82 protein-coding genes and 1 tRNA gene are annotated in these 91393 nt (G+C 67.0%); 53 read left to right on the plus strand and 30 right to left on the minus strand.

All coding sequences use genetic code 11. The features are described from left to right. Positions 1 to 245: 245 nt before the first annotated feature. Positions 246 to 1742: an EAL domain-containing protein gene (locus KYC_RS17335; protein WP_008164692.1), complete on the plus strand. Its 1497-nt coding sequence runs from the start codon at positions 246 to 248 to the stop codon at positions 1740 to 1742. Positions 1743 to 1903: 161 nt separating this feature from the next. Next, complete coding sequence (locus KYC_RS17340) at positions 1904 to 2956, plus strand: helix-turn-helix transcriptional regulator (protein ID WP_008164694.1); 1053 nt, start codon at positions 1904 to 1906, stop codon at positions 2954 to 2956. On the opposite strand, the gene KYC_RS17345 is transcribed toward KYC_RS17340, so the two are convergent. Further along, positions 2957 to 3736 (minus strand): Sir2 family NAD-dependent protein deacetylase, encoded by a 780-nt coding sequence (locus tag KYC_RS17345; protein WP_008164697.1) that lies wholly within the window; start codon positions 3734 to 3736, stop codon positions 2957 to 2959. It abuts the gene before it with no gap. A 291-nt stretch (positions 3737 to 4027) separates the two neighbouring features. Here KYC_RS17345 and KYC_RS17350 point away from each other — a divergent pair, with 291 nt between their 5' ends. After that, positions 4028 to 7414, plus strand: a complete 3387-nt coding sequence (locus KYC_RS17350; protein ID WP_238531952.1) for a TM0106 family RecB-like putative nuclease — start codon at positions 4028 to 4030, stop codon at positions 7412 to 7414. A 79-nt stretch (positions 7415 to 7493) separates the two neighbouring features. Here KYC_RS17350 and KYC_RS17355 read toward each other — a convergent pair whose 3' ends face one another. From KYC_RS17355 to KYC_RS17365, 3 genes are all read right to left on the minus strand, one after another. After that, complete coding sequence (locus KYC_RS17355; RefSeq protein ID WP_008164701.1) at positions 7494 to 7706, minus strand: DUF1059 domain-containing protein; 213 nt, start codon at positions 7704 to 7706, stop codon at positions 7494 to 7496. A gap of 139 nt (positions 7707 to 7845) precedes the next feature. Beyond that, positions 7846 to 9951, minus strand: a complete 2106-nt coding sequence (locus KYC_RS17360; RefSeq protein WP_008164702.1) for a putative bifunctional diguanylate cyclase/phosphodiesterase — start codon at positions 9949 to 9951, stop codon at positions 7846 to 7848. Positions 9952 to 10142: 191 nt separating this feature from the next. Next, a complete protein-coding gene (locus KYC_RS17365; protein ID WP_008164704.1) occupies positions 10143 to 11252 on the minus strand; it encodes a YcjF family protein in 1110 nt (369 codons plus the stop codon). A gap of 290 nt (positions 11253 to 11542) precedes the next feature. On the opposite strand from KYC_RS17365, the gene KYC_RS17370 reads away from it, so the two are divergent. Together KYC_RS17370 and KYC_RS17375 are read left to right on the plus strand one after the other, a co-directional pair. Continuing rightward, complete coding sequence (locus KYC_RS17370) at positions 11543 to 12541, plus strand: hypothetical protein (protein WP_043518791.1); 999 nt, start codon at positions 11543 to 11545, stop codon at positions 12539 to 12541. Next, entirely contained in the window at positions 12538 to 13659 is a 1122-nt protein-coding gene (locus KYC_RS17375) for a glycosyltransferase (RefSeq protein ID WP_008164708.1), read from the plus strand. The genes KYC_RS17370 and KYC_RS17375 overlap by 4 nt, the downstream gene beginning before the upstream one ends. Here KYC_RS17375 and KYC_RS17380 read toward each other — a convergent pair. Then, positions 13653 to 14762, minus strand: coding sequence for an S-(hydroxymethyl)glutathione dehydrogenase/class III alcohol dehydrogenase (locus KYC_RS17380; protein ID WP_008164710.1), 1110 nt, complete (start codon positions 14760 to 14762; stop codon positions 13653 to 13655). The two genes, KYC_RS17375 and KYC_RS17380, sit on opposite strands and share 7 nt — an antisense overlap. A 28-nt stretch (positions 14763 to 14790) precedes the next feature. After that, positions 14791 to 15081 carry a metal/formaldehyde-sensitive transcriptional repressor gene (locus KYC_RS17385; protein WP_043518776.1) on the minus strand — a complete coding sequence of 97 codons (291 nt, stop codon included), beginning with the start codon at positions 15079 to 15081 and terminating at the stop codon, positions 14791 to 14793. A gap of 157 nt (positions 15082 to 15238) precedes the next feature. On the opposite strand from KYC_RS17385, the gene hutC reads away from it, so the two are divergent. From hutC to hutI, 6 genes are all read left to right on the plus strand, one after another. Next, positions 15239 to 15976 (plus strand): histidine utilization repressor, encoded by a 738-nt coding sequence (gene hutC / locus KYC_RS17390; protein WP_043518777.1) that lies wholly within the window; start codon positions 15239 to 15241, stop codon positions 15974 to 15976. After that, entirely contained in the window at positions 15973 to 16575 is a 603-nt protein-coding gene (locus KYC_RS17395) for a HutD/Ves family protein (RefSeq protein WP_008164720.1), read from the plus strand. Before hutC ends, KYC_RS17395 begins: the two co-directional genes overlap by 4 nt. Positions 16576 to 16772: 197 nt before the next feature. Beyond that, entirely contained in the window at positions 16773 to 18452 is a 1680-nt protein-coding gene (hutU, locus tag KYC_RS17400) for a urocanate hydratase (RefSeq protein WP_008164723.1), read from the plus strand. A 70-nt stretch (positions 18453 to 18522) separates the two neighbouring features. Then, positions 18523 to 20052 carry a histidine ammonia-lyase gene (gene hutH, locus KYC_RS17405; RefSeq protein WP_008164724.1) on the plus strand — a complete coding sequence of 510 codons (1530 nt, stop codon included), beginning with the start codon at positions 18523 to 18525 and terminating at the stop codon, positions 20050 to 20052. Between the two features lie 114 nt (positions 20053 to 20166). Next, entirely contained in the window at positions 20167 to 21573 is a 1407-nt protein-coding gene (locus KYC_RS17410; protein WP_008164728.1) for an amino acid permease, read from the plus strand. A 31-nt stretch (positions 21574 to 21604) separates the two neighbouring features. Next, positions 21605 to 22816 carry an imidazolonepropionase gene (gene hutI, locus KYC_RS17415; RefSeq protein WP_008164729.1) on the plus strand — a complete coding sequence of 404 codons (1212 nt, stop codon included), beginning with the start codon at positions 21605 to 21607 and terminating at the stop codon, positions 22814 to 22816. On the opposite strand, the gene KYC_RS17420 is transcribed toward hutI, so the two are convergent. Beyond that, positions 22766 to 24403 (minus strand): methyl-accepting chemotaxis protein, encoded by a 1638-nt coding sequence (locus KYC_RS17420; protein WP_008164731.1) that lies wholly within the window; start codon positions 24401 to 24403, stop codon positions 22766 to 22768. The two genes, hutI and KYC_RS17420, sit on opposite strands and share 51 nt — an antisense overlap. A gap of 178 nt (positions 24404 to 24581) precedes the next feature. After that, positions 24582 to 25991, minus strand: a complete 1410-nt coding sequence (locus KYC_RS17425; protein ID WP_008164732.1) for an MFS transporter — start codon at positions 25989 to 25991, stop codon at positions 24582 to 24584. Between the two features lie 465 nt (positions 25992 to 26456). Between KYC_RS17425 and KYC_RS17430 the strand changes: the two genes are divergently transcribed. From KYC_RS17430 to KYC_RS17445, 4 genes are all read left to right on the plus strand, one after another. Beyond that, positions 26457 to 26960, plus strand: a complete 504-nt coding sequence (locus tag KYC_RS17430; RefSeq protein WP_008164734.1) for a Csu type fimbrial protein — start codon at positions 26457 to 26459, stop codon at positions 26958 to 26960. A 10-nt stretch (positions 26961 to 26970) separates the two neighbouring features. Next, positions 26971 to 27678, plus strand: a complete 708-nt coding sequence (locus KYC_RS17435) for a fimbrial biogenesis chaperone (protein ID WP_008164736.1) — start codon at positions 26971 to 26973, stop codon at positions 27676 to 27678. Between the two features lie 116 nt (positions 27679 to 27794). Then, positions 27795 to 30083, plus strand: coding sequence for a fimbria/pilus outer membrane usher protein (locus tag KYC_RS17440; RefSeq protein ID WP_008164738.1), 2289 nt, complete (start codon positions 27795 to 27797; stop codon positions 30081 to 30083). Between the two features lie 8 nt (positions 30084 to 30091). Next, on the plus strand, positions 30092 to 31075 hold the full coding sequence (locus KYC_RS17445; protein WP_008164740.1) for a Csu type fimbrial protein: 984 nt from the start codon (positions 30092 to 30094) through the stop codon (positions 31073 to 31075). 18 nt (positions 31076 to 31093) lie between these two features. Here the strand turns inward: KYC_RS17445 and KYC_RS17450 are convergent, their stop codons facing one another. Then, positions 31094 to 33157 carry a site-specific recombinase gene (locus KYC_RS17450; protein WP_008164742.1) on the minus strand — a complete coding sequence of 688 codons (2064 nt, stop codon included), beginning with the start codon at positions 33155 to 33157 and terminating at the stop codon, positions 31094 to 31096. Between the two features lie 16 nt (positions 33158 to 33173). Beyond that, positions 33174 to 34865, minus strand: coding sequence for an MFS transporter (locus KYC_RS17455; protein ID WP_008164745.1), 1692 nt, complete (start codon positions 34863 to 34865; stop codon positions 33174 to 33176). A gap of 220 nt (positions 34866 to 35085) precedes the next feature. Between KYC_RS17455 and KYC_RS17460 the strand changes: the two genes are divergently transcribed. Then, positions 35086 to 35517: a ribosomal maturation YjgA family protein gene (locus KYC_RS17460; RefSeq protein WP_008164748.1), complete on the plus strand. Its 432-nt coding sequence runs from the start codon at positions 35086 to 35088 to the stop codon at positions 35515 to 35517. Between the two features lie 48 nt (positions 35518 to 35565). Here the strand turns inward: KYC_RS17460 and KYC_RS17465 are convergent, their stop codons facing one another. Beyond that, on the minus strand, positions 35566 to 35784 hold the full coding sequence (locus KYC_RS17465) for a hypothetical protein (RefSeq protein ID WP_050814908.1): 219 nt from the start codon (positions 35782 to 35784) through the stop codon (positions 35566 to 35568). Positions 35785 to 36011: 227 nt separating this feature from the next. Here KYC_RS17465 and KYC_RS17470 point away from each other — a divergent pair, with 227 nt between their 5' ends. The 4 genes from KYC_RS17470 (at position 36012) to KYC_RS17485 (ending at position 37790) form a co-directional block, all read left to right on the plus strand. After that, complete coding sequence (locus tag KYC_RS17470; protein WP_006226804.1) at positions 36012 to 36743, plus strand: iron-containing redox enzyme family protein; 732 nt, start codon at positions 36012 to 36014, stop codon at positions 36741 to 36743. A 66-nt stretch (positions 36744 to 36809) separates the two neighbouring features. Continuing rightward, on the plus strand, positions 36810 to 37109 hold the full coding sequence (locus KYC_RS17475) for a 2Fe-2S iron-sulfur cluster-binding protein (RefSeq protein WP_008164755.1): 300 nt from the start codon (positions 36810 to 36812) through the stop codon (positions 37107 to 37109). A 5-nt stretch (positions 37110 to 37114) separates the two neighbouring features. Beyond that, positions 37115 to 37441, plus strand: a complete 327-nt coding sequence (locus KYC_RS17480; protein ID WP_008164758.1) for a hypothetical protein — start codon at positions 37115 to 37117, stop codon at positions 37439 to 37441. Between the two features lie 4 nt (positions 37442 to 37445). Beyond that, positions 37446 to 37790 (plus strand): 2Fe-2S iron-sulfur cluster-binding protein, encoded by a 345-nt coding sequence (locus KYC_RS17485; protein ID WP_008164759.1) that lies wholly within the window; start codon positions 37446 to 37448, stop codon positions 37788 to 37790. Between the two features lie 33 nt (positions 37791 to 37823). On the opposite strand, the gene KYC_RS17490 is transcribed toward KYC_RS17485, so the two are convergent. Continuing rightward, positions 37824 to 38543 (minus strand): GntR family transcriptional regulator, encoded by a 720-nt coding sequence (locus tag KYC_RS17490; protein WP_008164762.1) that lies wholly within the window; start codon positions 38541 to 38543, stop codon positions 37824 to 37826. 79 nt (positions 38544 to 38622) lie between these two features. After that, a complete protein-coding gene (locus KYC_RS17495) occupies positions 38623 to 39366 on the minus strand; it encodes a sulfite exporter TauE/SafE family protein (RefSeq protein WP_008164763.1) in 744 nt (247 codons plus the stop codon). 230 nt (positions 39367 to 39596) lie between these two features. On the opposite strand from KYC_RS17495, the gene KYC_RS17500 reads away from it, so the two are divergent. The 4 genes from KYC_RS17500 to KYC_RS17515 all read left to right on the plus strand — a co-directional run bounded on the left by KYC_RS17500 (position 39597) and on the right by KYC_RS17515 (position 44294). Next, on the plus strand, positions 39597 to 41129 hold the full coding sequence (locus tag KYC_RS17500; protein WP_008164766.1) for a hypothetical protein: 1533 nt from the start codon (positions 39597 to 39599) through the stop codon (positions 41127 to 41129). Positions 41130 to 41300: 171 nt separating this feature from the next. Continuing rightward, complete coding sequence (locus tag KYC_RS17505) at positions 41301 to 42761, plus strand: aldehyde dehydrogenase family protein (protein WP_008164767.1); 1461 nt, start codon at positions 41301 to 41303, stop codon at positions 42759 to 42761. 34 nt (positions 42762 to 42795) lie between these two features. After that, a complete protein-coding gene (locus KYC_RS17510) occupies positions 42796 to 43275 on the plus strand; it encodes a GlcG/HbpS family heme-binding protein (protein WP_008164769.1) in 480 nt (159 codons plus the stop codon). An 11-nt stretch (positions 43276 to 43286) separates the two neighbouring features. Then, positions 43287 to 44294 (plus strand): 2Fe-2S iron-sulfur cluster-binding protein, encoded by a 1008-nt coding sequence (locus KYC_RS17515; protein ID WP_008164771.1) that lies wholly within the window; start codon positions 43287 to 43289, stop codon positions 44292 to 44294. 36 nt (positions 44295 to 44330) lie between these two features. Here KYC_RS17515 and KYC_RS17520 read toward each other — a convergent pair whose 3' ends face one another. Further along, positions 44331 to 44768, minus strand: coding sequence for a universal stress protein (locus tag KYC_RS17520; RefSeq protein WP_008164773.1), 438 nt, complete (start codon positions 44766 to 44768; stop codon positions 44331 to 44333). Positions 44769 to 44998: 230 nt separating this feature from the next. Between KYC_RS17520 and KYC_RS17525 the strand changes: the two genes are divergently transcribed. From KYC_RS17525 to KYC_RS17545, 5 genes are all read left to right on the plus strand, one after another. Beyond that, complete coding sequence (locus tag KYC_RS17525; RefSeq protein WP_008164775.1) at positions 44999 to 46462, plus strand: DUF3300 domain-containing protein; 1464 nt, start codon at positions 44999 to 45001, stop codon at positions 46460 to 46462. A gap of 23 nt (positions 46463 to 46485) precedes the next feature. Continuing rightward, the gene (locus KYC_RS17530) at positions 46486 to 47334 is read left to right on the plus strand and encodes a DUF2950 family protein (RefSeq protein WP_008164777.1); all 849 of its coding nucleotides are present in this window, start codon (positions 46486 to 46488) and stop codon (positions 47332 to 47334) included. A gap of 208 nt (positions 47335 to 47542) precedes the next feature. Further along, positions 47543 to 48523, plus strand: coding sequence for a YVTN family beta-propeller repeat protein (locus tag KYC_RS17535; RefSeq protein WP_008164779.1), 981 nt, complete (start codon positions 47543 to 47545; stop codon positions 48521 to 48523). Then, a complete protein-coding gene (locus KYC_RS17540; RefSeq protein WP_008164780.1) occupies positions 48507 to 49307 on the plus strand; it encodes a polysaccharide deacetylase family protein in 801 nt (266 codons plus the stop codon). Before KYC_RS17535 ends, KYC_RS17540 begins: the two co-directional genes overlap by 17 nt. A gap of 2 nt (positions 49308 to 49309) precedes the next feature. Then, positions 49310 to 50317, plus strand: coding sequence for a sterol desaturase family protein (locus KYC_RS17545; protein WP_043518783.1), 1008 nt, complete (start codon positions 49310 to 49312; stop codon positions 50315 to 50317). Between the two features lie 76 nt (positions 50318 to 50393). On the opposite strand, the gene KYC_RS17550 is transcribed toward KYC_RS17545, so the two are convergent. Together KYC_RS17550 and KYC_RS17555 are read right to left on the minus strand one after the other, a co-directional pair. Then, entirely contained in the window at positions 50394 to 50900 is a 507-nt protein-coding gene (locus KYC_RS17550; protein WP_008164784.1) for an acyl-CoA thioesterase, read from the minus strand. 77 nt (positions 50901 to 50977) lie between these two features. Beyond that, entirely contained in the window at positions 50978 to 52543 is a 1566-nt protein-coding gene (locus tag KYC_RS17555; protein ID WP_008164786.1) for a DUF1254 domain-containing protein, read from the minus strand. Positions 52544 to 52840: 297 nt separating this feature from the next. On the opposite strand from KYC_RS17555, the gene fdnG reads away from it, so the two are divergent. From fdnG to KYC_RS17595, 7 genes are all read left to right on the plus strand, one after another. After that, on the plus strand, positions 52841 to 55909 hold the full coding sequence (fdnG, locus tag KYC_RS17565) for a formate dehydrogenase-N subunit alpha (RefSeq protein WP_139026528.1): 3069 nt from the start codon (positions 52841 to 52843) through the stop codon (positions 55907 to 55909). A 10-nt stretch (positions 55910 to 55919) separates the two neighbouring features. Next, the gene (gene fdxH, locus KYC_RS17570; RefSeq protein WP_008164792.1) at positions 55920 to 56819 is read left to right on the plus strand and encodes a formate dehydrogenase subunit beta; all 900 of its coding nucleotides are present in this window, start codon (positions 55920 to 55922) and stop codon (positions 56817 to 56819) included. Next, complete coding sequence (locus KYC_RS17575; protein ID WP_008164794.1) at positions 56812 to 57444, plus strand: formate dehydrogenase subunit gamma; 633 nt, start codon at positions 56812 to 56814, stop codon at positions 57442 to 57444. The genes fdxH and KYC_RS17575 overlap by 8 nt, the downstream gene beginning before the upstream one ends. Before the next feature lie 89 nt (positions 57445 to 57533). Next, the gene (fdhE, locus tag KYC_RS17580) at positions 57534 to 58466 is read left to right on the plus strand and encodes a formate dehydrogenase accessory protein FdhE (protein WP_008164795.1); all 933 of its coding nucleotides are present in this window, start codon (positions 57534 to 57536) and stop codon (positions 58464 to 58466) included. A gap of 49 nt (positions 58467 to 58515) precedes the next feature. Continuing rightward, on the plus strand, positions 58516 to 59946 hold the full coding sequence (selA, locus tag KYC_RS17585) for an L-seryl-tRNA(Sec) selenium transferase (RefSeq protein ID WP_008164796.1): 1431 nt from the start codon (positions 58516 to 58518) through the stop codon (positions 59944 to 59946). Continuing rightward, on the plus strand, positions 59943 to 61889 hold the full coding sequence (gene selB, locus KYC_RS17590; protein WP_008164797.1) for a selenocysteine-specific translation elongation factor: 1947 nt from the start codon (positions 59943 to 59945) through the stop codon (positions 61887 to 61889). The genes selA and selB overlap by 4 nt, the downstream gene beginning before the upstream one ends. A gap of 12 nt (positions 61890 to 61901) precedes the next feature. After that, a tRNA-Sec gene (locus KYC_RS17595) sits at positions 61902 to 61997 on the plus strand. Between the two features lie 76 nt (positions 61998 to 62073). Here KYC_RS17595 and KYC_RS17600 read toward each other — a convergent pair. Then, entirely contained in the window at positions 62074 to 62613 is a 540-nt protein-coding gene (locus tag KYC_RS17600) for a TlpA disulfide reductase family protein (protein WP_008164798.1), read from the minus strand. Positions 62614 to 62636: 23 nt separating this feature from the next. Continuing rightward, a complete protein-coding gene (locus tag KYC_RS17605) occupies positions 62637 to 63737 on the minus strand; it encodes a transglutaminase-like domain-containing protein (protein ID WP_008164799.1) in 1101 nt (366 codons plus the stop codon). 139 nt (positions 63738 to 63876) lie between these two features. Here KYC_RS17605 and selD point away from each other — a divergent pair, with 139 nt between their 5' ends. Then, entirely contained in the window at positions 63877 to 64938 is a 1062-nt protein-coding gene (gene selD / locus KYC_RS17610) for a selenide, water dikinase SelD (RefSeq protein ID WP_008164800.1), read from the plus strand. A gap of 20 nt (positions 64939 to 64958) precedes the next feature. Here the strand turns inward: selD and KYC_RS17615 are convergent, their stop codons facing one another. Beyond that, the gene (locus KYC_RS17615) at positions 64959 to 65876 is read right to left on the minus strand and encodes a LysR substrate-binding domain-containing protein (RefSeq protein ID WP_008164801.1); all 918 of its coding nucleotides are present in this window, start codon (positions 65874 to 65876) and stop codon (positions 64959 to 64961) included. Positions 65877 to 66047: 171 nt separating this feature from the next. On the opposite strand from KYC_RS17615, the gene KYC_RS17620 reads away from it, so the two are divergent. From KYC_RS17620 to KYC_RS29685, 3 genes are read left to right on the plus strand one after another with little or no spacing between them, the layout of a single operon-like run. After that, positions 66048 to 66278 carry a DUF2917 domain-containing protein gene (locus KYC_RS17620; protein WP_008164802.1) on the plus strand — a complete coding sequence of 77 codons (231 nt, stop codon included), beginning with the start codon at positions 66048 to 66050 and terminating at the stop codon, positions 66276 to 66278. A gap of 43 nt (positions 66279 to 66321) precedes the next feature. Continuing rightward, a complete protein-coding gene (locus KYC_RS17625; RefSeq protein ID WP_008164803.1) occupies positions 66322 to 66972 on the plus strand; it encodes a 2-hydroxychromene-2-carboxylate isomerase in 651 nt (216 codons plus the stop codon). A gap of 43 nt (positions 66973 to 67015) precedes the next feature. Next, positions 67016 to 67186 carry a hypothetical protein gene (locus KYC_RS29685; RefSeq protein WP_008164805.1) on the plus strand — a complete coding sequence of 57 codons (171 nt, stop codon included), beginning with the start codon at positions 67016 to 67018 and terminating at the stop codon, positions 67184 to 67186. Between the two features lie 37 nt (positions 67187 to 67223). Here the strand turns inward: KYC_RS29685 and KYC_RS17630 are convergent, their stop codons facing one another. Next, on the minus strand, positions 67224 to 67601 hold the full coding sequence (locus KYC_RS17630; RefSeq protein ID WP_008164806.1) for a DUF779 domain-containing protein: 378 nt from the start codon (positions 67599 to 67601) through the stop codon (positions 67224 to 67226). Between the two features lie 61 nt (positions 67602 to 67662). Further along, a complete protein-coding gene (gene adh / locus KYC_RS17635; protein ID WP_008164807.1) occupies positions 67663 to 69192 on the minus strand; it encodes an aldehyde dehydrogenase in 1530 nt (509 codons plus the stop codon). Positions 69193 to 69485: 293 nt separating this feature from the next. On the opposite strand from adh, the gene KYC_RS17640 reads away from it, so the two are divergent. Next, positions 69486 to 71360 (plus strand): sigma-54-dependent Fis family transcriptional regulator, encoded by a 1875-nt coding sequence (locus KYC_RS17640; RefSeq protein ID WP_008164808.1) that lies wholly within the window; start codon positions 69486 to 69488, stop codon positions 71358 to 71360. 73 nt (positions 71361 to 71433) lie between these two features. On the opposite strand, the gene trpC is transcribed toward KYC_RS17640, so the two are convergent. The 6 genes from trpC to rpe all read right to left on the minus strand — a co-directional run bounded on the left by trpC (position 71434) and on the right by rpe (position 77135). Then, positions 71434 to 72222, minus strand: a complete 789-nt coding sequence (gene trpC / locus KYC_RS17645) for an indole-3-glycerol phosphate synthase TrpC (protein ID WP_008164809.1) — start codon at positions 72220 to 72222, stop codon at positions 71434 to 71436. Further along, positions 72219 to 73250, minus strand: coding sequence for an anthranilate phosphoribosyltransferase (gene trpD, locus KYC_RS17650; RefSeq protein ID WP_008164810.1), 1032 nt, complete (start codon positions 73248 to 73250; stop codon positions 72219 to 72221). The genes trpC and trpD overlap by 4 nt, the downstream gene beginning before the upstream one ends. Before the next feature lie 12 nt (positions 73251 to 73262). Continuing rightward, positions 73263 to 73829, minus strand: a complete 567-nt coding sequence (locus tag KYC_RS17655; RefSeq protein WP_008164812.1) for an aminodeoxychorismate/anthranilate synthase component II — start codon at positions 73827 to 73829, stop codon at positions 73263 to 73265. Positions 73830 to 73891: 62 nt separating this feature from the next. Next, complete coding sequence (gene trpE / locus KYC_RS17660; protein WP_008164813.1) at positions 73892 to 75412, minus strand: anthranilate synthase component I; 1521 nt, start codon at positions 75410 to 75412, stop codon at positions 73892 to 73894. Positions 75413 to 75682: 270 nt separating this feature from the next. Continuing rightward, positions 75683 to 76390 (minus strand): phosphoglycolate phosphatase, encoded by a 708-nt coding sequence (locus KYC_RS17665; RefSeq protein WP_008164814.1) that lies wholly within the window; start codon positions 76388 to 76390, stop codon positions 75683 to 75685. Between the two features lie 16 nt (positions 76391 to 76406). Then, positions 76407 to 77135 (minus strand): ribulose-phosphate 3-epimerase, encoded by a 729-nt coding sequence (rpe, locus tag KYC_RS17670; protein ID WP_008164815.1) that lies wholly within the window; start codon positions 77133 to 77135, stop codon positions 76407 to 76409. 129 nt (positions 77136 to 77264) lie between these two features. Here rpe and apaG point away from each other — a divergent pair, with 129 nt between their 5' ends. The 6 genes from apaG (at position 77265) to KYC_RS28420 (ending at position 83496) form a co-directional block, all read left to right on the plus strand. After that, on the plus strand, positions 77265 to 77639 hold the full coding sequence (apaG, locus tag KYC_RS17675) for a Co2+/Mg2+ efflux protein ApaG (protein WP_008164816.1): 375 nt from the start codon (positions 77265 to 77267) through the stop codon (positions 77637 to 77639). Between the two features lie 40 nt (positions 77640 to 77679). Then, a complete protein-coding gene (gene mltA / locus KYC_RS17680; RefSeq protein ID WP_008164818.1) occupies positions 77680 to 78984 on the plus strand; it encodes a murein transglycosylase A in 1305 nt (434 codons plus the stop codon). Then, complete coding sequence (locus KYC_RS17685; protein ID WP_008164819.1) at positions 78981 to 80150, plus strand: UbiH/UbiF family hydroxylase; 1170 nt, start codon at positions 78981 to 78983, stop codon at positions 80148 to 80150. The genes mltA and KYC_RS17685 overlap by 4 nt, the downstream gene beginning before the upstream one ends. Before the next feature lie 145 nt (positions 80151 to 80295). Beyond that, entirely contained in the window at positions 80296 to 81084 is a 789-nt protein-coding gene (locus tag KYC_RS17690) for a DsbC family protein (RefSeq protein WP_008164820.1), read from the plus strand. A 65-nt stretch (positions 81085 to 81149) separates the two neighbouring features. Then, a complete protein-coding gene (locus KYC_RS17695) occupies positions 81150 to 82109 on the plus strand; it encodes a D-2-hydroxyacid dehydrogenase family protein (RefSeq protein WP_008164821.1) in 960 nt (319 codons plus the stop codon). 829 nt (positions 82110 to 82938) lie between these two features. Beyond that, on the plus strand, positions 82939 to 83496 hold the full coding sequence (locus KYC_RS28420; RefSeq protein WP_008164822.1) for a hypothetical protein: 558 nt from the start codon (positions 82939 to 82941) through the stop codon (positions 83494 to 83496). Between the two features lie 89 nt (positions 83497 to 83585). Here KYC_RS28420 and ttcA read toward each other — a convergent pair whose 3' ends face one another. After that, the gene (gene ttcA / locus KYC_RS17705; RefSeq protein WP_008164824.1) at positions 83586 to 84554 is read right to left on the minus strand and encodes a tRNA 2-thiocytidine(32) synthetase TtcA; all 969 of its coding nucleotides are present in this window, start codon (positions 84552 to 84554) and stop codon (positions 83586 to 83588) included. A gap of 2 nt (positions 84555 to 84556) precedes the next feature. Beyond that, positions 84557 to 84916 carry a dihydroneopterin aldolase gene (gene folB / locus KYC_RS17710; protein ID WP_008164827.1) on the minus strand — a complete coding sequence of 120 codons (360 nt, stop codon included), beginning with the start codon at positions 84914 to 84916 and terminating at the stop codon, positions 84557 to 84559. Between the two features lie 122 nt (positions 84917 to 85038). Here folB and KYC_RS17715 point away from each other — a divergent pair, with 122 nt between their 5' ends. After that, a complete protein-coding gene (locus KYC_RS17715) occupies positions 85039 to 85941 on the plus strand; it encodes an NAD(P)/FAD-dependent oxidoreductase (protein ID WP_043518788.1) in 903 nt (300 codons plus the stop codon). 14 nt (positions 85942 to 85955) lie between these two features. Here the strand turns inward: KYC_RS17715 and pcaD are convergent, their stop codons facing one another. Next, positions 85956 to 86759 (minus strand): 3-oxoadipate enol-lactonase, encoded by an 804-nt coding sequence (gene pcaD / locus KYC_RS17720; RefSeq protein ID WP_008164831.1) that lies wholly within the window; start codon positions 86757 to 86759, stop codon positions 85956 to 85958. 94 nt (positions 86760 to 86853) lie between these two features. On the opposite strand from pcaD, the gene KYC_RS17725 reads away from it, so the two are divergent. The 5 genes from KYC_RS17725 to KYC_RS17745 all read left to right on the plus strand — a co-directional run bounded on the left by KYC_RS17725 (position 86854) and on the right by KYC_RS17745 (position 91226). Next, complete coding sequence (locus KYC_RS17725) at positions 86854 to 87756, plus strand: LysR family transcriptional regulator (protein WP_008164833.1); 903 nt, start codon at positions 86854 to 86856, stop codon at positions 87754 to 87756. A 137-nt stretch (positions 87757 to 87893) separates the two neighbouring features. Further along, positions 87894 to 88862 (plus strand): Bug family tripartite tricarboxylate transporter substrate binding protein, encoded by a 969-nt coding sequence (locus KYC_RS17730; RefSeq protein WP_008164835.1) that lies wholly within the window; start codon positions 87894 to 87896, stop codon positions 88860 to 88862. After that, positions 88863 to 89528, plus strand: a complete 666-nt coding sequence (locus KYC_RS17735) for a 3-oxoacid CoA-transferase subunit A (RefSeq protein ID WP_008164837.1) — start codon at positions 88863 to 88865, stop codon at positions 89526 to 89528. It abuts the gene before it with no gap. Position 89529: 1 nt separating this feature from the next. Further along, on the plus strand, positions 89530 to 90228 hold the full coding sequence (locus KYC_RS17740) for a 3-oxoacid CoA-transferase subunit B (RefSeq protein WP_008164839.1): 699 nt from the start codon (positions 89530 to 89532) through the stop codon (positions 90226 to 90228). Positions 90229 to 90263: 35 nt separating this feature from the next. Beyond that, positions 90264 to 91226, plus strand: coding sequence for a Bug family tripartite tricarboxylate transporter substrate binding protein (locus KYC_RS17745; RefSeq protein ID WP_008164841.1), 963 nt, complete (start codon positions 90264 to 90266; stop codon positions 91224 to 91226). Positions 91227 to 91393 lie beyond the last annotated feature (167 nt).

Genomic DNA, 91393 nt, shown 5'->3' on the forward strand with positions numbered 1-91393 from the left:
GGAGACGCCCGGCGTCCCATGCATAACGCTGGATCATGGACGCCATGCAAAGTTTTATATCGGGTTTGCCCGCGCCGCCGCGGTGCAAGCCTCGAAGGTTTTCAGGTGGATGCTGGCGTGGACATTTTTTTATACAAGAAAATGAAAGTTCCGGTTACATTGCATTACGCGCAGAACTCCCTTGTAGCGCCGCCAATGTGCCACCGGTTTCCATGTCACGTTTCAGAATTGCGGCTTTTGTGTTGATGATGTCGGCGCTTGGATTCCTTGCGGGCGTGCTGGCCGGAAGGTTGATCGAACTGGGCCAGGTCGACGACAGGCTTGCCGGGCATAACGCCCGGCTGCTCGCCCACGCGCTCAGGGTGTCGCAGGAAAGCCATCGGCTGATCGCCGCGGCGACGCACGGCGCCGCGCTGTGCTCGGAATCGGACATCGCGACCCTGCGGGTGCTGCTCTTCAATTCCACCTTCATCCGGGATATCGGCCGTACGCAGGACGGCATGCTGCGCTGTTCGGCGGCCTGGGGCGAGCTGCCGGAACCGCTGCGCCTGCCTCCGCCTTCGTTCACGGCGCGCAGCGGCGCGCAGCTTTGGACGGGCGCGGCCAACATCGTCGACCGCCGGATCATCGGCGACATGGCGGCGCAGCACGACGTCATCGTATTTACCGCCCCGGGCGCGTTCGACGGCTTTCCCGAGCCGGGCTCCGGCATCGACGCCAAGATCGTGACGCGCGACGGAGCCTACGTGTACCGGCGCTTCGGCCGCACGCACGACCTGGACCTGGCGGCTGCGGGATTCGATGGGCAGGCGGCGGGCGCTTTCGCGTCGGATCGGCGGGTCCGGGCGTGCGCGCCCGAGGCCGGGCCCGATCTCTGCGTGCTGTCGCGCGTCAGATCCGATGCTTGGTTCCAGTTGCCCGCCATGGTGCTGTCGGTGGTCGGCGCCCTGGCGCTGTCCTTTCTTGCCGGCCTGTGCGTCATGTGGCGGCTGCACGCGGGCAGCGCCAAGACCGAGCTGCGCAAGGCCATCCTCGGCGGCGAGATACAGGTTCACTACCAGCCCCTGCGGCAGCTCGCGTCGCGCCGGCTGACCGGGTTCGAGGCCCTGGCGCGCTGGCGGGCCCGGGGCCGCGATGTCTCGCCCAGCCTCTTCGTGCCGCTTGCCGAGGCGATGGGGCTGGGCCGCGCTTTGTCGCGCCAGGTGACCTCGCAGGCGTTGCGCGACCTGCATGAACGCCTGCAGGAAGACCCCGCGCTGTACGTCAGCATCAATGTGTCGTCGGCGGACCTGAAAGATGCGGGCTACCGCAATTTCCTGCTGGACGCCGTCAGCGAGCGGGGGCTGTCGCCGGCCAATATCGCGCTGGAAATCACCGAGGGCACGCCGCTGTCCGACGGTCACGTCATGGCCATGGTGAAGACGCTGCGCGCCAAGGGCTTCAAGGTGTTCATCGACGACTTCGGCACCGGCCATTCAAATCTGAATTACCTGGCGGAAATGCAGGCCGACGCAATCAAGCTGGACCGGCGCTTCACCAACGCCATTGGCGTCGAGCAGGCGGGCAGTCTGATCATCGACCATGTCATCGCCATTTCGCGCGAGCTGCGCATCAATCTGATCATCGAGGGCATAGAAACAGAAGAGCAGGCCCGTTACCTGCTGGAGCGCCAGCCTGGCGCCATCGGCCAGGGCTGGCTGCTGGGACGGCCGGTGCCCATCCGCGAGCTCGCGGCAAAATAGCGCACGCAGGCTGTGCATTTTATTTTCGATACAAGAGACATAATCATCGAAAATCGACCGGCCACGCCGCCGACATTATCGGACGCTTCCGAAATTATTATCGGAAGATTTTGCAGATAGAATGCCTGGGTTATTTAACGGGTTAATCTGCAGTAATCGCCATGGGACATAACCAGACGCTGGTCGACAACCTACTCAGGATCCTGCCGTATGTAGAGGACGAGGAGGCCGACGGAATGGTGATGGGCATGGCCATGGCGGAAATACGCGAAAGGCTGGCGGCGCTGCAAAAGCCCGTGCCCAGCGACAAGCAGATCCGGCGCACGCTGCTCAAGCTCGATAGTGTCGGCAGTTACGGCGCCACGCGCGGCAAGCTTTGGTACCGCAGCATCGAGCGCACGGATTTCCGCATCCAGAACATGAACACGAACATGGCGATGGCCATGTGCGCGCTCAAGCAGGTGGCCGACCGCCACCTGCCTGCCGTCGTACTGGACGACCTGGCCGCTACGTTCGACGGCGCGTGGCGCTATCTCGAAGCCCACCAGGGGCAACCCGCGATCGGCCCGGCGCATGGCTGGTCCCGCAAGATCCTGCGCATCGACGGCACCCATCCCACGGTGTTGCCGCAGGTGCCGTCCGAGGTCTATCGCCAGGTCAGCGGCGCGCTGTACTTCAACCGCAAATTGTCGTTCCGCAACACGCCCTTCGGCGAAAAGTCCCCCAGCGAGCGCCTGTATGTCATGACGCCCCTGGCGATGGTCGACCGGGCGGGCGTCCTCTATATGGTGGCCTGGGGGCCGCGGCTGCCCGGCAGGCGCTTCCTCTTTCGCATGGACCGGCTGTCCGAGGTCCAGGTGCTGAGCGAAAGCGCGGATCCTGATCCGTCTTTCGACCTGGAGGATTATGTGCGCCGCGAGGAAGCCCTGAATTTCGATCCGGGCGAAGAAACCCGCCTCCGCCTGCACGTCGCGGAGCCCCTGACGGACGACGGGCGGCGGCGGCGCCACCCGCTGCGCGAGTTCTGGCTGTCGGCGGACCAGCGCATCCAGGAAGAAGAGAACGGCTTCACCCTGACGGCGACCGTCCGGCCGTCCGTGATGCTATGGCAATTGCTGCACGGACACGCGTCCTCCATCGAAGTGCTGGAACCCGAGCACATCCGGGAACGCTTCGTGGAAGAGGCGCGGCAACTGGCCCGGCGCTATCTGTAATCAGGCTCCGGGCCAGGCGCGGGCCAACAGCAGGGGCAGGATCTTTTCGGCCGGCCCCTTGATATTGTGGGCGGCCACCCGGTCCAGCAGCGTGGGATTCGGGTTGATCTGCACGAGCTCGGCGCCGTCCGCCATGGCCGCGTAGCAGAACTCGGCCGCGGCCGGCGTCTCGCAGGACGTGCCCACCGCCAGGATCAGATCGGCGGCGGCCGCCAGCCCCTTGGCGATGGCCCACACGTCGGAAGCTGGCGGCTCCCCGTGCCAGAGCCTGCCGGGCCGCACCAGGTTGCCGCAGATGCGGCACGCGGGCGGCGGGGGAAACGGTCCCTGCCTGCCCGGCTTGGCAGGCGGCGCGGCCAGCGTGTAGGGCATGGCGCAAGCCGAGCAGCGGGGCTGGTCGAACCGGCCCAGCAGATGCAGGATGCGCGGACTGCCCGCGCGTTCGTGCAGCGTATCGCCGTTCTGGGTGACCACGAACGCGCCGGGCGACCGGACGGCAAGCTCGGCGATGGCGCGGTGGGCGGCGTTGGGAGCCGCCAGCCGTGCGCGGCGCCTGCGCTCTTCGTGCCAGGCCCACACCAGGGCCGGATCGCGCCGGAAGCCTTCTTCAGTGGCCAGCGCCGCGCTGTCGTAGCGCGCCCACAGGCCGCGCATGCCGTCGCGGGCCAGGGGCAGCCGGCTGGCCGGATTCAGGCCGGATCCCGTCAGCACGACGATGTTGCGCGCCGCGCGCACCGATTGCAGCAGGGACTCGGGCAGGTGCAGTTTGCGCGGTTTCATGCGTGCTCCCGGCGATGCGCGGGCGCGCCGCGGACAAATCCGGCACATGCGGCGCAACCGGGGCTGAGGATAATGTTGTCGAACAAATCAGGCATGTCGCTTCCATTAACTGAATCAGGCTGCATTTTGAAAGCGCATTTGGACAAAATCGGGTTGAATTAATCATGACAGTATTTCCCGGGTTGCGGGGATATTCGCCCAGATAATGTCCGAATATTCCTTTTGCTATTCTCTGTCCTCCCCAATCCGCCTGGGCCCTCCCGCATCATGCAAAAAACCGGCGACCGCCTTTTGTTTTCCGCATCCGATATCGTCGGTTTCCTGGAATGCGAGCACCTGACCTCGCTCGATCTGCTCAACCTGGAAACGCCGCTTCCGGCCGCGCCGCAGGACGACCAGCTAGAGCTGATCCAGGAGAAGGGGCTGGACCATGAACGCGCCTACCTGGACCGGCTGCGCGCCGGCGGCGGCCGCATCGTCGACGTCAGCGCGGCGGGCGACGGCCTGGCGGCGCGCCTGGCGCGCACGCGCGAGGCCATGGCCGAGGGCGCGGACGTCATCTACCAGGCGGCTTTCAGCCACGGCGCCTACATCGGCCACGCGGACTTCCTGCTGAAGACGGCGCGCCCCTCGCGCCTGGGCGGCTACAGCTACGAAGCCAGCGACACCAAGCTGGCGCGGTCGGCGCGCGCCAAGTTCGTGATTCAGCTTTCGTTCTATTCGTGGCTGCTCGGGCTGGAACAGGGGGCCGAGCCCCAGCACATGCACGTGGTGCTGGGCAGCGGCCGCGAACTGAGCCTGCGCGTGGCCGACTATGCGCACTACTTCCGGCAGGTCATGCGGCGCTTCGAGGAGCGTGTGGCGCCGGGGGGCGCCGTGCCGACCTATCCCGACCCGTGCGAGAAATGCGCGCAGTGCCGGTGGGATCCGCTCTGCAAGACGCGCCGCGCCGACGATGACCACCTGTCCCTGGTCGCCAACATCACGCGCCAGCAGATCCGCAGGCTGAACGGGCAAGGCATCCGCACCCTGGCGCAGCTGGGCGCCTTGCCGCCCGGCGCCCCGGTCGCCCGCCTGGAGCCGGCCATCCTGGAGCGGCTGCGGTCGCAGGCGGCCCTGCAACTGCGGGCGCGCACCGAGGGCGGCAGATTCTGCGACCTGGTCGCCAAGGACCCCGGTGATCCCAACCTGCGCGGCCTGGAGCGGATGCCGGAGCCGGACCCCGGGGACATGTTCTTCGACATGGAAGGCGATCCGCTCGAGGAAGGCGGGCTGGAATACCTGTTCGGCCTGTACGTGATCGACGACGGGCAAGAGCGCTTCATTCCGTTCTGGGCCCACAACCGCGCCGAAGAGAAGCGCGCATTCGAGGACTTCATCGACTATGTCGTGGCGCGCCTGCGCCGACATCCCGACGCGCACATCTATCACTACGCGCCCTACGAAGCGACCGCCATCAAGAAGCTGATGTCGGTACATGCGACGCGCGAAGCGGAGGTCGACAACCTGTTGCGCCTGAACAAGCTGGTGGATCTGTACCAGGTGGTGCGCGAGGGTGTGCGCGTGTCCGAGCCCGGCTATTCAATCAAGAACATCGAGCATTTCTACCTGGATCAGCGCGCCGGCGGCGTCACCAACGCGGGCGCAAGCATCGTCTACTACGAACGCTGGAAGCGTACCGGCGAGCCCGGGCTGTTGCAGGAGATCCAGGACTACAACCGCGACGACGTGGTGTCCACCTTCAGGCTGCGGGAATGGCTGCGCGGACTGCGCCCCGCCGGCATGCCCTGGTCGAACCGCGGCGAGGCGCAGCAGCAGATCGACGCCGCTCGCTTCCAGGTCGGCGAAAAGACCGAAGCCGAACTGCGGCTGGAGCCCTATCACGCGGCGCTGCTCGGGCCGCTGCCGGCCGACGAGCTGCTCTGGTCGGACCGCGACCGCTACCGCGCCCTGGTCTATCAGCTGCTGGATTTCCACCGCCGCGAACAGAAGCCGGAATGGTGGGCCGTCTTTGCACGCATGGAGGCGACCGACGCCGAACTGATCGACGACAACGAATGCCTGGGCGCCATGACGCGCGACGAGGCCGTGGCGCCCGAGCCGGTGGCGCAGTCGCTGCGCCATACCTACCGCTTTCCGCCGCAGCAGACCAAGCTGCGCACGGGGTCATCCTGTACCAACGTGCGCGGCGGGCCCGGCATCAGCCGGCTGACCGTGGATCCGCAGGCCGGCGTCGCGACGTTCACCATGACCCGCAAAGAGACGCCGCCGGCGCGGCTGTCCCTGGGACCGGGCAAGCCCGTCAAGATCGACGAACTGGCCAACGCGATGTTCCGCTATGGCGACGCGCTGATCCAGTCGCACGACGGCGGCGGCACGCGGTTCCGGGCCGTCGATGCGCTGCTGCGGCATGAGCGTCCGCGCATCGCGGGGGTGGCGCCGGGCGAGGCCCTGGCGGATCCGGCCGCGGGCCTGCTCGACCAGGTAGTGGACATCGTTGGCCGCATGGACGAAACCACCCTGTTCCTTCAGGGGCCGCCGGGCGCGGGCAAGACCTACACGGGGTCGCGCGTGCTGGTGCACCTGCTGCGGCAGGGTAAGCGCATCGCCGTCACGTCCAACAGCCACCACGCCATCAACAACCTGCTGGCCGGCCTGGAAGGCGCCGCGCGCAGCGCGGGATTCCGGTTCGCCGGCGCCAAGAAATCGGGCCAGGCGGGCGACGACTCCTGTTTCAACGGCGAATTCATCGAAGACGTCTACGCCAACGACAAGATCGACCTGGCGCGCCATCAACTGGTGGCGGGCACCGCCTGGCTGTTCAGCCGGGCCGACTTCGAACAGCGGTTCGATTATCTGTTCGTAGACGAGGCCGGTCAGGTCAGCCTGGCCAACCTGGTCGCGCTGGGGCAGTGTGCGCGCAACATCGTGCTGCTGGGCGACCAGATGCAACTCGGGCAGCCGACCAAGGGCACGCATCCGGGCAGGTCCGGCGAGTCCACGCTGGAATACCTGCTGGACGGCCAGGCCACCATCGCCGCCGACCGCGGCATTTTCCTGGACACGTCCTACCGCATGCACCCCGCCATCTGCGGCTTCATTTCCGAGGCCATCTACGACGGCCGCCTGCTGGCCGCGGCGTCGACGCGCGGCCAGGGGCTGGTGCTGGACGCGGACGCGTCGCCGCTGCTGCGCGCCAGCGGCATCCGCTACGTGCCCGTGGCGCATGAAGGCAACGCCCAATCCAGCGACGAAGAGGCGCGCCAGGTCGCCAACCTGTACGCCAGCCTCATGCGGCAGCGCTATCTGGATAAGCAGGGGCGTCCCGTGCCCATTACCGCCGACGATGTGCTGGTGGTGGCGCCCTACAACGTGCAGGTCAACACGCTGCGGCAGGCGCTGCCCGAGGGCGCGCGCGTGGGCACCGTCGACAAATTCCAGGGCCAGGAGGCCCAGGTGGTGATCATCTCCATGGCCACCTCCAGCGGCGACACCATGCCGCGCGACATGGAATTCCTGTTCAGCCGCAACCGGCTGAACGTGGCGGTGTCGCGGGCGAAGTCGCTGGCGATCCTGGTCGCCAGCCCCGCCCTGCTGTCGGTGCGCTGCCAGACGCCGGAACAGATGGCGCTGGTCAACACGCTGTGCTGGGTCGCCGAGGCGGGTCAGAACGTGTAGCGCGCCGTGCGGACAAGGCGGGCGTGCGGGGCGGCCATGCCCCTGCGCGCCCGCCGATACCGTTCCAACGCTGACGCCGTCAGCCCCGGCGCGGCGCCTCGGCAGGCGGCGTGCCGTTATGGAACAGGGATTTGAGCTGCGAGCGCAGTTCGGGCGAGTCGCTGTGCTTGTGCACCGTGGTCGCGTGCTGGACGGCGGCTTCGAGCAGTTCCTCGTCCGAATCCGCGGACAGGGCCACCGAGCAGTTCATCTCGCTCGGGTATTCGCGGCAATCAATGTATTTGCGGGTCATGTCGTTCTCCCTGCGCATGCCCGAAGGGCGATGCGTGTTTGAACAGCCGACGCGCTGCGCGGAATACACCGGGCGATGGCGCGTCGCATCGCGGCCGGTGATTCACAAAGTATAGGTCTGGCGCGCACGGCGCTGCGGGTCAATTTGCGGGGTCTGGCCCCGCCGCGACCGGGTCTGCGGCGGGTTCGCCGTGCGCAACCGGCCGGCCCAGCAAGAATCCCTGGAAGTGTGAACATCCTTCGGCCGTGAGGCGTTGCAATTGCTCCGGTGTTTCCACACCTTCCGCCGTGGTGGGGATGTCCAGGCTGCGGCCGATGCCGTTGATGGCGCGGATGATGGCCAGCGCCTCGCGGCTGGATTCGACGTCCTGCGTGAACGACTTGTCGATCTTGATCTTGTCGAACTCGAAGGTGCGCAGATAGCCCAGCGACGAGTAGCCGGTGCCGAAATCGTCCAGCGCCACCTTCACGCCCAGTTCCTTCAGGCGGTGCAGCGTCGCCAGGTTGCCCGTGGAATTGACCAGCAGCACGGACTCGGTGATTTCCAGTTCCAGGCGCCGGGCGGGCAGGCCGGAGGTCGCCAGCGCGGACTCCACCAGCGACACGAGCGCGCCATTGGTGAACTGGCTGGCCGACAGGTTGACCGCCACGGTCTCGTGATCGTCCCACCGCATCGCCTCCGCGCAGGCCTCGTGCAGCGTGAACGCGCCCAGTTCGTGGATCAGCCCGGTTTCCTCGGCGATGGGGATGAAGTCCTGGGGCAGGATGAGCCCCTTGACCGGGTGCTGCCAGCGCATCAGCGCCTCGCGCCCCACGATGCGCACATGGCTCACATCCATGATCGGTTGGTAATACAGCTGCAGCTGCTGCGTGATGATGGCCTGGCGCAGGTCCATTTCCACTTCATGGCGCTTGAGCGCCGCAGCCTCCATTTCCGGCTTGAAGAACGCCAGGCAATTGCGGCCGCGGCGCTTGGCCTCGTACAGCGCCATATCGGCGTAGCGCAGCAGGTGGTCCGCGGACACGTCCTGCGCGTCCGCCAGGGCGATCCCGATGCTGACGCTGATCGGGACCGTATGGCCGTCGATCTCGAACGGTTGGCGCACCGCGTCGATCAGGCGCTCGGCCATCTTGCGCACATCGTCCTGTTCGGCGATGTTGGGCAGCACCACCGCGAACTCGTCGCCGCCAAGGCGGGCCAGCGTGTCCTGCTCGCGCAGATGCCTGGGCAGTCGCTTGGCCAGCAGGCGCAGCAGCTCGTCGCCATACTGGTGACCCAGGGTGTCGTTGACGCTCTTGAAATTGTCCAGGTCCAGGCACAGCACGGCCGTGGTGCGATCGCGCCTGCCGTCCAGCGCTTTGAGCAGGCGGTCGCGGAACAGCCTGCGGTTGGGCATGCCCGTCAGCGTATCGTGGTGCGCCATGTAGCGGACCTGCGCGTGGGCGGCGTTCTCGTCGGTGACGTCGTCCGCGATGAACAGCACGTAGCGCGAGCGTGGGTCGTTGCTATGGAACGCCAGGGTCTTGGTGCGCAGCGTGCGCGGACCGCGCGCCGTCGCCAGCTCTTCTTCCTCTTCCCGCATGGCGCCGTCGGAACGCAGCGCGTCGTTGGTCAGGCGGTCGAAGAACTCGCAGACCAGGCCCGGCAGGCACTGCTGCGCGGTCTTGCCCTGCAGGCCGCGGGGGCTGCCGCCGAAGGTTTCTTCCGCCTGGCGGTTGGCCAGCAGGAACCGGCGCGACACTGCGTCCAACACCAGCACGCAGGAAGGAATGTTGGACACCACCGCCTGCAGGAAAGTGGACATCGACGTCAGTTCGTCGTTGTAGTGCTCGGCCAGTTGCTTTGCCTTCAGGAGCTGCTGCTCGCGCTCGCGCCGTTCGGTGTTGTCGCGCGTGACCTTGGCGAAGCCGATCAGTTGGCCGGCGTCGTCGTGGATGGCGTCAATCACGACATGGGCCCAGAACAGGGTGCCGTCCTTGCGCACACGCCAGCCCTCGGCTTCGAATTTCCCCAGTTCGCGCGCGGTGGTCAGGCCGCGCTGAGGCAGTCCGACGGCCCTGTCCGCTTCGGTGTAGAAGCACGAAAAATGCCTGCCGACGATTTCGTCGGCCGTGTAACCCTTGGCGCGCTGCGCGCCGGCGTTCCAGTTGGCAACCGTGCCGTCAGGGTGGAGCATGTAGATGGCGTAGTCGACGACACCCTGCACCAGGTGCCGGTACATGACGTCGGAATTGGCGATGATCATTGGCTGCGGCGGGCATGTGCGCCAGCCGCGTTGCGGCTGCGCGCGCGTCTTCTGCCCTGAAATAGACTAGGGGATATACGGATTTACGTCGCGAAGGACGCAATATTTACCGTACCGTCACGAAAAGCGCCAATCTATCCAATCTTGTCGCGTGAATGCATTTGATTGCAGCCGCCCGCGGGGCAGCGCGCTCAGAGCGAGACGCGCTGCTTCAGGGCCTGGGCGATCATCGCGATATCAATGTCCTTGCCGGGGTTTTTCAGGCAGAAGTCGTGCAGGACCGCGATGTAGGCGTTGCCCAGCAGCTTGGTGATGGCGCCGGCCGTCGTCGCCGCGATGGTCCCGCCCACGGCGCTGCCCGCGCCGGGAATGAACTTCAGCAGGCCCGACACGACCGACCGGCCGATCAGGGTGGCGGCCGAGGCGCCCAGAGTGGACGTGACCAGGGTGGTGATGGCGGTGGTGTCGAGCTCCATGCCGAAGGTGATGCCGATCTTGGCGATCATGCCTACCTGTATCGGCACCAGCGCGAAGGCGTCGGAGAACGGGATGGGCGCGGCGGCGGCCGACGCGGCCAGGCCGGCCGCGACGTTCACCTCGATCTCAGCCCGCTTTTTTTTTACTTCCAGGGCCTTCTTGTTGCGGGTGGACAGCGCATTCGCATAGGCCCGTTGCTGCGCCTCGGGGATGTGCTGCGCGGTTACCTCGATCAGCGTGTCCAGCCCCATGGGCGGCAACTCGGCGTCCAGTTCCTCGATCCACTCGGGCAGCGCGCGCACCGCGACGACCTGCCTGGCGCGGGGCAGCAGCTTGCGGGCCTCTTCCACGAAGGGGCTGTTCTTGCGCGCCTTGGTCAGCACCGCGACGACCGGAATGCCGGCCTTGTCCAGCATGTCGCACAGTTCGACCTCGGCGTTCTCCACCCGGTGGCTGCTGTCCTGGATGCACAGCCAGGCGACATGCAGGTGCCTGTCCTGGTCGTCGGACGCGGAGCGCTCCTGGATCAGCTCGGCCAATTGCGCGCGCGAGCGCTCGTAGTCGGCGACCTCCAGGCCCCGCGTGTCGATGATGGTGAGCGGATGCCCCGGCCGGGTGAACTCCTGCGTCGTCTGGGTGACCGGCCTGCCCGAGCCTGTCCGGGCCAATTCGCCGCGGAACACGGCGTTGATGAGCGTGCTCTTGCCGACCCCGGTCTTGCCTGCGACCAGGATGTTCACCCGGCCAGCCCCGCGCGTGGCGGTGCTGATGGCGTCCGCAATGGCGTCCTGCAGGTCGGGGTGGTCGGGGCGGATTGCGCTCATTTCAGGGCCGTGGGGTGCGTGTTGGGGATGCGGCAACGATATCAGACGCGGAATTCTTTGGCGCAAAACGTAATTGGCGCCCCGGCGCGGGTGCGGCGGGGGCCAGAACGCGAAACTGCCGTAGACGCCGAGGGGGCCATCCGCCGGTATTCCGGTGGGGAAATTAGGGGCGTATTAGTGGTGGGTCCAAAAGCGTTACATCTCACATAATCCGCTCGCGTTTGCGCGGGAATGCGCTGCGTAGAATCAGCCCGTCCGTAAGGTTTTGCCGCGGTACCCGCGCAATGTATATGACTCGTTTTGCGCTTGTTCCCCGCTTGTTGCGCTCGCGCCCGCTGACTAAGGGCCTGCGCTACCTCTATCGCTATACGCGGCCCAGGGCGTACCGGCACAACGAAACGCTCTGGCCCTTCGTCAAGGTGCGCCGCGATGCGCAAGGCCGGCTTGCCGGCTGCGATCTCAGTGGCGTGCGCGGTCCGGCCACCATGGCGCTGGACCAGTTGCCCCGCGCAATTGGAGGCGATGCGCACCTGATCCTGAGCGGCCCGTCCGTGGCGCAGATAGATTACGCGCAGTGCCGCATGCGTACGGTCATGGGCGTGAACGGCTCGATCGCCCTGCGCGCCAGGCACCCTGCCCTGCGTTTCGATTACTACGCCATGCTGGATGCCGGCTTCGTCAAGAAGCGCCGCGACCTGGTGGCCGAGGTGCTGGCGCAGGACCTGGTGCTGTTCGCAACGCCCGAGGTCTACCGCTGGATCTGCCTGCTGTTCGACCGCCGGACGGTCCGATGCCGCATCGCGCTGTTCGAGGAAGTCCACCAGCGCGCCCAGCGGCCGCGCGCCCGGCCTGAAGAACTGGAGGCCGAGCTGGCCGCCGACCCGGAGCTGGTGCTGTTCGACGCGCGCCATCCCATCCATGCGCACGGCTTCAGCCTGAATGCGGCGCGCGGCCTGTTCGGCGGCGGCACGGTCGCCTATACGTCGTTGCAGCTGCTGGCGTGGCTGGGCGCCGAATCGGTGTACCTGCATGGCCTGGACCTGACCGCCACCGCGGGTCCGCGCTTCTACGAAAGCGCGGATGCGCAACTGCCCACGGCGCTGGACCGCCAGTTTGCCGGGCACATCCAGCCCGCCTTCCGGCAGGCCGGCAAGCTGCTCGGCGCGCGGGGAATCAAGGTCTACAACCTGTCCCTCTTGAGCCGGCTGGGGGACGAAGTGTTTGAAAAACGCCATTGGAGTTGCTTGCTGGATCCCTCCGCGCAAGCACAGACGAGTGCCACACGATGAAGATTCTCTATACCAATTTCCACCAGGGCGACGGCGGCGGCCATACCACTTACGTGATGTCGCTGGCGCGCATCCTATGCCAGAAGTCCCAGGTCACGATCGGCGCGCCGCGTGAAAGCCGCCTGCTGGCCGAAGCTGAAGCCCTGCCGGGCCTGCGCACCATCGACCTGGAGTTCAAGGGAAATTTTCTTCAGCAGGTGACGGCGCTGCGCCGCCTGCGCACGCTGCTGCGCAAAGAGCGCTTCGACGTCATCCACGTCAACGGCTCGGCCGATCACCGCCTGTGCATGCTTGCGACGATGGGCATGGGTTCCCGGCGGCCGTTCATCGTGTACACGCAGCACAACGACCGCGCCGCAAGCAGCCTGGGCGTGCGGCTGCGCGCCAAGTGGGGCACCAACCGCGTCATCTGCGTCTGCAGCCACACCTTTCGCCGCATGAAGCAGTCGGTGTTCCGCAATGAAGACCTGCGCGTCGTCCACAATGGCGTGGACACCGAGCGTTTCCGTCCCGCCGGCCATGGCGAGGCCGCACAGGCGCGCGCCCGCTTCCTGCCGGAGGCGCTGCGCGGGCGGCTGGTGATCGGCAGCAATGCCGGCACGGCCGACTACAAGAACTGGATCGACATGGTGGCCGCGGTGTCGCTGCTGCCGGCAGAACAGCGCGAGCAGATCGTAGTGATGATCGCGGGCCATCTGCCAGGCGAGGATAAGCTCGCGCAGGTCGCCGAGCTGGGCATGCTGGATCAGGTGGTGTTCGCCGGCCTGCTCGACGACGTCCAGCCGTTCCTGGCGGCGCTGGATGTGGGCTTTGTGCTGTCGTCCCGGCTGGAGACGATTTCGTTCGCCTGCCGCGAAATGATGGCGGCCGGCAAACCGGTCATCGTCACCCAAATGGGCGGGCTGACCGAGAACGTCACCGAAGGCCGCAACGGCTGGATCGTGCCGCCGGGATCCGCAGACGCCGTGGCTGGGACGCTGTCCGAGATCCTGAAGAACCGCGGCGTCCTGGACGCCATGGGCGTGGACGCGCGCGGCACCGCGTTGAAGGAGTTCTCGCTGGCGACGTTTGTCGGCAAGACCGAACGCGTCTACCGCGAGAACGCCTACTCTCAGTAGTGGATCACCGTGCGGATCGACTTGCCTTCGTGCATCAGGTCGAAGGCTTCGTTGATCCGGTCCAGCGGCAGGGTGTGCGTGACGAACGGATCGAGGTCGATCTTGCCGCTCATCGCGTCTTCCACCATGCCCGGCAGCTGCGTGCGGCCCTTGACGCCGCCGAAGGCTGAACCGCGCCACACGCGGCCCGTGACGAGCTGGAACGGGCGGGTGCTGATTTCCTGGCCGGCGCCGGCCACGCCGATGATGATGCTTTCGCCCCAGCCCTTGTGGCAGCATTCCAGCGCCGCGCGCATGACGTGCACGTTGCCGATGCATTCGAAGGAAAAATCCACGCCGCCGTCGGTCAGCTCGACGATGACTTCCTGGATCGGCTTGTCGTAATCCTTGGGGTTGATGCAGTCGGTGGCGCCCATGGCGCTGGCCAGCACGAACTTGTTCGGATTGGTGTCGACGGCGATGATGCGGCCGGCCTTGGCCTGCACCGCGCCCTGGATGACGGCCAGGCCGATTCCGCCCAGGCCGAACACGGCCACGGTATCGCCTTCCTTGACCTTGGCGGTGTTGTGCACGGCGCCCAGACCGGTGGTCACGCCGCAGCCCAGCAGGCACACCTTTTCATGCGGAGCGGCCGGGTTGATCTTGGCCAGCGAGATTTCGTTGACGACCGTGTACTCGCTGAACGTCGAGCAGCCCATGTAGTGGTATAGCGGCTTGCCTTCGTAGCTGAAGCGCGAGGTGCCGTCGGGCATGACGCCCTTGCCCTGCGTGGCGCGCACCTTCTGGCACAGGTTGGTCTTGCCGGACAGGCAGAACTTGCACTCGCGGCATTCGGCCGTGTAGAGCGGAATGACGTGATCGCCGGGCTTGAGCGAGGTCACGCCTTCGCCAACCTCGACCACCACGCCCGCGCCTTCGTGGCCCAGCACGGCGGGGAACAGGCCCTCGGGATCGTCGCCGCTCAGCGTGAAGGCGTCCGTATGGCACACGCCGGTGTGGGTGATCTGCACCAGGACTTCGCCGCGCTGCGGGGGCGCGACGTCGATCTCAACGATCTCTAGCGGTTTACCGGGGCCGAATGCGACTGCTGCGCGTGATTTCATAGGGTTGCTCCACGTAGGTCAGATGGGGTTATTTCAGATACGAACGGACGATGCGCATCAAGTCGTCTATCTGCGATTCCGGTTCGGGCCTGGGGTCTTGCGGACTGCCCTGGGCGGACTGCAGGAAGGTTTCCCGCAGATGGCTTTCCAGCACCTCGGCCATCAGGCCGTTGGTGGCGCCGCGCAACGCCGCAAGCTGCTGCAGCAGCGCGCCGCACTCCGTGCCTTCATTGACCGCGCGTTCCAATGCTAACGCCTGCCCTTGTATGCGGCGCAGGCGGGTGACAACGCGTTTCTTTTCTTCCGGGGAGTGCGGCACGGCAGGCTCCGAATAGATACAGGGGGGGAGTATAAGAAAAACCCGGCGATTCGTCCAACCACCCGGCAGCAGCGGCGCCGCCGGGGGCGCATCGGCACTTGTCTATACTGGATCGTGTAACTTCACGTCCCGTGTCTAGCGCAATTTAGGATGTCCTGTGGCGCCTTCTCCACAAAAAAATCTAGGTCATGCTCCTCCCGCCCCGTTGTATGCGCAGGTCAAACAGATGATCGCGCAGCAGATCCGCAGCGGCGCATGGCCCGTCCATTACCGGGTGCCCTCCGAAGCCGAACTGGTGCAGGAGCTGGGCTTTAGCCGCATGACGGTCAACCGCGCGCTGCGCGAGCTGACCGCCGAGGGACTGCTTGTGCGCATGCAAGGCGTGGGGACGTTTGTCGCCCAGCCCAAGGCCCGGTCTGCGCTGTTCGCCGTGAATAACATTGCCGACGAGATCGCGGCGCGCAGCCATCGGCATCACAGCCGCGTGCTCCGGCTGGCCCAGGAACCGGCCGCCAGCGAACAGGCGCACGCGCTGGACATCCGTGCGGGCCAGCCGGTGTTTCATTCCATCATCGTCCACTATGAAGACGACATTCCTATCCAGCTTGAGGACAGGTACGTCAATGTTGGCGTGGCGCCCGAATACGCGCAGCAGGATTTCACGCGCAGCACGCCCTATGAATACCTGTCCCGCGTGGCGCCGCTGACTGCGGGCGAGCACGTGGTCGAGGCCATTCTTGCCAAGCCCCGCGAATGCCAGTTGCTGCAGATTGATCGCGGCGAACCCTGCCTGCTGATACGCCGGCGCACCTGGTCAGGCGACCGCCCGGTCACCCTGGCCCGGTTGATCCATCCCGGCTCGCGCCACCGTCTTGAAGGCAAGTTCACAACATGAATCATCCCGATGTGCGTCTCTATCGCGCGGCGGACTATCCAAGAATGCCTTGGCGCAATGGCGGGGGAACAACCCAGGAAATCGCCTGCAATCCGGGCGGCAGCACCGCGTCCTTCGACTGGCGGCTGTCCCTGGCCGATGTGGGCCAGGACGGCGGCTTTTCGGCCTTCACGGGCTACCAGCGGATCCTCACGGTGCTGGAAGGCCAGGGCGTTGCGCTCACGGTCGACGGCGTCCCGCAGGCGCCGCTCATCCTTCGCGTCCCCTACGCGTTCTCGGGCGATTCGGATGTCCATTGCCGGCTGCTTGACGGTCCGATCCGGGACTTCAATCTGATCTATTCGCCCTGGCGGCACCACGCCCGCTTGCAGTGGGTATCGGGCGCAACACCGTGGGTCTTTCACAGCAGCGCGCACAGTGTGCTGCTGTTCAACGCCGGCGATTCCGCGTCGCTGCGGGTCGATGATGCCGAGCATGCGCTGCCCTCACGCTATGACTGCCTGCATATCGAGGGAAAGGGCGATCTGGCCCGCTACCGCCTTGAAACGTCCTCCGCCCTGGATGTGTGCGTGATCGAGTTGACTCGACGCCAGCCCTGAGCGGTTTCGCACGTTGCCGGGGCGGCATGCGCGCCGGCAAATTCCCCTTTCCGATCCGGCCGCCTTCGGGGTGAAGCCTACGGGTAAACCCTTGGCCAAAATTCGGACTATGCGTATTGTATATACAACCATAGGCATCCTATGATCCGATCGACTGCCGCGTGCGACCAGCGGCCCATTCGATCCGGGAGAGCCTTATGCACCAAACCAAGCGTTATCGCGATGTCGAAATCCGCGCGCCGCGCGGCAACCAACTGACGGCAAAAAGCTGGTTGACCGAAGCGCCCTTGCGCATGCTGATGAACAACCTGGATCCGGACGTCGCCGAGAATCCGAAGGAACTGGTGGTTTACGGCGGCATCGGCCGGGCGGCGCGCGACTGGGAATCCTACGACCGCATCGTCGAAACGCTGAAGTCGCTGAATGACGACGAAACGCTGCTGGTCCAGTCGGGCAAGCCGGTGGGCGTGTTCCGCACCCACGCCAATGCGCCGCGGGTGCTCATTGCCAATTCCAATCTGGTGCCGCATTGGGCCAACTGGGAACACTTCAACGAACTGGACGCGCGCGGGCTGGCGATGTATGGCCAGATGACGGCGGGAAGCTGGATCTACATCGGCAGCCAGGGCATCGTGCAAGGCACTTACGAAACCTTTGTCGAAGCCGGCCGCCAGCATTACGGCGGCGATCTGGCGGGCCGTTGGGTGCTGACCGCCGGCCTGGGCGGAATGGGCGGCGCGCAGCCGCTGGCCGCCACGCTGGCCGGGGCATGTTCGCTCAACATTGAATGCCAGCAAAGCAGCATAGATTTCCGCTTGCGCACGCGCTATGTCGATGAGCAGGCCACGGACCTGGACGACGCGCTTGCGCGCATCGCGCGCTATACCAAGGAGCGCCGCGCCATTTCCATCGCGCTGTGCGGGAACGCGGCGGAAATCCTGCCTGCGCTCGTGCGGCGAGGCGTGCGCCCGGACATGGTCACGGACCAGACCAGCGCGCACGATCCTTTGAATGGCTACCTCCCCATTGGCTGGACGTGGGCCGAATACCGCGAGCGCGCGCGCCACGAGCCCGCGCTGGTCATCAAGGCCGCCAAGAAATCCATGGCCACGCACGTGCGGGCCATGCTCGACTTCAAGCGCATGGGCGTGCCCACCTTCGACTACGGCAACAACATTCGCCAGATGGCGCTGGACGAAGGCGTTTCGAACGCATTCGATTTCCCGGGCTTTGTGCCGGCCTACATCCGCCCCTTGTTCTGCCGCGGGATAGGCCCCTTCCGCTGGGCGGCGCTGTCCGGCGATCCCCAGGACATCTACAAGACCGACGCCAAGGTCAAGGCGTTGATACCGGATGACGCGCACCTGCACCGCTGGCTGGACATGGCGCGCGAACGGATCAGCTTCCAGGGCCTGCCGGCGCGCATCTGCTGGGTCGGCCTGGGCGCTCGGGCAAAGCTGGGCCTGGCTTTCAATGAAATGGTCCGTTCCGGCGAATTGAGCGCGCCGGTGGTCATTGGCCGCGATCACCTGGATTCGGGATCGGTCGCCAGCCCCAACCGTGAAACCGAGGCCATGCGCGACGGTTCGGACGCCGTATCCGACTGGCCGCTGCTCAACGCGCTGCTCAACACCGCCAGCGGCGCCACTTGGGTGTCGTTGCACCACGGCGGCGGCGTGGGCATGGGCTTTTCGCAGCATTCGGGCATGGTGATCGTGTGCGACGGCACCGACGCGGCGGCCGAACGCATCGCCCGCGTCCTCACCAACGACCCTGCAACGGGCGTCATGCGGCACGCGGACGCGGGCTATCAAACCGCCATCGACTGCGCGCGCGAACAGGGTTTGAACCTGCCGATGATTGCCGGACGGCAATAAGACTTCAAGAATCAAATCGCGGGCGGGTGCGGCGGCGCCAAACCGAAGTTCGCATCAAAGGAGATAAACAATGGATCTGAACCTGAACCCTGGACACCTGACGCTTTCGGTATTGCGCCGTGTGTACCAGGAACCCGTGCGCCTGCGCCTCGATGCCAAGGCGGATGACCCCATCAACGCCAGCGTGGCGATTGTCGAACTCATCGTCGACGAAGGGCGCACCGCGTACGGCATCAATACCGGATTCGGTTTGCTCGCCTCGACGCGCATCGCGCGCGAAGACCAGCAGGCTTTGCAGCGTTCGCTGGTGCTGTCGCATGCGGCGGGCGTGGGCGAGGCCCTGGACGACGCCATGGTCCGCCTGATCATGGTCTTGAAGATCAACAGCCTGGCCCGGGGCTATTCGGGCATCCGCCGCAAGGTGATCAACAGCCTGATCGCGCTGGTCAACGCCGAGGTCTATCCGCACATCCCCCTCAAGGGTTCGGTGGGCGCGTCCGGGGATCTTGCCCCGCTCGCGCACATGTCCCTGTTGCTGCTCGGCGAGAGCAAGGCGCGGCATCGTGGACAATGGCTGTCCGCCGGGGAAGCCCTGGAAAAGGCGGGACTGGCGCCGCTGACGCTGGCCGCCAAAGAGGGCCTGGCGCTGCTCAATGGCACCCAGGTGTCTACAGCCTACGCGTTGCGCGGCCTGTTCGAGGCCGAGGATCTGCTGGCCAGCGCGTTGGTATGCGGCAGCCTCAGCGTGGAAGCCCTGCTGGGCTCGCGCGCGCCCTTCGACGCGCGCATCCACGCGGCCCGCGGGCAACGCGGGCAGATAGACGTCGCGGCCGTGTTCCGCGCCTTGCTGACCCCCGAGACCGAGGTGGGGCAGTCGCACAGCAATTGCGGCAAGGTCCAGGATCCGTACTCGCTGCGCTGCCAGCCCCAGGTCATGGGCGCGTGCCTGACGCAGATACGCCATGTGGCCGGCGTGCTGGAGGTGGAATCGAACGCGGTGTCGGACAACCCCCTGGTGTTCGCGGATGGCGGCGACGTGATCTCCGGCGGCAATTTCCATGCCGAGCCGGTGGCGCTTGCGGCGGACAACCTGGCCTTGGCGCTGGCCGAGATCGGCGCGCTGTCGGAGCGGCGTATTGCGCTGCAGATGGACCATCACATGTCGCAACTGCCGCCTTTCCTGGTGAACAACGGCGGCGTGAACTCCGGCTTCATGATCGCCCAGGTGACGGCGGCGGCGCTGGCCAGCGACAACAAGGCGCTGGCGCATCCCGCCAGCGTGGACAGCCTGCCGACGTCCGCAAACCAGGAAGACCACGTTTCCATGGCGCCAAATGCGGGCAAGCGCCTGTGGCCCATGGCGGAAAACGTCCGCGACATCCTGGCGATCGAATGGCTGGGCGCCTGCCAGGGGCTGGATTTCCGCACGGGCCTCAAGACTTCGCCGGCGCTGGAGCAAGCGCGCGGGCTGCTGCGCGAGCGTGTTCCCCACTACGAGAAGGACCGCTTCTTCGCGCCCGACATCGCGGCGGCCAGCGAACTCATCGCAAGCCGCAGCCTGAGCGTGCTGGCGCCTGCGGGTTTGCTCCCCAGTTACTGACGTTCCGCATCCGATTCCTGGCCCGGACCGGGCCCCACGCATACCAAGCGCACGCGCCTGCCTGCGGCGCGCGCCCGGTGCTTCACGCTGCATGAAAAAAACACGGAGACGACAATGCATACACAGGGAAATGCGCTCAAACGGGGGCTGACGGCGCGGCATATCCGCTTCATGGCCTTGGGATCCGCCATCGGAACCGGGCTGTTCTATGGTTCGGCCAAAGCCATCCAGGAAGCGGGACCATCGGTCATCATTGCGTATTTGATCGCCGGCGCGGCGGTATACATGGTGATGCGCGCACTGGGAGAAATGGCCGTGCGCAATCCGGTGCCCGGCTCGTTCGGCGAATACGCCTGGACCTACCTGGGGCCGCTGGCCGGATTCCTCACGGGATGGACCTACGCCTTCGAGATGATCATCGTCTGCCTGGCGGACGTTACGGCATTTGGCTTGTACATGGGGTTCTGGTTTCCCGATGTGCCACGGTGGATCTGGGTGTTGTCCATTGTGTTGTTCATCGGCGCCCTGAACCTGTGTACGGTCAAGGTGTTCGGGGAACTGGAATTCTGGCTGTCGCTGATCAAGGTGGGCGCCATTGTGGCCATGATCGCGGGCGGACTTGGCATCCTGCTTTTCGGCTTCGGGCTGGGCGCCCAGGCCGAAGCCGCCAGCGTGCGCAATCTGTGGGAGCACGGCGGCTTCATGCCCAACGGCGTGGGCGGGCTGATCGTGTCTCTGTCGGTGGTGGTGTTCGCGTTTGGCGGCATCGAGATCATCGGGATCACCGCGGGCGAGGCCAAGGACCCGGCGCGGGCGCTGCCGCGCGCCATCAATGCGGTGCCCGTGCGCATCCTGCTGTTCTATGTGCTGACCATGTTCGTGCTGATGTCGCTTTTCCCGTGGACGCAGATCGGCAGCCAGGGTAGTCCGTTCGTGCAGATTTTCGACAGCCTGGGCATATCGTCGGCCGCCAGCATCCTGAACCTGGTCGTGATTTCGGCAGCGATCTCGGCTATCAATAGCGACATTTTCGGCGCCGGGCGCATGCTGTACGGCATGGCGCAGCACGGTCATGCGCCGCGCGGCTTCGCCCGGGTCTCCCAGGGCGGTGTGCCCTGGATGACGGTGGTGGTCATGTCGGCCGCCCTGCTGGCCGGCGTGCTGCTGAATTACCTGATTCCCGAGGATGTCTTTCTGCTGATTGCGTCAATCGCGACCTTCGCGACCGTATGGGTGTGGCTGATGATCCTGTTGTCGCAAGTCGCCATGCGGCGCACCATGAGCCGCGTGGCGGTTTCCGAACTCAAGTTCCCCGTCCCCTTCTGGCCGTGGGGCCCCATCGCCGCCATCGTGTTCCTGCTGTTCGTCATCGGCGTGCTCGGGTGGTTTCCCAAGACCCAGCCCGCGCTGATTGTCGGTTTGGTGTGGATTGCGGTGCTGTGTATCGCCTATCGTCTATGGGTGCGTCCGGGCGGCCCGGACAGGGAAATGCCCGAAGCTCAGGCCCAAGGCTCGGATTGAGCCGCAGGCTGACGATCACCGGAGAACGCGCATGCATCGGATCTGGCGAAATTGCCATGTTGTCACCATGGCGGGTGGCAGGTATACGGCCATCGAGAACGCCGCCTTGGTGACCCATGGGGCGCGTATCGCCTGGGTAGGGCCGGCGTCGGCGCTGGAGGCGGGCGGCGCCGACGAAGAGCACGACCTGGATGGCGCCTGGGTCACGCCGGGGCTGGTCGATTGCCATACGCACCTGGTCTTTGGCGGCAATCGCAGCAAGGAGTTCGAGCTACGGATGCAGGGCGCGGACTACGCGTTGATCGCGGCGCAGGGCGGCGGCATTGCGAGCACGGTGCGCGCGACCCGCGCCGCGTCCGAAGACGAGCTCTACGGCAGCGCCAGGCGGCGGGCGCTGCATCTGCTGCGCGACGGGGTCACCACCCTGGAGATTAAGTCAGGATATGGGCTGGATCTGCCCAACGAACGCAAGATGCTCAGGGTGGCGCGGCGGCTGGCCGACACCCTGCCCGTGACGGTGCGCGCGACCTGCCTGGCGGCCCACGCCCTGCCGCCTGAATTCCACGGGCGCGCCGACGACTATATCGACGAGATCGCGCGGCGCATGCTGCCGGCCTTGGCGGCCGAGGGCCTGGTCGATGCCGTAGATGCGTTCTGCGAGCACCTGGCGTTTTCGCCGGCACAGGTCGAGCGCGTGTTCCAGGCGGCGTCCGGGCTTGGCCTGCCTTGCAAGCTGCATGCGGAGCAGCTGTCGTTGCAGCATGGCGCCGCGTTGGCCGCGCGCCATGGCGCGCTGTCGGCGGATCATCTGGAATACCTGGACGAAGCTGGCGTCGAAGCCATGGCGCGAGCCGGCACTGTGGCGGTGCTGCTGCCGGGCGCCTTCCACGCCCTGCGTGAAACGCGGAAGCCCCCGATGGAGCTGCTGCGGCGCCACGGCGTGCCCATCGCCATTTCCACGGACCTGAATCCGGGCACCTCGCCCGTCCTGTCCCTGCGCCTGATGTTGAACCTGGCCTGTGTCATGTTCCACATGACGCCGGAGGAAGCTTTGGCGGGAGTCACGACACACGCCGCCAGGGCGCTGGGCCTGCAGGCGACGCACGGTTCGCTGGAAGCCGGCAAGATGGCGGATTTCGTGGCCTGGAAGGTCGAACACCCCGCCGAACTTGCCTACTGGATCGGTGGCGACCTACCCAAGCTGGTGATACGGCATGGCGAGCGGGCGGTCGTCGAGCCCTGACGGCAGTCCGCCATTGCGCGCCTGCGCCTGCGCAGGCAGGCGGAAGGTGCTGACCGCGCCCTGCAGCCGCTGCGCCTGCGTTTCCAGCGAGGACGCCGCCGCGGCCGCTTCCTCGACCAGCGCGGCATTCTGCTGGGTCACCTGATCCATCTGATTGATGGCGGTGTTGACCTGATCTATCCCGGTCACCTGTTCATGGGACGCCGTGGCGATATCGTTCACCAGCAGCGTCAGGCGTTCGATGGTGGCCAGTATTTCCTCCATCGTGCGGCCGGCGCTCTCGACCTGCGCGGAGCCGGACTGCACCGTGGCGCCGGAGGCCTCCAGGAGCTGCTTGATTTCCTTGGCGGCGCCCGCGCTGCGCTGCGCCAGCGACCGGACCTCGGCGGCCACAACCGCGAAGCCCTTGCCCTCTTCGCCTGCCCGGGCGGCTTCCACCGCCGCATTCAGGGCCAGGATGTTGGTCTGGAAAGCGATGCCGTCGATCACGCCGACGATGTCCTCAATGCGGCTGGAATCCCGGGCGATCTCGCGCATGGTGCTGACCGCGGCCTGCACCGCCTCGCCGCCGCGCTGGACCACGTCGGATGCGGTGGCCGCCATTTCGTTGGCCAGCCTGGCGTTTTCGGCGTTGCTGGTCACAGTGGACAGCAGCTGTTCCATGCTGGCGGCGGTTTCCTCCAGCGAGGCCGCCTGCTGCTCGGTGCGGCTGGACAGGTCCTGGTTGCCCGCGGCGATTTCGCTGGAACCCGTGTTGATTTCGGCCACGCCATCGCGGACCGCGTGCACGGTGCGCACCAGGCTGGACTGCATCTCCTGCAGGTAGGGAATGATCTGGCCCACGCAGTTCTTGCCGAAGGGCTCGATCGGCGAGGTCAGATCGCCGCCGGCGATGCGCTGGAACTGGCCTTTGAGCGAGTCCAGGGGACGCTTCACAAAATGCACCACATAGCGGTCGCCCAGCACCAGAAGCAGCAGGCACAGGGCCAGCGCCACGCCCATCCCGACGTAGGCCTGGCGGCGCTTTGCTTGCGCGTCCGCCCACAGCTGGGTTTCGCGGTCCTTGGCATAGGCTTCATAGTTTTCCATGCTCTTGCCGAAGCTGCGGCTGGCCGCTACGACGGGTCCCGCCGCATGGGCGCGCGCCTTGTCGATGGCGCCCGCCTCCAGGTGCTGGCGCTGCACGGCGATGCCCTCGGCCAGCGCCTCGAAGCCGGAACGCATGGCGTCCAGCAGGGCGGGCGGCGCATCCTGGCGGGCCAGTTCGATAAACAGTGTTTGCTGCGCCTTTGCTTCCTTGAGTGCGGTGTCGATGCTGCGGCCTTCTTCGGCCGCCTTGTCCTTTTGGCCCTCGGCAGCGTATTCCAGCTGGCGCGACAGCCTCAGGCGCGCGCGCATGACCTGGTCATTCACCCGCGACAGGGTGGACACTTCGTGGAGGAGTTCACTGCTGGCTTCCAGCGCCTGGCCGGCGCTGCGCAATCCATTGAAGCTGATGGCCGACAGGCCGGCAATGAAGGCGCTGATCAAGAGCAAAGTGCACAAGATCATGCGGCGGATGGTGATGTCTTTCAGAAACTGTGTCATACGCGTCGTCCCAATATGCAGCAAGCCTGCAAACGGACAACGGCCCGGCCGGATTCAATATTTAGCCGGTGTTGCACATCTTACGAATATGTCGGTGCGAGGGACGAATATATCGTCAGGAACGGCAACAGTGTTGCGTGTTTGCGCTACCACCGGCGCGGCCGGCCCGCCTGCGGGCTCAGCGCGGCGCCGGCGCCTGCGCCGGCTCGCTTGCGTCGAACTTCAGGCGCGCGAAGCTGGCGATGCAGGCCAGTGCGGCGCACACCCCGCCCAGCCAGAGCGCGGCGATGGCGCCGTGGGCGCTGGACAGGTTGAAGCACGCGGCGACCAGGGCCGCGCCGCTGGCCTGGCCAAGCAAACGCACCGTGCCGATCATGCCGCTTGCGCCGCCGGCCCGCGATGCGGGCGCCGAGGTCATGATGGCGCGCAGGTTGGGCGACTGGAAGAAACCGAATCCGGCGCCGCAGATCGCCATGCGCCAGGAAATGTCCCACACCGACGGGTCGGCGGGCATCAGCGCCAGCAGGATCATGCCCAGCGCCAGCATGGCCAGGCCGACCCCGCCCAGCATGCCGGCCGGGTAGCTGTCGGACAGGCGTCCGGCGATGGGCGCCATCACGGCCACCACCACCGGCCAGGGGGTAATCAGGAACCCCGTTTCCACCTGGCTGTATCCCAGCACCGCCTGGAACAGGAAAGGCAGCGATACGAAGGCCAGCGCCTGGGCGGCGAACGCGCACACCGCGGTGGCCGCCGACAGGGCGAACAGGGGCCGGCGCAGCAGGTCCACCGCCAGGATGGGCGCCGGATGGCCGGCCTGCCGGCGCATCAGCAGCCACAGGCTGGCGGCCGCGATGCCGCCTTCCAGCGCAACGCGCGGCCAGGGGGCGCCGTGCGCGAGTTCGTTGGTCGCCAGCACCAGCAGGCCCAGCGCCAGGGCGCACAGCAGCGCGGCCATGCCGTCGAACCCATGGCGCGCCCGGGTGGTGTCGGGCAGGCCGCGCAGGGCCAGCATCGCCGCCAGGATGCCGATGGGAAAGTTGATCAGGAATAGCCAGTGCCAGGAACCCAGCAGGAGGATCGCCGAGGCCACGGTGGGGCCGCCGGCGAAGGATAGGCCCACCACCATGGCGTTCAGGCCCAGGCCGCGGCCCAGCATGTGCGACGGATAGATGAAGCGCAGCAGCGCGCCGTTCACGCTCATCACGCCCGCCGCGCCCAGCCCCTGCAGGATGCGCGCCGCCACCAGCGTGGGCAGCGTGGGCGCCAGGCCGCTGGCCAGCGACGACAGCGTGAACACCACCAGGCCCACGATGTAGATGCGCCGGTGTCCCAGGATTTCGCCCAGCGCCGCCGCCGGCAGCAGGCCCGCCACCATGGCCAGCTGATAGCCGCTGATCACCCAGATGGAGCCTGCCTCGCTGGCCTGCAGATCCCGGGCGATGGTGGGCAGCGCGGTGTTGGCGATTGCCGTGTCCAGGCTGGCCATGCAGACGGCCAGCATGACGGCCACGAGCGCGCCCAGGCGCTCGGCGGCGGGCAGGCCGACGCCGGCCGGATAGACGGTGCTGCGGGAGAACGAGAGCATGGGTTGGCGGCGATGCGAGGGCGTCCGGACGGGCGCCTGAAATGGGGGAGCACTGATTCTAATGCGGCGCCGGGATTCAACGCTTCGTCAGCCGGCCGGCGCGGGCGCATCCGCGGGCGCGTCGAAGAATATACCGCCGTGATAATCCGCGGTCCGCGCCAGAAATAATCGGCCCCTGGCGGTGGCCGCAGCGGCAAATTATCCGATCGGAAAATACTCCCGCAAATGTCACGTCATGAAACTGATCCGGCGATTAAATTACAACCGTTTGTGTATCGAAATTCGTGCATGGCTTCATAGAGCACGGCGTAAAAATTCGCGCAGTGCTGCCGTGCAAAAACGTTAGTAATGGTAATAAACCAGCCGGTTATCGGAAACTATTTGGTGCCGCATTCGAATATTTGGACGTACGATTAATTCGCAGCAGGATTGAATGTGCAACCGTATTCCGTGGAGGCATCAATCATGAACCGCTTGAATTCGCCCGCAGCGGCGTTGTCCATTTTGTTTGCCGGCGCGGCGCCCGGCCTCGCGGCAGCCCAGACCGCCACCGCCAATTTCAATGTCACGCTCACCATTGCGGCAAACTGCGTGATTGCCGCCACCGATCTCAATTTCGGCAGCCACGGCGTGCTTAATTCCGCAGTCACCGGCAATACCAATCTGTCCGTGACCTGCAGCAATACCACGCCCTATACCGTCGGCCTGAATGCCGGCACCGGCACGGGGTCCACGGAGGCCCAGCGCTTTCTGAGCGGAACGGGCGCCAATACCGCCACGGTGGCCTACCAGCTGTACAAGCCGGGCGGCCAGACCGTGGTGTGGGGCGATACGGATGTCTCGGCCCGCGTCGGCGGCACCGGCACCGGCTCTGCGACGGCGCTCCAGGTAAACGGCGTCGTGCCCACGCAGACCACGCCCGCTCCCGGCAATTACTCTTCCACGGTCACCGCGACGGTCTACTTCTAGGAGTGGCCCCATGCGGATGTTCTGGCGGACCCTGCTCTTTTTCGGACTGGCGGGCTGTACCGCTGCGGCGTTGGCGGCCGCACTGCAGATTTCTCCGGTATTGGTGGAACTGGCGCCCACGCAGGGGGCCAGCGGGATCATGCTGCGCAACCCCGGCGGCACGCCGATCTACGGGCAGGTGCGCATCTACGGCTGGGAACAGGCGGAAGGCGACGACGTGCTGACCCCCACGGAAGAAATCCAGGCCAGTCCGCCCATCATCCAGGTGCCCCCGGGCGGAGAGCAGCTGGTGCGGCTGGTGCGCGCCTCCAAGGAGACGCAGCCGCGGCAGCAGGGCTTCCGCCTGATCATTGACGAGATCCCCGATCCGTCCACGCCTGCCATCAACGGCGTGGTGCTTCGGCTGCGCTATTCGGTGCCGGTGTTCGTGGCGGGCGCCGCGCCTTCGCCCGAGCCGGAACTCGCCTGGCGCGTGGAGCGCGCCGGCGGGTCATGGAAAGTGCGGGTGTCGAACACCGGCAGCCGCTACGCGCAGGTCGCCGCCATGCAGATCCTGAATTCGGCAGGCAAGCCGGTTGCGGCATTGGAGGGGCTGCTCGGCTATGCCCTGGCCAACCGCACGCGGGAGTGGAGCATCCCCGCCAGGCAGAACGCCGCCGGGCCGGTGCGGATCCGCGCGCTGATCAACGGCGACATGGTCACCGTGACCCCGGATTGACCGCATGACCGCGTTCCGGCGCGCCCCTCGGCCAGCCGGCAACCAGAGAAAGGCAGCCTATGGCGGTGCGCGCTACCCGTTCCCGCGGGCAACGCGCCTGGTGTCTCGCACTCTTCTTGCTGGGTGCGCCGGCCCTGGCGGCGGATACGCCCGATCAACTGGTCTCGTTCGGCAGCATCGCCGAGCGCGACGTGTTCCTGGAGGTCAGCATCAACGGCGCCAACACTTCCCAACTGCTGCGCTTTCGGGATGCGCACGGCCGCCTGTCCGTCAGCGGCGCGGCGCTGCGTTCCATCGGCGTGGACCTGTCGAAACTGGGCGTGCCGGATACGCGCGAGGTCAATCTGGACGCCGTGGCGGGCCTGCGCTACGCGTACGACCCCGCGGCGCAGTCCGTGGATATCGTGCTGCCCGACAACCTGCGCGTGCCGTATGAGGTGAATACGCGCGGCCTGCCCGCGACGCCCATGGCCACGGCCGGCCGCGGCCTGGTGCTGAACTACGACGCCTACGCGCAGACCGACTACGACTATCGGGTGGCGCTCTACTCCGAGCAACGCTACTTTGATTCGAACGGCGTGTTCAGCAATTCGGGCACGGCCTACATGGGCGGCAGCGCCGAGCGTTACGTGCGCTACGACACGTACTGGTCGCGGTCCGACCAGGAGACCCTGCAGACGCTGCGCCTGGGCGACACGATCACCTCGTCGCTGAACTGGTCCCGCTCGCTGCGGGTGGCCGGCATTCAGTGGGGGCGCAACTTCGCGCTGCGGCCGGATCTGGTGACGTTTCCGGTGTCGTCGCTGAGCGCCTCGTCCGTTGTGCCGTCCGCCGTGTCGCTGTACATCAACGGTGTGCAGCAGTTCTCGGGCAATGTGCCGCCGGGCCCGTTCGTGGTCAACCAGATACCCGGCATTACCGGCGCGGGACAGGCCACGCTGATCACGCGCGATGCCCTGGGCCGCACCGTCAGCACATCGGTGCCGCTGTACGTCGATACCCGGATGCTGGCGGCCGGGCTGTCGAGCTGGTCCGTCGAGGCCGGGTTCGTGCGGCGCCAGTTCAGCTTGCGTTCCTTCGACTACGACAACAAGCCCGTGCTGACCGCCTCGGGTCGCTACGGCTACAGCGACGACCTGACCCTGGAGGCGCATACCGAGGCCGCCGCGGGCCTGTACAACGCGGGCGCGGGGGCGTTTGTGAAGCTGGGGCAGGCGGGCGTGGTGAGCGGGTCGCTGTCGGGCAGCGCGGGCAGCCACGGCGGCGCCCAGGTCAGCCTGGGCTACCAGTATGTGCGGCCAGAATTCAGCATCGACACGCAGGCCACGCGGCTGATCGGCGACTACGGCGACCTGGGCTCGCGCGAGGACGCGCCGGTGCCGCGCCAGACCGAGCGGGTGACGGTGGCGCTGCCGCTGGGGCGGTCGCAAAGCGTGGCGGTGAGCTACATCGGCTACCGCATGCCGGACGTGCCGATGGCCAAGCTGGGGTCCGCCACCTACACGGCCAATCTGCACAGCAGGGTCGTCCTGACCCTCAGCGCGTACAAGGACTTTTCCCAGTCCAACTCGGAAGGCGTGTTTCTGGGCCTGTCGCTGATGCTGGGCGACCGCACGCAGGTCGGCGCGTCGGTGGGCAGGCAGGCGGGCGAGGATACGTACAGCGTCAGCGCGCAAAGCAGCGTGCCGTACGAGGGCGGCTGGGGCTGGGCCGTGCAGAACGGCCGCACCGGCGGCATGCAGGTCAACCAGGGCCAGGTGCAGTACCTGGGCCGCTATGGGCTGGTCGCGGGCATGGTGCAGGACTATGGCGGCAGGACCCAGGCTTCGGCGCAGGCGACGGGATCCGTGGTGCTGATGGACGGCACCGTCATTCCGTCGCGCCGCATCAACGACAGCTTCGCGCTGGTGTCCACGGACGGCACGCCGGATGTGGCGGTGTTGCACGAAAACCGCAAGCTGGGCCGGACCAATGGCAGCGGCTATCTGTTGGTGCCGGACCTGAACTCGTACCAGACCAACCGCATCGCCATCGACCCGGAAGACCTGCCGGTGGATGTGCGGCTGGACTCCACCAAGGCCGTGGTCGTACCGCAGGCCGGCGCAGGCGTGCTGGCCACGTTCCAGGTCGAGAAGTACGCGGCCGCCTCCGTCATCCTTACCACGCCGGACGGGGCCTTCCTGCCGGTGGGCGCGGAGGTCGCGCATGTCGAGAGCGGCAACCATTCGGTCGTGGGCTATGAGGGCTTGACGTTCGTGGAAGACCTGGCGGCGCGAAACCGGCTGCGTGTCCGAGGCGCTGGCGTGTCGTGCGTGGCCGAGTTCGATTACACGCCCTCCGACAGCGATCCGATGCCCACGCTGGGGCCTGTCGTCTGCGAGCCGCTGCCGCGGAGGCAGCCATGAGGACCGCTATGAAATCCGCGCTGCTGGTGGCTGCCGCGCTGTTGGCCGGCTATGCGGGATCGGCGCGGGCGAGCAGCTGCACGCTGGGCGCCGGCACGACGGGCACGATGGACTTCGGCACGGTCAATCCGCTGTTGCCCGGCGATACGGTGAACGACGGCGGGCAGATCGCCGTGACCTGCAATTTCACGGTCCTGGCCATCGGCGCGCGGCTGTGCTTCAGCCTGGGGGTGGGCAACACCAGCCCGTCCGTGGCGGCCCGCGCCATGGGGGCGGGAACGAACCGGATGAACTACAACCTGTACACGGATCCCGCCCGCAGCCAGGTCTGGGGCGCGGCGACGGCCGGGCAGCCCACGTCCGTCACGCTGACCGGGCCGCTGCTGGGGGGCGGCAACGTATCCACCACCTTCAGGTTTTACGGCAAGATCCCCGGCGGCCAGTCTTCGGTGCCCACCGTGGCCAACGCCAATACGCCCTATAGCGAAACCTATGCCACCACCGGCAGGCTGGACGTGCTGTTCGGATTGCTTTCGGGCCTGTCGAACTGCCCGCTGGCGGCGCCCACCCAGCGGATCACGATCCCTCTGGTGGTTCGGGCGACGGTACAGAAGAACTGCACCATCAGCGCGACCGATATGGCGTTTCCCGCAAGGGGCACGCTGACCAGCGCCGTCACGGCGTCCAGCCAGATCAGCGTCCGATGCACCAACGCCAACGCGTTTTCCGTGGCCTTGAACGGCGGCTCGGTGGCCGGCAATGTGTCGGCGCGCAGGATGAAGCACGCGACCGCCGCCGATACGGTAGGCTATCAGCTCTATCAGGACGCCGCCTATGCGACCGTCTGGGGCGATGCCTCGGGCGGCGCGCCGCGGGCGGGCGTGGGCACCGGCGCCAACCAGACGTTTACGGTGTACGGCCGCGTGCCGGCGCAGCCGACGCCGCGGCCGGGCGCCTACAAGGACGTCATCACGGCGACCATCACCTTCTGAACGCCGGCCGGACAGGCCTTATGCCTGGCCGGGCGCCGGCCGGGGCTTGACCGGCCAGAACAGCGTGGCGGGCCGTTGCCAGATACGCTGCCGCACGCCGGCCGACAGCGAATCGCGATCGCCGCGGCGCAGGTCGCGGGAACGCAAGGCCACGTTGAAGGCCAGCGCAAAGCTCACGACCACATTGAGCACGCCGGTCGCCGCGGTGCCGGCCACCGCCAGCCAGAAGGCCTGGGTATGCACGATCTCCCAGCCCAGCGTGCCCAGCGCGGCGCCGATCTGCCCCGCGCTGAGCGTCACGTGGCGCACTTCGACGTGCGGGCCGAAGAAGCTCACGATGGCCGGTCCGATGCCCAGCATCAGGCCCAGCGATACGTTGCCCGCGATGCCGGAGATATGGCGCTGCCAGAATCCTGCCCAGCGCACCGCGCCGCGCTCGCCAAAGAGCTGCCGCGTGCGCCGGTCGTACGCCATCACGTCGTGCACCCGGTGCAGCGCGAACCAGTTGTCGGCCCAGCCGGCGATCAGGCTGGACAGCCAGAGCAGCACGCCGGTCGCGGCCGCGTAGATCGGCGTGGGGCCCCAGATAGAGAACGAATCCAGGGTCTCGCTTGCCTTGTCCGCGCTGATCAGGGGGTGGTTCAGCATGTGCGCGGCCACCCATTGCACGGCCCAGGCCATGGGGAACACGACGGCCAGGTTGCCCAGGATGGCCGCCGCGTTCGACCGGATCATGGACAGCGTGTCGTCCAGGAAGGCTTCGCGCCCTTCGGGCGTGTAGGCCGCGTCCAGGCGGTGGGCCAGCGCCGGCCCCGTCATGGCGGGCTGCTTGGTGGCCAGCGTGAAGTGCGCGAACTGGATCACCAGAAAGCCGCCGGCATAGTTCAGCGACGCCAGCAGGCCCTCGATGAACTTGTCCAGGTGCAGCGATACGATGAAGAACTTCAGGTAGACCGTGAACACCATGACGAAGCCCCCGCCCAGCGACGCCTTCAGCATGTCCAGGTATTCGACCGTGTCGCGGGCGATGTAGTGTTCGCCGGTTTCGGCGGTGCGCTCCATCACGCGTCGCGCCAGTTGCGCGAACGACGACGAGGCCAGGTGGCGGATGCTGCTGCGCGCCTGCGTGGACCGGATCAGTTCCGCGATCAGGTGCACGTACTTGTGGCGTTGTGTCGGGTCGACCCATACGCTGAGCAGCAGCTCGATGCGCGCCAGGCGCAGTTTCATGCGTTCGATCTGGAAGACCACCTCGACCGATACGCCGTTCTGTTCGAGCTCGTCGTACACGCCCTGGGCGGCCGCGCGGCAGCCGTCCAGCAGGGCCCGGAACACGTTCAGCCGCCGCCCGAACACATCGCGCGGCGTGCCGGGCGGACTGTCGCAGAGTTCGGTCGCGGCGCCGGCCAGCGCAAAGAAGGGCGTGTCCTGCACACGCCCTGGCAGACGGGAGCGGATGTCCTGGCTGAGCCCCGTGGCGCGCACCTGGCTGACCAGCACCTGGATGCTGCTGGTCAGTGCCTGCTCCAGTCTGGGGGACAACGCTTCCGGCGCGGTGGGATCCGCGTGCTCGCGGCCGTCTTCCACGCGCAGCAGCGCGCGCAGGCGCGCCAGCGTCGCGTCGTCCAGCGATTCGACCCATTGCGCATCGCCGGCCCGGCGGAAGATCAGCGAGAACAGGCTGAACATGTCTCCGCGGTTGGGAGGCGGAGGCAGCAGGCGCGCCTGCGCGCGGTCCCAGAATTCGCCCCAGAAGCCCGGGTGCGAGGCAACGCCCGTGTCGCACAGCAGCGACGTGGGATCGTTGTCGGCCAGCAGCGAGCGCAGCGTGGCGGCTACCGGGGCGGCCAGCACGGGATTGTTCTCGAGCACCTGCAGCAGATAGCGCAGGCGGGCATGCTGCGGGTGCCTGCCGTCCTGCGCCGGCTCATTGCCGGGCCGGTTCAGCCAGCGGCACAGGTCCACCATCCACAGGTTTCGATCGCCCAGCGGGGCCTGCGGATCGGCATTGGACAGGATGACGTCCAGCTGCGGCCCGCCATGCCGCGAAGCCCGCCATTTGCGCCAGAGGGAGGTAAGCATGGACGGACCTCGCGGGTCATAGGGATTCGGGATGGCGGCGCAAGGAAAAGCCCTGCGCTTCGTTCATGGCCAGATAGCTGACGTTGCGCGACACCACCGGCGGCTGGTCGCCTGCATGCAGGGCCCGCAGCTCGTCCAGCACCATCTTGTCGGCCAGCGTCATGCGGTCGATCATGCGCAGGTATTGCATCCAGCTTTCCACCAGGAACATTTCGCGCCAGACGCCCTCGCGCTCCAGGTCGCGGAACAACTGCCACTGCTGCGCGCCGTTGCGCAGGCGCAGCTGCCGCAGCGGCCGCGCCGCGTGGATCAGCGCCGGAAGCTTGTCCTGGTTGATCAGGTATTCCACGGCGACCAGCACCGTGCCGTGCTGGGTATTGAAGCCCGCCGCGGCCAGGGCCGGTTCCGCGTCTTCGGCGCGCGCCAGCGACTGCGTATCCACGTGTTCGGGCATGCGCGACCGAAACAGCAGCGCCACGGTGACGCCCAGCATGATGCCGGCCGCCGACAGCGCGCCGGACACGCCCATCGTCCCGGCGAAGTGGCCCCACATGAAAGAGCCGGCCGCCAGACCGCCGAAGATCGCGGTCTGGTACAGGGCCAGGGCGCGCGCCTTCACCCAGTCGGGAACCAGCAGCTGGACGGTGGTGTTGTAGGTGGCCAGCACGCCGATCCAGCAACTGCCCGACAGCAGCAGCGCCGGGAAAGCCACCCACAGGGTGTTGGTCAGGCCCAGGGCCAGCAGGCAGGCGGCCAGTGCGGCGGCGGCCACGCTGATCAGCCCGCTGGCGCCCCAGGCGGCCCGGGCGCGGCGCACCAACGCGCTGCCCAGGATGGCGCCCACGCCCAGCGCGCCCAGCATGTAGCCATACAGCAGCGCGCTGCCTTCTTCGTGTTCGTGCGCCAGCAGCGGCAACAGCGCCCACAGCGCGCTGGCCGACAGTCCGAAAGCGAACGATCGCAGCATCACCACGCGCGTCACGGTGGAGTGCTGGGTATAGCGCACCGCGGCCACGACGCCCTCGAACAGGCGTTCGGGTGGCAGGCGGCGTTCGGGCAGGTCGCGCTTCCAGCGCCAGATCGCCCAGATCAGGCTGCCGTAGCAGAAGCAGTTCAACAGGAAGACCCAGGACGCGCCCATGGCGCCCAGCAGCAGGCCGCCGATGGCGGGGCCCACCGCCCGCGCCACGTTGAAGTTCACGCTGTTCAGCAGCACCGCGCTGCCGACGTGGGCGCGCGGCACCTGCTCGCCCACGGCCGCCTGCCACGCGGGGGTGACGATGGCGCTGCCGATGGCGATGCAGAACACCGACGCGATCAGCGTGATGGGGTGCAGCAGACCGGCAAAGGCCAGCACGGTGATGAAGATGCCGCCGGCCAGCTCCAGCAGCATGCCGGCCAGCATGACCTTGCGGCGGTCGTAGTTGTCCGCCAGCACGCCGGTCAGGATGGACAGCGCCACCAGAGGGAAGGCGGCGGCCACCTGGATCATGGCGACCATCAGGGGGCTGCTCTGCTCGGTGGTGATGATCCAGGCGGCGGCGACGGATTGCGCCCAGGTGCCCAGGTTGGCGAAGAGGTTCGCGATCCAGATGATGCGGAAGGCGGGAAAGGCAAAGGGGGAAAGCGTGCTGACCTGCAGGACAGGGGCGGGGGCGGCCGGCGGGTCGGCCGGCAGGTCGGTGGAGGCCGAAACAGGCTGCAGCATGAGTGCCTTGTGCGGGGCGCGGACGAGGCGCTTTTTCCGCGCGTGGTCTGGGTCGGTCAATGGTACGCCCAAGGCAGGCCGGTTTGGGGGCTCCTCGCGCTTTTCTATGGGCCTTCCCTGGTACCCTGCCCGTGGCGTGGCCCTGACGGCCGCGCGCATTGGCCTGGCCGCGCCCTATTGGACGCGCGCCGCAGTTTCACTATTTACGTTTGCTGATTCAATGACCCTGACTTTCAACGGGCGCGCGTTCGCCGCCCTGCTTGCCGTGACGGCCGTGCTGGCGGCCATCGCCACCCTGGGCGCGCCCTATCCCTTCCTGCGGGGTTTCGTGGGCGACGTGGTGGCCGTGGGCTGGGCGTACCTGCTGTACCGCAGCTTCATCCGGGCAGGCGTGCTGCCCCTGGCGCTGGCGGCGCTGTTCACGGGATACGCCGTGGAACTGGGCCAGTACCTGGCCCGGCAATACGGCTGGCGCTTCGAGCAACCGGTGCTGCGGGTCGTCTTCGGCAGCGTGCCGGACTGGTGGGACGTGCTGGCCTACACCGTGGGCTTCGCGCTGGTGCTGATGCTGGCCGGCGGCCAGGCGCGCCGCCAGCGGAGCGCTGCGCTGCGCGATGCCCGCATGCAGGTCAGCCTGCGAGCAAGGCGCTAGCCGCCGCATTTCTGCCCGGGGCGTCGGCGCCCGGGCTCAAACCTGGTTTCAACCGGCCTGGCAGACCGTGTCGTCGCGCTTTTGCGCCCGCACGGCGCTTGCGGCTGCGCGCAGCGGCTGCAGGCGGGCGTTGCGGAAAGGCGCCAGGCATTCAGCCCAGGACGAGGGAAACAGCGGGGTCGCATGGCGGACGGCATCGCGGCGGGCGTAGTGGGCAAGCAATTGCTGGCCGATCGGGGTGTCTCCAAGGGGATGGCGGGTGTTCATGGTATTTCCGTATTGCATTAAAAGTGTATTCATTGTACGGGTTTGCCCCCGTTGCGTCCAGCCCAGGTCATTGCATGGCAAGTGCTTGATCTGAAAGAAACTGTCCCTGTTTTAAGTGTGTTTCTCCGGGATTGCCCTAGCAGTTCAAAACAGTAGACGGTATACAATGTTCACCATGCCGGGCTTCGACAGGCCTGGAATTTCTCCCACTGGACCTGGAGCGAGTCATGGCAGAACTGATGAACCGAGATGAATTCCGTACCGCGCTGGAAAACGCGATCAAGGGCAAGAGCGCCAACGCCTCTCCCTTCTCCATAGCCTGGGCCGAGGGCAAGCTCAGCCGCGAACACCTGTCCCGCTGGGCCGAGAACCACTACCACTACGTGGGACCGTTCGCCGACTACCTGGGCTATCTGTACGCCCGCACCCCCGACACCTATACCGAGGCCAAGGATTTCCTGCTGGCCAACATGTACGAAGAGGAAATCGGGGGCGACCGCCACACCGACCTGCTGATCCGCTTCGCCGAAGCCTGCGGCACCACCCGCGAAAGGGTGACCAATCCGGACAACATGTCGCCCACCACGCGCGCCCTGCAGAGCTGGTGTTACGCCGTGGCCATGCGAGAAGACCCGATTGTCGCGGTGGCCGGCCTGGTGGTGGGCCTGGAATCCCAGGTGCCGTCCATCTACCGCAAGCAGACGCCGACGCTGCGCGAAAAGTATGGCTTCACCGACGAAGAAGTGGAGTTCTTCGATTTGCACATCGTGTCCGATGAAATCCACGGCGAACGCGGCTACCAGATCGTGCTGGAGCACGCCAACACGGTCGAACTGCAGCAGCGCTGCCTGAAGATCTGCGAGATCGGCGCACAGATGCGGCTGCTCTACACCACGGCCCTCTACACCGACTACGTGCAGCATGAAATCAAGCTGCCCGAACTGGGCCTTGCCGCCTGACACCCCGCGCGCGGCCGCCCGGCTTACGCCGGCGGCCGCCGGACCGCAGCTCCTGGACGAAGACTCATGCCTACCGTTGTGTTTCATAAAGGCGGCCAGACCTACACCGATGTGGTGAAGGACAACACCAACCTGGTGGTGCGGGCCGGCATCAAGCAGTTTCCGTTTCCGCATCTGCGCTACGAATGCGGCATGGGAAAGTGCGCCAAATGCGCCTGCCGAGTCCTGTCTGGGGCCGAGCACCTGCCCCCGGTGAACTGGAAGGAAAAAAAGCAGCTGGGCGACCGCGTCGACCAGGGCTACCGGCTGGCGTGCCAGCTCTGGCTCAATAGCGATATCGAGCTGACGCAGGATGTGGAGGCATAGCGGCCATGGAATCCACCTACGTGATCCTGACCTCCAAGCCCGGCGTCTTCCGCACTGAGGCGGGCGACGGGGCCGACATCATCGAAACCTACGACTACGTGTTCTACGGCCGCGCGCTGGCGGTCTTCAGCATTGCCTTGCTGCGCCGCGAGATCAAGCTGGTCGTCACCGAGGAAACGCCGCCGTACGTGGTCAACCACGTGCCGTCCAAGTTCCTGGAAAAGTTCGCGTCGGTCGACGCCGCCCGCAAGGAGCTGGCGCACTTGACGCGTTTTGGCAGCATGGAGTCGGCGTTGACGCTGAGGTCCGGCGCCATCGCCGCGGAGCACTGAACACATGGTCCAGATTACTTTCATCTCGAACGGCGGCATGGTCGCGACCGCGCCGGAGAACAGCAATCTGCTGCGGGTGTCGCTAAAAGAAAAGGGCGGCATCCCGTTCAAGTGCGGGGGCGGCCTGTGCGGCACCTGCAAATGCCGGATCGAAGAGGGGCTGGAGAACACCGACGCCATCAAGCCCAAGGAACGCAAACACCTGCGGCCCGAGGACTTCGAGGCCGGCTACCGCATGGCCTGCCAGACCTTCGTGAACGGGGACGTCAAGGTGTCGTGGGTAGTGCAGAACGGCAAGGGTATTGTCGTTGGCGCGGCGCCCGGCCCCGTGGAGGCCGCCACGACCTAGCGGCGGCAGGGCGGCCGCCCGCCGCCCGCGGATTCAGGCCACCGACGCTTGCGGCGGCTGCTGGGCCTCGGTGTAGGCCTTGGCGGCGTTGTGCACGTGCTGGCTGGCCAGCAGCGCAGCCAGATCGCCATTGCCGGCGATGACCGCGTTCAGGATCTGGGAATGCTCGTCCCAGTTCTGCTTGGCGCGCCGCATGTTGCTGGGCGCGAACAGCAGGGCCGTGCGGTCGCGCAGCGAGCGCATCAGATCGGTCAGCACCACGTTGCCGCCTATGGTGGCCAGCATTTCGTGGAACTGCGAATTCAGGGCCAGGAACTTGTCCAGTTTTTCGTCGCGGGCGGCTTCCGTGCCTTCGCGCAGAAAGGCCTGCAGGCGTTCGACGGTCTTTTCGTCGCGGCGCTGCGCAGCCAGCTTGGCGTTCAGGCCTTCGAGCGTGGCGCGCACTTCCACCATGTCGTAGGCCACCGCGTCGGACAGCACCGAGACGGACGCGCCGCGCCGGGGCTCGATCGTGACCAGGCCTTCGGCCGCCAGTGCGCGCAGCGCCTCGCGCACGGGGATGCGCGACACGCCCATTTCTTCGGACAGACGCCCTTCCACCAGCCGGTCGCCCGGGGTGAACTCGCCGCTCAGGATGCGCTCGCGCAGCTTGTCGCGGATGACGGCAAAGAGCTGCGGATGCTGCTCGCCGATCTTCAGCGAGGTGGAGTGCTGCGTCTCTACGGCTTGCGGGCTGACGGGGGAAGTTGTCATGGCGAGCAGGGTTGGCGTAATGGATACAGTCTCCATTGTATTACCGGGTGTAGCCGGGCGTCGCAGGAAGCGTGCCGCATCAATGCACCCAGAATGCCTTCACCAGCACCCCCACCGCGCCCACGGCGCAGGCCGCAAGCAGGACGGCGCGCACGGCGCGCGGGGGCAGCAGGGTGCGCAGCCGGTTGGAGACCGCAAAACCGGCCAGCAGGAAAGGGGCCAGGCTGAGGGCCAGCCCGACGTGGTAGCCCGTGTAGCGCTTGGCCAGCGCCAGCATGGCGAGCGAAAAGATGGATCCCAGGAACAGCACCATGCCCAGCGTGGCGCGCAGGCGGTCGGGCGCGGCGTGCTGCAGCACGATGGCGATGGGCGGCGCGCCTACCGAGGTCATCGTGCCCATGATGCCGGAAGCCACGCCCGCGCCAGACACCCGGCCCGGGGTGGCCGTAAAGCGTAGCCCCGCCACGCTGAGCGCCACGGCGATCAGGATCATGCAGGCGAACAGCACGCCCAGCGCCTGCGGCGCGAAACGCGCCATGGCGTAGATGGCGATCAGCGTGCCGACCGCCCGGCCCGCCAGCGCATAGGTCACGGCGGGCCAGTCGATCGCGGCGCGCTCGCGCAGCGCGGTCAGCAGGGAGATAAATCCGCCCAGCGTCAGCAGGGGACCGGGCGCAAGCTGGGGAAAGAACATGGCCGCCACGGGCGCGGCGAACATGGCGAAGCCGACGCCGCCCACGCCCTGCGCCACCGCGGCGCCGAACACCACGGCCGCCATGGCGGCGTAGTGCGGCAGATCGGAAAACGGCAGGGAAGACAGCATGCCTCGCACTTTGTAAATTATGTATACGATAGTCTATCCATGATTTTCGGCCGTGGCGTGGACAATCCAGAAAACTAAGGGTAAACCCCTGATTTTTGGCCGATATTCATCAATTTTTCAGAATTATCGCTTTCCCTAGGCGGTGCATATTTCAGTTGGTATGGCATTCAACGAAATATAGTATACCGAGTGTGGCGACCCAACAGCCACGTAAACAAGGGGAATAGCGCATGCAATCCGACGTCGTGCTCAATGCCGCTCATTGGATATACCTGATCAGCGTGGCCGCGATCATCCTGACGATGATCCTGCGGGCCAACGTGGTGGTGCCGTCCGTCATCGGCACCTTCCTGGTGGTGCTGGCCATCACCGGCAACCCGATCAGCGCGCTGATCGGCATCTTTTCGGCCAGCTTCGTGGCGGCGAAAGAGCTTTTCAACATCTTCCTGGTCATCACCTTCATGACCGCCCTGCTCAATGCGCTCAAGACCCTGCAGGCGGACGTGCGCATGGTGCAGCCGTTCCGCAAGGTCATGCGGGGCGGCCATTCTTCCTTCCTGATCATCGCGCTCTGTACCTATGTGATCTCGCTGTTCTTCTGGCCCACGCCCGCCGTGCCGCTGGTGTCGGCGATCCTGCTGCCCGCGGCCATCGCGGCCGGCCTGCCGCCCCTGGCAGGCGCCATGGCCATCGCGATCGCCGGCCAGGGCATGGCGCTGTCCTCCGATTACGTCATCGGCGTGGCCCCCAGCATCAGCGCCAAGGCGGCCGGCGCCGCGGTCAGCGCGGCCGTCGTCGCGGACCGCGCCCTGGTGCTGTCGCTCATTACCGGCGGGGTCGCCCTGATCTCGGCGTATCTGCTGGTGCGCAAGCACATTGTCGCGGCCGATCCGGCCCTGCTGTCGGCCTGGCAGGCCCGCGCGCAGGACGGCAGCCTGGCGCGCATTGAGCAGTCGGGCTCTTTCGACAAAGCCGAGCTGGCGCGCGGCACGATGGGCGCCGATCCGGCGCTGCCCAGCGGCCCCGTGCTGAGCGACGAGGAACGCCGCCGCGTGCGCTGGTCCAAGACCTTCGCCGTGGTGACGCCGCTGGCCTTCCTGGCGGTGATCGCGGTGATGGTGCTGCCGCGCCTGTTTCCGTCCCTGCCCGCGCTGCGCGGCGGCGATGCCGCGGCGCTGGTGGGCGGCGTGGCGTTCGTGGTGATGATGCTGGTGACGCTGGCGGCCGAGGGGCCCCGCAAGATGCTGGACGTCTGCCCGGAACACGTGACGGACGGCTTTGTTTTCGCGTTCAAGGCCATGGGATCGGTGTTGCCGATCGCCGGCTTCTTCTTCGTGGGCGCCAATGAAACGGCCGCGCAGATCTTGGGCGTGCCGCAGGCGCAGGCGCCGGGACTGCTGTTCGAGGTGATTTCCGCCGCGCAGCACCTGATTCCGGAAAACCATTTCCTGGTCGCCTTCGGCGTGCTCATCGTCGGCATGATCACCGGCATCGACGGCTCCGGCTTCGCCGGCCTGCCGCTCACCGGCACCCTGTCCGGCGCCCTGGGTCCGGTCGTCGGCGTGGATCCGGCGACGCTGGCGGCCGTGGGCCAGATGGGCGCGGTGTGGACGGGCGGCGGCACCCTGATCGCCTGGTCGTCGCTGATCGCCGTGGCGGGTTTTGCGCGGGTGAACGTGCTGTCGCTGGTGCGGGCGCTGTTGCTGCCCGTGCTGCTGGCGCTGTTTGTCTCCACCACCTGCGCCGTGCTGATCTGGAGTTGAACCCGGGCTCCTACGCCACGGAAAAGGGCTCCTGCGGGAGCCTTTTTCCTGTCCGGAAGGTCGGGTTTCCACGCATCGTCTCGAAGTGATTAAAGTATACAATGTTCAGCATATAACCCAGCCGCCCATACCCCGCCTGCCCGGCGGGGCCAAAGAATAGGAAGCGCTCCCGTGGACGATCTCTCGCAGCAGACCTTTTTGAACTACATCGGCGGCAACTGGACGCCCAGCGGCACGGGCAAGACCGCGCCGAACATCAACCCGGCCGACACTGCCGATATCGTGGGCCGATTCCAGGTTTCCGACGCCAATGACGCCCGGCTGGCGGTGGAAGCGGCCGATGCGGCGTTCGCCGCCTGGCGCGACACCCCGATTTCCAAGCGCGCGGCCATCCTGTTCCGCGCGGCGCAATACCTGGAAGACCATGCCGACGCGTTCGCACGCGAATTGACCCGGGAAGAGGGCAAGGGCCTGAACCTGGCCAAGGACGAAGTGCTGCGTTCGGCGCAGACGATCCGCTTCTATGCCGTCGAGGGGCAGTCCTTCACCGGCGAAACCTACGTCAACGACGATCCGGACATGATCGTCTACAGCCAGCGCGAACCGCTGGGTGCGGTGACGGTGATCTCGCCCTGGAACTTCCCCATTTCCATCCCCGCGCGCAAGATCGCGCCCGCGCTCATCACCGGCAATACCGTGGTGTTCAAGCCGTCGTCCGACGCGCCGCTGTCCGGCTATCGCCTGACCGAAGCCTTCGTGCAGGCCGGCCTGCCCGCCGGCGTGCTGAACTTCCTGACCGGACCCGCCGGGGCGGTGGGCGAAGCCATCACCGGCGCCGCGCAAGTGCGGGCCATTTCCTTTACCGGGTCTACCGCCGCGGGCGAACAGATCCACCGCAGCGCAGGCCTGACCACGCGCACGCAAATGGAGCTGGGCGGCAAGAATCCGCTGATCGTGCTGGCCGACGCCGACCTGGACCGCGCGGTGGACCTGGCCGTGAAGGGCGGGTTCTCGCTGAGCGGCCAGGCCTGCACCGGCACCAGCCGCGTGCTGGTGGACGCCAAGGTAAGCAAGGCCTTTACGGAAAAGCTGCTGGCCAAGATCAAGACGCTGACCATCGGCAACGGCCTGGACGGCAACTTTGATCTGGGTCCGCTGGCGACCGCGCGACAGCTGGACAACGTGCTGGGCTATGTCGAGATCGGCAAGCAGGAGGCCACGCACCTGTACGGCGGCGACCGGCTGCAGGGCGCGGGCTTCGACCGCGGCTACTACGTGACGCCTGCGCTCTTCGCCGGCGTGACCCAGCAGATGCGCATTGCCCGCGAAGAAATCTTCGGACCGGTGATCGCGCTGATCGAGGTCGACGGCTACGAAGACGCCATCGCCAAGGCCAACGATACGGAATACGGCCTGTCGGCGGCCATCGCCACCACCGACGCGCGCTACGCGCACCGCTTCGCCCGCGACATCCAGGCAGGCACGGTGAAGATCAACCGCACCACCACCGGCAACCTGATCAATGCGCCGTTCGGCGGCCTGAAACACTCCAGCACGTCCACGTTCCGCGAATCGGGCCGCGTGGGCCTGGAGTTCTACACCCAGATAAAGACCGTCTACCGCGCCGGCTGACGGCGTCCAACCCTATTTCACAGAGGCTTTGCACATGAAACAGATCTATCGCCTGGAACTTGAAGAAGCGCGCGTCATGGTGCGCGCCGCCATCGCCAAGTCGCAAGAGATCGGCGTGCTGGAATCAATCTGCATTGTGGACGACGGCGGCTATCCCATCGCGCTGGAGCGCATGGACGGCGCCCGCATCACCGGCCCGCAGATCGCGTGGAACAAGGCGTTCACCGCAGCGGGCCACAAGCGTTCGACGCACCTGTTCAACACGCCGCCCAACGGCCCCGCGCTGCCGGGCAACGAAGCCTTCGGCATCCAGTGGAGCTTCGACGGCAAGTTCGCGGTGTTCGTGGGCGGCTTCCCCATCGTGGTCAACGGCGAAGTGATCGGCGGCGTCGGCCTGAGCGGCGGCAACGGCGAACAGGACACCAAGGCCGGCCTGGCCGCGCTGGCGGCGCTGGCGGAACTGCTGGAGCCGCGCGGCATGAAAGTGCTGGTCGAAGCCGACATCAAGAAATAGGCGAGGAAGCCATGGCCTACCGCGTGCATATCCTGGAAACCGAAGAAGCCTTCGACGTCGAAGAGGGCGAATCCGTGCTGGAAGCCGCGGAGCGTTCAGAAGTGAAGCTGCCGCACGAATGCACCTTCGGCGGATGCGGCACCTGCCGCATCAAGCTCGCCTCCGGGACGGTGCGGTACGAAGAATTCCCGATGGCGCTGACGCCCGAGGAGGCCGAAGAGGGCTATGCGCTGGCGTGCCAGGCGCGCCCGACGGCCGACCTGTGCATCAGCGTGGCCAGCAGCCGGCAGACGTTTCCCGAGCCGGCCCGCATTCCCGCCACGATCCACCGCATCGAGCCCTATGGCGACGATGTCATCCACCTGACGCTGGCGCTGCCCGGGCAGGGGATGGACTACGTGCCGGGCCAGTACATGAACGTGGTGCTGCCGGACGGCGAAACGCGCAGTTTCTCCATGGCTTCGCCGCCAGCCGGCAACCTGGTGGACTTCCACGTGCGCCGTATTCCCGGCGGGCGCTACACGGACCAGTGGCTGGGCCAGGCGCGGGCGGGCGCGGATGTCGAAATCGAAGCGCCCCTTGGCGTGTTCAGTTATCACGAGGAAGACTGGCGGCCGCTCATCATGATGGCCACCGGGACGGGCATCGCGCCGATCAAGGCCATTCTGGAATCCCTGCTGGATAACGAGGACTGCCCGCCCGTCACCCTCTACTGGGGCATGCGCACCGAAGCCGACCTGTACCTGCGGGATGTCATCGAGAGCTGGGTGGGGCGTTTGTACGAATTCAACTTCGTGCCCGTGCTGTCGCGCGCGGGTGAAGGATGGCAGGGGCGCCGGGGCCATGTGCAGCAGGCCGTCTTGGAAGACCACGAGGACCTGTCGGAACACGCCATCTACCTGTGCGGCGCGCCCGAGATGATCCGCCAGGCCAAGAGTCTGCTGGCGGGGCGCGGTGCCAGCCTGGACCATATGTACGCCGACAGCTTCACCTTCCAGCACGAACTGGCGTCGGCGTAGCCGGCCGCGCCTGGCCGGCCGCGCACTGTCGCGCTACTAGCGGTACACCAGCACCGGCAGCTTGGTGCGCGCCAGCACGCGCTGGGTCTCGCTGCCCAGCAGGAAGCCGGTCATCCCGTGCCGCCCGTGCGAGCCCATCACGATCAGGTCGCACCCCTGTTTCTGCGCCGTGTCTACGATGGCTTCGTGCGGATGGTCGTTGACCATCACGATGGCCTCGCAAGGCACCAGCGCGTGCCGCGCCTCGGTTTCAAGCCCATCGAGATACGCCTGCGCGTTTTTGCGCGCCTGGTCGGTGTGGTGCGTCTGCGTGGTGCCCAGCATTTCGGCCTGGTAGACCAGCAAGTGGTCCTCCGGGATGGCTCGGATGAGGGTGATGGTGGCGCCCATTTCCTTGGCGAAGACGAGCGCGCGCTTGAATGCCGATTCGGACAGCAGGGAGCCGTCTACGGCGATGAGCAAGTGCCTGTACATGTTGCCTCTCCTTGAGGAGAAGGAATGCCGGGCTGCGGCGAATCCAGTATAGGCCCGCCGCCAGGCGCAATCCAGTCCGGCATACGGAGGAGGAGGGGCGCTGATCGCCGCCAGGGGGCCAAGAGCGCGCAACGCTTCCAATGCGCCTTTGATCGGCATATATTGTCTTCGCGATATCCGGCGGTTCCCTCCTTGCTTGTGGTTTCATGCTTTGCGAACGGAGAACGGAAATGCGGCGACTGCAAGAGTGGTTCATCGGTTTGGTGTGCCTGGGGCTGGCGGTCTGCCTCCCCGCCGCGGCGCAGACCAAACTGACCAACGCCCAATTGGACCAGCTGATGGCGCCCGTGGCCCTGTACCCGGATGCGCTGCTGTCGCAGATCCTCATGGGGTCCACCTACCCCGACGACGTCGCCGCCGCCGCCAAATGGTCGGCCGCGCACGCCCAGCAATCCGGCGACGATGCCGTCAAGGCGGTCGACGGCGAATCCTGGGACCCCAGCGTCAAGTCGCTGGTCGCCTTTCCTTCCGTCATGGACATGATGGGCCGCGAGCCGAACTGGGTGAAATCCGTCGGCGACGCCTTCTTGGCGCAACCCGATGGCGTCATGGATTCCGTCCAGCGACTGCGCACCCAGGCCCAGAAGGCGGGCAACCTGAAGAGCACGCCGCAGCAGACCGTGAAGACCACCACGCAAAACGAGAAGACCGTCGTGGTGATCGAACCGGCGGACCCGCAGGTGGTGTACGTGCCCAGCTACAACCCGACCGTGGTGTACGGGACGTGGGCGTATCCCTCCTATCCGCCTTACTACTATCCCCCGCCGCCTGGGTCGATGTTCGCGACGTCGCTGGTCGCCGGCATCGGTTTCGGGCTGGGGGTCGCGGCGATCAACTCCATGTGGGGCGATGCCGACTGGGGGCATGGCGACATCGACATCGACGTCGACCGCTACAACAACATCAACGTCAACAATCGCATCGACCGCAACAACGTCAACAACAACCGGTCCACCTGGCAGCACAATGCCGCCAATCGCGGCAATGCGCCCTATGCCGACCAGGCCAGCCGCCAGCGCTTCGACAGCCAGCGGCAGGCGGGCCTGCAGAATCGTGCGCAGGCCGGCGGCCAGGGCACCCGGGCCGCTGCCGCGGCGCCCGCGGCCGGTTCTCGCGATGCTGCCCGTGAGCGCGCGGCCCAGTCCTTTGAAGGCCGCACCGGCCAACCCATTGCCGGCCACGATGGCGGGCGCGGACAGGGTGCCGGCCGGGGCGAAGGCGCCGCAGGCCGCGGACAGGGCCAGGGACCGCAAGGGGGCCAAGGCGCCCGGGACCGCTCGTCCGGCGTATCCACGCAGGACAGGGCGCAAGGCCGGTCGACGGGCACGTCTACGCATGACCGGGCTGGCGACCGCGCATCCGGCGTCTCTACGCAAGACCGGCAGGCCGCGGCCCAGCGCCAGCGCGCCGACGAATCCGCGGCGCGCGACCGCGCGCGCGCGTCCAACAGTCACAACGCGCTGAGCGGCGCGGGGGACGGCGACCGCATGCGGCAGCAGAACCAGCGCGGCGAAATGAGCCGCGGCGGGGGCTCCCATCGCAGCACCGGCGCAAGCGCGCCGCATCGTGGCGGCGGCGGGGGCGCTCCCCATCGCGGCGGTGGCGGCGGCCGGGGCGGCGGCGGCCGGAGATAAGCACCATGAACAACGGAGGTCTTATGACGATTGCTCGTTTGCGCGCGCTTTGCGCCGCGTCGGTGCTTGCGCTCGGCTTCGCGGCCCCCGCCATGGCGCAAAGCGTGTATCCCAGCGCCCAGGCGGCCGCGCAGGCGTTCACCGACGCGCTGGCCACGAACGATATTGACGCCCTGGCCAAAGTGCTGGGCCCGAACCACAGGCAGCTCGTGCCGGGCGGCGTGGACCAGGAGGATATCTACCGGTATCTCGCGGCATGGGTGCGCAAGCACGACATCGTGGCCGACGGCGGCCGCTCCTGGGTGGCGGTCGGCGATTCCGGATGGACGCTGCCGGTGCCGATCGTGCGCGCGGGCCAGGGATGGCGCTTCGATCCGGTGGCGGGCAAGGCGGAGATCCGCCGCCGCGCCATCGACCGCAACGAACTCACCGCTATTGAAACCCTGGAGAAGCTTCAGGCTGCTCAGACCCGCTACAAGCAGGGCGTGGGCCAGGGCCGGTATGCGGGCCGCCTGGTCAGCCGCGCCGGCTACCGGGACGGGCTTTACTGGCCCGAACTGCCCGATGCGCCGGAGCAGGCCTTTGGTCCGGACGCCCTGGCCATGGGGCCGGACGTGCCGCTGGACGATGCCTATTTCGGCTACCGCTACAAGGTGATCCCGGGCGGACAGGACAATTCGTACCGCATCGTGGCCTGGCCGGCCCGGTACGGCCAGACGGGCATCGGAACGTTCGTCGTCGGACCCGACGGCGGCGTGATGGAGAGCGACCTGGGGCCGTCGTCCGCGGCGCGCGCTGCGGCGTTGCGCGAACGCGATATCCGCGACGGAAACTGGGTCGACGCGAACGCGCAACCCGCCGCCGCGAAGTGAATTCTCCGGGGCGAAATCGGGGCCGGATTTGGGCCCTGATCAGGGCCATATGGCGCGCCTGTTGCGGGGTCGCAACAGGCGTGAGCGTTTGTCGCCAAAGCCTGTGCCGGCGGGCTGTTGTGGCCCATTTGTCAGGCAGCTGTGCATAAAATGGCGAGCATCGGGACCCTGCCCGATTTCCCCTTGCCGGATCTTCAAATTGAACCCCATGCATTTTGTCCGCTACGCCCTTTTCGGCGTAGGGATGGCGCTTAGCGCAGCGGCGGCCTCTGCCCCGATTTTCGTCCTGAATTCCCTGGACGCCAACGTCAGCATCATTGATCCGGCCACCTACAAGGAATTGCGGCGCGTGCCCACCGGCAAAGAGCCGCATCACCTGTATCTGACGCCCGATGAAAAGTCGCTCATGGTGGCCAACGCCACCGGCGATTCGATCACCCTGATGGATCCCAAGACGGGCGAAGTGCAGCGCACGCTCACCGGCATCGTCGATCCCTACCAGTTGCAGTTCTCGCCGGACATGAAGTGGTTCGTCACGGCGGCCAACCGCCTGGACCACATCGACATCTATGCCTGGAAGCCGCTGGAAAAGGGCTTCGACCTGAAGCTGGTCAAGCGCATCCAGGCGGGCAAGACGCCCAGCCACATCATGATCGACAAGCACAGCACGACGGCCTACGTGACGCTGCAGGATAGCGACCAGCTCATCGCCATCGACCTGGCCACGCAGACGCCCAAATGGACCGTGTCCGTGGGCAAGACGCCCGCCGACGTGTTCCTGACGCCCGATCAGAAGACGCTGCTGGTGGCGCTGACCGGCGACTCCTACGTCGAGGCCTACGACGTCAGCAACGGCCCGGCCAAGCTGGTCAAGCGCATCCAGACCGCAGCCGGCGCGCACGCCTTCCGCGCGCAGGGCGATCACCGCCACCTGTTCGTCAGCAACCGCACCGCCAACTCCATCAGCCGCATCGACCTGCAAACGCTCGCCGTCGTCGACACCTTCCCGGTGCCCGGCGGCCCCGACTGCATGGACGTGCTGGCCGACGGCAAGACGCTGCTGGTCACTTCGCGCTGGGCGCGCAAGCTCACCGTGGTGGACCTGGAACAGAAAAAGGTCGTCAATCAGGTCACCGTGGGCAAGTCGCCGCACGGCGTCTGGACGCTGAACCATGCGCCTACGCGGTAGGATCCCTCGCGCCGCGTTATGCCTGGCGCTGGCTTCCGTTACGGCGGCCGCCGGCGCGGCGCCGCCTGCCGTCTGCGATAAGCCCGTCTACCTGACCTTCGACACCGGCCACATGGGCGTGGCGCCGCTGATCGCCGACGTGCTGGCCCGCCATCACGTCAAGGCCACGTTTTTCCTGGCCAACGAACGCACGCTGACCGACGGTTCCAGCCTGGACGACGTGTGGGCGCCCTGGTGGAAGGCGCGCGCCGCGGAAGGCCATGTCTTCGCGTCGCACACCTATGACCATGTGTATTGGCAGGGCGACCTGCCGGGCGGCAAGTTCCGCGTGAAGCCAAGCGCCGGTCCCGACGCCGGCAAGCGCGCCGAATGGACGGCCGACCAGTACTGCGCCGAGATCAAGCGGTCCGTCAGCCGTTTCCATCAGATGACGGGCAAGGACATGCTGCCGCTGTACCGCGCGCCGGGCGGCAAAACGTCGCCGGCGCTGCTCCAGGCCGCCAAGGCCTGCGGTTTCGAGCACGTGGGCTGGGCGCCGGCCGGCTTTCTGGGCGACGAGCTGCCCAGCGACAAATACCCCAACGCCAAGCTGCTTGACCAGGCCCTGCGCAACATCAAGCCTGGCGACATCCTGCTCGCCCACCTGGGCATCTGGTCGCGCAAGGATCCCTGGGCGCCCGGCGTGCTCGAACCGCTGATTGTCGGTTTGCAGCGCAAGGGCTATTGTTTCGCTACCTTGAACACCCATCCAGCCTATCGCGACTGGATCGCCACGCATCATTGATCATGGATACGCTTAGCCAACTCTTCGGGGACTGCCAGCAATGGCTCTTCGAGACGGCGATTCAGCCCGCGCTGTTCCACCTGGGCCTGAGCAACCTAATCGAAGACGGCTATGACGCCACCATGTGGCTGCTGGTCGGCCTGCTGCAGGTTGCCGTGCTGGTGCTGGTGTTCGGCCCGTTGCAGCGTCTGCGGCCTGTCGAGCCCGTCACGGATCGCCGCCAGATCGGCATCGACGTCCTGTACACCCTGATCCACCGCCTGGGCGCGTTCCGGCTGGCGCTGTTCTTCACCATCGACCCGTTCTGGGACAGCATCTTCGGCCAGTTGCACGTCTGGGGCTTCGCGCCGTTCCAGCTGGACCAGTACTGGCCCGGCGTGACGGACAAGGCCTGGGTCAGCCTCATCATCTACCTGCTGCTGTTCGATGCGGTGGACTATTTCTACCACCGGGCGCAGCACCGATTCGGCTGGCTCTGGGCGCTGCACGCCGTGCACCACAGCCAGCGCCAGATGACCATCTGGAGCGACGACCGCAACCATCTGCTGGACGACATGCTGCGCGACGTGCTGGTGGTGTTCGTGTCGCAGCTGGTGGGCGTGCCGCCCGCGCAGTTCGTCATGGTGGTGGCCATCACCCAGCTGGCGCAGAGCTTTTCCCACGCCAACCTGCGGATGCACTTTGGCGCGCTGGGCGAGCGCCTGCTGGTCAGCCCGCGCTTTCACCGCCACCATCATTCCATCGCCTACGACGCCTCGTCGCCGGGGCCGGCGGGGGGCTACAACTTCGCGGCGCTGTTTCCCATCTGGGATGTGCTGTTCCGCACCGCCCGGTTCGGCGTGGGCTACGGCCCCACCGGCATCCACGACCAGCAGGCGGAACTGGGCGGACGCGATTACGGCCGCGGCTTCTGGTCGCAGCAGTGGCTGGGCATCAAACGCATGCTGGGCCGCGACCGCGAACCCGCTGCGGTGCCGCCGGCGCCGCCTGCCGGGGTGGAGCGGGCCTGAATAAAAGAAGGCTGGACCAACGTCCAGCCTTCTTCATTTCTTGGCGATGAACCGGTATTCCGGCCCGGCCGCGGGCTCAGGGCTGTGGCGTGTCGTGCGTGGTCTCGCGCTTGATCTCGCCGTGCCGGCGTTCCATTTCCTGGCGCAGTTCGCGCCGCAGACCGGCTGCCTTGAAGCGCTGCTTCTCTTCCAGCGTGCGGGGTTCGAGCGGCGGCACCGCGGTGGGGGCGCCCTGGTCGTCCACCGCCACCATCGTGAAGTAACAGCTGTTGGTGTGGCGCACCAGCTTCTTGCGGATGTCTTCGGTAACGACCTTGATGCCGATTTCCATCGACGTGCGGCCCGTATAGTTCACGGCCGCCAGGAACGTCACCAGTTCGCCCACGTGGATCGGTTCGCGGAAGACGACCTGGTCGACCGACAGGGTCACGACATATTGGCCGGCGTACCGGCTGGCACAGGCGTAGGCCACCTGGTCCAGATACTTGAGGATGGTTCCGCCGTGCACATTTCCCGAGAAATTCGCCATGTCTGGCGTCATCAGGATGGTCATCGACAATTGGTGGCTAAAGGCGTCGTCCATGGCGGGCGGCTCATTCTTGATTAAAACGCCAATGTTAGCGGCTGGCGCCTGACATGACGCCAACGCCAGGGCGGTCTTCAGGGTTTCTTGGCGGCCGCCGCGGGGGCGGAGCGGGCGGGGGGCGCCGGGGCCGCATTCGTGGATGCGGCGGGCGCGGCGGCGGGGGTATCAGCCTGGACGGCCGGCGCGGGCGCCGTGTCCGCGGGCGTTTCCATCGCCGCTTCCGGCTCGTCCCGGCGCACGGCGGGCGGCGCCCACAATCCGTCCACCACGGCTGGGCCCGGCGAATAGATGCGCAGCAATACGCCCACGGGCCCCGCCGCCGGGATGGGAAGCCAGTTCGACTGCGCTTCGGGCTCAGGCGCGGCGTTGCTGAACACCAGGTCGAGCGAGCCGTCCGGGTTGTAGCGCAGCGGGTCGCGGCTGCCCAGCGCGTGCCGGTTGACCGGATTGGGCACGGGCATGCCTTGCGGGTCATAGGCCGCCAGCGACCACAGCGCGTCCGCGGGCGGAAGCTGTCCGGATTCGAAATGCAGCGTGTAGCGGTGCGCGCCATCGAGCAGGGCGCCCTGGCTGTCGGCGGCCAGCAGGAGCACGCTCAGGTCTTCGGGCAAGCCGGCGCCCGGCTGCGCCTGGGCCGTCAGCGCGCGACGCAGATAGGCGTTGCCGTAAACCCCGATGCTGGCGGTCTCCTGCTGCCATCCGTTCGCGCCGCGCAGCGTCTGGCCTGCGGCGGCGTCCATGCGTTCGCGCGCGGCGCGCACGCCGCGCCGCATGCCCTGCTTGGCGGCGTGGTCGAGCTTGTCGAATTCGAAGTTGCGGCCCGGAACCAGGCCCACGCGGCGAAGCTGGGCCAGCACGGGCTGGTCCGTGGCGTGCGGCGGATGCCTGCGCAGCAGCTCCGCGGCATAGGTGAAGAACGCCTCGGTGGGCATGGAATCCACCTGCTCGCGCACCGGGATCTTCAGGTCCAGGGAGGCGTCCGGCTTCGTGCGGGCAGCCTGCGCGGGCAAGTTCCACTGCGCCAGCGGCGTCAGGACGAAGCCGTCCTGCAGCGCGTTGACTGCCGGATAGTCGGGGGCGCCGTCGGCCTGGATCAGAATCTTGGCCCAGACGTGGGCAGTGGGTGCGTCGATGCGCGCCATGCCGGACGGCAGGGTGCCCGTCCAGCCCGGCGGCACGATCACGGTATTGCCCTTGCCGGTGCCGGTGCTGCGCTTGCCCAGCGTGGCGAACACGTCCGTCCACATATCCAGCAGCGTCAGCGTGTAGAGCCGTCCCTGCGTGTCCGGCACGGACAGCACGACCGGCCCGGCCGTCAGGTCCACCCAGGCCGTGCCGCGCAGCATGTCCGGATTGGCCCAGGGCGCGGCGGCGCCGGCCTGGGGCAGGGCGCGTCCGTGCAGGAAGGTATTGGCGGGCGCTCCCTTGGCCCCTTGCGCCGGATGGATGAACTGGCGCCGGGTCAGGTCCATGACGACCAGCGGATAAAAATAGAGATAGCCCTCCATGGCCGCCTGCCGGGCCGCTTCGGTCGCGGCGGCGGCTGGCGTCAGCGCGGCGGGCGCCGCATGCGCGGCAGGGGGCGTCAACGCCTGCAGGGCGCAGGCCAGGAACAGAGCCAGGGGGGCAAGGCGGCGCATCGGCGCTCCAACGGTCGTGCGTAGAAAAGGGGCGGCGGCAGTGGCGGCCCGGGCATTGCGGCGCTGCCGCATAGGCAGCGCCGTCCGCAATGGTAACAGTGCAGCATTCACGCAAAATGCCCGAGAAAAGCGGATATTGCCGCCAGATTTCGGACTGCCCGCAACGGCGCATCAACCCGACGCCGCATGGCGCGCGCCGGAACGTGGGCATATACTGGCACCCATATCCGTGGAAGCCGCAGGGCCTTTCCCGTTTTCAGGTCTGGCTTTCTTCATTCACCAGGAGAGGAGTGCTTCATGGTCAACATGAATCGCCGCCAGTTCTTCAAGGTGACCGGTGCGACGCTGGCAGGCTCCAGCCTGGCATTGCTGGGGGCAGCCCCGGGCACGGCCATGGCCGAAGTGCGCCAGTTCAAGCTTGCGCGCATGACAGAAACGCGCAACACCTGTCCCTACTGTTCGGTCGCCTGTGGTTTGCTGATGTACGGCCTGGGCGACGGCTCGAAGAACGCCCGCGCCAGCATCATGCACATCGAGGGCGATCCGGACCATCCCGTGAACCGCGGCACCCTCTGTCCGAAGGGCGCGGCCCTGATCGACTTCATCCACAGCCCCAACCGCCTCAAGTACCCGGAATACCGGGCGCCCGGGTCGGACAAGTGGGTGCGGATGTCGTGGGACGACGCCCTGACCCGCATCACCAAACTCATGAAGGCCGACCGCGACGCCAACTTCGTCGAGAAGACCGCGGACGGCAAGACCGTCAACCGGTGGCTGACCACCGGCATGCTGGCGGCCTCGGCAAGCAGCAACGAGGTCGGCTACATCACGCACAAGACCGTGCGCAGCATGGGGATGCTGGCGTTCGACAACCAAGCCCGTGTCTGACATGGCCCGACGGTGGCAGGTCTTGCCCCGACGTTTGGCCGTGGAGCGATGACGAACCATTGGGTCGACATCAAGAACGCGGACATAGTATTGATCATGGGCGGCAATGCCGCCGAGGCCCACCCGTGCGGGTTCAAATGGGTCACGGAAGCAAAGGCCCATAACAAGGCGAAGCTGATCGTCGTGGATCCTCGCTTCACGCGCTCGGCATCCGTGGCGGACTTCTACGCGCCCATACGCACCGGCACCGACATCATCTTCCTGGGCGGCGTCATCAAGTACCTGCTGGATAACGACAAGATCCAGCACGAGTACGTGCGCAACTACACCGACTTTTCCTTCATCGTGCGCGAGGACTTCGCCTTCGACGCGGGCCTCTATTCGGGCTACAACGCCGAAAAGCGCACCTACGACAAGGCAAGCTGGGACTACGAGCGCGGCGATGACGGCTACGTCAAGACGGACCCCACGCTGCAGCATCCGCGGTCGGTCTACCAACTGCTCAAGAAGCATTACTCGCGCTACACCTCCGAAATGGTGGAACGCGTCTGCGGCACGCCCAAGGACAAGTTCCTGACGGTGTGCGACATGCTCGCGTCCACGGCCACCACCAACCGCGCGGCCACCATCCTGTACGCGCTGGGCTGGACGCAGCATTCGATCGGATCGCAGATCATCCGCACCGGCGCCATGGTGCAGCTGCTGCTGGGCAACATCGGCATCGCCGGCGGCGGCATGAACGCGCTGCGGGGACACTCGAACATCCAGGGCCTGACCGACCTGGGCCTCATGTCGAACCTGCTGCCTGGCTACATGACGCTGCCCAACGAGCCGGAACAGGACTACGGCAAGTACATCGAGACGCGCACGCTCAAGCCCTTGCGGCCCAACCAGCTCAGTTACTGGCAGAACTACAACAAGTTCCACGTCAGCCTGATGAAGGCCTGGTGGGGCAATGCCGCCACGGCCGAGAACAACTGGGCGTTCGATTACCTGCCCAAGCTGGACAAGCTCTACGACATGCTGCAAGTCTACGAGCTCATGGTCCAGGGCAAGATGAACGGCTATCTTGCGCAGGGCTTCAATCCGCTGGCCGCCGCGCCCAACAAGGCCAAGCTGAACGACGGTTTCGCCAAGCTGAAGTTCCTGGTCATCATGGACCCGCTGGTCACGGAAACCTCGGAATTCTGGCGCAACGCCGGCGAAGCCAACGACGTGGATCCGTCCAAGATCCAGACCGAGGTCTTCCGCCTGCCCACCACCTGTTTCGCCGAGGAAGACGGCGCGCTGGTCAATTCCGGACGCTGGCTGCAATGGCACTGGAAGGGCGCCGAACCCCCGGGCGAGGCCAAGAGCGACATCGAAATCATGGCGCTCATCTTCACGCGCCTGCGCAAGCTGTACCAGGACGAGGGCGGCAAATATCCCGATCCCATCGTCAACCTGTCGTGGCCCTATTCAAACCCGCAGAATCCCTCGGCCGAAGAATTGGCCAAGGAATACGCGGGCAGGGCGCTGGTCGATCTGGCCGATCCGAAGGATCCCGCGAAGATCACGCGCAGGGGCGGCGAACAGCTTGCAGGGTTTGCGGAACTGCGCGACGACGGTTCCACGGCAAGCGGCTGCTGGATCTTCGCCGGGGCCTGGGGCCCCAACGGCAACCTCATGGCGCGCCGTGACAACAGCGACCCCACCGGAATCGGCCAGACCTTGAACTGGGCCTGGGCGTGGCCGGCCAACCGGCGCATTCTCTACAACCGCGCCTCGTGCGACCTGGAGGGCAAGCCCTTCGATCCGCGTCGAAAGCTCGTTTCTTGGAACGGCAAGATCTGGGTCGGCGCGGACATCCCCGACTTCAAGGGCGATGAAAACCCTGCGGGCGGCATGGGGCCGTTCATCATGAACCCGGAGGGCGTGGCGCGCTTCTTTGCGCGGGCGGGCATGGCCGAAGGGCCGTTCCCGGAACACTACGAACCCTTCGAGAACCCGCTGGGATACAACCCGCTGCACCCGAAGGCCAAGGGCGTCACCAGCAATCCGGCCGCGCGCATCTTCAAGGATGACCTGGCCGCGATGGGCACCGTGGAGAACTTCCCGTACGTCGCCACGACCTACCGCCTGACCGAGCACTTCCACTATTGGACCAAGAACGTCCGCATCAATGCCATCCTGCAGCCCGAGCAGTTCGTCGAGATCGGCGAGGCGCTGGCCAAGGAGCTGGGCATACCCAACGGATCGCGGGTCAAGGTGTCGTCCAACCGCGGCTACATCAAGGCGGTGGCCCTGGTCACCAAGCGCCTGCGTCCCCTCACCGTCGAAGGCAAGACGGTGCATCAGGTGGGGATCCCCATTCATTGGGGCTTCGTGGGCGTCGCCAGGCCTGGCTTCCTCACCAACACCCTGACGCCATTCGTGGGCGACGGCAATTCCCAGACGCCGGAATTCAAGTCGTTCCTGGTGAAGGTCGAAAAGGCCTAGGAGAACCGACATGTCCATGCAATCCCTAGACATCAAGCGGCGCTCCGCCACGACCACGCCGCCGCCGGGCATCCGCGAGCCGGTCACGGGCTCGGTGGCCAAGCTGATCGACGTCTCCAAGTGCATCGGCTGCAAGGCGTGCCAGAGCGCCTGTATGGAGTGGAACGACCTGCGCGACGAAATCGGCGTCAACGTGGGCGTCTACGACAACCCGGCCGACCTGACCGAGCACTCCTGGACCGTCATGCGCTTCTCGGAATTCGAGAATCCCGCCGGCGACCTGGAATGGCTGATCCGCAAGGACGGCTGCATGCACTGCGAGGACCCGGGCTGCCTCAAGGCCTGTCCGTCGCCCGGCGCTATCGTCCAGTACACCAACGGCATCGTGGATTTCCACGAGGAAAACTGCATCGGCTGCGGCTACTGCATCACCGGCTGTCCGTTCGACGTGCCTCGCATTTCCAAGAAGGACCACAAGGCGTACAAGTGCACGCTGTGCTCCGACCGCGTGGCCGTCGGGATGGAGCCCGCATGCGTCAAGGCCTGTCCCACGGGCGCCATCGTCTTCGGCACCAAGGACGACATGCACCAGCATGCCGCCGAACGCATCGACGACCTGAAGTCGCGCGGCTTTGAGCAGGCCGGCTTGTACGACCCGCCGGGCGTGGGCGGCACCCACGTCATGTACGTGCTGCATCATGCGGACCAGCCGGGGCTCTACCACGGGTTGCCCGCCGACCCGAAGATCAGCCCCATGGTGTCGCTGTGGAAGGGGCTGGCCAAGCCGCTGGGCCTGGCCGCGATGGCGCTGACCGCGCTGGCGGGCTTCTTCCACTATGCCCGGGTCGGCCGCAACGAAGTCACCGAGGAAGACGAACGCAGGGCCGAAGAGGAGGTGCGCCATGAGTGAAGACCGTCACTATCGCCGCATCCGGCGCTATACCCCGGGTGAACGAACCAACCACTGGATCATCGCCCTGACGTTCATCCTGCTTGCGCTCTCCGGACTGGCGATGTTCCACCCGTCCATGTATTGGCTGTCCAACCTGCTCGGGGGCGGGCCCTGGACGCGGATCCTGCATCCGTTCATCGGGATGGTGATGTTCGTTTGCTTCGCCGTGTTCGCCGGCCACATGTGGCGCCACAACCTTCTGACCAAAGCCGACCGCCAGTGGCTGCGGCAACTCAACGACGTGGTCGAGAACCGCGAAGAAAAGCTCCCGGAAGTCGGCAAATACAACGCCGGCCAGAAGCTGCTGTTCTATGTGCTGATCCTGTGCATGCTGGGGCTGACGGTCAGCGGCATCGTGATATGGCGCGAATATTTCGCGTTCTATTTCCCCATCTGGGTGGTCCGGGCCGCTTCGGTGCTGCACGCGGTTTGTGCGCTGGTCCTGATTTGCGCGATCATTGTGCATATTTACGCGGCGATCTGGGTAAAGGGCTCGCTGACGGCGATGCTGCGGGGCCATGTCACCGCCGGCTGGGCGTGGAAGCACCACCGCGCCTGGTTCCGGGAACAGGTGAAAAAGTAGTCCGCAAATCCTGCCCGCCCTGTAGTGATCGCACGGCTGCTATCCTCTTTCCGAGGCTGGCAGCCGTGTTTGTTTCTCTGGAGACGAAATTGCAGCGAATTCTTCCGCGCGGCGAAATCGAAGCGCTAGACCACAACGCCATTCCCCGCGTCGCCTTGCCGGACCGCCAGGCGGTCTTTGCCGCGCGGGCCGCGCGCCTGCGCACGCTGGCGGATGGCAATCCCGTTGCCGACTACCTGCTCCTGATGGCCAATCTGGTCGACGCCCAGCAGCGCGCCCTGGCGGATTGCGAGGCGCCGCAAGCGTCCGAAGACCGCATTGCCCTGGCCCAGGCGCATGGCATGCCGCCGCTGCAGGCCGTGGGCTGGCCGCGCGACGCGCTGTGGCGCCGCATCCTGGGCCAGCTTGTGGACGACGTGTCGCGCGCCCAGGGGGTGCCCGCCGAGGCCGTCGAGGTCTGCGCCGCGCTGCGCCGCGCGCTGGACCAGAACCCCGAATCCCTGGAAGACCTGGCCGAAGCCGTGCTGTCCGAACAGGACCAGGGCGTGGACAGCGCCGCCGCGCCCTTCGTCATGGCGGCCCTGCAGGTTTACTGGACGGACCTGGCCAGCCGCTTCGATCCCAGGCAGCTTCCCGTCGCCAGTCCGTTCGGCGTGTGCCCCGTCTGCGGCAGCCTGCCGGTCGCCAGCGTCGTGCGCGTGGGCGGCCAGTTCGAAGGCTACCGCTACCTCTGCTGCAGCCTCTGTTCGACCCAATGGCACATGGTGCGCGTGAAGTGTTCGCATTGCGAGGACGTGGAGCAGGTCGCCTACCAGGCCATCGAGGGGCGCTCGCCCGCCATCAAGGCGGAAACCTGCGACCGCTGCCACACCTACCGCAAGATCTTCTACCAGGACAAGGACTTGTACGTGGAGCCGGTGGCGGATGACCTGGCCAGCCTGATGCTCGACGTGCTGGTGGGCGAGGCGGGCTATTCGCGCTCCAGCGGCAATCCGCTGCTGTGGCACGGCGACCAGGACTAGGGCCGGCCAGCCCCAGGCTGTTGGCCCCTACGTTGATTACGGAGTTTGCATGGCTGATCACCCGTCCGGCACCGGCGCGGCCGCCGCATCCGACATTCCTTCGCTGGACCGTCTGCTGAACGCCGAAGCGCTGCGGCCGGCGCTCGATGCCCATGGGCGCACCCAGGTGGTCGCAGCCCTGCGCCGCGATCTCGACGCGCTGCGGCGGCGAGCGCTGGATGGCGGACTGGCGCGCAGCGAACTGGACGCCGCCGCGGTGGCGGCGCGCACGTCGGCGGCGCTCGACCAGGCCGCCCAGCCGCGCCTGCGCGCCGTCTACAACCTGACGGGCACGGTGCTTCATACCAACCTGGGCCGGGCCCTGCTGCCGGACGAAGCCGTCGCGTCGGTGCTGCGCGCGCTGACGTCGCCCGCCAACCTGGAGTTCGACCTGGATACCGGCGGCCGCGGCGATCGCGACGACCTGATCGACGACTTGCTGTGCGAGCTGACCGGCGCCGAGGCCGCCACGGTGGTAAACAACAACGCCGCCGCCGTGCTGCTGATGCTCAATGCGCTGGCGGACCGCCGCGAGGTGGTGGTGTCGCGCGGCGAGTTGGTCGAGATCGGCGGCGCGTTCCGTATCCCGGACATCATGAAGCGCGCGGGCGCCAAGCTCGTCGAAATCGGCACCACCAACCGCACGCACGCGGCCGACTATGAAACCGCCATCGGGCCGCGCACGGCGATGCTGATGAAGGTGCATTGCAGCAACTACGCGGTGACGGGCTTCACCAAGAGCGTGGGCATTGCCGATGTGGCGGCGCTGGCGCATGCGCGGGGCCTGCCGGCCACGGTGGACCTGGGCAGCGGCACGCTGGTGGACCTGACGCAGTTCGGCCTGCCCAAGGAAGACACCGTGCGCGAGACCATCGCCGCGGGCGCCGACCTGGTCACGTTCAGCGGGGACAAGCTGCTGGGCGGGCCCCAGGCCGGCCTGCTGGTGGGTCGGGCCGACCTGATCCGCAAGATCAAGAAGAATCCGCTCAAGCGCGCATTGCGCGTGGGCAAGTTGACGCTGGCTGCGCTGGAGCCCGTGCTGAGCCTGTACCGCGCGCCCGAGTTCCTGGCCGAGCGGCTGACGACGCTGCGGCTGCTGACCCGTCCGCTGCGCGACATCCAGCCGCAGGCCGAACGGCTGCGCGGCGCGCTGGCGCATGCGGCTGGCCCGGGCTATGCGGTGGAGGCGGTGCCTATGTTCAGCCAGATCGGCAGCGGCGCCTTGCCCGTCGACCAACTGCCCAGCTATGGACTGGCGGTGCGCTATGCGGGCAGCGGACGTCCCGGGCGTCATCTGGACAAACTCGAGACGCTGCTGCGGCGGCTGCCGGTGCCGGTGATCGGCCGCATCGCGGACGATGCGCTGTGGCTGGACCTGCGCTGCCTGGAGGCGCGCGACGAGGCGGCCTTCGCCGGGCAACTGGCGGAGCCCCTGGCATGATCATCGGCACGGCCGGCCATATCGACCACGGCAAGACCACGTTGGTGCGCGCCCTGACGGGCGTGGACACCGACCGGCTCAAGGAAGAGAAGGCGCGCGGCATTTCCATTGAACTGGGCTACGCCTATACGCCGCTTGCCAATGGCGACGTGCTGGGCTTCATCGACGTCCCCGGCCATGAAAAGCTGGTGCACACGATGGCGGCCGGCGCCAGCGGCATTGACTTCGGGCTGCTGGTGGTGGCGGCGGACGACGGCGTCATGCCGCAGACCCGCGAGCACCTGGCGATCCTGGCCATGCTGGGCGTGGCGCGGGGCGCGGTGGCGCTGACCAAGGCCGACCGCGCGGAGGCCGCGCAGCTGGCGGCCGTGCGCGGCGAGATCGCGGCGCTGGCGGCGGGCACGTTCCTGGAAGACGCGCCGGTGTTCGCCACAAGCGCATCGCAGGCTGGCGACGCGGGCGTCGCGGAACTGAAAACCTGGCTGCACGAGCAGGCCCAGGCGCTGGCGCGGCGCGACGCGACGGGTCTGTTCAGGCTGGCGGTGGACCGCGTGTTCACGCTGACAGGCCACGGAACGGTGGTGACCGGCACGGCGCACGCCGGGCGGGTCCGCGCCGGGGACGACGCCGCCGATCTGCGGCTGATGCCCGCCGGCACGCGGGTGCGGGTGCGCGGCATCCATGCGCAGAACCAGCCCAGCGAGACGGGCGCGGCCGGGCAGCGCTGCGCGCTGAACCTGGCGGGCATCGACAAGGACGCAATCGCGCGCGGCGACTGGATCGCGGATGCGCGCTGCTTTCTGCCGTCGCGGCACGTGGATGTGGCGCTGACCCTGCTGCCCTCCGCCGACGCTCCGGTGCGCGCGTGGGCGCCGCTGCATGTGCACATCGGCGCGGCGCGCCATGTGGCGCACGTGGTGCCGATCAGCGCCGAATCCCTGGCGCCCGGGCAGTCGGGCTGGGCGCAGCTGGTGTTCGACGAACCCATCTGCGCAATGCCGGGCGACCGCTACATCGTGCGCAATGCGCAGGCGACGCGCACGGTGGGCGGCGGGCGGGTGCTGGACCCGAACGCGCCCGACCGCAAGCGGCGCGCGGCGTCGCGCCTGCAGGGCTTGCAGGCGCTGTCCGACATGCTGGACGGCGGCGGACTGCGTCCCGTGCTGGAGCACGCCGCGCTGGGCCTGGACGAGGCGGCCCTGCAGCGCCTGACGGGCAGGCCGGTGAGCGAGATCGCCGCGCCCGACGGGGCGTTGTGGATCGAAGCGCGCAACGTCCAGGCGCCGCGCACGCTGATCCTGGCCGCGCAATGGGATGCGCTGCGCGCACGCGTGGAGCAGGCCCTGGCCGCCTTTCACCAGGGCGCGCCGGACGAACCCGGGCCGGACAGCGCGCGGCTGCGCCGGATGGCGCTGCCTGCCGTACCGGATGCGCTCTGGACGTCGGTACTGCATCAGCTGCAGCAGGATGGCCGGATTGCGCGCAATGGTCCCTGGCTGCATCTGCCGTCGCACACATCGACGCTGGCGGATGCGGAGTCGAAGCTGGCGGCTCGGCTGCTGCCGCTGCTGGAGCAGGGGGCATTCGATCCGCCGTGGGTGCGGGATCTGGCGCGGGCGCAGGGCGAACCCGAGGACGCGGTGCGCCAGTTGCTGCGCAAGCTGTTGCGGCGCGGAGACGTGGCCCAGGTTGTGAAAGACCTGTTCTATCACCGGGATCAGGTGCGCGCGCTGGCGGCGTTGGCCGCGGACCTGGCGGCGCGTCCCGAGGGCCTGAATGCGGCCGTGTTCCGGGATGCGACGGGGCTGGGGCGCAAGCGGGCGATCCAGATCCTGGAGTTCTTCGACCGGGTGGGCTATACGCGGCGGGTGCGCGATGCGCATGTGCTGCGTGCCGAAAGCGCCTATGCGGCGATGCAGCGGCCCGCCGAGCCAGTATCATAGGCGGGCCGTCACGGAAGGCATTCGTGCCCGGCGGCACGGCCGGGCTTCAAACCCGGTTGGGGGCGTCAGACGTTCCCAGGTAGGTTCGACTCCTGCTGCCTTCCGCCAAGTTCTTTTGGAATGCGATGGGCCTTGCTTGAAGCCCGGTCAGTCACCGGCTCGCCAGCCACTGCCCCCGCCCGCATCAACTGCGCAACATGCGCGTCACGACCCCGCCCACGGCATTCGACTTCCAGTCCAGTTCGCCCAGGTGCCAGTACCTGATCGTCCCGCCTCGATCCACCAGGTAATTGGCGGGCAGCCCCACCGCTTCCCATTTTTTCGACACGGCGCTGTTGCGGTCGTGCAGAACCGTGCCGGCCACGGGCCATTTCTTCAGAAAGGCCGAGATCTTGGCCTGCGATTCGCCGACGTTCACCGCGACCAGGCGCAGGCCTTCTTCGCGGTGGCGCTTGGCCATGGTGGACATGATGGGGATCTCGTCGCGGCAAGGGTCGCACCAGGTGGCCCAGAAGCTGACGATGACGACGTTGCCGCGCCAGGCCGAGAGCTTCAGTTCGCGGCCGGACAAATCGGGCAGCACCAGGGGCGGCGTGGGGCCGGTCCAGGGAGCCCAGTCGGGGCCGGTGGCGGTCTTGAGGGCGGAGTCGCTGGCAGCCCGGGCCCAAAGGGGCAGGGCCGCCAGCGACAGGCCGGATTGCAGAAGGCGGCGGCGGCTGATCAAGGCGTGTCCCTGCGCGGATGGGTTCAGATGGCGATGGGTTTGGCTGCGATGGTGTAGCTGAAGCCGTCGGGGTCCAGGCTGTCCAGGCGGCCGTCCGCGGTTTCGCCGTTGGGGTACATCAGGAAGGGCACGGGATCGTGCGCGGACCCGGGCAGGGCGACGTCGTGGCCGTGGTTGTAGGCGACCCAGTTCATTTCCCACGCGCCGAACAGCATGACGCGCGCGGCGCGCACCTTGGCGTCGGTCAGGGGCAATTCGCCGGGCGGCTCTTCCAGCATGACCTTGCGCACGTCGGCAGGGTCCACCGGAACCCAGCCGTAGCCCGCCGCGTAGAACTCGGCGCGGCAGTGCTGGGCGCGGGTGACGTCGCCAGCCTTGCCCAGGCTCTTGTAGCCCAGTTCGGAGTTGGCGACGCGCAGGCCGTAGGCGTCGCGCGCCGGAATGCCGGCCGCGCGCGCCAGCGCCACGAACAGCGCATTGATGTCGGCGCACTTGCCGTTCAGGTCGTTGGCGGTGAGCATGTAGCGCACATCGCCGACGCCGCAGCCGCGGGTAGACGCGGTTCGACAGGTTTTTTCCACGACCCAGTCGTAGATGGCCCGGGCGCGCGCCAGGTCGCCCTGATGGCCGCGCGTGATCTGGTCAGCGGTGGTCTTGACGATGCCGTCGGTGGGCAGCAGCGCGGTGGGCTTGATGAACTCGCGCAGCGCGGCGGGGCTTTCGCGTCCGGCGTCGGCGGGCGGCGGCTGCGTCAGGTCCACGCGGCGGTTGCGGGTCTGGAAGCGGCTGGTGATCGTGACGCTGCGCGGCGCCTGCGCGTCGGGCCATTGCACCGCCAGCATCTGCACGTCGTAGCCAGGCGCCTGCGTCAGTTGCGCAGTGCCGCCGCCGCTGACCTGCCAGGTGTTCTGGACGCCGCGCTGGTAGGTCGTGTCGGTGGCGTAGGGCACGGGCAGCCAGAGGCGGGTGTGGGCGCCGGGGTCCTTGACGTTGACGGTGGTGGTCAGTTCGAAGCCGCGCCACGCGGTGGTGACGGGGGTCTGCTGGGCGCGCGCAACTTGAGGCAGCGCGGCAGTGGCGGCGCACAGGGCGCCTGAGAAACGGAGAAAGTGTCGGCGATCCATATAGCCCCCACGCACGGTGAAGTTTGGCTGTCGGTGCGCCCGTGGCCGGGCGGCCGTCCGTTGCTGCATGCTGCGGTTCATCATAGGGCCAATCGCGGGGGCGGTGCTATCCTTTTTCCACTGACTCACGGAGACTGAGATGACCCAGGATGTCGCGTCCGCGGCCGTGCCGCGCTTGACCTCGCTTTCCCATGGCGGCGGCTGTGGCTGCAAGATAGCGCCCGGCGTGCTGTCGGCGCTGCTGGCCCGATTCGGGCCGGCGGCCAGTTATCCGAACCTGATGGTGGGCACGGAAACGGCCGACGATGCGGCGGTGTACCGGCTGAACGACGAGCAGGCGCTCATCGCCACCACGGACTTCTTCATGCCGATCGTGGACGACCCATTCGACTTCGGCCGCATCGCGGCGACCAACGCGCTGTCGGACGTGTACGCGATGGGCGGAACGCCCATCATGGCGCTGGCCATCGTCGGCATGCCCATCAATGTGCTGCCGCACAGCGTCATCGCCGAGATCCTGCGGGGCGGCGAATCGGTCTGCGCGGATGCGGGCATTCCGGTGGCCGGCGGACACAGCATCGACTCCGTCGAGCCCATTTACGGGCTGGCGGCGATGGGGCTGGTCCATCCGGCCAAGGTCAAGCGCAATGCGGACGCGCGCGCGGGCGACGTCCTGATCCTGGGCAAGGGCCTGGGCGTGGGCATTCTGTCGGCGGCGCTGAAGAAGAACCGGCTGGACGCGGACGGCTACCGCGTGATGATCGACACGACAACGCGCCTGAACCGGCCGGGGCCCGCGCTGGCCGCACTGGACGGCGTGCACGCCATCACCGACGTGACGGGCTTCGGCCTGCTGGGCCATGCGCTGGAGATGGCGCGCGGCGCGAAGTTGACGGCCCGCCTGCGGCTGGACGCGCTGCCCTGGCTGCCGGGCGTGCAGGCCTTCGCCGCGGATGGCGTGATCACGGGCGCATCGGGCCGCAACTGGGCCTCGTATGGCGAGTCCGTGCGCCTGGGGGCGGACGTGTCCGATACGCAGCGCGCATTGCTGACCGATCCGCAGACTTCCGGCGGCCTGCTGGTGTCGTGCGCGCCGGAGGCGGCCGACGCGGTGCTGAAAATCTTCCACGGCCAAGGCTTCGGCCAGGCCGTGGTGATCGGCGAGATGACTACGGGCGAGGCGCAGGTGCGGGTGGACTGAACCGCCTCGCGGATTGCGCGTCAGGCGGTCAGGTCGCGCGCCGTGCCGGCCGCCTGCTCCACCAGCCATTGCGTGACCACGTCCGCGTCGGGCGTGCTGCGGCGCGCGTTGCGCACCAGCCAGTAGGCGTGTTCGGTGGCGCTGGCCTCCTGGCTGCCGGCGATGGCCAGCCGCTTGTCCGCCAGCATGGGTGCGATCAGCGCCAGCCTGCCCAGCGCGATGCCGTGGCCCGCCAGCGCGGCGTGCACGATCTGGTCGTACTGATTAAAGCGCAGCATGCCTTTGGCGCGCACGCGGCCCAGTCCCCGCGCGTTCAGCCATTCCGACCATTGCAGCCACGGCCGCGTGGGGTCGTCGAATTCCAGCAGCACGTGGCGCTGCAATTCGCGCGCGTCCAACGCGCGTACTTTGAGCGACGGATGCGCGACCGGCACCACCGATTCCCCGAACAGCCACACCGCCCCGTCCGGCACGGTGTCGCGCTCGCTGTAGCGGATGGCGATGTCGACGGCTTCGCGGTCGATATCAATGAGTCGGTTGTCGGCGGCCACGCGCACGTCGATGTCTGGATGGGCGGCCTGGAAATCCCCCAGCCGCGGCAGCAGCCACAACGAAGCCACGCCAATGGTGGTGGTGACGGTGACGGGCGTGCGCCGCTCCGGGGCGCGCAACTGTTCGGTCAGGTCGCCCAGCTGGCTTAGCCAGACGTCGGCCATGCGGAAAAGCTGCGCGCCTTCCGACGTGAAGGTCACGCTGCGAAAGCCCCGCACCAGCAGCGGCACGCCCAGGTGCGCCTCCAGCGCCCGGATCTGGCGGCTGACGGCGGATTGCGTGACGTGCAGGTCCTGCGCGGCCAGGGTGATGCTCATGCGGCGGCCGACGGCGACGAAGCCTCGGACGAGATCAAGCGGCGGAAGTTTCGCGAGCGGATATGGCATTCGTAAAACTCATGCGAGTAGGGCGGAAAAGTCGCTTGAGCAATAGTACGCCGAGGCGTCCAATATGACTCAGACGTTGGGTGAAGGGGGCGTTAATCCCCGTCATCCTCTGCGATAGCCGCTGCCGCGGCCGGGAGGTACGCCATGATCCAGTTATGTTGCACTGCGGGAATGTCATTCCGTCTGGCCGGCGGTTCGACTATGCTGCTCAAGCGCGCTTCGGGCGTCCGCATCGTGTGTCACGCCGGCGCCTTGTGGATATCCGAATACCGCCGCTTGGACGACAGCGTGCTGCACGCGGGCGAATCCCTGACCGTAGGCAGCAATCGCGACGTCGTCCTCAGCGGCCTGCCGGATGCGCAGGTCGCGCTACTTTCCCAGGGCGGCGCGGCTCGTTGTTGATGCCGTTACGCCCTGATCCCGCAGGCCATCCGGAGTTCCAGCCATGACCGCGTCCTTGCCCGATACGTCCAGCATCGAAATGTGGTTCGATTTCGCCAGCCCCTACAGCTACCTGGCGATCGAGCGCATCGACAGCCTTGCGCAGGCGGCCGGCGTGCGGGTCGATCTGCGGCCCTTCCTGCTGGGCCCGATCTTCCAGGCCCAGGGCTGGAACGACACGCCGTTCCGGCTGTTCCCCGGCAAGGGCGCCTACATGATGCGCGATATCGCCCGCCTGGCTGAAAAGTACGGCGTGGTCTACAACCGGCCGCGCCTCTTTCCGCGCATGAGCGTGCTGCCCGCGCGCATCGCGCTGCTGGGCCAGGACGAACCCTGGGGCCGGGACTTCTGCCTGGCGGTGTTCCGCGCCAATTTCCAGCATGACCTGGACATCCAGGCCGAAGACGTCGTCCATGAATTGCTGACGGGCCTGTCGCTGGATGCCGATGCGCTGATTGCGCGCGGCAAGTCCGAGGCCGCCAAGGAAGCGCTGCGCCGCCAGGTGGACCGCGCGCGCAATCTGGGCCTGTTCGGCGCACCCACCTTTTTCGTGGACGGTGAAATGTTCTGGGGCAATGACCGGCTGGAAGACGCGCTGGACTGGACGCGCCGTGCCGCGCCCTCCAGCGCCTGGGCGCCGCGCGCCCGCGCATGAGCTTTCCCGCAACGCAGGTTTTTTCGTCAACGCAAGTTCAGCAATGAAAAACGCAAGCAGCGCCTATCGCGGCGCGCCCATGCCGGGCGGCCGCTCGTTCACGCAATTCCGCGCCGCCCGCATCCGGCGGGTGTCGTTTCAGTGGAAGCAGGCCGACCGCTCCGGGGACACGGACGGCCCGCCCAAGTACGGGAGCCACGGCAAGCGCGGATAAGGGGAAGCGGCGGGCGCCAGCCGCCCGCCGCGGACATTCATCCCTTGGTGACGGGCGCGATGTTCGCCCACTCTTCGTCCGAATACAGCCGGGATCGCAACAGGAAGCGCCTGCCTTCGGCGCTGTCCAGTGAAAAGGCGCCGCCGCGTCCCGGCACGGCGTCAATGACTAGCTGGGTGTGCTCCCAATACGCGAACTGGTCTTCGCCCATGTAGAACGGGCAGCCCTCCAGTTCGCCCAGCAGCACGTCCGAGCCGCCCACCATGAACTCGCCCTGCGGATAGCACATAGGCGAACTGCCGTCGCAGCAGCCTCCCGACTGGTGGAACATCAGCGGGCCGTGCTTGGCCCGCAAGGTATTGATCAGGTGGCGCGCCTCGTCGGTCGCGACCACGCGTGGCGTGTGCTCTGGCATGTACGGATTCCTCGCAGGCGCGCCGGGCGGACCCGGCGCGCGGATTGCCGCAACAGGCGGATCAGAAGAACCCGAGCTTCTTCGGCGAATAGCTCACCAGCAGGTTCTTCGTCTGCTGGTAGTGGTTGAGCATCATCTTGTGGTTTTCGCGTCCGATGCCGGATTGCTTGTAGCCGCCGAACGCCGCATGCGCGGGGTAGGCGTGATAGCAGTTGGTCCACACGCGGCCGGCCTTGATGGCGCGTCCCATCCGGTAGCAGGTGTTCGCGTCGCGCGACCACACGCCCGCGCCCAGCCCGTAGAGCGTGTCGTTGGCCAGCGCCAGCGCGTCGTCGGCGTCCTTGAACGTGGTGACCGCCACCACCGGCCCGAAGATTTCCTCCTGGAAGACGCGCATCTTGTTGTGGCCCTTGAACACCGTGGGCTGCACGTAATAGCCGCCTTCGAGCGCGCCCTGCATCTGCGCGCGCGCGCCGCCGGCCAGCACGTCGGCGCCTTCCTGCTTGCCGATGTCCAGGTAGGACAGGATTTTTTCAAGCTGCTCGGTGGACGCCTGCGCGCCCAGCATGGTGTCGGCGTCCAGCGGGTTGCCCTGCTTGATCTCCGCCACGCGCTTCAGGGCGCGTTCCATGAACTTGTCGTAGAGCGACTCCTGGATCAGCGCGCGGCTGGGGCACGTGCACACTTCACCCTGGTTCAGCGCGAACATGACGAACCCTTCGACGGCCTTGTCGAGGAAGTCGTCGTCTTGAGCTGCCACGTCCGCAAAGAAGATGTTGGGCGACTTGCCGCCCAGCTCCAGCGTCACCGGGATGATGTTCTGCGAGGCGTACTGCATGATCAGGCGCCCGGTGGTGGTTTCACCGGTGAAGGCGATCTTGGCGATGCGCTTGCTGGAAGCGAGCGGCTTGCCGGCTTCCAGGCCGAAGCCGGTCACGACGTTCACCACGCCCGGGGGCAGGATGTCGCCGATCAGTTCCATCAGCAGCAGAATGCCCAGCGGCGTCTGTTCGGCGGGCTTGAGCACCACGCAATTGCCGGCGGCCAGGGCGGGCGCCAGCTTCCACGCCGCCATCAGAATGGGGAAGTTCCACGGGATGATCTGGCCCACCACGCCCAGCGGCTCGTTGAAGTGATACGCCACCGTATCGTGGTCGACCTCGGATAGCGAGCCTTCCTGGCTGCGGATGCACGAGGCGAAGTAGCGGAAGTGGTCGATGGCCAGCGGGATGTCGGCGGCGCGGGCTTCGCGGATGGGCTTGCCGTTGTCCCAGGTTTCCGCCGTGGCCAGGCGTTCCAGGTTGGCTTCCATGACGTCCGCGATCTGCATCAGCATGCGGGCGCGCTCCGCTGCCGGGGTCGAACCCCATTTCGGCGCGGCGCGGTGCGCGGCGTCCAGCGCCAGTTCGATGTCGCGCTCTTTGGAGCGGGCGTTGCGGGTCAGGGTTTGGCCGGTGACGGGAGTGACGTTGTCAAAGTACTCGCCATCCGCGGGCTTCTGCCATTTTCCGTCGATGAAATTGTCGTACTGCGTCTTGAGGTCCAGGCGGGTGCCATAGGTTTCCGGGGTAACGCGGGTCGCGATATCCATCTTTGTCTCCGTATCGTTGTGGTGGCGGCAGTGGGTGCCTGCCCAGCATCAAGCAAACCGCATGCCAGTCGGGGCATCCCGGCTGGACAGCCCGCCGCACGCGTGCGAAAGTAGATTTCCGCGCGCAGGAGAGCTTTGCCGCCGGGCCGCCCCAAGGCAAAGCAGCCCCCTTGGGGGGCAGCTAGCCCGCACAGCGGGCGCGGCGTGGGGGCTTCCCCTCCCCCCCCTGTTGTCGCTTATTGCGACAGCGTCGCGGAACAGGTGTCGCAGAACGCCCGTCCTAGGAGACATGCATGGCCACTCAATCCCGTCGGCACGCGCTGTCGCAGGCGCGCCTGCTATTCAACCAGCAGGGCGCGGTGCCCGGCGGCATCGTCGCCGAACCCATCCTGCGGTCGTGGCGCCGCTGCGCCGACCTGGGTTTCGACATGCGCGGCGTGCGCCGCGCGGAACTCATGACGCAGGGCGAACTGCGCGAGGCCCAGCAGCGCAACGAGGCGCTGCGCCGGATGTCCGAACCCGCCATTTCCTTTCTGCGCCGCCAGGCCGGCGGCAGCGGCAATCTTGTGATCCTGTCCGACGCGCAGGGCCTGGTGCTGGACTCGGACGGCGACGCCGGCTTCGCCCACCGCGCCTCCCGCGTGGCGCTGATGCCGGGCGCACCCTGGGACGAAGCCGCCGCCGGCACGAACGCCATCGGCACCGCGCTGGTCGAAGGCCGGCCCATTGCCGTGCACGGCGCGGAACACTATTTCGAACCCAATCGCATCCTGACCTGCGCAGCCGTTCCCATCACCGACAGCGAGGGCCGCACGCTGGGCGTGCTGGATCTGTCCAGCCAGGCGCGCGACATCCGCCCCGATGTGCTGGCGCTGGTGCGCGAGGCCGTGGACCGCATCGAACACCAGCTGTTCGAGCAGGCCTACGAGCAGTGCGCCGTGCTGCGCCTGCACGCAACCCACGCCGGCCTGGGCGAACCGGGCGAGGCGCTGCTGGCGTTCCAGGGAGACCTGCTGGTGGGCGCGAACCGTCGCGCGCTGCAAGCGCTGGGGCTGGCCGCCACGGCGCTGGGCGTGTACCGCTACGGGGACGTCTTCGACGGCGACATCGAACGCTGCCCCGACGCGGCCGGCCGGGTGCACACGCGGCAGGGCGCGGCATATCACGCGCGGCTGCGCTGGCCGCGCACGCGGGCGCCCAAATCGCCGGCCGTGTCCACGCCGCCGCCGGCTGCCGGCGCAACGCCTGCGGCCGCTTTCAGTTTCGACGCCGGCACCCTGGGCGCATTGGCGCGCGCGGTGCACCTGTCGGATGCGGGCGTGTCGATCTTGCTGCAGGGCGAAACCGGCGTGGGCAAGGAAGTGTTCGCGCGGCAGATGCATGCGCGCGGCAAGCGGGCGTCAGGCCCCTTCGTGGCGGTGAACTGCGCCGCCTTGCCGGAAAGCCTGATCGAATCCGAACTGTTCGGCTACGAAGACGGCGCGTTCACCGGCGCGCGCCGGCAGGGCAGCAAGGGCCTGCTGCGCCAGGCGCATGGCGGCGTGCTGTTCCTGGACGAGATCGGCGACATGCCGCTGTTGCTGCAGTCGCGGCTGTTGCGCGTACTGCAGACGCGCGAGGTCTCGCCGCTGGGCGCGGCCCGGCCCGTGCCGGTGGACTTCACGCTGGTGTGCGCTACGCACCGGCCGCTTGCCCATGAAGGCCCGGATGCGCCCGTGCGCCCGGACCTGTATTTCCGCATTGCCGAATACACCGTCACGCTGGAGCCCCTGCGCGCACGCGCCGACCGGCTGGAACTGCTGCGCGGCCTCTGGACCGCGCAGGGCGCGGGACCGGCGTTGCCGCCGGCCATCGAGGCCGTCCTGGCCGCCTATTCGTGGCCGGGAAATTATCGTCAGCTGGTGTCGGTGCTGCGCACCTTGCATGTGCTGGCGGGGCCCGCCGGCAGAGTGGACGCCGAGATGCTTCCCGCGGAATTGCGCAGCGTGGCAGCCGCCGCGCCGGCGGCAGGCGGCGAGGCCGGCCTGCAGGCCATGACGGACGCCGCGATACGCAATGCCCTGGACGCGCACGGCGGCAGCGTCAGCCGCGCGGCGCGCGCACTGGGCGTGCACCGCAGCACGGTCTACCGCCGCGCCGCGGCGCTGGGCCTGGGCCGGCCGCGCTGACGGCTGCGGGCTTTTTTTGGGCCGGCGGCAGCCGCCCCTGCGGGCGGCGCGCGCGGTTCAGCCGATCAATGCATCAACCGATCAGGCGGGCCAGCTCGGCGCCCGGATCCTTGGCGCGCATAAACGCTTCGCCGACCAGGAAGGCGTCGACCTTGTGGTCGCGCATCAGCTTGACGTCTTCCGGCTTGAGGATGCCGCTTTCGGTCACGACACGCTTGCCCGCGGGAATGCGCGGCAAGAGATCCAGCGTGGTCTGCAAGGTGGTTTCGAACGTGCGCAGGTTGCGGTTGTTGATGCCGAGCAGCGGCGTCTTGAGCGTCAGCGCAACCTCGAGCTCCTGCGCGTCGTGCACTTCCACCAGCACGTCCATGCCCAGTTCGATGGCCAGGGTTTCGTATTCGCGCAACTGAGCGGGCGTGAGCGCGGCCACGATCAGCAGCACGCAGTCCGCGCCCATCGCGCGCGCGGCGATGATCTGGTAGGGATCAATCACGAAGTCCTTGCGCAGCACGGGCAGCGAGCACGCCGCGCGGGCCTGACGCAGGTGGTCGTGCGAGCCCTGGAAGAACTGCACGTCGGTCAGCACCGACAGGCAGGCCGCGCCGTGCACGGCATAGGTGGCCGCAATCTCGGCGGGCGCGAAGGCGTCGCGGATGACGCCCTTGGACGGCGATGCCTTCTTGATTTCAGCGATGACGCCGGCCTTGCCCTGCGAGATCTTGTCTTCGATGGCCTGGGCGAAGCCGCGCACGTCCTGGCGCGCCTGCGCTTCGCGCAGGACTTCGGCTTCGCTGCGCATCTGGCGGGCGGCGGCGACTTCCTCGACCTTGACGGCGAGGATCTTCGCGAGAATATCGTTCATTTCTGGAAAGTCCGGGTATATGCGCAGAATTCTTCCAGCTTGGCTCGCGCCGCGCCGGTGGAAATTAGTTCAAATGCTAGCGCTAAGGCTTCGGGAATGGAATCGGCTTTGTTGCCGGCATAGATGGCAAGCCCGGCGTTGAGGGCGACGATGTCGCGGGCCGCGCCCTCGACATTTTCCAGCGCCTCTATGACAAGCTCGCGCGACTGCTCGCGATTGGACACCTTGATGCTGCGGTTGGACATCATGGATAGCCCGTAGTCCTCGGGATGAATTTCATACTCGCGGACTTTGCCGTCCTTGAGTTCGCCGACCATGGTGGCGCCGCCCAGCGAGGCCTCGTCCATGCCGTCCTTGCCATGCACCACCAGCACATGGCGCGAGCCCAGGCGCTCCAGCACGCGCACCTGGATGCCGACGAGGTCGGGGTGGAACACGCCCATCAGCTGGTTGGCGGCGCCGGCCGGATTCGTCAGCGGACCCAGGATGTTGAAGATGGTGCGCACGGCCAGCTCCTTGCGGACGGCCGCAACGTTCTTCATGGCGCCGTGGTGGGCAGGCGCGAACATGAAGCCGATGCCGGTCTCCTGGATGCACTCGGCCACCTGCTCGGGGCTCAGCGTCAGGTTGGCGCCCAGGGCCTCCAGCACGTCGGCGCTGCCGCTGGACGACGAGGCGCTGCGGTTGCCATGCTTGGCGATGGGCACGCCTGCGGCGGCCGCCACGAACATGGCGGTGGTCGAGATGTTGAACGTGTGGCTGCCGTCGCCGCCCGTGCCGCACATGTCTAGCAGGTCGTTGGGGTTGGGCGTGACCACGGGCGTGGCGAACTCGCGCATGACCTGGGCTGCGGCGGTGATCTCGCCGATGGTTTCTTTCTTGACGCGCAGGCCCATCAGCAGCGCGCTGGCGATCTGCGGCGACATTTCGCCGCGCATCAGCATGCGCATCAGGTGCAGCATTTCGTCGTGGAAAATTTCGCGGTGTTCAATGCAGCGCGTCAGCGCTTCGGTGGGGGAAATAGTCACGATGCGTCCTTCTTAGGCGAGGTTCAGGAAATTGCGCAGCAGGGCGTGGCCATGCTCGCTCAGCACGGATTCGGGGTGGAACTGTACCCCGTAAAGCGGCAGGGTCTTGTGTCGCACCCCCATGATGTCGCCATCCGGGGCCGTGGCGGTGACCGCCAGGCAGTCCGGCAGGGTGGCCGGGTCGATGGTCAGCGAGTTGTAGCGGATGACAGTGTAAGGCGTGGGCAGGCCCTGGAAGATGTCGGTGCCGGTGTGCGAGAGCTGGATGGTCTTGCCATGCATGATCTGCTGCGCGCGCACGATGTCGCCGCCGAAGGCCGCGCCGATTGCCTGGTGGCCCAGGCAGACGCCCAGGATGGGCTTCTTGCCGGCATATGCCTGGATCAGCGGCACCGAGATGCCCGCCTCGGCCGGCGAGCAGGGGCCGGGCGACACGCAGATCTGGTCGGGGTTCAGCGCGGCGACTTCTTCCAGGGTGATCTGGTCGTTGCGGGCCACGCGCACGTCGACGCCAAGTTCGCCGAAGTACTGCACCAGGTTGTAGGTAAAGGAATCGTAGTTGTCGATCATCAACAGCATTTTTTTCTCCTCGGGGCCGTCCTGCGGCCCGGGCGGTAAGCGGGGGGCGGTTGCCGCCGGTCTCAGATGGGTTCGTCCAGGCCGTGCTGCACCTGCTCGGCCGCGCGCAGCACCGCGCGGGCCTTGGCTTCGGTTTCGGCCCATTCGGCTTCGGGATTCGAATCCGCCACGATGCCGGCGGCCGCCTGCACGTAGAGCGTGCCGTCCTTGATCACGCCGGTGCGGATGGCGATGGCCACGTCCATTTCGCCGCCGTAGCTCAGGTAGCCGGCCGCGCCGCCGTAGATGCCGCGGCGCACGGGTTCCAGTTCGTCGATGATCTTCATGGCCTCGACCTTGGGCGCGCCGGTCAGCGTGCCCGCCGGGAACGACGCCCGCAGCACGTCCATGCTGCTCATGCCCGGATTCAGGGTGCCCGTGACGTTGGACACCAGGTGCATTACGTGCGAGTAGCGTTCGATGACCATGGTGTCGCTGACCTTCACGCTGCCCACCTGGGCGACGCGGCCCACGTCATTGCGCGCCAGGTCGATCAGCATGACGTGCTCGGCGATCTCTTTGGGGTCGGCCTTCAGCTCGGCGGCCAGCGCGGCGTCTTCCTCGGGCGTGCCGCCGCGCTTGCGGGTGCCGGCCAGCGGGCGGATGGTGATCTGGGACTTGGGCTCGCCGTTTTCAACGGTGCGCTCCTGGCGCACCAGGATTTCGGGCGATGCGCCCACTACCTGGAAGTCGCCGAAGTTCCAGAAGTACATGTAGGGGGAGGGATTGAGCGACCGCAGGGCGCGGTAGAGGGAGAGGGGGGAGTCGCGGAAGGGCTTGGCGATGACCTGGCCGATCTGCACTTGCATCAGGTCGCCGGCGGCGATGTGTTCCTTGGCGCGCAGGACCGCCGCCAGGTAGTCCTCTTTCTTGAAGTCGCGCCGCTCTTCGGTCTGCATGCTGGCGTGGCTGTAGGGGATTTCCACGGGGCGTCGCAGGCGCGCGCGCAGGTCGGTCAGGCGCTGCTGGGCTCGGCTGTAGGCTTCGGGCTGGCTCGGATCGGCGTAGACCATCAGGTAGATGCGGCCGGCCAGGTTGTCGACGATGACCAATTCGTCCACGTGCATCAGCATCAGGTCAGGCGTGCCGCCTTCCATGCCGGCTGGAAAGGGTTTGACCGCCGGGCCCAGGCAGGGCTCGATGTGGCGCACGGTGTCGTAGCCGAAGTAGCCGGCCAGGCCGCCGCAGAAGCGCGGCATGCCCGGACGCAGCGCCACCTTGAAGCGGCTCTGGTATTGCTCGATGAAGGCCAGCGGATCGCCATCGTGGGTTTCCACGACCTTGCCGTCGTGCAGCACTTCGGTGAGGGTGCCGCTGGCGCGGATCACCGTGCGCGCCGGCAGGCCGATGAACGAATAACGGCCGAAGCGCTCGCCGCCCACCACCGATTCCATCAGGCAGGTCATGCGGCCGGCCAGGGGGCCCGAATGGGCCAGCTTCAGGTAGATGCCCAGCGGCGTGTCCAGGTCGGCGTAGGTCTCGGCGACCAGCGGGATGCGGTTGTAGCCTTGCGCCGCAAGGGCCTTGAATTCGATTTCGGTCATGTCGGGTCTCGTAAGCGGTGTTTGCTTTCGGACCGGGCGCGCAACAAAAAACCCGGTCCAGGTAACTGGTTCCGGGTTTGGCTCTGTTTACACAGTGTCGGCGCTAGGCGGCAAAGTCGCGTCTAGGGCCGGGAAGGGATCATCGCCACCCGGAAGACAAACGCCACCAGCGCCACGAGGCGCCGAGCATTTGGTTCTGGATGGAAACGTTCATTGACGGGTATTCAGTGAATTCGCGGTTTGGATGCGGTATCGGTGCAAGCCTGCCGCTCAGGCCGGGATTTTTGCGGCGTTCTGGTTCTGATTCCAGAGCGCAACCCACTGGGCGGCGTTGACAAGCGTGTCAACTATACCATCGACATCCAGCTCGCGCACGTCCCGTCCTTCGTTGTAGCCATAAGGCACCACCAGCACCTGCGTGCCGGCGCTGCGGCCCGCCTGCGCGTCATTGATGGAATCGCCGATGGTCACGGCCTCGGCGGGGGTTACGCCCAGCAGGTCGCAGGCGTGGTGCACCTGGTCGGGGTCGGGCTTGCGGCGTTCGCAGGTGTCGCCGCAGACCACGGCGTCGAAAAAGCCCGCCAGGCCAGTGCGTTGCAGCAGCGGCAGGGTGAATTCCGTGGGCTTGTTGGTGACCACCGCAAGCTTGAGCCCCTGGTCGCGCATGAGCTTCAGGCCTTCCAGGACGCCGGGATAGACCTGCGCGCGCTCGCCGTTGACCAGGTGGTAATGGCGGTAGAAGGCCTCGCGGGCGCGGGCAAACGCTTCGGGCGTCGGGTCGGCGGCATCGAGCGAGCCGGCCAGGCTGCGGCGCACCAGGTTGTCCACGCCCTTGCCCACGAAAGTCGCCACGACGTCTTCGCGCAGCGCGATCATGCCAAGTTCGACGCGCATGGCGTTGGCCGCGAAGGCCAGGTCGGGAATGGAGTCGAGCAGGGTTCCGTCCAGGTCCAGCAGCGCGGCGCGAAAAGCGGTCATGTCGGTTTCCTGTGTCTTAGATGGCGGTGGTTTCGCCGATGGCGATCTGCTCGCGCATGGCCTTGATGATACCGGCGTAGTCGGGCTTGCCGAAGATGGCCGAGCCCGCCACGAACGTATCCGCGCCGGCGGCGCGGATTTCCGCGATGTTGTCGATTTTGACCCCGCCGTCCACTTGCAGGACGATCTCCTGGCCGCCGGCCTGCATCCAGGCGTCGATGCGGGCGCGGGCTTCGCGCAGCTTGGTCAGCGCGCCGGGGATGAAGCTCTGGCCGCCGAAGCCCGGGTTCACCGACATGATCAGGACCAGGTCGATCTTGTCCATCACGTAGTCCATGTAGGACAGCGGGGTGGCCGGATTGAAGACCAGCCCGGCCTTACAGCCGCTTTCGCGGATCAGCGACAGCGTGCGGTCCACGTGGCGGCTGGCGTCCGGGTGGAAGCTGATGTAGTCGGCGCCGGCCTTGGCGAACTGGGGCACCAGCGCGTCCACCGGCTCGACCATCAGGTGCACGTCGATCGGCACCTGGACGTGCGGGCGGATCGCCGCGCACACCATCGGGCCGATGGTCAGGTTGGGGACATAGTGGTTGTCCATCACGTCCACGTGGATCCAGTCTGCGCCCGCGGCGACGACGTTGCGGACTTCCTCGCCCAGCCGGGCGAAGTCAGCCGACAGGATGCTGGGGGTGATGCGGGTGGAGGCCGTTTGCTTGGACATGATGTTCGGGGTCGGGAAGGGCATAATGTGCCATTATTGCAGTTTGAGCCGCGGTATCGGGAATGGTCCGCTCCCGCGGGTCCGAAATCTGCGTCATTTCAAGCGTCGGCGCCGGAATCCGGCCGCCCGCCTGCAGCCACACAGGGAAGGACTGTGAAACCTTACGACCTGAGCGTCACCGTCTCTCCGCGCTTCGTGCCCGAACAGTCCGATCCCGGCGAGCAGCAGTTCGTGTTCGCCTACACCGTCCGCATTACCAATACCGGCGAACATCCCGCCCAGGTGATCAGCCGCCACTGGATCATCACCGACGGCAACCAGCGCGTGCAGGAAGTGCGCGGCCTGGGCATTGTCGGGCAGCAGCCGCTGCTCGCGCCGGGCGAAACCTTCGAATACACCAGCGGCTGTCCCCTGCCCACGCCGGTGGGCACGATGCGCGGCATCTATCACTGCGTCGGCGAGAACGGCATTCCGTTCGAAGTGCCGATCTCCGAATTCGTCCTGGCCATGCCGCGCACCCTGCACTGAGCATGGCCCGGCCACCCGTTGCACGTCTTTCCATCTGCTCATGAAGCGCATTCTTAGCCTGTCCGTGCTGTCGGTCCTGCTGGCGGCATGTTCCACCCCTTCGGATATTCCCCCTGAATCCGGCCTTCCCGCCACTCCCGGCGCCCGCACGCCGGCGGCCGATGGTCCGCTCGTGGTGCCGTCGCTGTCGGCCTTGCCCGACACCGCGCCGCGTAGCCTGGCTGGCAAGTTCAAGCCAGGGACCTGGGCCGAGATGCCCGGCTGGGCCACTGATGACTTGTCCCAGTTCTGGCCCCTTTTCCTGCGCAACTGCAAGGGGCTGATGCGGCCCACCAGCGGCAACCTGGCCGCGCCCGCGCGCGCCACGCCGCGCGCCTGGCAGCCGGTGTGCGCCGCGGCCGTGGATCCGGCCCGCGCGCCCAACGCGGCCGACGGCGAGGCCGTGCGCCGATTCCTGCAGACCTACCTGCAGCCCTGGCGCCTGAACGCCGCCGACGGCAAGCCGGCCGCCAATACGGTGACGGGCTACTACGAACCCCTGGTGCGCGGCTCGCGCCGCCAGGGCGGTCCCTACCAATGGCCGCTGTACGCGGTGCCGGCCGACCTGCTGACGATCGACCTGGGGTCGGTCTACCCCGACCTGGCCGGCAAGCGCGTGCGCGGCAAGCTGGACGGCAAGCGCGTGGTGCCCTACGACACCCGCGCCGCCATCGAATCGTCGTCCGGCCGCCGCCCGCCCGTGGTGGTGTGGGTGGACGACCCCGTCGACAACTTCTTCCTGCAGGTGCAGGGATCGGGCCGCGTGCAGCTGACCGACGGTCCCGACGCCGGCAAGACCATCCGCGTCGCGTACGCCGACCACAACGGCCAGCCCTACGCGTCCATCGGCCGCTGGCTGATTGACCGCGGCGAGCTCACCGCCGACCAGGCGTCGATGCAGAACATCCGGGCCTGGGCGCAGCGCAATCCCAAGCGCGTCCCCGAAATGCTCAACGCCAATCCGGCCGTGGTGTTTTTCCGCGAAGAGCCGGTGATTGATCCCGAACAGGGGCCCAAGGGCGCTTACGCCATTCCGCTGTCGCCCAGGCGCTCGGTGGCCGTGGACGCGACTTTCGTGCCCCTGGGCACGCCGGTATACCTGGCCACGACCTTCCCGGCCTCCGACCGGCCCCTGCAGCGCCTGGTGTTCGCCCAGGACACGGGCACGGCCATCCGGGGCGCGGCGCGCGCCGACTTCTATTGGGGTTACGGCGAAGAAGCCGGCCAGCAGGCCGGCCGCATGAAGCAGCGCGGCCAGATGTGGCTGTTGTGGCCCAAACAGGCCGGGGAGCCTTCCGCAAGATGAGCCATCAGATCGTAGTCTGCGGGGCCGGCATCGTCGGCCTGTCCACCGCCCTGGCGTTGGCCCGGCGCGGCCAGCGCGTCGCCGTGCTGGCGCCGCGCGCGTCCGTCCCCCCCGCCGATCCCAACCGCTATCACCCGCGCGTCTACGCCATCTCGCCCGCCAGCCAGCGTTTCCTGGCCGAGCTGGGCGTGTGGGACGCGATGCCCGCGTCGCGCCTGATGCCGGTCCAGGCCATGGAAATCCACGGCGACGCCGACGGTCAGGTCAATCTGAACGCCTGGCAGGCCGCATTGCCGCAACTGGCCTGGATCGTGGAATCCGGCGAAATCGAGCGCGTGCTGATCCAGGCCGTGCGCATGTTCGGCATCGCCTGGCTGGAAGACCGCTGCACGGGGTATCACGCCGGCGCCATCGAAACCGAAAGCGGCGCCCGCATCCAGGCTGAACTCTTCGTGGGCGCCGACGGCGCGGCGTCGCCGCTGCGCGCCGCCGCCGGCCTCAAGCACGAATCCTCGTCTTACGACGACACCGGTCTGGTGGTGCACCTGAACGCCGAACTTGCGCACCACGGCACCGCGTTCCAGTGGTTCCGCGACGACGGCGTGCTGGCCCTGCTGCCGCTGCCCGATACCGTCGACGGTCCGCAGGTGTCGATGGTCTGGTCCATGCGCAGCGAACGCGCCCAGGAGTTGCTGGCGCTGCCCCAGGAGGCGCAGGCCGCCCGGCTGGAAACCTTGCTGGCCGAGGCCGCCGAAGGCCGGCTGGGCAGCCTGAAGGTCCGCAGCAAGCTGCATGGCTTTCCGCTGACGCTTGAGCGCGCCCAGATGGTGGCCCCCGGCATTGCGCTGGCCGGCGACGCGGCGCACCGCCTGCATCCGCTGGCGGGGCAGGGACTCAACCTGGGGCTGGGCGACGTCGAAGCGCTGGCCCGCATCGTGGCGGGGCGCGAGCCCTTCCGCGAGGCCGGCGACCTGCGCGTTCTGCACCGCTACCAGCGGGCGCGGGCCGAGCCGGTACTGGCCATGCGCTTGGCCACCGATGGCCTGCACAAGCTGTTCGGGTCCAAGGCCACGCCGCTGGTCTGGCTGCGCAACGCCGGCATGCATTGGGTCGAGCGGGCGCCGCTGATCAAACGCCGCCTGATCTCCGGGGCGTCCACCAACTAGGAACGCCCTTGGGGCGCCTGGCGGAACCTTGGGGGGCGGCTGGCCGTCTGATAGGCATCGCCGTCCCGGCTGCACACCGGGGACGCAAGGCCGGATCGGTTACGCTTTCCGCCAGAGAACACGAAAGACAAGTTCAGGAGCACTGATGAAATTCCGCATTTCCGCCACGCTGGCGGCAGGTTTTCTGGCCGCCGGCCTGGGTCTGTCCGGGACGGCCTCCGCCCAGGACGGCAAGTCCGTGTCCACGACGTCCGTGGGGCAAGCGGACAAGGGCCAGAAAAGCGTCTCCACCACCGAACTGGATCCGCAGTCGGCCGCCGTCAAAGATCGCTTTCAGCAGCGGTTCTCCGGCATGAACGTCACGACCGTCCGCCGCACGCCTTATGGCCTGTTCGAAGTGCAGCTGGGCATGGACCTGATCTACACCGACGAAGGCGTCACCTGGGTCATGGAAGGACCGCTGATCGACGCCATGACCCGCCGCGACGTCACCCGCGAATCCCAGGAAAAGCTCAGCGCCGTCACGTTCGACCAGTTGCCCCTGGATCTGGCCATCAAGCAGGTCAAGGGCGACGGCTCGCGCAAGGTCGCGATCTTCGAAGACCCCAACTGCGGCTACTGCAAGCAGTTGCGCAAGACGCTCGAAGACGTGGACAACCTGACCGTCTACACCTTCCTGTATCCCATCCTCTCGCCCGATTCCAAGGTCAAGGTGCGCAATGTCTGGTGCGCCAAGGACCAGGGCAAGGCCTGGGACGACTGGATGCTGCGCGGCAAGACGCCGCCCTCCGCCAATTGCGACGTGCCCGAGGACAAGCTGCTGGCCCTGGGCCAGCAGTTGATGGTCCGCGGCACGCCGACCCTGTTCTTTGCCGACGGCTCGCGCATCAGCGGCGCGCTGCCGCTGGACCAGCTCAAGGCCCGTTTGAACTGACCGGCGCACGTCGCGCCGGCCCGGGTGGGTGGCGCGGATTGCGCCACACCACCCGGAGACAAGACTTGAAAATCGCAATTCTCGACGATTACCACGACGTAGCCCGGCGCTATGCGGATTGGACCTCGCTGGGCGGCGACGCCGAGGTGCAGATCTTCAACAGCTTCATTCCCGACGACCAGGTCGAGGCCGCACTCGAATCCTTCGACGTGATCGTCGCCATGCGCGAGCGCACCCCGTTCCCGGCCGCCCGCGTCCGCGCCCTGCCCAAGCTGCGCCTGCTGGTCACTACGGGCATGCGCAACAACGCCATCGACATGCAGGCCTGCGCCGAGCAGGGCGTCACCGTGTCCGGCGCGCCCGGCAGCGCCGACGCCAACACCGCCACGGCCGAACTGGCCTGGGCCCACATCCTTGGGCTGTTCAAGCACCTGCCCGCCGAAGACGCCGCCATGCGCCGCGGCATGTGGCAGACGGGCATGCCCGAACCGCTGGCCGGCAAGCGCCTGGGCGTGGTGGGCCTGGGCAAGCTGGGCGCGGCGGTGGCCAAGGTCGGCCTGGCCTTCGGCATGGACGTCGTGGCCTGGAGCCCCAACCTGACCGACGAGCGCGCCCAGGCCGCCGGCGTCAAGCGCGTGGACAAGCACGAACTCTTCTCCACCTCCGACGTCGTCAGCCTGCACCTGATCCTGTCCGAACGCACCCGCAACGTGGTGGACGCCGCAGCGCTGGCCGCGATGAAGCCCACCGCCTACCTGGTCAACACGTCGCGGGCCGGCCTGGTCGACCAGGACGCGCTGACGGACGCGCTGGTGAAGTTCCGCATCGCGGGCGCCGGCCTGGACGTCTACGCCGAGGAACCGCTGTCCCCCACCGACAACATGCGCGACCTGGACAACGTGATCCTCACGCCGCACCTGGGCTACGTCAGCCGCGAGAACTTCGAGGCGTTCTACCAGAACTGCCTGGAGGCGGTGAAGGCGTGGGCGGCGGGCACGCCGATCCGTGTGTTGAACGCGGGGTAAATGGCAGCTGTGTACCGCCGACATCCGGTGGCCGGACGTGATGCGCTTGTGCGTTTCGGCCTTTTCGAGATGACATGCAGGGCGAACACCCTGGAGTCATTGAAAGGAATGCCGGAACGAACAGATTGGGTCGATAGTTGATCCGCTATCAGACAACGCCTATAGCTTTATTTGAGCGTCCCTATACAGTCCTCTAGTGTGACGGCGCCGGAAGTTTATTAGCTTCCTTCGCCGTAATTAACGAACCATGTTGCATGGTCGATCAACTGGACAAGTAGGGGGCTCTTGATGTCTCGGGAACGGTATGTCGCCAACGGAACGTCTGGATGGCTGAGGGTCAAGTTGGAGCCATCGGGCACACAAATTTCGCTACCGGAATATCTGAGAGTCAATTACGAAAGCTCGGCGGGTGGGCGAGACTTTTTTACCGTGCGAGAGGGTGTTCACGCAGGAAGAAAATGTTCCGTGGTGGCTGGATATCTCAGGACTGGCAATCCTGGATACAAGCCTGCGGCTCGGCTGAAATTTAGCTTAAGTCGCAAATTGCTCACCTGGGCAGGCCAGGAAGTTGCGGCTATCACGTCAAGAATAAACGTCATACCGGTGGGCACGCATCCGATCCAAATTCCAGATTTTCCGCACTCTGGTGGCGCTAACTATGTGAGTCGCTCCGAGTTCGCCAAGAGCTGGTTTTACTTGGGAAGAGGAAATGCGGTAGCGCTTAACAATGACCGCTATTTGCATCCAGGAGCGGCCAGTGCGGGGTGTATTACCGTCGATGCAAATCGCTGGACACAACTTTATCTTCATCTAATCCTGAGCAGAGGCAATGATGGGAAAACAGTCGGTACGGTCGCTGTGGTTGATTAACGGCGCGTTCGTGGCGTTGATGGGCTGTGCCAATGCCGGGCCCGTGCCGACCGCCGAAGTCTTGACGCAGGAGAATTTGTCCGAGCCAGACACAGTCTCTGAATGGCTTCGGAAACATCCCGGCGGCCTGGAAAAAAAGGAAGCCGCGTTCTCTTACGGCGAGGGGCTGAAGTACAAAAGCAATAAGGACTGGTCAGCGGCCGCAAAATCATTCGGCGAGAGCGCTATTCGCTATCCAAGTCCGCAAGTGTTGACGGAGTATGTGACCGCAAGTCTGCGCATGCTCGGTGAAATCCGAGCCAGGCGCGGGGATACGACGCTTGGGGTGGATCGGGATATGGACTATGCGCTGTTGCAGTATCGCTCTGTGATGGCCGCAGACAGTGTCCTCGACACCTTGTCCGAACGGGAAAAAATGCAGGTCGAAGCAAACATCGCATGTCTGAGCGACTACTTGAGAACCCGCCAAATACCCGCCGGGTGCCAGCCCTTTGAATACTATGGAATGCGGCCTTGACTGCATGAAGCCCGTCTCACTTGGGTGTCAGACACAGGCAAGAAAAAGGGGCTGCATGCGCAGCCCCATTTTTTCGCCTTCCGGCGCCATCACCCGCGCGAAAACAGCACCTTCTTCTCAACGATGCCGCCCGGCTCCAGCGCTTGCGGCGTATCGCCGCAGGCCTCGTCCGCATCCTCGTCGGGATCGACCGTGTCGAACGCCGTGTCGCCGTTGGCGTCCGGCACGCCCGTGGGTTTGAGGCCCACGAAGTCGAACAGGTCGCGGTCCATCAGGTGCGACGGCACCACGCGCGACAGCGCGTTGAAGACGTTCCAGGAACGGCCGGGATGCTGCTTGTCCCATTCCTTGATCATGCGGCCCACTTCCTTGCGCTTCAGGTTCTCTTGCGAACCGCAGAGATTGCAGGGAATGATGGGGAACTGCTTGAGTTCCGCGTAGGCGATCAGGTCGGTTTCGGCGATGTAGGCCAGCGGGCGGATCACCGTGTGGCGGCCGTCGTCGGACACCAGCTTGGGCGGCATGCCCTTGGCCTTGCCGCCGTAGAACAGGTTCAGGAAGAACGTGGCCAGGATGTCGTCGCGGTGGTGGCCCAGCGCGATCTTGGTGGCGCCGAGTTCGGATGCGACGCGGTACAGGATGCCGCGGCGCAGCCGCGAACAGAGCGAGCACATCGTCTTGCCTTCTTCCAGCACGCGCGTGACGATGGAATACGTATCCTGCGTCTCGATGTGGAAGGGCACGCCCAGTTCTTTCAGGTACTGCGGCAGGATGTGGTCGGGAAAGCCCGGCTGCTTCTGGTCCAGGTTGACCGCGATCAGCTCGAACTTGAACGGGGCACGCTTTTGCAGCTGGAGCAGGATGTCCAGCATGGCGTACGAATCCTTGCCGCCCGACAGGCAGACCATGACGCGGTCGCCTTCTTCGATCATGTTGTAGTCGGAAAGGGCGCGGGTGGTCTCGCGCGCCAGGCGCTTGGTCAGCTTGTTGCCTTCGTGGCGCGCCTTTTCGTCGGCGGGCGTGCGGAATTGCACGCCGGGGAGAGCGATATCGTTCATGGTCAACGGGTGATCTGGATTTCCACGCCCACCGCCGCACAGTCGGAGAAGGCCATGGGCTTGCTGATGCGCAGGCGCAGCGCGCGGATTTCCTGGAAATCCGCCAGGAGGCGCGCCGCAACCTGTTCGGACAGGGTTTCGATCAGGTTCACGTGCGCCTGGGTGCATTCTTCGACGATGGCCTCGCGCAGGCGGCGATAGTCCAGCACGCTGTGGATGTCGTGGTCGTCGACCGAGCGCTGGATGTCCACGTCGAAGTCGGCGTCGACATGCAGGGGCTGGGTGGCGCGGCGCTCGTGTTCGAGGATGCCGATGCGGGCGTCGAGCGCAAGCCCGGAAAGAATGATGCGGCGAGTGGGCATGATGAAAACCTGGGTGGAATAGCCGGAATTGTAAGGCGGCGGCGGAACAGGGGGGCGCGCTGGCTACAATCCGGCCATGTCCGGGCGCCCGCGAGGCGCCGGCGCTGTCATTAAGGGGTGAAATGCAACAGATGCACGATTCGGTCATTGTAGGCGGCGGCCCGGCCGGCGCTTCCTGCGCCCTCTGGCTGGCGCGCCTGGGTCTGTCCCCGCTCCTGGTCGAGACCGGCCCCCGCCTGGGCGGCCTGGGCAATGACAATCCGTTCGCCGACGACTGGATCGCCGTCCTGCCAGGGGTGACCGGGCAGCAGGTGGCGGCCAACATCGACACCAGCGTGCGCGCCGCGAACGTGCCGCTGCGCCTGGAAACCCGCGTGACGGGCGTCAGGCCCTGCAAAGGCGGCATCGAGGCCACGCTGGCCGGCCCGGCGGGGGACGAATCCCTGGTCCGCGCCCGCACACTGGTCATCGCGTCCGGCGTGCGCGCCAAGGGCCTGCCCGAACATCCGCCGGGCTCATCCTGGCCCGGCGTGCTGATCGGCCCGGGTTCGCCCATCGTCGCGCAGGACTATTCCGGCCTGTCCGTGGCGGTGCTGGGCGGGGGCGACAACGCCTTCGAAAACTACGTCTACGTGCGCAACCGCGGCGCGCGCGCCGTTCACCTGTACGCCCGCAGCGTCCGGGCCCAGCAGCAGTGGGTCACGCGCGCGGGCCGCGAGGGCGTGCGCATCGGACCCTACAAGGTGGATCCGGCGTCCCGCAGCGTGGACGGCAGGCAATACGACCTGATCCTGGTGTTCTACGGCTGGGAACCCCAGGCCGCGTTCGCCGACGACCTCAGGCTGGCCCGCGACGAACGCGGCTACATCCGCACCGATTTCGCTACCGCCGAAACCAGCGTGCCCGACATCTACGCGATCGGCGAGGTCGCACACCGCATGCATCCCTGCGTGGTGACGTCGATGGCGGACGGCGTGGTGGCGGCCAAGGCCATCCAGCGGCGCTGGGAGCGGGCGGGGGAATAGCCCCTGCAGGGCCGCTACCGGTCCCGTTGCGCCAGGAACGTCAGCACCGCGTCCAGGAACTCCGCCGGCCGTTCGACGTTGGACAAGTGCACCGCCGGCAGGACCACAAGCTTTGCGCCCGGCACGGTGGCCGCGATGCGCTCGCCGTGGCTGGCCGCCGTCACCGTGTCGTCGCGGCCGGCGATCACCAGCGTCGGCCGGTCGATCAGCGCGGCCGTGCGCCGCAGGTCCATGTCGCGCACCGCCGCGAACGCGCCGGCCAGACCATGGCGGTCGGTGGTCAGCAGCATTGCGCGAAAGGTGTCGATGACGGGACCGCCCGCCTGCAGCATGGCGGCGGGGAACCAGTTGCCCAGGAATGTCGCCGCGGTATCCGTCATATCGGGCGCCTGCAGCGTGGCGGCAATGCGTTCGTCCCATTGCGGGGCCGGGCCCAGGTAGCCCGACGTATTGGCCAGCACCAGGCGGTCGATCCGGTCGGGCGCATGCACGCCCAGCCACTGCCCGATGATGCCGCCCAGCGACAGGCCCAGGAAATGTGCGCGGCCGATGCTCAGCGCGTCCATGAGCTCGACGACGTCGCGCCCCAGCCGGTCAAGCGAATATGCGCCTTGGGGCGCGCCGGATGCGCCGTGTCCGCGCGTGTCGTAGCGCAGCACGCGGTACGTGCGCGACAGGGCGGGGATCTGGGCGTCCCACATGTGTAGCGTGGTGCCGATGGAGTTCGACAGGATCAGCGTGGGCAGCGCGGCGTCGCCGTCGTAGCGGTAGGCGATGCGAACGCCGTCGCCGGTGGTGAAGGAAGAAAGGGTTTCCATGGCAAGTCTCCGGGTTGGGATGACTTGCAGCGTAGTTGCGCGGCGCCCAGGAAAAAATTACAAAGTTCGCACAGTCTTTGTAGGAAAAGCTGAAATGAGCGAATTCACGCTGCACGATCTGCAGTGCTTTGACGCCGTGGTGCGCGCCGGCGGCTTCCAGGCGGCGGCCGCGTCGCTGCACCGCTCGCATCCGGCCGTGTTCGCCGCCGTCGCCAAGCTCGAGCGGCAACTGGGCCTGGCGCTGCTGGACCGCAGCGGCTACCGCGTGCGGCCCACGCCCGCGGGGACGTCGTTTCACCGCCGCGCGCAAGCGCTGCTGCAAGAATTCGATGGCCTGCGCGCCCATGCAGAGCAACTGGCGATGGGCGAAGAAAGCGAACTGCACGTGGTGGTCGGCGACTTCTGCCCGAGGCCGCAGACGCTGGGGCTGCTCAGCCGCTTTTTCGCGGATTGTCCGGCCACGCGGCTGCACCTGCATTTCGAGGCTGTCGGCGGTCCGCAAGAGCGTTTGCTGGACGGCGACGCCGACCTGATCCTGCACCGCGTGGACAAGCGCGATCCGCGCATTGAATGGCTGGACCTGGCCAGGGTGCCGTTCATTCCGGTCGCGGCGCCCGGCTACCTGCCCGACGCCGGCGCAAAAGGCATCGACCCGCGCGCGCTGCGCGGCTACACGCAGTGCGTCATGCGCGACACCGCCCGGCATACTCCGTCGCCCGACTATTTCATGATCGACGGTGCGCCGCAGTGCACGGTGCCCGACCAGCTCATGAAGAAAGAGATCATCCTGCAGGGGATGGGCTGGGGACACCTGCCGCGCTTTCTGGTCGAAGAAGAATTGCGCGACGGCCGTCTGCGCTCCATCGCCGGCCGCCGCCTGCCGGGCAGCACCGAAGAACTGGTGGCGGCGCGCCGAACCGACCGGCCCCACGGACCCGTGCTGGCCCGGCTGTGGGGGCTGCTTCAGCAGGAAGCGAGCGGCTTTTCAACGCGCTGACCGGACGCGCGCGCCAGCCCGCGCTCTTAAGCCCAGGCGAAGTCTCACCTCCGGATTCCAGAATAGGCATTTGACCGTGCCGCGCCCACACTCATGTTCACAAGTTGACCAATCCATGGTCACGCACGGAGACAAGCATGAGTTGCGCGCATCGCTGGCTGGCGGCCGGCGCGATGGCCATCGCCATCGCGAACCCGGCGCAGGCGGCCTGGCCTGAACGGCCCATCACTCTCATCATTCCCGCCGCGCCCGGCGGCACCACCGACATCTCGGCGCGCCTGATCGCGGACAAGCTGTCCGCCAGGCTCGGACAGCAGGTCGTCGTGGAAAACCGCGCCGGCGCGGCAGGCATCATCGGCGCGCAGGCGCTGGCGCGCGCCAAGCCCGACGGCTACACGCTGCTGATGGGCAACATCGGCCCCAACGCCATCAACTACGCGCTCTACAAGACGCTGCCCTACAAGCCGTCCGACTTCGCGCCGGTGACGCTGGTGATCTCGGTGCCCAACGTGCTGGTCGTGAACGAAGCCTCGCCGGCGCGCTCGGTGAACGACCTGCTGGCGCAGGCCAGGCGGGATCCGGCCAAGGTGTCCTTCGGCAGCTCGGGCGCGGGCCAGTCCCCGCACCTGTCCGCCGAACTGTTCAAGCAGCGCGCGGACATCGCCGGCACCCATGTCGCCTACAAGGGCGCGGGCCCCGCCGTGGCCGCGCTGCTGGGCCAGCAGTTCACCTTCATGATCGACAACCTGCCCAGCTCCATGCCGTATATCCAGTCCGGAAAGCTGCGCGCGCTGGCCGTCACCAGCGACAAGCGCCTGGCCGAATTGCCCGACGTGCCCACGATGGCCGAGGCCGGCGTGAAGGACATGGTGGTCACCGCGTGGTTCGGCCTGGTCGCGCCCGCGGGCACGCCGCCGGAAGCGATCGACAAGCTGTACGCCGCCACGCGCGACGTCGTGCGCAGCCCGGAGATCAGCGAACGCTTCCGGGCCATGGGCGGGCAGGCCGGCGGCAACACGCCCGCCGAATTCGCTGCCTTCATCGACCAGGAACGTGCCCGCTGGAAAGCCATCGTGGACGCGGCGGGCCTTGTGCAGGAGCAATAATTGATCGACAAGATACAGGCATCCCTGAAGCAGGCCGTAGCGGTGATACCGGACGGCGCATCGGTGCTGGTGGGCGGTTTCGGCGAAGCGGGCGTGCCCTATGAACTGCTGCAATGCCTGGCGGAATCGGGGCAGCGCAACCTCACCATCATCTCCAACAACGCCGGCACGTTCGATCGCGGCATCGCCGCCCTCCTGATACGCAAGCAGGTTAGGAAGATCATCTGCTCGCATCCCCGCCCGCCCAATTCTGAAGCCTTTGCCCGGGCCTATCGCGCCGGCGAGGTCGAACTGGAATGCGTGCCTCAGGGCACCCTGGCGGAACGGCTGCGCGCCGCCGGCGCGGGCCTGGGGCCGTTCTACACGCCTACCGGCTACGGCACCGAACTGGCGCAGGGCCGGCGCCAGGAAGTCATCGACGGTATCGGCTATGTGCTTGAGCAGCCCTTGCGGGCCGACTACGCGCTGATACGCGCACACCTGGGCGACCGCTGGGGCAACCTGATGTACCGGCACGCCGCGCGCAACTTCAACCCGGTGATGTGCATGGCGGCGGGCCACGCAATCGCGCAGGTCGACGAGATCGTGCCGCTGGGCGCGCTGGCGCCGGAACAGATCATGACGCAGGGCATCTTCGTGAAGTCCGTGGTGCGGGTGGAGGCCTGACATGCAAGACATCATCGGCTTGACCCGGCAGCAGATCGCACAACTGCTGGCCAGCGATATTCCCGACGGCTCCATCGTCAATCTGGGCATTGGCATGCCGACGCTGGTTGGCGACTACCTGCCGCCCGGCCGCGAAATTCTGCTGCACAGCGAAAACGGCATCCTTGGCATGGGCCCCGCCGCGGCGGGAGAACAGATCGACCCGGACCTCATCAACGCCAGCCGCCAGCCCATCACGCTGTTGCAGGGCGCGTCCATCACGGAACACACCATATCGTTCGCCATGATGCGCGGCGGCCACCTGGACTATGCCGTGCTGGGCGCGTTCCAGGTCTCCGAGCAGGGCGACCTGGCCAACTGGAAAACCGACGCGGCCGACGCGATCCCGGCGGTGGGCGGCGCAATGGACCTGGCCGTCGGCGCCAAACAGGTGCTGGTCACCATGGAGCACCGCGGCCGCGACGGAACGCCCAAGTTGCTCAGGCAATGCACCTATCCGCTGACCGGCAAGGGCGTGGTGTCGCGCATCTACACCGACCTGGCCGTCATCGACGTCGCGCCGGAGGGCCTGTGCGTGCACGCCATGAAGCAGGGCGTCAGCGCAACCTTCCTGCGCTCGGTCACCGATGCGCCGCTGCATTTCCCGCAGACGCCGCGCACCATCGTGCTGGATGGCGCCGGCGTACCCCGCTACGAATGAAGTCTTGCGCCCGATGCCGGGCAAAGGAGTTCCCGATGATCCGCCCGATCCTGGCCGCCCTGTCGGCAGGCCTGCTCAGCCTGGGCGCGGCGCACGCCGCGCAGACCTATCCCGACAAGCCCATCACGCTGCTGATCCCCTATCCACCGGGCGGCAGCGCCGACATGCTGGCGCGCCCGCTGGGCGCGGAGCTGCAGAAAAAGTGGGGCCAGCCGGTGGTGCTGGAATACAAGCCGGGCGCGGGCGGCGCCATCGCCTCTGCTCAATTGGCGCGCGCCAAGCCCGACGGCTACACGCTGCTGATGGTGCTGGCCGCGCACACCATCAACCCCAGCCTGTACCCATCGCTGCCGTACGACACGCGCAAGGATTTCGCGCCGGTATCGCTGGTCGCCACCTTGCCCATGCTCGTGGCCGCGCCGTTGTCCACGCCCGCCAACACCATTCCAGAACTGATCGCCTACGGCAAAAGCCATCCCGGCAAACTCAGCTTCGCCTCGGCCGGCAACGGCAACACCAGCCATCTGGCCGCCGAGATGTTCAAGAACCAGACCGGCGCCGACATGATGCACGTCCCCTACAAAGGCAGCGGCCCGGCAGTCGTCGCCTTGCTGGGCGGCGAGGTGTCGCTGATGTTCGACAGCATTTCCACGTCGCTGCCGCAAGTGCAGGCGGGAAAGCTGAAAGCCATCGCAGTCACCGGCGAACGCCGTTCGCCGCTGCTGCCCGACGTCCCCACCGTCGCGGAAAGCGTGCCCGGCTTCGTGGTGAACGGCTGGTACGGAGTGCTGGCGCCGGCGGGCACGCCAGGGGCGGTGGTGGATACGCTGAGCAAGGGGATTGCAGAGGCGGTATCGACGCCGGCGCTGAAGCAGCAGTTGGCCGGATACGGCTATGAGGTGACAGGCTCCACGCCGGCGGAGTTCGGCGCGCACATCGAGCGGGAATTGGCGGCTTGGAAGCAGGCCGTGGAGGTCTCGGGCGCGAAGGTGAATTGAAGGGGCTTGCTGGGTGGTTGCTGGTTTTCGCTGTTGCGTGCATTAGATCTTCGTAGATGCGTATGTCAGATCTCCGTAGGCCGCCCGACGTCGCGGGCGCCGTGGCTGCTCGCGCCCACGATTGCGGTCCGGAGCGTTCGCTCCGGACTGCCCCGTCGTCATCCTCG

It is taken from the genome of Achromobacter arsenitoxydans SY8 (assembly GCF_000236785.1).
Lineage (GTDB): Bacteria > Pseudomonadota > Gammaproteobacteria > Burkholderiales > Burkholderiaceae_B > Achromobacter > Achromobacter arsenitoxydans.

Bases quoted from the DNA above. Each gene is read 5' to 3' on its own strand.
- KYC_RS17335 (WP_008164692.1), top strand. From the start codon at position 246: ATGATGTCGGCGCTTGGATTCCTTGCGGGCGTGCTGGCCGGAAGGTTG.
- KYC_RS17340 (WP_008164694.1), top strand. From the start codon at position 1,904: ATGGGACATAACCAGACGCTGGTCGACAACCTACTCAGGATCCTGCCG.
- KYC_RS17345 (WP_008164697.1), bottom strand. From the start codon at position 3,736: ATGAAACCGCGCAAACTGCACCTGCCCGAGTCCCTGCTGCAATCGGTG.
- KYC_RS17355 (WP_008164701.1), bottom strand. From the start codon at position 7,706: ATGACCCGCAAATACATTGATTGCCGCGAATACCCGAGCGAGATGAAC.
- KYC_RS17360 (WP_008164702.1), bottom strand. From the start codon at position 9,951: ATGATCATCGCCAATTCCGACGTCATGTACCGGCACCTGGTGCAGGGT.
- KYC_RS17365 (WP_008164704.1), bottom strand. From the start codon at position 11,252: ATGAGCGCAATCCGCCCCGACCACCCCGACCTGCAGGACGCCATTGCG.
- KYC_RS17370 (WP_043518791.1), top strand. From the start codon at position 11,543: ATGACTCGTTTTGCGCTTGTTCCCCGCTTGTTGCGCTCGCGCCCGCTG.
- KYC_RS17375 (WP_008164708.1), top strand. From the start codon at position 12,538: ATGAAGATTCTCTATACCAATTTCCACCAGGGCGACGGCGGCGGCCAT.
- KYC_RS17380 (WP_008164710.1), bottom strand. From the start codon at position 14,762: ATGAAATCACGCGCAGCAGTCGCATTCGGCCCCGGTAAACCGCTAGAG.
- KYC_RS17395 (WP_008164720.1), top strand. From the start codon at position 15,973: ATGAATCATCCCGATGTGCGTCTCTATCGCGCGGCGGACTATCCAAGA.
- hutU (WP_008164723.1), top strand. From the start codon at position 16,773: ATGCACCAAACCAAGCGTTATCGCGATGTCGAAATCCGCGCGCCGCGC.
- hutH (WP_008164724.1), top strand. From the start codon at position 18,523: ATGGATCTGAACCTGAACCCTGGACACCTGACGCTTTCGGTATTGCGC.
- KYC_RS17410 (WP_008164728.1), top strand. From the start codon at position 20,167: ATGCATACACAGGGAAATGCGCTCAAACGGGGGCTGACGGCGCGGCAT.
- hutI (WP_008164729.1), top strand. From the start codon at position 21,605: ATGCATCGGATCTGGCGAAATTGCCATGTTGTCACCATGGCGGGTGGC.
- KYC_RS17420 (WP_008164731.1), bottom strand. From the start codon at position 24,403: ATGACACAGTTTCTGAAAGACATCACCATCCGCCGCATGATCTTGTGC.
- KYC_RS17425 (WP_008164732.1), bottom strand. From the start codon at position 25,991: ATGCTCTCGTTCTCCCGCAGCACCGTCTATCCGGCCGGCGTCGGCCTG.
- KYC_RS17430 (WP_008164734.1), top strand. From the start codon at position 26,457: ATGAACCGCTTGAATTCGCCCGCAGCGGCGTTGTCCATTTTGTTTGCC.
- KYC_RS17435 (WP_008164736.1), top strand. From the start codon at position 26,971: ATGCGGATGTTCTGGCGGACCCTGCTCTTTTTCGGACTGGCGGGCTGT.
- KYC_RS17445 (WP_008164740.1), top strand. From the start codon at position 30,092: ATGAAATCCGCGCTGCTGGTGGCTGCCGCGCTGTTGGCCGGCTATGCG.
- KYC_RS17450 (WP_008164742.1), bottom strand. From the start codon at position 33,157: ATGCTTACCTCCCTCTGGCGCAAATGGCGGGCTTCGCGGCATGGCGGG.
- KYC_RS17455 (WP_008164745.1), bottom strand. From the start codon at position 34,865: ATGCTGCAGCCTGTTTCGGCCTCCACCGACCTGCCGGCCGACCCGCCG.
- KYC_RS17460 (WP_008164748.1), top strand. From the start codon at position 35,086: ATGACCCTGACTTTCAACGGGCGCGCGTTCGCCGCCCTGCTTGCCGTG.
- KYC_RS17465 (WP_050814908.1), bottom strand. From the start codon at position 35,784: ATGAACACCCGCCATCCCCTTGGAGACACCCCGATCGGCCAGCAATTG.
- KYC_RS17470 (WP_006226804.1), top strand. From the start codon at position 36,012: ATGGCAGAACTGATGAACCGAGATGAATTCCGTACCGCGCTGGAAAAC.
- KYC_RS17475 (WP_008164755.1), top strand. From the start codon at position 36,810: ATGCCTACCGTTGTGTTTCATAAAGGCGGCCAGACCTACACCGATGTG.
- KYC_RS17480 (WP_008164758.1), top strand. From the start codon at position 37,115: ATGGAATCCACCTACGTGATCCTGACCTCCAAGCCCGGCGTCTTCCGC.
- KYC_RS17485 (WP_008164759.1), top strand. From the start codon at position 37,446: ATGGTCCAGATTACTTTCATCTCGAACGGCGGCATGGTCGCGACCGCG.
- KYC_RS17490 (WP_008164762.1), bottom strand. From the start codon at position 38,543: ATGACAACTTCCCCCGTCAGCCCGCAAGCCGTAGAGACGCAGCACTCC.
- KYC_RS17495 (WP_008164763.1), bottom strand. From the start codon at position 39,366: ATGCTGTCTTCCCTGCCGTTTTCCGATCTGCCGCACTACGCCGCCATG.
- KYC_RS17500 (WP_008164766.1), top strand. From the start codon at position 39,597: ATGCAATCCGACGTCGTGCTCAATGCCGCTCATTGGATATACCTGATC.
- KYC_RS17510 (WP_008164769.1), top strand. From the start codon at position 42,796: ATGAAACAGATCTATCGCCTGGAACTTGAAGAAGCGCGCGTCATGGTG.
- KYC_RS17515 (WP_008164771.1), top strand. From the start codon at position 43,287: ATGGCCTACCGCGTGCATATCCTGGAAACCGAAGAAGCCTTCGACGTC.
- KYC_RS17520 (WP_008164773.1), bottom strand. From the start codon at position 44,768: ATGTACAGGCACTTGCTCATCGCCGTAGACGGCTCCCTGCTGTCCGAA.
- KYC_RS17525 (WP_008164775.1), top strand. From the start codon at position 44,999: ATGCGGCGACTGCAAGAGTGGTTCATCGGTTTGGTGTGCCTGGGGCTG.
- KYC_RS17530 (WP_008164777.1), top strand. From the start codon at position 46,486: ATGACGATTGCTCGTTTGCGCGCGCTTTGCGCCGCGTCGGTGCTTGCG.
- KYC_RS17535 (WP_008164779.1), top strand. From the start codon at position 47,543: ATGCATTTTGTCCGCTACGCCCTTTTCGGCGTAGGGATGGCGCTTAGC.
- KYC_RS17540 (WP_008164780.1), top strand. From the start codon at position 48,507: ATGCGCCTACGCGGTAGGATCCCTCGCGCCGCGTTATGCCTGGCGCTG.
- KYC_RS17545 (WP_043518783.1), top strand. From the start codon at position 49,310: ATGGATACGCTTAGCCAACTCTTCGGGGACTGCCAGCAATGGCTCTTC.
- KYC_RS17550 (WP_008164784.1), bottom strand. From the start codon at position 50,900: ATGGACGACGCCTTTAGCCACCAATTGTCGATGACCATCCTGATGACG.
- KYC_RS17555 (WP_008164786.1), bottom strand. From the start codon at position 52,543: ATGCGCCGCCTTGCCCCCCTGGCTCTGTTCCTGGCCTGCGCCCTGCAG.
- fdxH (WP_008164792.1), top strand. From the start codon at position 55,920: ATGTCCATGCAATCCCTAGACATCAAGCGGCGCTCCGCCACGACCACG.
- KYC_RS17575 (WP_008164794.1), top strand. From the start codon at position 56,812: ATGAGTGAAGACCGTCACTATCGCCGCATCCGGCGCTATACCCCGGGT.
- selA (WP_008164796.1), top strand. From the start codon at position 58,516: ATGGCTGATCACCCGTCCGGCACCGGCGCGGCCGCCGCATCCGACATT.
- selB (WP_008164797.1), top strand. From the start codon at position 59,943: ATGATCATCGGCACGGCCGGCCATATCGACCACGGCAAGACCACGTTG.
- KYC_RS17605 (WP_008164799.1), bottom strand. From the start codon at position 63,737: ATGGATCGCCGACACTTTCTCCGTTTCTCAGGCGCCCTGTGCGCCGCC.
- selD (WP_008164800.1), top strand. From the start codon at position 63,877: ATGACCCAGGATGTCGCGTCCGCGGCCGTGCCGCGCTTGACCTCGCTT.
- KYC_RS17615 (WP_008164801.1), bottom strand. From the start codon at position 65,876: ATGCCATATCCGCTCGCGAAACTTCCGCCGCTTGATCTCGTCCGAGGC.
- KYC_RS17620 (WP_008164802.1), top strand. From the start codon at position 66,048: ATGTCATTCCGTCTGGCCGGCGGTTCGACTATGCTGCTCAAGCGCGCT.
- KYC_RS17625 (WP_008164803.1), top strand. From the start codon at position 66,322: ATGACCGCGTCCTTGCCCGATACGTCCAGCATCGAAATGTGGTTCGAT.
- KYC_RS29685 (WP_008164805.1), top strand. From the start codon at position 67,016: ATGAAAAACGCAAGCAGCGCCTATCGCGGCGCGCCCATGCCGGGCGGC.
- KYC_RS17630 (WP_008164806.1), bottom strand. From the start codon at position 67,601: ATGCCAGAGCACACGCCACGCGTGGTCGCGACCGACGAGGCGCGCCAC.
- adh (WP_008164807.1), bottom strand. From the start codon at position 69,192: ATGGATATCGCGACCCGCGTTACCCCGGAAACCTATGGCACCCGCCTG.
- KYC_RS17640 (WP_008164808.1), top strand. From the start codon at position 69,486: ATGGCCACTCAATCCCGTCGGCACGCGCTGTCGCAGGCGCGCCTGCTA.
- trpC (WP_008164809.1), bottom strand. From the start codon at position 72,222: ATGAACGATATTCTCGCGAAGATCCTCGCCGTCAAGGTCGAGGAAGTC.
- KYC_RS17655 (WP_008164812.1), bottom strand. From the start codon at position 73,829: ATGCTGTTGATGATCGACAACTACGATTCCTTTACCTACAACCTGGTG.
- trpE (WP_008164813.1), bottom strand. From the start codon at position 75,412: ATGACCGAAATCGAATTCAAGGCCCTTGCGGCGCAAGGCTACAACCGC.
- KYC_RS17665 (WP_008164814.1), bottom strand. From the start codon at position 76,390: ATGACCGCTTTTCGCGCCGCGCTGCTGGACCTGGACGGAACCCTGCTC.
- rpe (WP_008164815.1), bottom strand. From the start codon at position 77,135: ATGCCCTTCCCGACCCCGAACATCATGTCCAAGCAAACGGCCTCCACC.
- mltA (WP_008164818.1), top strand. From the start codon at position 77,680: ATGAAGCGCATTCTTAGCCTGTCCGTGCTGTCGGTCCTGCTGGCGGCA.
- KYC_RS17685 (WP_008164819.1), top strand. From the start codon at position 78,981: ATGAGCCATCAGATCGTAGTCTGCGGGGCCGGCATCGTCGGCCTGTCC.
- KYC_RS17690 (WP_008164820.1), top strand. From the start codon at position 80,296: ATGAAATTCCGCATTTCCGCCACGCTGGCGGCAGGTTTTCTGGCCGCC.
- KYC_RS28420 (WP_008164822.1), top strand. From the start codon at position 82,939: ATGATGGGAAAACAGTCGGTACGGTCGCTGTGGTTGATTAACGGCGCG.
- ttcA (WP_008164824.1), bottom strand. From the start codon at position 84,554: ATGAACGATATCGCTCTCCCCGGCGTGCAATTCCGCACGCCCGCCGAC.
- folB (WP_008164827.1), bottom strand. From the start codon at position 84,916: ATGCCCACTCGCCGCATCATTCTTTCCGGGCTTGCGCTCGACGCCCGC.
- KYC_RS17715 (WP_043518788.1), top strand. From the start codon at position 85,039: ATGCAACAGATGCACGATTCGGTCATTGTAGGCGGCGGCCCGGCCGGC.
- pcaD (WP_008164831.1), bottom strand. From the start codon at position 86,759: ATGGAAACCCTTTCTTCCTTCACCACCGGCGACGGCGTTCGCATCGCC.
- KYC_RS17725 (WP_008164833.1), top strand. From the start codon at position 86,854: ATGAGCGAATTCACGCTGCACGATCTGCAGTGCTTTGACGCCGTGGTG.
- KYC_RS17730 (WP_008164835.1), top strand. From the start codon at position 87,894: ATGAGTTGCGCGCATCGCTGGCTGGCGGCCGGCGCGATGGCCATCGCC.
- KYC_RS17740 (WP_008164839.1), top strand. From the start codon at position 89,530: ATGCAAGACATCATCGGCTTGACCCGGCAGCAGATCGCACAACTGCTG.
- KYC_RS17745 (WP_008164841.1), top strand. From the start codon at position 90,264: ATGATCCGCCCGATCCTGGCCGCCCTGTCGGCAGGCCTGCTCAGCCTG.